Genomic DNA, 110,424 nt, shown 5'->3' on the forward strand with positions numbered 1-110,424 from the left:
CCAAGCCGGACGAGCATCCGTTCGAGGCCATGCTGCTCGAGCTCGGCATCAAACACCGCTACACCAGGCCATATCGGCCGCAGACCAATGGCAAAGTCGAACGCTTCTGGCGCACCCTCGATGAGGACGTCATCGAAGGCGCGACCTTCGACCATCTCGACCACTTCGCCAAAGAGCTGTTCGAGTACCTCCTCTACTACAACAACCACAGACCCCATCAGGCCTTGGCAGGACAAACTCCCAAGGCCTTCGCCGCTACCAAGACCACCGCGATCCAATCAGCGAATTATTGAACATCGACAGCAATGACGAGGTTGGGGCTGCATGGCACGCGACACACGCGCTGTCATCGCCCGGCTTGACCGGGCGATCCAGTACGCCGAGACGTCCGTGGTTTACTGAGGAGCCGCGGCGTACTGGATTCCCCGCCTGCGCGGGGAATGACGCTGAGAGCGGAGCAGCGCCGTCACCACCCTCAGAACAAACTGCCCTGATCCACCGGCTTGCCGACGCGCTTGGGCGCGGGCTTGGTGTCTTGTGCGGCCGGCTTCGGCTGCTGTGCGCGCTTTGCGGGAGGCGCCGGGCGATCCGCGTCCGTTGTCGCGCCGACACGTCCGTCCGCGAACTCGATCTCGACGCGCGCGCCGGGACCGACGCTGTCTGCCGAATGCACGGGATGACCGGCCTCGTCCCGCACCAACGCGAAGCCGCGGGCGAGCACGCCGCGGTATGACAACGCGGAGAGCAGCTTGCCGCTGTTCTCGACGCGGGCATCGAGCCGCTGCAGCAACGTGACGAGAGCGCGGTTAGCCCGCTCGGAAAGACGCTGCGTGCGCTCGCGCTGGCGGGCAATCGCGTTGCGCTGTGCCTGCGCGTTGGCGAGCTTCGAGGCGCGCAGGCGAACTTCCAGCCCGGCAAAGTGGTCGCGCCGCCGTCGCAGCAGCGAGCGTGCGGAGAGGCCGAGCCGTTCGCCGCACACGGTGAGCCGGTGATCGGCCTGCGAGATCTGCCCGTGCAGCACCCGCAGCGTCAGCTTGGCGCTGGCGGCGGTAAACCTGCGGAAATGCGCATGCGTGTTGGCCTTGAGGCCGCGGGGCAGCGACGCGCCCGCCGAATCCAGCCGTTGCCGCGGGATCGCCAGGAGATCGCCGGCCGCGGGCAGTGCGCGCGCAGCAGCACGCAGTTCGTTGCGGCGGCTTTCGTGGGCACGCTGCCAATAGGCGCGGGTGCGGCGGGCGAGATCGGCGACCTCGACGAACAGATCGCTGCGCACCGGCACCGCCATCTCGGCGGCCGCCGTCGGCGTCGGCGCGCGCTTGTCGGCGACGAAATCGATCAGCGTGATGTCGGTCTCGTGGCCCACGGCGGAGATCAGCGGGATCATGCTCTCGCTTGCTGCCCGCACCACGATCTCCTCGTTGAAGGACCAGAGGTCCTCCAGCGAGCCGCCGCCGCGCGCGACGATCAGCACGTCCGGCCGCGGAATCTTGCCGCCCTCCGGCAGCGCGTTGAAGCCGCGGATCGCCGCCGCCACCTGCTCGGCCGAGCCCTCGCCCTGCACCTTGACCGGCCACACCAGCACATGGCGGGGGAAACGGTCCTCGAGCCGGTGCAGGATGTCGCGGATGACAGCGCCGGTCGGCGAGGTCACGACGCCGATCACCTCCGGCAGCCAGGGCAGGAGCTGCTTGCGCGCCTCGTCGAACAGGCCCTCGGCGGCGAGCTTCTTCTTGCGCTCTTCCATCAGCGCCATCAGCGCGCCGATGCCGGCCGGCTCCAGCGCCTCGATCACGATCTGGTACTTCGAGGAGCCCGGATAGGTGGTGAGCTTGCCGGTGGCGATGACCTCGAGCCCCTCCTGGGGCTTGAAGCGCATCCGGCCGTGCACGCCCTTCCAGATCACCGCCTCGATCTTGGCGCTCTCGTCCTTGAGGGCGAAATAGCAGTGGCCGGAGGAGTGGGCGCCGCGAAAGCCCGAGATCTCGCCGCGGACCCGGACATGGCCAAAGGCATCCTCCACCGTCCGCTTCAGGGACTGTGAGAGCTCGGAGACGGTGAATTCTGGGGCGTTGAGCAGGGGTTCCGCGGGCGGCATCGGCAAACGATTCGGCATTTTGGGGTCAGGCCCGACGTTAAGGATTTTCGTCGTGCGGCGCCAATCCGGGGATTGATCGGGAGAGTACTCTGTTATATAGAGTTCTCTATTGATTGATGCATTCGAGGGAGTTGAGCCATGGCGATCCGGCTGCTGCGCGGCGTTTTGCGCGGACTGAAGTGGGCCCTGTGTGCGGTCGGCGCTGTGGCGCTGATCGTGGCCGCAATGATCGCAACGCCGCTGGAGCGGCCGCCTGAGATGCGGTCGGTCTCGGAGTCCGTGAAGCTCGTCGATTTCTCGACGCTGCCGCCGCTCGAGCGCTTTCAGGCCCGCGACGGCACCTGGATCGGCTATCGCCACTACACGCCGAATGGCCCCGCGACGGGCCACGGTGCGATCTTCATCCATGGCTCGTCCGGCTCCAGCGGCACCGTCAATCATGCGTTGACCCATGCGATCGCCTCGCGCGGGGTAGAGACCTGGGCACTCGACATCCGCGGCCATGGCGGCTCCGGCACGCGCGGCGACATCGGCTATGTCGGCCAGCTCGAGGACGACCTCGTCGATTTCGTCGCTCATTTGCGCAAGACGGCGCCCGACCTGCCGCTCACCCTGATCGGCCATTCCGCCGGTGCCGGTTTCTCGCTGCGCGTCGCCGCGACACCGATCATGCAGGACATGTTCGTGCGCACCGTGCTGCTCGCGCCCTATCTCGGCTACGACGCGCCGACCAACAGGCCGAGCAACGGTGGGTGGGTCAGTGTCGACATTCCGCGTTTCCTGGGGCTCACGGCGCTGCGCAAGCTTGGGATCGACTGCTGTGCGCAGCTTCCGGTGCTGGCCTTCGCCGTGCCGGCGAATTCAGCGAAGTACCTCACCTCCACCTATTCCGACCGCCTGATGCGCAATTTCGCGACGCGCGGCTATCGGCTCGATCTGCCGGCAACGACACGACCGATCACGATCATCGCCGGCGCCGAGGACGAGATGATGATCTCGGACAAATATGCCGAGACGATGCAGGCGGTGAAGCCGTCGGTGGACGTCAAGATCATCGGCGGCGTCAACCACATGGGCATGGTCACCAATCCGAAGGCGGTCTCCGTGATCGCCGAGGACGTGGCAACGCGCGGGGCAGGGCAGTCATGATCGACAGCAAGGAGGCGTCCGCGGCGCTGGCCGACATCGACGACATCGTCCAGCGCGTGAAGCAATCGCAGCTCTACGAGCTGGCGAGCCTCGCAGCGGTCTGGTGGGGCGTGTTGGTGTTCGCTGGCAATCTGGTGACCTGGCTCTGGCCGGTCTACGCGGTCTACGCCTGGGTCGCCGTGGACGCTCTGGGCGTCGGCGGTCTGGTTGCGCTGCGTGTGCTCAACCCGCCGCGTCATCCCCACGGTGCCAGCTTCGACGTCCGGCTGCTCCTGGTATTCGTGTTGTTCTTCGCCTTCGGCTATCTCTGCACCAACGTCGTCGGTCATTTCGGTCCGCGCCAGCTGGGTGCGTTCTGGCCGCTCTACTTCATGCTGTTCTACACCCTGGCAGGCCTCTGGTTCGGCTATGCCTTCGTGGCGATCGGTCTCGGCATCTCCGCGCTGACGCTGATCGGCTTTTTCACCATCGGCGAGGCGTTCCCGCTCTGGATGGCCTTCGTCAACGGTGGCGGGCTGATCCTCGGCGGCCTCTGGATGCGGCGGATCTAGCGAATGGCGGAGCTCGACGACATCATCCACCAGCCACTGCGGCTCAAGATCATGGCGGCGCTGAACGCACTGCCTGTGTCCGCTGGCCTCGAATTCGCGCGGCTGAAAAAGCTGACCGGCGCCACCGACGGCAATCTCGGCGCCCATATCGAGACCTTGGCCAAGGCCGGCTATGTATCCGTGGAGAAGGCCTTCGTCGGCAAGAAGCCGCAGACCACGGTGACCGCCACCGCTACCGGCCGCGGCGCCTTCGCGCGCCATGTCGCGACCTTGCAGGAGATCATCGCGGGGAAGCAGGGTTGATCGTCTGCGATGCCGATTATTGTGCCCTCTCCCCTTGCGGGAGAGGGCAGCGAGGACGGTAGACGCAGACTCACTAGGGTGAGGGGTTCGCTCCTCATCAAAAAGTCTTTCCGCGGATAGAGACCCCTCATTCGGCGCTTCGCGCCACCTTCTCCCGCAAGGGGAGAAGGGGGCAGCGCAAGCTTGCCCCGGAATGACGGGGAATTGGAATGGCGCCCCCTTGAGACGCGCCGCGATTCGTGCGACCTCCGCCCCCAGCAGACCCCTCTTTTCGAGCCTTCGATGCACATTCTCCTGCTTGGTTCTGGCGGCCGCGAACATGCCCTCGCATGGAAAATCGCAGCCTCCCCCCTGGTGACCAAATTCTGGTGCGCGCCCGGCAATGCCGGCATCGCGCGCGAGGCGGAGTGCGTGGCGCTCGACGTTGCCGACCACGCTGCCGTGATCGACTTCTGCAAAAAGAACGCGGTCGAGCTTGTGGTGGTCGGCCCGGAGACGCCGCTGGCGGCCGGCATCGTCGATGATCTCACCGCCGCCGGCATCAAGGCGTTCGGGCCGAGCGGGGCGGCCGCCCAGCTCGAAAGCTCCAAGGGCTTCACCAAGGCGCTGTGCACCGAATTCGGCATTCCGACCGGCGCCTACAAGCGCTTCACCAATGCCAAGGACGCGCGCGACTATGTCATCAGCCAGGGCGCGCCGATCGTGGTCAAGGCCGACGGTCTTGCCGCCGGCAAGGGCGTCGTCGTCGCCAAGACCGTGCGCGAGGCCGAGGACGCCATCGCCATGATGTTCGAGGGCGCCTTTGGCGAAGCCGGCGCTGAAGTCGTGATCGAGGAATTCCTGCCGGGCCGCGAGATCAGCTTCTTCGCGCTGTGCGACGGCGAGACCGCCATTCCGCTGGCCTCCGCGCAGGACCACAAGCGTGTGTTCGACCACGACGTCGGCCCGAACACCGGTGGCATGGGCGCCTATTCGCCGACGCCGCTGGTGACGCCGGCGATCCATGACGCGATCATGGCCAGGATCATCCTGCCGACGGTCACCGGCATGAAGCAGCGCGGCACGCCGTTCCGCGGAATCCTCTATGCGGGCATCATGCTGACGACGCAGGGGCCGAAATTGTTCGAGTTCAACGTCCGCTTCGGCGATCCTGAGTGCCAGGTCCTGATGCTGCGCATGATGTCGGACATTGTGCCGGCGTTCATTGCCGCCTGCGACGGGGAGTTGAAGCATTTCGATCTGCGCTGGTATCCGGAATCCGCGCTCACCGTGGTGATGGCGGCGAAGGGCTATCCCGGCGACTATCAGAAGGGCACGCGCATCGAGGGGCTGGAGGAGGCCGCCAAGGTCGACACCGTCGAGATCTTCCACGCGGGCACCGTCGCAAAGGACGGCGCGATCCTCGCCAATGGCGGCCGCGTGCTCAACGTCTGCGCGTTAGGGGCGACCGTGACGGAGGCGCAAGGCCGCGCCTATCAGGCCGTGGACCGCATCAACTGGCCGGAAGGCTTCTGCCGCCGCGACATCGGCTGGCAGGCGGTGGAAGCCGAGAAGGCCAGGGGCTGACAGGCTTTTTTCTGGAATGCGCGCACGGAACCTTGCGCCATCGCTCCGCCGCATCGACATTTCAAAAATGCGTAGTCGGCTGTTGGGCTTAGCGCCCTTCGCCGAGGACGCGTGGTACTGTGCATGGGGTTGTTTTCGACATTTTGGTTGGGAGCAGCTCCGGGACTGACCAGACAAGGATGCAAAAAGATGTCCGATCTCGCCGACCTCTATCCCGGCTTCGCCTCGGAATGGATCAACACCTCCCTCGGCCGTATCTTTGCCCGCGTCGGCGGCAAGGGACCGCCGCTGCTGCTGCTGCACGGCTTCTCCGAGACGCATGTGATGTGGCACCGCGTGGCGCCGCAGCTTGCCGACAAGTTCACGCTGATCATCGCCGACCTGCCGGGCTATGGCTGGTCCGACATGCCCGAGAGCGACGCGCTGCACATGCCCTACAGCAAGCGCGCGATGGCCAAGGCCATGGTGGAGGCGATGGAGCGCCTCGGCCACGTGCACTTCGCGCTGGCCGGCCACGACCGCGGCGGCCGCGTCTCCTACCGCCTCGCGCTCGACCATCCCGGCCGGCTGTCGCGCCTCGCCGTGCTCGATATCCTGCCGACCTATAATTACTGGGAGCGGATGAACCGCGCCTACGCGCTGAAGATCTATCACTGGACCTTCCTGGCGCAGCCGGCCCCATTGCCGGAGACGCTGATCTCGGGCAATGGAGAGTTCTTCCTGCGCTTCAAGATGGCGAGCCAGACCAGGTCCAAGACGCTCGATGCGATCGACGCGCGCGCACTGGAGCACTACATCGCCCCGTTCCGCGATCCCGCCCGCGTGCACGCGATGTGCGAGGACTACCGCGCCGGCGCCTATTTCGACTACGACCTCGACAAGGCCGATTTCGAGGCCGGCAAGAAGATCACCATTCCCATGCTGGCGCTGTGGGGCAATGCCGGCGTCGCGCAAGCCGCCGCGACACCGCTGGATACGTGGAAGCAATGGGCCACGAATGTCGACGGCATGCCGGTGGATTCCGGCCACTTCCTCACCGAGGAGAACCCCGACGTCACCGCGCAGGCGCTGCGCGAGTTCTTTTCGGCAGGTTGAGCGCGACGCTGCACGCCGCATACTCAACTGTCATCGCCCGGCTTGACCGGGCGATCCAGTACTCCGAGACGGATGTGATGGAAGCGATAGGCCGCGGCGTACTGGATGCCCCGCCTGCGCGGGGCATGACAGCGGAGTATGCGGCGCCCCTACCTCCGCTCCCGGAAGAACTCCCTGAGCAGCCGCGCTGCTTCGCTCTCGCCGACACCGGAATAGACGTCCGGCGCGTGATGGCAGGTCGGTGAGGCAAAGAACCGCACGCCGGATTCGACCGCGCCGCCCTTGGGGTCGGCGGCGCCGTAATAGAGTCGCCTGACCCTTGCAAAAGAGATCGCGCCCGCACACATGGTGCAGGGCTCCAGCGTCACGTAGAGGTCGCAGTCGACCAGGCGCTCGCTGCCGATCTTTTTCGCGGCCTCGCGCAGCGCGATGATCTCGGCATGGGCCGTGGGGTCGTAGTCGGTCAGCGTCCGGTTCGCCGCGGTGGCGATGACCTCGTAGTTGCGGACGACCACGCATCCGATCGGAACTTCGCCCGCCTTTCCGGCATTTTCGGCCGTTTTGAGCGCCAAATCCATGAAAGAGGGGGCTTTCAAGCCTCGTATCATCGCCAGAAACCTGCTAGTAGCTCCGCCTTCAGCAAGAGTGAATACCGGTTTTGCCTGAGCATGCGGCTCGGAACGAGCGCGCACACTGCTTTCTGGCCACCCCCTGAGTGAGATTATTCATGCCTCGCGACAGCGACAAAGACAACGATTCCCGCGGCCGGCGTGATCGCGGCCCGGCCAAGGGCCGGTCCGGCAAGCCGCGTGGCCCCGAGAAGAAGTTCGCCAAGCGCGGCCCTGAGGGCAAGGGCGACAGCCGCCCGCCCCGCGGCGACCGCGACAGCCGTCCGTTCCGCCGCCGCGAGGAGGGCGATGCGCCGCGCCGCGATTTCAGCGACCGTCCGCGCTTCAAGCGCGACGACCGCGGCGGTGACGAGCGCAGCTTCAAGCCGCGTGGCGACCGCCCGTTTTCCGATCGCACCTCGCGCGATGGCGAGAAGCGGCCGTTCAAGCCGCGCGGGGATCGCCCGTCCTATGGCCGTGACGACCGTCCGCCGCGCAGGGATCGCGACGATTCCCGCCCCGCCGGCCGGACCGGCGACAAGAAGTTCGGCGACAAGCGGCCCTACGCGCCGCGTGGCGACCGTCCGGAGCGCAAGTTCGACGGTGAACGGAAATTCTCGCGCGGCGCACCGGACCGCGGCGACCGTCCGCGCGATCGCGGCGAGCGCAGCGATTCGAAGCCGTGGCAGAAGCGCGATGCGGGTCCGCGCGGCGACCGGCCGCCGCGCAAGGATTTTGGCAAGGGGCCGCGCAAGGATTTCGGTGGCCGCGACCGCGGCGAGGACAAGCCCTGGCAGAAGCGCGAAGGCGGCGAGGATCGTCCCCGGTTCTCGCGTTCGCGCGACGATCGTCCCTCGGGCGACCGTCCGTTCCGCGAGCGGCCCAAGTTTGATCGTCCGAAGTTTGATCGGCCGAAGTTCGATCGCCCGCGCGATGATCGTCCAAAGTTCGATCGCCCCCGTCGTGACGGCGATGGCGAGCGCGGCGGCGACCGTCCGAAATTCAATCGCCCGCGCGAGCGCTCCGAAGGCCGCTCCGACTGGCACGAGCATCCGCGCAGCGAAGGCCGCTTCGGTGATCGTCCGCGCCGTGAAAACGAGGACGAGAGCAGGATCTTCGAGAAGCGCCCGGCGTTCGGCGGCCGCGGTGCCTATCGCGAGCGCGATCGGGATTTCGAGGGACGGCCGCGCCGCGAAGACGCGCCGAAGCCGAAGAAGGCCGGCGAGCGCATCGCCAAGGCGCTGGCGCGCGCAGGGCTTGCCTCGCGCCGCGACGCCGAGGAGATGGTCACGCAGGGCCGCGTTACCGTCAACGGCCGCGTCATCAATTCCCCCGCGCTCGACGTGACGCCGAACGACGTCGTCGCTGTCGACGGCAAGCCGTTGCCGCCGCGCGAGCGCACGCGGCTGTTCCTCTATCACAAGCCGCGCGGCCTCATGACCACGCATGACGATCCCGAGGGCCGTCCGACCGTGTTCGACAATCTGCCCGAAGGTCTGCCGCGCCTGATCAGTGTCGGCCGGCTCGACTTCAACACCGAAGGCCTGTTGCTGCTCACCAATGACGGCGGCCTCGCGCGCACGCTCGAGCTGCCGGACACCGGCTGGCTGCGCCGCTACCGCGTCCGCGCCCATGGCGATGTCACCCAGGCACAGCTCGACGAGCTCAAGGGTGGCATCGAGGTCGAGGGCGTCAAATACGGTCCGATCGATGCGACGCTGGAGCGCGACCAGGGCGCCAATGTCTGGCTGGTGTTTGCGATCCGCGAAGGCAAGAACCGCGAGGTGCGCAACGTCTGCGCCCATCTCGGGCTCGAGGTGAACCGGCTGATCCGCGTGTCCTACGGCCCGTTCCAGCTCGGCGAGGTCCCCGAAGGCCAGGTCGAGGAGATCAAGTCGCGCGTGCTGCGCGAGCAGCTCGGCGACAAGGTGATCGAGAAGTCGGGAGCGCAGTTCGACGTGCCGCAGAAAGCCGCTTCGACCGACGACGGCGCGCCGCGCGAGAAGAAGCCCGCCAGCAAGCGCGCGGTGATCAACGACCGCAAGGGCCGCCGCGTGCTGGTGCAGCGCACCGGCAGCGAGGAGGCGCGCGAGCGCAACGAGGCGGAGGCGAGCGGCTACGGCCCGCCGCGCCGTCCCAAGCGCGGCTATCACGGCAAGCGCGACTTGACGCCGAAGGAGGACTAGTTGCGCGTCGTCGGCGGTCGCTTGAAGGGGCGTAATCTCGCCTCACCGTCCTCGCGCGACATCCGCCCCACGGCGGATCGCCTGCGCGAGTCCGTGTTCAACATCCTCGTCCACGCCTATGACGATCCGATCGAGGACGCGCGCGTGCTGGATCTCTTCGCCGGCACCGGCGCGCTCGGCATCGAGGCGGCCTCGCGCGGCGCGAAGTTCGTGCTGTTCGTGGACAACGGTGCGGAGGCGCGGGCGTTGTTGCGCAATAATGTAGAATCGCTCGGCCTCGGCGGGGTGACAAAAGTCTATCGCCGCGATGCGACCGATCTCGGTCCCGCACATCCGGTCGAACCGTTCTCGCTGGTGTTCCTCGATCCACCCTATGGCAGGGGACTTGCGGACAAGGCGCTTGTGAGCTTGCGCGACGGCGGCTGGCTCACGCCGGGCGCGTTGCTGGTGGTGGAAGAGGCGAAGGCCGCGCAGTTTGCGACGCCTGATGGCTTCGAGGAATTGGAGCGGCGGGCTTATGACGACACGGAGTTCGTGTTTTTGAAGGGGCGGTAGCATCGTGTTCGGTGCGTAGGGTGGGTTAGCCGAAGGCGTAACCCACCGCTGTCTTTCTCAGCGGAAACAGAAAGAGGTGGGTTACGCTGCGCTAACCCACCCTACACGTTCGAGGCCTACCGCCGCCCGAACAGCTTCTCCACATCCGACAGTTTCAGCTCGACATAGGTCGGCCGGCCGTGATTGCACTGGCCGGAGTTCGGCGTCTCCTCCATCTCGCGCAGCAGGGCGTTCATCTCCTCGGGCCTGAGCCTGCGGCCGGCGCGCACCGAGCCGTGGCAGGCCATGGTGGCGGCGACGTGCATCAGGCGGCGCTCCAGCGGCAACGCTTCGTCCCATTCGGCCATGTGCTCGGAGAGATCGCGCAAGAGCCCGCCCGCGTTGGTCTTGCCGAGCAGCGATGGCGTCTCGCGCACGGCGACCGCGCCGGGGCCGAAGGACTCGATCGCAAGCCCGAATGAGGCAAGCTCCTCGCTGCGCTCGAGCAAGCGCTCCACCGTGGCCTCGTCCATCTCGACGATCTCGGGGATCAAGAGGATCTGCCGCTGCACGCCGTTGGCGGCCAGCGAGGCCTTCAGCCGCTCATAGACGATGCGTTCATGTGCGGCATGCTGGTCGACGATGATGAGGCCGTCGCGGGTCTGCGAGACGATGTAGGTCTCGTGGATCTGAGTGCGCGCGGCGCCGAGCGGGCGATCGACGAGGTCGCCGACGGGCTGCGTCTCGAACCGCACGTCCGCACTGGGCGCCCCGACGTCGAACGCCGCCTGTGCGCGCTCGGCGAAGGCCGGCGCTGCCGATCCGTCGAATGACGGCATCGGCGCGACCGGCGCGGACGGCGAGGCCCGCCAGTCCCAGCTTGCCGGACGCGGCGGCGTGAAGGCGGGGCGGAACGAGGACAATGCGCTCTCGCCGCTGTTGGCGGCGGTGCGCCTGCCCTCGCGTGCGAGCCCTTCCTTCAAGCCATGCACGATCAGCGCGCGCACGAGGCCGGCGTTGCGGAAACGGACCTCGGTCTTGGCCGGATGCACGTTGGCGTCGACCTCGCGCGGGTCGAGCGTGACGAACAGCGCCACCACCGGATGACGGTCGCGCGGCAGATAGTCGGAATAGGCCGCGCGCACCGCGCCGAGGATCAGCTTGTCGCGCACCGGACGGCCGTTGACGAAGAGATATTGCCCGAGCGCGTTGGCTTTCGTCAGCGCAGGGGCTGCGGCATAGCCGGAAACGACGACGCCCTCGCGCTCGGCATGGACCTCGATGGCGTGGCTGCGGAATTCCGCGCCGAGGATGTCGCCGAGCCGTGTCAGCCGTCCGGCGGCGCCCGGCAGGGCGGCGGCCCAGGTCACGGGCGCGCGCTCCTCGCCCGCGAGCGTGAAGGCGACGTCCGGCCGCGCCATTGCGAGGCGCCGCACCACCTCGCGGATCGCCTCGGCCTCGGTGCGATCGGTCTTGAGAAATTTCAGCCGCGCCGGCGTGGCGTAGAAGAGGTCGTTGACCTCGACGCGGGTGCCATGCGCGAGCGCCGCAGGCATGATCTCGGACTTCGCGCCGCCCTCGACGGTGAGCGCCCAGGCATGCGGCTCGCCGGCATGGCGCGTGGTGATCGAGAGACGCGCGACGGAGCCGATCGAGGGCAGGGCCTCGCCGCGGAATCCGAGCGTGCGGATCTGGAGCAGGTCCTCGTCGTCGAGCTTGGAGGTGGCGTGGCGCTCGACCGCGAGCGCGAGGTCCGTCGCCGTCATCCCGCTGCCGTCGTCGGTGATGCCGATCCGCCGCCGGCCGCCGCCATCGGTGAAGACGTCGATCCGGCTCGCGCCGGCGTCGATTGCGTTCTCGACCAGTTCCTTGACCACGCTCGCGGGCCGTTCGACGACCTCGCCGGCGGCGATGCGGTTGACGACTTGCTCTGGAAGCTGGCGGACGGGCATGGGCTCGGATCTTGGATTCGCGAACGGCGTGATCTTAAGCCGTGTTGCGTCAAAAGCATGTGTTGAGCAACAGGAACGTGGCGGGCTGGGGAAGAGGGATATCTATCACATTGAAGATATTGGACGTTCGAGAAAATCGCGCAAGCGGGATGGACCGGTCTCCGGCTGCCGTCCTGATTGTGGGGTGCCGGGCCGCGGTGTAGCATCGTGAAAAAACGGCAACAGGACGGGAGGACGCCATGTGCCATCTCTTCGCGCACCAGCCCCAACGCGACTACGAATCCCAGACCCGCTCCTTGCGGATCGACGGCCACTGCACCTCGATCCGGCTGGAAATGGCGTTCTGGGACACGCTGGAGGAGATCGCTGCCAGGGAGAACATGAGCCTCGGCAAGTTCCTGACCACGCTCTACAACGAGGTGCTCGACCATCACGGCGAGGTCAACAATTTCGCCTCGCTGCTGCGCTGCTCCTGTCTGATCTATCGATCCAGGAGCGTGGCGCCGGTGCAGGAGTTCAAGGCCACGGTGGCGCCCATTCTCGACGCGGCTGAATAGCCCCCGATGTCGTCCTGGCGAAAGCCAGGACCCATACCGCGGAATCTATCGATGATCCGCGGTATGAGTTCCGAACGACGAGTCCTCGCCAAATGTCTCCCTGGGCTAATGGGTCCTGGCTTTCGCCAGGACGACGACCGAGAGTGCAGTCAGATCAGATCTCCTTCTTCTGCATCGCACCGGCGATGTAATCCGCCTGCCGGATCGCCAGCGCGACGATCGTCAGCGTCGGATTGCAGGCCGCACCGCTGGTGAACTGGCTGCCGTCGGAGACGAACAGGTTCTTCACGTCGTGGCTCTGCCCGAACTTGTTGACCACGCCGTCCCGCGGCTTCTCGCTCATCCTGTTGGTGCCGAGATTGTGCGTGCTCGGATAGGGCGGCGTCGGATAGGTCACGGTGGCGCCGACGGCGTCGTAGACCGCGGCGCCCTGCTTGTAGGCGTGCGCGCGCATCGCGACGTCGTTGGGATGATCGTCGAAATGCACGCTCGCGACCGGCTGCCCGAACTTGTCCTTCACGACGGGATCGAGCGTGATGCGGTTGGTCTCCTGCGGCATGTCCTCGCCGACCAGCCACATGCCGGCCATCCGCGGATAGCCGTCGAGCGCTGACGTGAACGGACGGCCCCAGGCGCCGGGATTGAGGAACGCCGCCATGAACGGCAGTCCGATCGACAACGTCTCCATCTCATAGCCGCCGACGAAGCCGCGCTTCGGATTGTTGGCAGCCTCGTCGCGAATGATGCCGGCCATGGTGGTGCCGCGATACATGTGCACCGACTTCTCGAACACGGCGTAGACGCTGCCGGTCATGTGCCGCATGTAGTTACGCCCGACCTGTCCCGACGAATTGGCGAGGCCATCCGGGAACGTGGTCGAGGCGCTGTTGAGCAGCAGCCGCGGGCTCTCGATCGAATTGCCGGCGACCGCGACGATACGTGCCTTCTGGCGTTGCATTGCGCCTGTTGCGTCGGCGTAGACCACACCGGTGACCTTGCCGCCGGCGTCATGCTCGATCTTGACCGCCATGCTGCTCGGCCGTACTTCGAGATTGCCGGTCGCCTCGCCCTTGGGGATCTCGGTGTAGAGCGTCGACCATTTCGCGCCGGACTTGCAGCCCTGGAAGCAGAAGCCGATCTGCTGGCAGGAGCCACGCCCGTCGCGCGGCTGGCTGTTGATCGCCATATTGCCGGTGTGCACGGTCTTGTAGCCGAGCTTCTTCGCACCGGCCTCCAGCACCTTGAAGTTATTGTTGCCGGGAAGTCCGGGAATGCCGTTGGTGCGGGTCACGCCCATCTTGTTCTCGGCCTTGGCGTACCATGGCTCCATCTCCGCCAGCGTCACCGGCCAGTCCAGCAAATTGGCGCCGGGAATGTTGCCATAGGTGCTCTTCACCCTGAACTCGTGCTCGTCGAAGCGCAGCGAGGCGCCGGCCCAATGCACGGTCGAGCCGCCGACCGCCTTGACGATCCAGGCGGGGAGGCCCGAAAAGTCCTTGGCGACGCGCCATGTCCCTGAGGTGGTGCGGGCATCGGTCCAGGCGAGCTGGGAAAAACTCTCCCACTCGTCGTTGATGAAGTCCTGGTTCTCGATGCGGGGACCTGCTTCGAGAATGACGACCTTGACGCCCTTCTGCGCGAGCTCGTTGCCCAGCGTGCCGCCGCCGGCACCGGAGCCGACGATCACCACAACGCTGGAGTCGTTCAGATCGAATTTTGCCATATGCGTTCTCCTGAACCGTTGTGTGGCGATTTAAGCCTTCGGCAGCCAGTCGATGTCGGCGAAGCCGCGGTTGATGTAGCCGCCGTGCTCGGCGGAGGAGCCCTCGTAGCCGAACCGCGGCCAGACCTCCTTCTGGTTGTAGAGCGACACGATGAGGTCGCCGCGCACCTTCTGGAAGAAGTCGCTCTGCTCGATCTCCTTCAGCAGCACCACGCGGTCGGCTTCCCAGGGCACTTCGGCGTAAGCCAGCTTGTGGCGATCCCGCGCGTTCTGATCGAGCCGCGCGATGCCGTCGCTGATCAGCGCCTTGACGGCCGGATCCTTGGCCGCCTTGCCGTCCCACGGCTTGATCGCGGTGATGTAGTAGCTGTCGCCGAGCACGTCGTGCGGATAGATGTCGCGCGCGACCTTCAGGAGCGTCTTCATCGTCGCCGGCGACAGTGCGGTGGAATCATCGGCCCAGGCGCCCTCGATGCTGACGGCGACGCTGGTTGCGACGGCCGCGACCGGCACGGCCGTCGCCGCGCCCTTGAGAAAGACGCGGCGGCTGTGCTTGCTTCGACGATCGACTTCTCTCATGGCATTCCTCCGTATTTTTGTGATCTGGATTTTTGTGAGTTGGTCAGTTGAAACGTCCGCCTCGCTGGATCACCTCGATCTTGTAGCCATCGGGATCGGTGACGAAGAAGAAGCGCGCCAGCGTCCTGCTGTCGTGCTTGAAGTCGCGTAAGGGGCCCGGTGCGAGCTTCTCGCGCGCGAAGCGGGCATGCTCGGCATCGAGATCGTCGACCACCACGGCGAGATGGCCGTAGCCGTCGCCGAGCGCGTACGGCTCCTTGCGATCGAAATTCACCGTCAGCTCCACCTCGAAAGGTGAGGACGGGTGACGCAGATAGATCAGGGCAAAATCCGAGAACTTCAGGTGGTCGGCGACTTCGAGGCCGAAGGCGCGCTGGTAGAAGTCGAGTGAGCGCGCCTCATCCAGCACGCGGATCATGGAATGGACGGGCTTGGCCATTCAGTTCAGCTCCTTGAGGTAGGTGATGATGGCGGCGCGCGTCTCCGGCTTTCCCTGCCGGTAGGCCATGACGACGCCGGGAATGACGGCTTGCGGATTGGCCAGCCACGCGTCGAGCCGGGTCTCGTCCCAGGTGAAATCAGCTCTCGCGAGGCCGTCCGAATAGTGGAAGCCTTCGACCTTGCCGGCAGTCCGGCCCACGATCTTGACCAGCGGCGGACCTTGTCGCATCGGTTCCGACAGGCTCAAAGTGTGACACACCGCGCATTGCTGCTTGAACAGCGTCGCGCCGTCCGGCGGCTTCGCAGCCGGCAAGGGCATCTGCGCGTCGGCAACCCGCACCACCAGCACCACTGCGGTGCACAATCCCAGCACGACTGCGCGCATCGCCAAGAGCTCGCCCATCCACGCCAAATTCAGCGTGCACAAACTCTAGGCGCCGCCAAACATGCGGTGGTAGTAGCGGGCTGTTTCGCCGCAAGCGGCGATGCTCGCCGGGTGCGTTGTTCCGCGCTGCCGCATATGCGGAGGACAATTCCGCGAAACCGCCTCGAAATCCCTAAACGATCACCACACGAGGCGGCTTGCATCGCGATCGCGCCGTTCGAACTCTCTATGCGATGAACCGGTCCGGTGCAGGCGGACGGCGCAGGACGCAGCCGACCCGGTCATCGCAAAAAATCCAGGAGAAATGGATGAAGTTGGTGAAGACCTCTGCAATCGCATGCGCTCTTGCGGCCCTGATTGCGACGCCCGTTTTCGCGCAAGGCACGTCATCTGGCACCAAGCCCGGCGGCACCCTGCAAAGCAAACCCATGCAGGGGGGCGCGTCAGCCAGCGAAGATGAGGATCTCGGCACGCAGCAGGGCGCTGCGGGTGAGAAGGTCGGCATGAAGTCGACCAAGGGAACGAAGGGCGCGGTCGGCACAACGGGAAGCGCAGCGCACAAGGGGACGGTCGACGATTCCGCCTCGGGCAGTCCCGCCACCGGCAAGCGCTACTGACACCGGAACGTCAGCCTGCAAACCTCCGGTCGCTCGGCGGCCGGAGGTCTTTGCCCATTCAATCGTCGAAACTCCGGCCGCGTCCGGCCTTGACGTCGCTGCGACGCTTCTTGCCGTCGAGGCGGCGCTGCTTGGAGCCAAGGGTCGGCCGTGTCGCGCGCCGTGGCTTCGGCCGTATCATGGCCTCGCTCAGGATCTCGACGAGCCGGTCGATGGCGTCCTGGCGGTTGCGTTCCTGGGTGCGGAAGCGCTGCGCGTGGATCACGATCACGCCGTCCTTGGTCATGCGCTGGCCCGCGATGCGGGCGAGCCGGATCGTTGCATCCTCCGGCAGGGTCAGCTTGCGCGTGTCGAAGCGCAGCTGGGCCGAGGTTGCGACCTTGTTGACGTTCTGCCCGCCGGGGCCGGAGGCGCGGACGAAGCCGATCTCGATGTCGTCCTCGTCGATGACGAGATCGCGGGATATCCGCAGCATGATGGCACCATTCGTGATGTCCGGACATATCCCGGACGTCCGCGTTCGGCAATGGCGCTCATGCGAAACGCAAATGGCCGGGGCGAGCCCGGCCATTTAACACAGCGGATGGAAGACCTCAGTTCGACTTGGGCGCCGCTGCCGCCGGCTGTGCGGCGGCTTGCGGGGCGCGGCCGACGACGACGGTCAGGAGGCCCTGGCCCCAGAGGCGCTTGGCGGCCGCCTTGGCGTCGTCCAGCGTCACCGCGTCGACGATGGCGTTGCGCTTCTCGATGTAGTCGATCGGAAGCTTGTCCTGCTGATATTGCAGCAGCGCCTGGGCGAGCTTCGAGGACGTATCCAGCGCCAGCATCTGCGAGCCCTTGAGGTAGGACTTGGCCTCGTCGAGCTCCTTCTGCGTCGGGCCCTCCTCGGCGATCCGGCGCACCTCCTTGTCGATGGCGTCGATGGTGTCGCCGGCGCGGTCGGCGCGGGTGCCGGTATTGCCGATGAAGACCGCCGAATGCTCCATCCAGAGGAGGGATTCGAACACCGAATAGGCCAGCCCGCGCTTCTCGCGGACCTCGCGATAGAGCCGGGAGGACAGTCCGCCGCCGCCGAGGATGTGGTTGACGACATAGGCCGCCATGAAGTTCGGGTCGCTGCGCTTCACGCCGGGGCCGCCGAAGGTGATGACGGTCTGCGGCACGTCGAGCGGCACGAAGGCGCGCTGCGGCGGCTTGGCCGCCTCGATGTCGGGGACCGGCACGAGATTGGCCTTGGCGGGCAGGCTGCCGAAGGTGTGGTCGAGCAGCTTGCCGAGGGTCGCCGGATCGACGTCGCCGACGACTGCGACCTTCAAGGTGTCCTTGGCGAACACGCGGCCGACATAGTCTTTCATGTCGGCGACGGTGACGGTCGGCACGCTGTCCAGCGTGCCGTTGGTCTGCCGGGCGTAGGGATGATCGCCGAAGGCGACCTCCAGGAATTTGCGGCTCGCCAGCGACGACGGATTGGTGGTCTCGCGGCGCAGGCCCGAGATCACCTGCGAGCGGATGCGCTCGACGTCGGCGGTGTCGAAATGCGGCGAGGTCAGTGCCATCCGCAACAGGTCGAAGGCCTCGTCCTTGTTGTCGCGCAACATGCGCAGGCTGCCGCGGAAGGTGTCGCGGGTGGTGCTGAAGGAAAGCTCGATGGCGCGGCGGTCGAGCCGCTCGTGGAAGGTCTTGGAGTCGAGATCGCCGGAGCCTTCGTCGAGGAGATCGCCGACGAGATTGGCGACGCCCGACTTGTCCTTGGGATCCTGAGCCGAGCCGCCGGCAAAGGAATATTCCATGGCGATCAGCGGCACGGTGGCGTCCTGCACGAACCAGGCCTCGATGCCGCCCGGCGAGATCAGGCGCTGGATCTTTGCTGCGGCCTGCGACGGCGAGACCGCGGCGAGCGCGAGCGCCGCGCCGGTGACGAAGGACAGCGCGAAGCGTCTTGTACGTGGGAAGTGTTTTGCGCCAAGGAAGGGATAGGTCACGAACGCTTCTCCTCGCGCTTGGTGGTCGCAGTGTCCTTGATCAGATAGCCCGTCACCGAACGCTTCTTCTCGAGCCATTTTTGCGCAACAGTGCGAACCTGTTCGGCGGTCACCGCGCGAATGCGGTCGGGCCAGCTCCTGATGTCCTCGATCGACAGGCCCGTGGTCAGTGCGCCGCCATACCAGCGCGCCAGCACCGCCTGGTTGTCCTGGGCGTAGATCGCTTCCGCGATGAGCTGGGTCTTGACCCGCTCGAGATCCTCGGCGCGGATCGGGTTCTGCGCGATGTCGGCGATGACGCCGTCGATCACCTGCTCGACCTCGGCGAAGCCGACGCCGGGTTTCGGCGCGGCCGAGATCGCGAACTGGGTCGGGTCGAGCGAGATGCTCGAATAGCTGGCGCTGGCGGAGACCGCGAGCGGCTTGTCGACGACGAGGGCGCGGTAGAGATAGGAATTGCTGCCGCTGCCCATCAGCTGCGCGAGCACGTCGAGGGCCGCGCTCTCGCCGGTCGCGGCCGTGGTCGCCGAGGGAGCGAGATAATAGCGCCGCAGGCTCGGCTGCTCGACGCGCGGGTCGGCCAGCGTGACGGTGCGCGGTGCCGCCGGCTCCGGCTCCTGCGGACGAACGCGGCGTGCCGGGATCGCGGGCTGCGCCGGGATGGCGCCGAAATTGCGCTCGACCAGCGGACGGATGTCGGCGGCTTCGACGTCACCGGCGATCACCAGGATCGCGTTGTTCGGCGCGTAGAAGCGGCGGTAGAAGGCCAGCGCATCCTCGCGATCGAGCTTCTCGATCTCCTGATGCCAGCCGATCACCGGCCGGCCATAGGGATGGTTGAGATAGAGCGCGGCCATGATCTGCTCGTTGAGCCGCGCGTCCGGATTGTTGGCAACGCGCATGTTGTACTCTTCGAGCACGACGTCGCGCTCAGGCAGCACGTTCTCGTCCTTGAGGATCAGGCCGGTCATGCGATCGGCCTCGAACTCCATCATGGTCGGCAGCTGCTCGCGCGGCACGCGCTGGTAGTAGTTGGTGTAGTCGACCGAGGTCGAGGCGTTCTCGTTGCCGCCGACGCGGAGCACGGTCTGGGAGAATTCGCCGACCGGATGCTTCGAGGTGCCCTTGAACATCAGGTGCTCGAGGAAGTGCGCGAGCCCGGATTTGCCCGGCGTCTCGTCGGCCGAGCCGACCTTGTACCAGATCATCTCCGTGACCACGGGCGTGCGGTGATCCGGGATCACCACGACCTGCATGCCGTTGCTGAGCGTGAAGCTGGCGGGCGGGGCCGATGTCACCGTGGTCTGGGCGAGGGCCGCGCTGGCTGAGAGGACACTCGTCGAAAGCAGCGCGGCAAGGAGGCAGGCAGCCGATCGGTAAGCGGACATCATGATCCCTAGTGAAAGGCCGAGGTCCGGATGTCCGGCTCGGCGGCACGGCATGCTACACCGTGCGGCTGACGCTTCGCGTCACGAAGCAGAGAACGCCGTCATCGTGAAGTTAAAGATAAGTCATGTGCTTCGTCCGGCCTGCACCGGGCGATTGCGGCAGTTCCGTATGGGGACGCCAGTCGGCAAGAGCGCTATTTCTCTTTTTCCTTACCACTGAGCACGTCAAAATATGTCCTTTTGGACTTATCCGGTCCGCCTGCGCCATAGGCGTAGTTGGGCGAAGGCGTCTGGTATCCGGGCGGTGGTTCGGTCAGGGATGCCCGCGGCGGCTCAGATGTGAATGGCTTGGATTCTTCGCTGTCACCTTTGAAGATGCCGAGCAGACCTCCCTTATAGCCGAGCTGGCTGGGGCTCATGGTTGGATTGTTCCCGCCCGGCTGGACAGAGTCGTTGCTCGACGTGCGGCTGCTGCCGTTGGTCTTGGCGGCGTTCAACTCGGCCGGAGTGAGTGGTCGGGCCGCTTCCCAGGGGTTCACGAACTTGGTGCCGGATTTCTTCCTGGCAGCGGCAGCCTCCTTGCGGCGCCTCTCATCCGGGTCTTTTGGCCAGTTCGGAGGGGCCGCCTCGGCGGACGATGCCGGGGGCGGCAGGTCGAGCTTCGGTGGCACCACCAGCGGCGAACGTTCGCGGTATTCAATGCCGGGCGTTTCCATGCTCTTGGCGCCGAGACCGGACATCAAATTATCGATGATCTTTTCCTCGAAGGTCCGATCGTCTTCCTCGTCATCGCCGGCGCGGGCCGCGCCTGCCGTCATGACGAGACCGACGCCGAGCGCGACAGCGGACAATTTCAACGCCCGCCAGAACCCCCACCGGGGGTCTCGAACCATCGAACCGCTGGTCTTCGAGCTGCGCATCAGTGTACCTGTTCCATATTGTGGCAGATTGCCGCTCGCGCGCGGCTCAAATTCTCGCAAAAAGCGGGTTCCACCGCCAGTCCGTATCGGCCGGGATCAGGGCGCTTTTGCGGCGGGTACCCCCAGGAAGGAATCATACAATAGCGCCGCCACCCCAGCAACGATGGCCACGTCGGCGAGGTTAAACACATACCAATTATAGGTATTTCCGCCGATCTCGATGTGGAACAGGGCGAAATCCACCACCGCGCCATAGGCCAGGCGGTCGATGCCATTGCCGATGGCGCCTCCGATGATCAGGCCGAGCGCGATCGTGGCAAGGAGGGTGTGCGAGCGGGCCATCCAGATCGCCAGCGCGACCACTGCGATACCTTTGACGGCCATCAGCGCGAGCTGCGCCGCCTGGCCGTCGTTCTGGAGCCAGCCGAAGCTGATGCCGATGTTCCAGGCCAGCACCAGGTCGAAGAACGGCGTCACCTTCACCGCGCCGCGACGGGCGAGGTCGAATACGTTCAGCAGCCAGAGCTTCGAGGCCTGGTCGAGGATGACCGTGGCAATGGCCGAGACGATGCCGGCGCGGAGGGGGGTCATGCCAATCCCGTCGCCCCATTTTCCGCCGTCGTCCCGGCGAAGGCCGGGACCTCCGCGCGAGCGCTATGCGCTCGTCGCGATGCTCCGAGGCGGAAGTTGTTTGAAGGACTCGCGGTCATCAGCCTTCGCTGCAATTGGCGGCGGTGGTTATGGGTCCCGGCTCCCGTGCGCAATTGCGCACTAGGCCGGGACGACACAGGTCAGGTCTGCACCCCCAGCGCCTTCCATTCGCGCAGCGCCTTAGCATCGCGCGGGGTGACGTCGGGGTATTCGGGGTCTTCGCCGACGGTCGGCGAGATCTTCCAGGAGCGGGCGCATTTGGTGCCGACCGCCTTCTCCACCACGACGGCAACGCCGGGCACGGCATCGAGACGGAACGCGGACGCCGGCGCCTCGCCCTCGCGCACCTCGTAGTTCGAGGTGATGCAGACTTCGGCGAGGTCGGTGTCGAACAGCGTCGCCAGCATGTCGCGGTCGGCAACATAGATGACCGGCGAGGCCTCCAGCGACGAGCCGATGTTCTTGGCGGCGCGTTCGAGCTCGAGCGCGCCGGTGACGACACGGCGGACGTTGCGGATCGCCTCCCATTTCGCGGCGAGCTTGTCGTCGCGGAGCTTTTCGAGATCCCCCGGAAATAGCGTGAGGTGCACTGAAGGCTCCGCATCCGGCCGGTACATGCGCCAGGCTTCCTCCGCAGTGAAGCTGAGGATCGGCGCCAGCCATTTCAGGATCGAAGAGCACAACAGGTCGATCGTGGTCAGCGCCGCCTTGCGCGTCGGCGAGGACGGCGGATCGCAATAGAGCGTGTCCTTGCGGATGTCGAAGTAGAACGCGGAGAGCTCGCTGTTCAGGAACGCGGACAGCGTTGCCACCACGCTCTTGAAGTCGAACGTCTCATACGCCTTGCCGATCAGCTCGGCGCGCATCGCGAGCTCGTGCAGCATCAGCCGCTCGAGCTCCGGCATCTCGGCGGGCGCGACCGCCTCTGTCGGCTTGTAGTGATGCAGCGTGCCGAGCATCCAGCGGATGGTGTTGCGCAGCTTGCGATAGGTCTCGACCGTGTTCTTCAGGATCTCGGGGCCGATGCGCTGATCGTCGGTGTAGTCGCAGGACGCGACCCAGAGCCGCAGGATGTCGGCGCCGGATTCCTTGATGACGGCCTGCGGCTCGATGGTGTTGCCGAGCGACTTCGACATCTTGCGGCCGTCCTCAGCCTGGGTGAAGCCGTGGGTCAGCACGATGTCGTAGGGCGCGCGACCGCGCGTGCCGCAGCTCTCCAGCAGCGAGGAGTGGAACCAGCCGCGATGCTGGTCCGAGCCTTCCAGGTACATCACGGTGTCGGTGCCGCCGTCGACCTTGCGCTTGATGCCTGACAGCCCCGGGAAGTGCACGGGGTCTTCGAGCACAAAGGCGTGCGTCGAGCCGGAATCGAACCAGACGTCGAGGATGTCGTCGACCTTCTGCCAGTCTTCGCTCGTGCGCGTGCCGAGAAAACGTTCGCGCGCGCCTTTCGCGTACCAGGCGTCGGCGCCTTCCTTTTCGAAGGCGTCGCCGATGCGGGTATTGACGGCCTCGTCCTGGAGGACCTCGGCGGAGCCGTCGGCCTTCTCGCGCACGAATACGGCGATCGGCACGCCCCAGGCCCGCTGGCGCGAGATCACCCAGTCGGGGCGCGCCTCGATCATGCCGTTGATGCGGTTTTCACCGGACGGCGGCACCCATTGCGTCACCGAGATCGCGTGCAGCGCGCGGGCGCGCAGCGTGTCGCCGGACTTGGTCTTCCCGCCTGCCGCGATATCCTTGTCCATCGCGATGAACCATTGCGGCGTGTTGCGGAAGATCACCGGCTTCTTGGAGCGCCAGGAATGCGGATATTGATGCTTGAGCCGGCCGCGCGCCAGCAGCATGCCCTTTTCGACGAGCGCCTTGATCACGGCCTCGTTGGCATCGCCCTTCTCGCCCTTGTCGTTGATGACGCGCTTGCCGACGAAGCCAGGGGCATGGTCGGTGTAGGCGCCGTTCTCGTCGACCGTGTAGGGGATCGTGCTGTTGATGCCGCGCGCGTCGAGGTCGCGCGTGTTCGCCATCCAGACGTCGAAGTCCTCGCGGCCGTGGCTCGGGGCGGTGTGCACGAAGCCGGTGCCGGTGTCGTCGGTGACGTGGTCGCCCGACAGCAGCGGCACGGTGAAGTCATAGCCGCCGGCAAGGTCCTTCAGCGGATGGGCGCATTCGATTGCGTCCATGGTGTCGGCGGGGACGTCGCGCACCTTCTCATAGGCGGTGACACGCGCCTGCTTGAACACCTCGTCGGCGAGCGCATCGGCGAGGATCAGGAGATCGCCGGTCCTGGCCCAATTGTCCGCGGGCGCATCCGTCACCTTGTAGAGGCCATAGGCGATCTTCGGCGAGAACGAGATGGCGCGGTTGCCGGGTAGCGTCCAGGGCGTGGTGGTCCAGATCACGACGCTCGCGGAGGCCAGCACGCCATGTGCCGGCGAGGTCACCGGGAATTTCACCCAGACCATGTCGGAGGTGTAGTCCTCGTACTCGACCTCGGCCTCGGCCAGTGCGGTCTTCTCGACCACGCTCCACATCACCGGCTTGGAGCCGCGATAGAGCGTGCCGTTGGCGGCGAACTTCATCAGCTCGCGCGCGATCTGGGCCTCGGCCGGGAAGCTCATGGTGGCGTAGGGATGGTCCCAGTCGCCGATCACGCCGAGACGCTTGAACTCCTCGCGCTGCACGCCGAGCCAGTGCGTGGCATAGGCGCGGCACTCTTTCCGGAAATCGATCATCGCGGCACTGTCGCGGAAGTCGGGCTTCTGCTTGCCCTTCTTGCGATAGTGCTCCTCCTCGACCTTCCACTCGATCGGCAGGCCGTGGCAGTCCCAACCCGGCACGTAGTTGGAATCGAAGCCGAGCATCTGCTGGCTCTTGGTGACGAGATCCTTGAGGATCTTGTTCAGCGAGGTGCCGATATGGATGTTGCCGTTGGCGTAGGGCGGGCCGTCATGCAGCACGAACTTGTCGCGGCCCTTGGCGCCCTCGCGCAGCTTCTCGTAGAGGCCGATCTCGTACCAGCGTTTGAGGATTTCCGGCTCGCGCTGCGGCAGGCCGGCGCGCATCGGGAATTCGGTCTGCGGCAGGAACAGGGTTTTCGAATAGTCTTTGACTTCAGACTTCTGGGACTTTTGCGGCTTTTCGGACATGAGGCTGACTGGCTCGGAAGGGCGCGGGAAAACGGATGGCGATGCGGAATCGCGGGGGGTGAAACGACGACATCCCGGTCTTGCGCCGAGCCAAAGGCTCAGGCGGAAGCCGGGCCGCTAATCCCTATGATGCGCCGCGCAAACATGGGCTCTCCATAGCAGCCGGGCGGGGGAAGCGCAAAGGTCCGGCAGGCCGGTTTTCGGCCTCAATCGATGACGCCAAGCCGCGGAAATGCGTCCGGGGCGGCGGCCAGAATGGCGCGGGCGCGGGCGGAATCGTCGTCCATCTGGCGGATCAGGGCCTCGATGCCCTCGAATTTCAGCTCCTCGCGGATGAAGCCGACGAAGGCGCAGTCGAGCACCTGCCCGTAGAGGTCGCCCTTGAAGTCGAACAGGAAGATTTCCAGGAGAGGGGCGCCATTGTCGAAGGTCGGGCGGCGGCCGAAGCTGGCCACCCCGTCCAGGCGCTCGGCGCCGCGGCCGACCCGCACCGCATAGATGCCGTGCTTGAGGCCGCAATTGGCGTCGAGGCGGATGTTGGCGGTGGGGTAGCCAAGGTCGCGGCCGCGCTTCTCGCCATGGATCACCTCGCCGGTGATGAACCAGGGGGCGCCGAGCATGGTGGTGGCTTCGTCAAGCTGGCCTTCGGCGAGCGCAATCCGGATGGCGCTGGAGGAGACCGGCCGTTCGTCGAAATCGACATGCGGCTGAACGTCGACCTCGATGCCGAGCCGGGGCGCCTCGTTGACCAGCAGGCTCGGCGAGCCGACCCGTCCCTTGCCGAAATGGAAGTCGTAGCCGACCGCGATTGCGCTGACGCCGAGACGCCCGATCAGGTCATGGTGAATGAAATCTTGCGCGCTGGTGCCGGCTCTTGCCTTGTCGAAGGTCATGACCACGGCGCCGGAGAGCCCGGTCCCGGCCAGAAGCCGCAGCTTGGCCCGCTCGTCCGTCAGGCGGAATTGCGGGGTGTTGGGGCTGAAAAACCGCCGTGGGTGCGGCTCGAAGGTCAACGCCAGCGCAGGGCGGCCATGCGCCCGGCCCATCTCCAGGGCCGCTGCGATCACTGCGCGATGGCCGAGATGAACCCCGTCGAAATTGCCCATGGCGACCACGGCGCCCCGGGGAATAGCGGAATCCGGCGTGGTGTCGCGGATAACGGTAAAATGCGGGGCCATCAGGGGAATTCTCGAGCCGGGCGGGACCGGCCGGGACCGTGGCTTGACCCGCCCGGCGAAGTCAAGCGGGGGGAGGCGGCGGCATTGAACGCGATTTCAATTCTTCGGGGGCGGTCCCAGTTAACGCGCTGTTTAACGCCTTGGTGCTAGTCCTTGGAACGTGGAACTGCGCAGGCCTCCGGCCTGGCGGCTCCAATCGTAATATTCCTGGGTTTGCGTTGGGGGAGTCGAGATGGCGGTTGATTTGTCGATGCCGGTTCTGGTGGTGGATGACTACAGCACCATGATCCGTATCATCAGGAATCTGCTGAAGCAGCTTGGCTTCGAGAATATCGACGATGCCAGCGACGGTTCGGCGGCGCTGAACAAGATGCGCGGCAAGAAGTACGGCCTCGTGATCTCCGACTGGAACATGGAGCCGATGACGGGCTACGACCTCTTGCGCGAAGTGCGCGCGGATCCGAACCTCGCCACCACGCCTTTCATCATGATCACGGCGGAATCGAAGACCGAGAACGTGATCGCGGCCAAGAAGGCCGGCGTGAACAACTACATCGTCAAGCCGTTCAACGCGGCGACGCTGAAGACCAAGATCGAGGCGGTCTTCCCGGACATGGCGAGCGCGTAAGCGCGCTTTCGAACCCATCAGGTGAATTTGGAAAGCCCGGGCTTTGTCCCGGGCTTTTTGTGTTGGCTCCGTCATTCCGGGGCGGTGCGCAGCACCGAACCCGGAATCTCGAGATCCCCCGATGCGCAATTGCGCATCTGAGGTCTGGTCCTTCGGACCATCCCGGGATGACGGCTATGCCGTCACCACTTCAATTCGCGCATCAGCGCCTTCGGCGGGTGGCCGAACAATTCCATCACGGACGCCGGGTCGAGCTGGTCGAGACCTTCGAACTCCTCGGCATGGATGCCGCGGGTGACGAACAGGCAGTCGATGCCGAATTCGCGCGCGCCGGTGAGGTCGGTGCGGACGGAATCGCCGATCGCCAGCACGCGTCGGCGGTCGATCTGGTGGCCCTGGCGTTCGCCGGCGAGCGCCATCGCGCGCTCGTAGATCGGCCGGTGCGGCTTGCCGTAGAAGATCACCTCGCCGCCGAGCTCGCGATAGAGCTCGGCGATCGCGCCGGCGCAATAGATCAGCCGGTCGCCGCGTTCCACCACGATGTCCGGGTTGGCGCAGACCAGCGTCAGCTTGCGCTCGCGCGCCTTCAGCATCATGCCGCGATAGTCTTCCGCCGTCTCGGTCTCGTCGTCATAGAGGCCGGTGCAGACGATGTAGTCGGCTTCTTCCAGCGGCGCGGTCACCGCATCGAGGCCGCGATAGATCGAGTTGTCGCGCTCGGGGCCCAGCCAGAACATCTTGCGGCCGGGATGTTCGGCGACATAGAGCCGGGTCAGATCGCCCGACGAGACGATCGCGTCATAGGTCTCGTCTGCGACGCCGAGCTTGCGCAATTGCCGCTGCACGGAGTCGGCGGGGCGCGGTGCATTGGTGATCAGGATCACCGTACCGCCGCGGCTGCGATAGGTGTGCAGCGCTTCGCAGGCTTCGGGGAAAGATTCCAGGCCGTTGTGAACCACGCCCCAGATGTCGCTGAGCACGACGTCCACATCGCCCACGAGCTCGCGCAGGCTTTCGGCGAAATGCAGCGTGGTCATGATGCGCGCGGCCAATCAGATCCGGCGCGCGAGCGCCGCGTTGCCGGTGATGCGTTGTGCCGGAGGTGCGGCTGACGTCGCGCCTGGGCTGGGTGGAGCGGAGCCATTGGATCCCTGAATGTCCTGCGCCTGGTTCGGCGAGGCCCCGCCGGTAGCAGATGCCCCTTCCGGCCGCAATGGCCGGGGCGGCGCGAACAGGAACCCCTGGCCGAACCGCACATCATAGTCGAGCAAATCGACCACGGCGCGCTCGCCTTCGATCCGCTCGGCGATCAGGTCGATGCCGAAGCGGCCGAGCAGGTCGGAGAGGTCGGACGGGTGGATGTCGGAGGTCGAGGCCTGCCTCGGGTCGAGCAACAGCGTGGCCGGCACCTTGATGAAGCGCACGCCGCGGTCGGCGAGCTCGCGCGGCTCGATGCGCAGATCCGTCACATGGTCGATCGAGAAGCGGAAGCCGCGCTGGGCGAGCGCGGCGAGGTTCTCGGACTCGGCCGGGCCGAGATTGCGGAAGGTCGACTGCTTGAACTCCAGCACCAGCGACGGCGCCAGCGCCCGGTTGGCTTCGAGGAAGTCGAGGCATTGCGCGAAGGTGGTCGAATTGCCGAGCGTGGAGGCCGCGACGTTGCAGAACACGCCGACGTCCTTGTTGCGGACCATGAGGCGGCGCAGCACCTGCACACAGCGCAGCATCACCATGTTGTCGATGCGCCCGATCAGGCCCGAGGCCTCCGCGATGCTGATGAACTCCTCGGCGGCGATCAACTGGTCGCGCTCGTCGCGGACCCGTGTCACCGCCTCGTAGAACCGCACCTTGCGCTGCGGCAGCGTCACCATCGGCTGGAGGAAGATGTCGATGCGGTTCTCGTCGATCGCGTTGCGCAGCGTTGCCAGCAGTTGGGTCTGGTTACGTCCGTTGGCGGTCTGAACCGGATGGGCGGTTTGGGCCTGAACTGCCGGTGCCGGCCGCGGCTGCGCTGCGGAAGGCGGGGGAGCCGCGGGAAGCGATGGCGGCGGCACCGGCCGCTCCCCGAGCGGCGCGATCAGGTCGATCGGCGCTTCCGGGTCCGGCCTCGCGGCCGAAGCCGCCGCAGCTCCAGGCGCGGCGCCAGCCAGCAGGTCCTCATGGGTCGACACGGTAGAGGCAAGCTGCCTGACCAGCCCGCCGAGCTCGTTGATCTCGCCGACCACCGACTGGATGCGGTCCGAATTGGTCGAATTGGACGAGGCGATGCGCCCTTCGATCGCAGCGAGCCGGCGGCCGAATTCCGCCACCTGGCGGGCGAGGTCGGCGGTGCCGCGCGAGAGGTCGGCAATCTGGCCGCCGACGTCGCTGCGGTCGCGCAGCCGCATCGACACCGCGTTGTAGAGGATCAGGAAGGTCAGCGCGGTCAGCGCCACGATCGCGGATTCGGTTCCGCTGATGCCGGCGACCGCGTAGAGCACAAGCCCGAGCGAGGCCGCGACCAGAACCATGCAGATGGCGATGAAGATCGTCGAAATGCGAATCATGCCGCGCGTTACGCCTCAAGAGCTGACTGCCTCACCCGGGAAAACACGGGTTACCTGTGCGAACCCGTCACGCCTCATGCTCCCCCAAGCCGCATGACCCTAACATCATTGTTGATTCGAGGGGATAGTGGTCCGTTCGCCCTTCAAGTCAGGCCAGCCCGGCGAAAGCCTTCGAGGTAGTGCTCGCGGTCGGAGGCAAGTTTGATCGGCATGAACTCGGCGATCCAGGTCAGCGAAACGTTCGGCTGGGCCCGGTGGAGTTCCTTCAGGGCAACCCGGGCGGTCTCGGTTTGTCCGGCCATGCCGGCAGCGGCAACCAGCACCCGGTGCCCGCCGACGAAGTCGCTACGCTGGCGCAGGGACTCCTGTGCGAGCCGGATCGCTTCCGCGTAGTCGCTGCCGAGGAAACGGGCGAAGGCGGCGATGCCGAAATAGACCGGCGCGTAGGGATCGCGCGGGCTGAGGCGGATCGCTCGGCGCGCGGCCTCGTCGGCATCCTGCCAGCGGCCGCAATAGCCCAGCGTCAAACCATAATAGCCCTGCGCCAGCGCAAAATTCGGATTGAGCCGGAGCGCGGTCTCGAACTCGGCGAGCGAGTCCTCGAACCGCCGCGCGAACAGATGGACGTGGCCGAGCGCATTGTGGGCCCAGGCATCCTCATCGTCGGCGCGGATCGCGGCCCTGGCCGCGCGCTCGGCGAGGGGTATTGCCGTGGCCATCTCCATCCAGCCCATATGCGCCGTGAACATGTAGCTGGTGCCGAGCAGGCCGAGCGCCTTGCCGTAGTTCGGGTCGAGCGCGATGGCCTTCTCGAGCAGCGCCTGCGCCACGACATGATCCTGCCGCGTCACGCGCCAGTAGTGGGAAAGGGCGCGCATCACGAGATCCCAGGCGTCCAGGCTGTCGGGCGGCTTGCGCTGGGCGCGAAAGCTCTCCGCGGCATAGAGCTGTGGCTCGATCGCGGCGACGATGGCTTCGGTGATCTCGTCCTGCACGGCGAAGACGTCGGCGAGCTCGCGGTCATAGCGCTCAGCCCAGAGATGACTGCCGGTGGCGACGTCGTTGAGCTGAGCGGTGATGCGGACGCGGTCGCCATCCTTGCGGACGCTGCCTTCGACGACATAGCGCACGCCGAGTTCTTCCGCGACCTGCCGCAGATGAACCGGGCGGCCCTTGTAGATGAAGGAGGAGTTGCGCGCGATGACGAAGAACCAGCGCAGCTTCGACAGCGCGGTGATGATGTCCTCGCTGATGCCGTCGGAGAAATAATCCTGCTCGACCTCGCCGCTCATGTTGGTGAAGGGCAGGACCGCGATGGCCGGACGATCTGGCAGCGGCAATGCCGTTGGCGGCGCGTTGGACGGTTGGGCCGGCGCCGCGGGCGTTGCGGCCGAGGAGAGTTCCGTGACCTCGCCGACGAAGCGCACGCCCTTGCGCGCGATGGTGCGGATCAGCCGCTGCTCCTCGCCATTGTCGTTGACCGCGCGCCGCGCTGCGTTGATCCGGCTGGTAAGGGTCGATTCCGAGACGACGCGGCCGTTCCAGACCGCATCGAGCAGATTGTCCCGCGTCACCACGCGCTCGCGGTTGCGGACGAGATAAAGCAGAAGATCGAACACCTGGGGCTCGAGCGCGACGAGCGTCTCCATCCGCCGCAATTCGCGGCGCTCGGGATCGAGCACGAAATCCTCGAAATGAAGTGTCAAGCTGCCCTCGGCCCCCGTCCGGAAATCAAGGTGCTCTCAGCGTAAAATAAGGCCGCTCTCAAGGCCAGCGAACTGCATGCGCTCTATCGTCCCGGCGTGTTCAACCGCAGGAGATTTGCCATGTCGACATCCGCAGCGCTCAAGCCGGCGCCAGCCCAACCCGATCTCACTGCCGTCAAGCAGCGCCAGCACGGCGCCTGGTCGTCCGGCGACTATGCCGTCGTCGGCACCACCTTGCAGATCGTCGGCGAACAGCTTTGCGAGGCGCTGGACCTTCGCGCCGGCAGCAAAGTGCTGGACGTCGCTGCCGGCAACGGCAATGCGACGCTGGCGGCGGCCCGGCGCTGGTGTGACGTCACATCGACCGACTACGTTCCGGCGCTGCTCAAGCGCGGCCGCGAGCGCGCGGCAGCCGATCATCTGATGGTCGAATTCCGCGAGGCGGACGCCGAAGCGCTGCCATTTGCCGATGGCAGCTACGACGTCGTCGTCTCGACCTTTGGTGTGATGTTCACGCCGGACCAGGACAAGGCTGCTGCCGAACTCGCACGGGTCTGCAAATCCGGCGGCAAGATCGGCCTCGCCAACTGGACGCCGCAAGGCTTCATCGGTCAGCTCTTCAAGACCATCGGCGGGCATGTGGCGCCGCCGGCCGGCGTGAAGTCGCCGGCCTTGTGGGGCACACCGGCCCGCCTCAAGGAGATGTTTGGAGACCAGGCGTCGGAGATCGTCGCCGAGCCGCGCATGTTCGTGTTCCGCTATCGCTCGCCGGAGCACTGGCTCGAAATCTTCAAGTCGTATTACGGGCCGATGCTCAAAGCCTTCGCCGCACTCGACGAGTCCGGTCAGGCTGCGCTGCGGCGCGATCTCATCGCGCTGCTCGGCGAGTTCAACCGTGCCGACGACGGCACGGTCGTCGTGCACAGCGAATATCTGGAAGCCGTCATCACCAAGCGCTGATGCGGCTTGAGGTCAGGCCGGCGTTCGGCTTGACCTCAACATCAGGACGGCGTGGCGGCGCCGACCGTATCCGCGGCGACCGCCTCGCGGCTGCCGAACGGCTTGGGCTCCCCCGTGGTCGTGTCGCGCAGGGTCTGCCGTTCGATTTCCGAGTTCAGCTCGGCGCCGAACATGATGACGATCGCGGACATCCACAGCCACATCATCAGGCCGATCGCCGCGCCGAGCGAGCCGTAGGTGGCGTTGTAATTGGCGAACTCGGACAGATACCAGGACAGCAAGGCAGAGCCGGCAATCCAGAGCAGGGCGGCCACCACCGCGCCGAGGCTCAGCCATTGCCAGCGTGGCGCAACGCGGCTGGGTGCGAAGCGGTAGAGGATGGCGAGCGCCGCGAGCAGGATGAGGAACAGGAGCGGCCATCGTGCCAGCGCCACGATCAACTTGCTTTCGGGCGCCATGCCGAGATGATTGAGCGCGAGCGGGAAGGCGACGACGGCACCCACCATCAGCAGCAGTGCCACGATGCCGCCGAGCGTGAAGGCCAGCGACACCGAGTTCAGCCGGATGAAGCTGCGCTTCTCGCGCTCCTCATAGGCGACGTTGAGGGCGTCGAAGATCGATTTGACGCCGGCATTGGCGCTCCAGATCGCAAGCAGGAGGCCGAGCAGGAAGGTGGCACCAAGCGTCGTATTGCCCTTCGACACCACGCGCGCGACCTGGTCCTCGACGATCTGGAACGAGCCCTCGGGCAGCATCGTCGCGAGGGTCTGGAGATTGGCGCTGATCGTGGCGGGATCGGCGAACAGCCCATAGGACGAGACGAGCGCGGTGACGGCCGGAAAGACCGCGAGCAGCCCGAAGAACACGACGCCGCCGGCGGTTGCGAGCAAGCGATCGTCGTCGATGCGCTGATAGGTGCGCCAGAAGATATCCTTCCAGCCGGCCCAGGGGATCGCGAAGGGGCTTTTGGAACGGCGCCCGCGGCCGGGCTGCATCGCGGCACGGGCTACGCTCGTTTCCGGAGAGCTTGCTTCGTTGTTGCGGTGGTCTTGCGGAGGCCCCGGCCGGATCACGCCGGGGTCCTGGAAGAAGCGTTCGGCGGTCAGCACGAAGACGGCGGTGGCGGCGACCAGCAGCCAGGAGTCGAGCTGCCCTGAGCGCCGCGCCGCCATCTCACGCGTCCAATCTGTGCCCGTGCCGTCTCCGACGCGCGGCGGTGAAGCCCAGCAGTCCGACGGCTGCGAGCATCAGACCCAGTTGCACGGGACGGTTGGCGCGCACGGGCCGGGTGTTGCCGTCATGGCTGCGTTCGCCGGGCGCGAGCGGCGCCAGGGGAATCGTCGTCGCGACCTCTTTCACCGCCTGCTTGACCGTTCCGCGCGGAATCCGCGGGGTGGCGATCGCAACGCGCAGGCGGCTGGCCAGCGGCACGATCGGCTTGTCCCGACGCTTCATTTGAGCCAGAGCCGCGCCGGCGCAGCCCGCGGCCAGGACCAGCAGGACCGCGCCGACGGCACCAAATCCCCAGAATTGTCCGTAGGTGATTGCGATCCAGAGGTACAAGGCGACCAGACCGACAAAGAAGGCCGCGATCAGGAACAGCCCGGCCACTGCGAACAGGCCGGCCGCGACCGCATAGGATGTCGCCCGTCCCGTGGCCTGGCTGGTGCGGTCACGCAGGTAAGACCGGGTGGCACGCCTGAGATGGTTGAGTTTCAGCGCCATGCCGGCGCGCAGCAATTCGCCCGATGGCGCGAGCATGCGGACATCCTCCGAGAGCGAGACATTCGTCGAGGATGAACGTGACGGGATTTGACTTGTTCCGCGCGGAGCGTCGCCGCGGTGACTGATCAGCCGAGATCGGCGGCCGCGATCCAGAACACCTCGCCTTCGGAGTCTTCGGTGTCGAGCCAGAGCAGCGGCAGCTCCGGAAAGGCCTCGTCGACCAATTCGCGGCCGCGGCCGATCTCGCAGATCAACCCGCCATCCGGCGTCAGGTGATCGGGGGCGTCGCGCAGGATCCGCCGCACCACGTCGAGACCGTCGGCGCCGCCGTCGAAGGCGAGCTTCGGCTCGGCCCGGCATTCCGGCGGCAATGCCGCCATGCCTTCCGCATCGACGTAAGGCGGATTGGTGATGATGAGGTCGTATCTGTTGTCGCCGAGCGGGGCGAACAGGTCGCCGCGATGGAGCGTGACCCGGTCATCGAGCCCGTGCTCCCCGACATTGCGCGCGGCGACTTCGAGCGCGCCCCTGGAGATGTCGACGGCATCGACCGTTGCATTCGGGAAGTGATACGCGGCGAGGATGGCAAGGCATCCCGATCCCGTGCAGAGGTCGAGCACGCGCTCGACGGCCGTGGGGTCGTCGATCAGCGAGCCGGCCTCCCCGTCGCCGCCGAAATGCGAATCCAGGAGCTCGCCGATGAAGGAGCGCGGGACGATAACGCGTTCGTCGACATAGAAGGGCAGGCCGCGCATGTAGATCTTGTTGACGAGATAGGCGGCCGGTTTGCGCGTGGTAACGCGCTGATGGATGAGATCGAGGACGGTCTTGCCTTCCGCAGCCGTGACGCGCGCGTGGGCAAAGGCCTCGAACTGGTCGGGATGCAGATGCAGGGCCTCGCAGACCAGGAAAGCCGCTTCCGCCACCGGATCGGTCGTGCCGTGCGCGAAGGCGAGCTTGGCCTCATTGAAGCGGCTCACGGCATAGCGGACGAAGTCGAGGAGCGTGAGAAGCTCGCCGCGGCCGACCTTCGCAAGCCTGGGCGCGGCGCGGCCGCGCGCCGTCTTTTTTGAAGCTCTTGCCATCAGGATTTGGTCCAGCGTGCGGCGGCCTCGTCGTCACGGGCGTGGGCTTCGACCCAGCCGGTGCCGGTGGCGCTCTCTTCCTTCTTCCAGAACGGCGCGCTGGTCTTGAGATAGTCCATCAGGAACTCGGCTGCCTGGAACGCCGCCTGACGATGCTGCGACGCGGTCAGCACCAGCACGATGTTCTGGCCGGGCATGAACCGCCCGACGCGGTGGATGACCGTGACGCCGTTGAGCGGCCAGCGCGTGGTCGCTTCGTCGACATGACGCTTGATCTCTTCCTCGGCCATGCCGGGATAATGTTCGAGCGTCAACGCGGCGATGTTCGCACTGTCCTCGTCGCTGCGGCAGATGCCGGAGAAGCTCACGACCGCACCGATGTCGGTCCGGCTCCTGGTCAAGTGCGCGATCTCGCGCGCAATGTCGAAATCGTCTTCCTGGATACGGATGGTGACGGGGCCGGTGGTCGCAGGGGAAGTCATGGGCCTAGCCGCCGGTCATCGGCGGGAAGAACGCGATCTCGCGGGCGCCCGCGATCGCGGCGTCCGACTTGACGTGGGCGTGGTCGATCGCGGCGCGGATGACCTTCGGCTTCTCGAAGGCGTAGGCATAGGCCTCGCTCTGGCCGGACAGCCAGGCGATCAGCTCTTCCACGGTGCGCACGGTCGCCGGCGGCTCGATGGTCTCCTCGGCCTTGCCGACGCGTTCGCGCACCCAGGCAAAATACTTCACCTTCATACCTCATCCTCCTTGATGAGGTGATGGATGCCGGAGCGGAAATAATCGTAGCCGGTGTACATGGTGAGGATCGCCGAGGCCCACAGCAGCAACAGGCCGATCTGGGTCACGACAGGCACGACCTGGTCGCCGGCCTCGCCCGCGAGCAGGAAGCCGATGGCGACGAGCTGGACCGTGGTCTTCCACTTGGCAAGCTTGGTGACGGGCACGCTGACGCGCAGCGCGGCGAGGTATTCGCGCAGGCCCGAGACCAGGATCTCGCGGCACAGGATCACGATGGCGGCCCACAGCGACCAGCCATGGATGATACCGTCGGCGGCCAGCATCAGCAGGCAGGAGGCGACCAGCAGCTTGTCGGCGATCGGATCGAGCATCCGGCCGAACGCCGATTGCTGATTCCATATCCGCGCGTAATAGCCGTCGAGGTAATCGGTGACTGCTGCCGCGATGAAAATGGCGACCGCGACCCAGCGCAGCCACAGCGGCTGATCCAGGATCGACTGCGCATAGATGCACCCGACCACGACCGGGATCGCGGCGATCCGGCCATAGGTGAGGATGTTCGGGAGGGACATCGCGCGGCTGGTCGTCCCTCGTGTCGTGGCGATGTTCATCCGTCCTACCAATACCGCTGTGGCCCGAAGGTCAACCGTTCCGCTCCCCAAATGGGGTGCGGGATGCGACGACCATATGACCACGGCCCCCTCTAGTTCACCCCGGCTGGGGATGGAAATACTCGAAAATCCTGCGGGCGCTCTCGGCGCTCACCCCCGGAACCTTGCCGAGATCGGCGATCGAGGCCCGTTCGATCTCCTTCAGGGTTCCGAAATGATGCAGCAAGGCACGTTTGCGTGACGGGCCGATGCCCGGAATTTCCTGCAAACCGGCCTCGCGGATGTCCTTCTTGCGCAGCTTGCGGTGCGAGCCGATGACGAAGCGGTGGGCCTCGTCGCGCAGGCGCTGGATGAAATAGAGCACGGGGTCGCGCGGCTCGAGCTTGATCGCCTCGCGCTCCGGCATGAACAGGGTCTCGCGGCCGGCATCCCGGTCCGGCCCCTTGGCGACCGACATCAGCGACACCTGGGTCAGGCCGAGATTTGCGAAGATCTCCCGGACGGCGTTGAGCTGGCCGCGGCCGCCGTCGATGATCACGAGGTCGGGCCATTGCGGAAAATCGTCGTCCTTGACCTTGGCGCCCTCCTCGGGCGGGTTGACGAGACGCTTGAAGCGGCGCTCCAGCACCTCGCGCATCATGCCGTAGTCGTCGCCGGGCGTGAGCCCTTCCGACTTGATGTTGAACTTGCGGTACTGGTTCTTCACGAAGCCGTCCGGGCCGGCGACGATCATGGCGCCGACCGCGTTGGTGCCCTGGATGTGGCTGTTGTCGTAGACCTCGATGCGCTTGGGGGCATGCGGCAGGCTCAGCGTCGTCGCCATGGCGTCGAGCAGGCGGCCCTGCGTCGCGGTGTCCGCGAGCTTGCGGCCCAGCGCCTCGCGCGCATTGGTCAGCGCGTGGGCGACGAGCTCCTTCTTCTCGCCGCGCTTCGGCGCGGTGACCTCGATCTTGTGGCCGGCCTTGATCGACAGCGCGTTGGCGAGCAGCTCGCTCTCCTCGATCTCATGCGAGAGCAAGATGTTCTTCGGCGGCGGCTTGTCGTCGTAGAACTGGGCGAGGAAGGAGCCGAGCACTTCTTCGGGCGTAAAGGTCTTCTCCGCCCGCGGGAAATAGGCGCGGTTGCCCCAGTTCTGGCCGGTGCGGAAGAAGAACACCTCGACGCAGGAGAAGCCGCCCTCCTGGTGGATGGCGAACACGTCGGCCTCTTCCACCGTGCGCGGATTGATGCCCTGCTGCGACTGGATCGCCGACAGCGCGGCAAGGCGGTCGCGGTAGAGCGCCGCGCTCTCGAATTCGAGCTCATTGGCCGCCTTCTCCATTTCGCCGGCGAGCTCCTGCTTCACCACATGGCTCTTGCCGGAGAGGAAGTCGGTCGCCTCGCGCACCAGGGTCGTGTAGCCGGGGAAATCGATCTCGCGGGTGCAGGGACCGGCGCAGCGGCGGATCTGGTAGAGCAGGCAGGGCCGGGTGCGGCTCTCGAAAAAGGAATCGGTGCAGGAGCGGATCAGGAACGCGCGCTGCAGCGCCGTGATGGTGCGGTTGACGGCGCCGGCGGAAGCGAACGGGCCGAAATAGCGTCCGGGCCGGGTCTGCGCGCCCCGATGCTTCAGGATCTGCGGCGCCCAATGGTCACCAGTGATCAGGATATAGGGAAACGACTTGTCGTCGCGCAGCTGCACGTTGAAGCGCGGCCGCAGCTGCTTGATCAGGTTGGCTTCCAGCAGCAGCGCTTCGGTCTCGGTGTTGGTCGAGACGATCTCCACGGTCACGGTGGCGGCGATCATGCGCAGGATGCGCGCCGGCTGCGGCGCATTCTGGCGCGCGTAGTTGGAGAGGCGCTTTTTGACGTTCTTGGCCTTGCCGACATAGAGCACGTCGGCATTCGCATTGAGCATGCGATAGACGCCGGGCGAGGTCGGCGCGAACCGGACCGCGCGCTCGATTGCCTCGTGGCCCGTCGCCAGCGGCTCTTCGCCGACCGCGCCGCTCTCTTCCAGGATATCGGGCAGCCGCGCATCGTCCTCGTCGTCGCCGCCCGTGGTGGCGGGATCGAGGTCCGGCGGTGCCGTCTCCTGGGACGGGACGTCCGGTGCCATGCCGCGCCTGGATTTGCGCGCGCGGGCGTCGTCCGGATTGTCGGTGGAATCGTGAACCATGGGGTGAATTTAGGCGCTGGGGATACCGATTTGAAGTTCCGGCCATGCTGCACGCACAGAATGGCGGCGCAGTTCCCGGTAACGCTTCCTTAAGTCTGTTAAGCGCGCGGTAACGGGTCTTAACAGCCCTTTAACTTAAAACTCTCGATAAATCTTACGCGAAAAGGTCTTGGTTCCGTAACCATGCGATATGGCCCGGCGCGGCGGCGCAGGCATCGCACCGGTTTGCGGCAGTTGCGTTGGAGTGTGTGATGAAGAGGCTCGTTGTGGGCGCAGCCGTGTTGGTTGCCGCCGGCTGGACAGCTTCGGCAGAGGCCGCCGATCTCAGTTACGGGCAGCGCGCGCCCTATACCGTCAATCAGCCGCTCAATGCCTATAGCTGGGCCGGTCCGTATCTCGGTGCCAATCTCGGCTATGAGTGGGGGTCGGTGAGTAACTCACCCGTAAAGCCCTCCGGCTTCGTCGGCGGCATTCAGGCCGGCTATAATTTCCAGAACGGTCCATGGGTGTTCGGCGTCGAGGGCGATATCCAGGCCGCCGGCGCTGATGACACATTCGCGCCGTGGAAGTTCTCCAATCCGTGGTTCGGCACCCTTCGCGGCCGTGCCGGTTATGCCTTCAGCAACGTGCTGTTCTACGGCACCGCCGGCCTCGCCTTCGGCGAGCTGCGCGCGCAGACCTTCGGCTGGACGGAGTCGCACACCAGCGCCGGCTGGACCATCGGTGCCGGTGCGGAAGTGGGCTTCGCGCCCAACTGGACCGCCAAGCTCGAATATCTCTACATCGATCTGTCGACGAGTCAGTTCGCAATTACAGGCGTGTCAAACGGCTATAGCGCCAGCGTTGTGCGCGCAGGCGTGAACTATCACTTCTGATAGCCAAATAAGAAAATACCGGACAATAACCTCCCGGCCGCTCGCGGCCGGGACTTTTTTTGCGCCAGGTTTTTTGAGTCAGGCCGCTAGGAAAGGATGACCAAATTGACCGCCTTCGGTCCCTTCCCCTTCTTGTCCGGTTCGACTTCGAAAGTAATACGCTGTCCTTCGGCAAGGTCCTTCAGTCCCGCTCGCTCCACAGCAGTGATGTGAACGAAGACATCGCGACCGCCGTCATCGGGCTTGATAAAGCCGTAGCCGCGCTCGCCGTTGAAGAACTTGACCGTTCCCGTCATGGCCATCGGGAAACTCCCCCTCATTGCTCCTCCGCCGCGACGCAGACTCACGTCACGACATGACCGGGCCTTACGGAGCCCGGGAGCTGGCCATCCTTGGGCGGACCTTTCGGTCCGGCCGGATCTTTCTTAGGCCTTCACTCCGCCGCAACCATTCGCGGAAGCGGAACGTAAAGCCAGTCACGGAAATAGCATAATACGGTTCTTTGCAGATTGACTACGGCTCCTGCATCTTTTTCCCACGAATGCCGGAGTGTTACGGCCTCGGCACCTCTAATCGGAATCTGGCAGCGCCGCCCTGGCCGAGCGGCATTTCGAGCTCGGGCAGGATCGTCTTGAGCTCGCCGTGCAGAGTGTAAGGCGGATTGACGATCAGCAGTCCGGTGGAGGTGAGGGCTGCGCTGTCAGCTTGCGGTGCAGCGCTGAATTCGAGGCGCAGGCATTTGCCCGGCGGCTTTGCTGCGGCTGCGAGCCGCGCCACGAGTTGCGCCAGCGTGTCGGTGGCGCGCCGGCTCTTGGCCGGATACCAGATTACATAGATACCAGTCGGCCATTTTGCGAAAGCCTCCGAGAAGGCTTTGCCCAGCCGTTCGAACTCGTTCTTTGCCTCGAATGGCGGATCGATCAGCACCAGCCCGCGCCGTTCCTTCGGTGGCACGAAGGCCGGCAGCGCCACCCAGCCGTCGAGATCGACCACGCGGGCCTGCTCGTCGCGGCGCAGCACGTCGATCAGCGCCTTGCGCGCCTTCGGCTCGAGCTCGCAGGCGACGAGGCGGTCCTGCGGCCTGAGCAGGCCGCGCGCGATCAGCGGCGAACCCGGATAGGCCTTGAGCTCGCCCTTCGGATTGAAGGCGCGGACGATGTCGAGATAAGGCTTGGTCAGTGCGGCGGTCTCGTTCGACAGGCGCGCCTGCATCAGCCGCGCGATGCCGGTCAGCCATTCGCCGCCGCGCCGCGCCTCGTCGCTTTCGAGATCGTAGAGGCCGGCGCCGGCATGGGTGTCGATGACGCGGAACGCCCCCGGCTTGTCCTGCAAGTAAGTGAGGATGCGCGCCAGCACGATGTGCTTGATGACATCGGCGAAGTTGCCGGCATGAAAGGCGTGACGGTAGTTCATGGGAAGAGCACTACGCCACGTCACGGCCTGAGCAAAGAGGCACTAATGCGTGTCCCGGACGCGGTGCAGCGTGTCACGCTGCGCCGCTGAGCCGGGACCCGGCTTCTTCGTTCGTGATGGGCCCCGGATCAGCGGTGCACTACGCCGCGTTTCGCGGCGCATCGCACCGCATCCGGGGCACGAGAACCCGAACTACCCACCCCTGATCGGCGGCATCGTCACCTGGTCGCGGCGGCAGGCGCGGCGGTCGATCTCCTCGCAGGCGCGGAATTGCAGGTCCTTGCTGAGGCAGATGCGGACCTCGGAAAGCCGCGTCCGGTTGCAGGTGACCGAGACGGCGGCGCTGCCGAGGCCGGGATTGGCCCTGATGAAGGCCTCCTCGACATCCGCCGGCGCCACGGTCCTGGCCTGCGACAGGTCGAGATACTCGGCCGGAATCTTGATCGCGGCGCGCGCTTTCCGGATCGTCTCGAAATAGCTGCGATCGGCGAGCCCCGAGCAGGTGCCGTGCTTGTCCCATTCGTTGAAGATCAGGCCCGGCGCCGGCATCAGGTCGAGCATCGAGGAGACGATGCTGCGGTTCAGCCGCGGCGCCGGCCGCTGGCAATATTCCGGAAAGCCGTTCTCATATTGCGGCCACAGCCCGTGTACCACGAAAGCATACGGCCGGCCGCTGCACTGGATCTGGGAGCGGCCGCCGCGCTCGGCCGCCTCCTCGCAGAAGGAGGGCGACCACGACAGCGACAGCACATAGAAATCGAATTCGCCGGGCGCGTTCTGCCGCTTGTCCTGGGCTTGCGCGACGCCCGCCAGCGAGACCAGCCCGGCGGCCAGCGGCAGGGCAAGGACCAGCGAGATCATCAGGCGGGAGAATGAATGCAATCTGGAATGAAACATGGCGACGCCCCTCAACTAGACTGTGCAGTCGAGCCTAGCAGGCGAAAAGAACATTTCAAGAACAAAATTCGGGTGGCCTCCGTCAGGCCGCTGGGCTAGGTCCGAATCAGGGCTTGTCGAATCAAGGCCTGGCGGCGCGGCAGGCCGGATTGTAGGCCCAGTTGCGGTCGAGCCCGACCACGCACCATTCGACACCATTCCCGTAACCGGCAAAGCCGCCATCCTCGATGATCGAGAAGTGCACCTTGCGCACCTTGCCGTCGTTGAGCATGGCCTCGCCGGTGCAATAGCGGCGCGGAATGTTGTCGGACTGCCAGGGCCGGAACGCGGTCTCGCGCACGGCGGAGAAGCCGGTGATCTTTAACGAGGAATTCCAGAAGGAGCTTTCCTTCTCCCAGAACTGGGTGGCGATCGTCGGCAGCGCCTTGTCGCAATCGGCGACGCCGCCGTCGTAGCGCGGTCCGCTCAGCCAGAAATTGAGCTCCAGCGGATTGGCCGCCCTGGCCTCACCGAGCGACAGCGCCCCGAACATGAGGCCGAGCACGGCGGCAAAGCGGAGCGATTTCAGGGAGGTCGAGGCGCGCATGGGCAATCCAGACAGCATGATCTGCGAAGGTCCGACGGTGCCGCGAAGGGCGGGTGAGGTCAAGTGCAGCGCGGCAACACTTGGCCAGGAGTTGACCATAACGTCGCATCCGACAGGGCTTCAGTTCTTTTCACTTCCGTCCCGGCACCGTAAACTGGCGCCAGCCAATTGGAGTAACGGGAATGCGAATCATTGCGGCCGCGGGCGTTCTTGCCCTGGGTATGATGGCGAGCCAGCCGGCGCGCGGCGACATCTTTCCGGTGCCTCCGTTCAAGGGCAACGACACCGGCGGCATCATCGCCTATTCGATGGCTACCCAGGTCGATGCGCGGCAGGTCGCGGTCGATCACTGCGCGCGCTACGGCAAGGTCGTCAAATTCCTCGGCGTGCAGGCCTATGAGGGCGGCTACATCTCGTTCTCCTGCCGCTGGGTGCCCTATGGCGCCGCCAATCAGCCGATCCGCACGCTGTACTGAGGCGTCTTCGTAGCGCAGCGATCTCTCAGCCGGGAGCTTCCCACATGACGCGCAAACTTGCTTTGCTCGGCTCGGCCGTTTGCTTCGTGTTGTCGGCCGGCAGCGCCTGCGCCGACGATCTGCCGGTGCGCAAGGCCGGCCTGTGGGAATTGAAGATGGTCAGGAGCGGCTCTGCGATGCCGGAAATGACCATGCAGCACTGCACCGACGAGACCGTCGACAAGGAGATGAACAACAACGTCTCCCCGATGGCCAAGCAGATCTGCGCCAAGCTGGACATCAAGAAGACCGCGACCGGCTATGTCACCGATTCCGAGTGCAGCGTCGCCGGCATCAGCACCACCTCGCATGCCGAGATTACCGGCGACTTCAACTCGGCCTATACGGTGAAGACCTCATCACACGCGCAGGGCGGCGCCGCCGGCACCGCGGGGCGCGACACCACCATGACGCTCGAAGCGAAATGGCTGGGCGCCTGCAAGCCCGATCAGAAGCCCGGCGACATCGTCATGCCCGGCGGCTTCAAGATGAACGTGCGCGACATGGACAAGTTGAAGGCGCTGCTGCCGAAGTAAGGTTGTCTTCCCCTCTCCCCTTGCGGGAGAGGGTGGCTCGCCGCGAAGCGGCGAGACGGGTGAGGGGTATCTCACCGCGAATTCAAATGAGAGTGGGCCTGCGGAGAGATACCCCTCATCCGGCGCTTCGCGCCACCTTCTCCCGCAAGGGGAGAAGGGAAAAGTCGGCTACACCGGTATCCGCACACTCGCCCTTAATCCGCCCATCGGGCTGTCGCCGAGCGTGATGTCGCCGCCATGAGAGCGGGCGATGTCGCGGGCGATGGCAAGGCCTAAGCCCGTGCCGCCTTCGTCCTGGTTGCGGGCGTTGTCCAGCCGCAGGAACGGCTTGAACACTTCTTCGCGCAGATGCGCGGGAATGCCGGGGCCATCGTCGTCGACGGTGACGGTCAAATAACGGTGATCGCGCTGGCCGGTGATGGCGATGCTCTTGCCGTAGCGCGCCGCGTTGGTGACGAGGTTGGCGAGGCAGCGCTTGAACGAGGCCGGCTTCACCGTCACCACGGGCAGGCCGTTGAATGCGACGGTCGCAGCGTGGCCGTGGCGTTCGGCGTCGCTGCGCAACTCCTCGAGCGCCTGCGCCATGTCGGTCGGCTGCGACTGCTCGCCGGAATCGCCGCGGGCAAACGCAAGGTAGTCCTCCAGCATCATGGACATCTCGTCGACGTCCTTGCGCATGCCCTCGAGCTCCGGGCTGTCGCCGATCAGCGCCAGCTCGAGCTTGAAGCGGGTCAGGATGGTGCGCAGATCGTGGCTGACGCCGGCGAGCATCGCGGTGCGCTGCTCCATCGTGCGCTCGATGCGCGACTTCATCTCGAGGAAGGCGACCGCCGCGCGCCGCACCTCGCGCGCGCCGCGCGGCCTGAAGTTCGGCGCCTCGCGGCCCTTGCCGAAACTTTCCGCGGCATCGGCAAGCCGCAGGATCGGCTTGATCTGGTTGCGCAGGAACAGCACCGCGACGATCAGCAGGATCGAGGACGTGCCGACCATCCAGAACAGGAAGATCTCCGAGTTCGAGGCATAGGCCGCGCTGCGCTGCGCGAACACGCGCATCACGGCGTCGTCGAGCTGGATGCGGATCTCGACGAGGTTGGAGCGGCCGACCGTGTCGATCCAGAACGAGCGCCCGATCTGGCGGCCGAGCTGCACCGACAGCGTCTGGTCGAGCAGCGAGAAGAACGGCTTTGGTCCCGGCGGCGGCATGTCGCCGGCGGGCAGGAAATCGACGACGAGGCCCAAACGCTGCTGGGCGATGCGACGGATCTGGTCGCGGTCCTTGTCCTGCGGATAGCCCTTGTAGACGTCGATCAGCGCGGCGATGTCCTGCACCACCGCGGCCGACAGGCGGCGCGTCACTGTGTTCCAATGCCGCTCCATGAACACGAAGGCGACCACCGATTGCAGGATCACCATCGGCACGATCATGATCAGCAGCGCGCGGGCATAGAGGCCGGTCGGCATCCAGCCCTTGAACGCATTGCCCATCCAGCCATTGGCGGCGGAGACGCGGCCGGCGGCGCTCTTCAGCAGCGTCAGGCCGGTATCGATCGTGCTCATCGGTCGCGCTTCACTGCTTTATGGCGATGCCACCAGCCGGTAGCCGATGCCGCGCACCGCCTGGAGGAACAGCGGATTGGCGGGGTCGGTCTCGATCTTGCGCCTGAGGCGGTTGATCTGCACGTCGACGGCGCGCTCGTTGACGCTGCCATTGCCGGTCAGTGCGCTGCGCGGCACGGTCTCGCCCGGCGTCTCCGAGAGGATGCGAAGCATCTCGCGCTCGCGGTCGGTGAGGTGAATGACCTCCTCGCCCTGGCGCAATTCGCCGCGATCGAGATGATAGACGTAGGGGCCGAACGCGATCTTCTCCACCACCGCGGCCTGCGGCGGCGGGGCGGCGCGCTTGAGGATGTTGTTGATGCGCAGCGCGAGCTCGCGCGGCTCGAACGGTTTTGCCACGTAGTCGTCGGCGCCGATCTGAAGGCCCTCGATGCGGGCTTCGGCCTCATGGCGTGCCGTCAGCATCACGATCGGCACCGAGGAGGAGGTCCGGATGAAGCGGGCGAGGTCGAAGCCGGTCTCGCCAGGCATCATGACGTCGAGGATCAAGAGATCGAAATGCAGGCCCATGAGCTTCGAACGCGCATCGCTGGCGCTGGCCGCGGTCGAGACGCGATAGCCTTCGCTGGCGAGGAAGCGCGACAGCAGATCGCGGATGCGGCGGTCGTCGTCGACCAGCAGGAGATGCGGGGCATCATCGGCCGGTTGCACCGGCGGACGGGCGAGCGTGGCAGCGAGCGGCACGGTCACTCCTTTGCGTCTTGATTGACGGAGGCGAAGATCGTCTCCAGCACCTTGTCCGGATCGTCGCGGTCGATCATCGCGCGCAGGAAGCGCTTGACCGTCTCCGCATCCTGCGGCGCCATCTCGGCGAGCGCCTTGGTGATCCGCGTGGTCTGGAGCCCGGCGAGCTTCTGCACCAGCGCCTCGCCCTTCGGCGTGGCGTAGAGCAGGCGCTGGCGACGATCATTGTCGCCGGTCTTCTGCACGATATAGCCCTCGTCCAGGAGCTGCTTGAGCACCCGGCCGAGCGACTGTTTTGTGATGCGCAGGACGTCGAGGAGATCGGCGACCTTCAGCCCGGGATAGCGGTAGACGAAGTGCATGACGCGGTGATGGGCCCGGCCGAAGCCGAAAGCCTCCAGCTCCTGGTCGGGATCGCCGACGAAGTCGCGATAGGCGAAGAACAGCAGCTCGATGATATCCCAGCGCAAATTGCCTCCTTCGCCTGCGGCCGGCCGGAGCTCGGCAGCGTCTTGAGAGGGAGTCGCGAAATTTATGTCAGGCATATTGACGTATCTTGGGTTCAATGTTACAAAACGATCGACCCGCACGAAATTTTAGATCGTTTCGCGTCGGGTGGTATCGAAGCAGAGGCGGCCGGAGAGAGCCGGACAGGCGACGACGGCCGGATCAGATCTACCGTGCGATTGTCGAGCGGCATTTCGACAAAACATACTGGACTTCCGCCTTCCGCAAAAGCATGTCCTCGACGACATGCTGGCCACGGAAACCGGCCGTAACAAGGCTGGCGGTGGCCCGGCCACAACTCTAATCAAGCCAGCCGGACCCGAAACAGGGCAGGCGGGCGCCAGAACAGCGCCGCTACCGGCAGCGGGAGCCAAGGACATGAGCATGAAATTCGACATCCAGCCCGCATCCGATCCTACGCCAGAGAAGGACCGCGTCGCCAAGCTGGTGGACCCCGGCTTCGGGCGGGTCTTCACCGATCACATGGCGATCGTCCGCTACAACCAGGCCAAGGGCGGCTGGTACGAGGCGCGCATCGAGGCGCGCGCCAACTTCCAGCTCGATCCGGCGGGTGCCGTCCTGCACTACGCTCAGGAAATTTTCGAGGGCCTCAAGGCCTACAAGCGCGACGACGGCGGCGTGAACCTGTTCCGCCCCGACGCCAATGCGCGGCGCTTCAGGGATTCGGCCGACCGCATGGCGATGGCGCAGTTGCCCGAAGACGTCTTCATCGAGGCGGTCGAGCAGGTCGTGCGCATCGACCGCGCCTGGATGCCGGGCGGCGAGGGCAGCCTTTACCTGCGGCCCTTCATGATCGCGAGCGAGACCTTCCTCGGCGTCAAGCCGTCGTCCGAATACATCTTCGCGGTGATCGCCTCGCCCGTCGGCTCCTATTTCAAGGGCGGGCCTGCGCCGGTGTCGATCTGGGTGTCGGAGAACTACACGCGCGCCGCGGTCGGCGGCACCGGCGCGGTCAAGTGCGGCGGCAACTATGCCGCGAGCCTGCGCGCGCAGGCCGAGGCCATCCAGCACGGCTGCGATCAGGTCGTGTTCCTCGACGCGGTCGAGCGCCGCTACATCGAGGAGCTCGGCGGCATGAACGTCTTCTTCGTGTTCGACGACGGCTCGCTCTCGACGCCGCCGCTCGGCACGATCCTGCCCGGCATCACCCGCGACTCCATCATCACGCTGGCGAAGGATGCCGGCAAGACGGTGCGCGAGGAGCCGTACTCGCTCGACCAGTGGCGCAAGGATGCAGCCAGCGGCAAGCTGAAGGAAGCCTTCGCCTGCGGCACCGCGGCCGTGATCTCGCCGATCGGCAAGGTGCGCTCGGTGAGCGGCGATTTCGAGATCAGCGGCGGCGCCGCCGGCCCCGTCGCCATGGGCCTGCGCAAGCAGCTCGTCGACATCCAGTACGGCCGCACCAACGATCCGCACAACTGGATCCGCAAGGTGTTTTGATACGCGATGAGAGCGTTTCCCCTCTCTCACGAGGGAGAGGGGAAATGCGCAACGTTTGTGGCCTATTGCGCACTGAACGTGCTGCTGCGGACATGCGACAAAGCCAGGACACAACAAGCATCCTGGACATCGCGATCATGGCAACAAAACTCTCCCAACCCGCGAAATGGGTCGTTCTCGCCGCCATCACCGGCGTCTCCGTTTTCGGCATCCTGACCATCGGCCCGACGCACGAGGTCGCAGCGCAAGACCGCTCGCCGATCGTCGACGTGCGTACCACCGATCCCGAGATGAACACCGCGATCGCGCGCGCCCGCGGCACGCTCCCGACCTTCTGGGCCTCCTATGAATCCCCAAAACCGTCGGAGACTGGGCTCGCCCTGAAGGTGCGCTTCTCGACCCGCAAGGGCGGCGAGCACATCTGGATCGCCGAGGTGAAGAAGCAGCCCGACGGGACCTATTCGGGCCTGTTCGCCAACGAACCGCGCGATCTGCCCGGCAAGCACGCAGGCGACGAGGTCAAGTTCAGCGAAGCCGACATCTCGGACTGGATGTTCATGCGCAACGGCAAGATCGTCGGCGGGGAGACCATCAAGCCGACGCTGAAGTCGCTGCCGAAAGCGGACGCGGACGCGCTGAGGGCCCGGATGGAGCAGCCGTAACTCTACTTCCCCTCTCCCCGCCTGCGGGGAGAGGGTAGGGTGAGGGGGAGTCTCCGCGGGGGCCGGTGACAGCTGGATTCGCGGAGAGTCCCCCTCACCCGGATTGCTTCGCAATCCGACCTCTCCCCGCAAGCGGGGCGAGGTGAAGAACACCCCGGTTGCCGCCTCGCGCGTCGGCTGGTAAACGCCGCGCATGGCCGAGAAACCCAAAAAACCCCAGAAGCTGAAGGCGCGTTTGCCGCGCGGGCTCGAGGATCGCGATCCCGCCGCGATCCGGGCGACGCGCGAGATGGTCGAGAAGATCCGCGCCGTCTACGAGCTCTACGGCTTCGAGCCGGTGGAGACGCCGGCGATGGAATACACCGACGCGCTCGGCAAGTTCCTGCCCGACCAGGACCGCCCGAACGAGGGCGTGTTCTCGTTCCAGGACGACGACGAGCAGTGGATTAGCTTGCGCTACGACCTGACCGCGCCGCTCGCCCGCTACGTCGGCGAGCGCTACGGGACCGACGCTCTGGTCTTGCCCTACCGCAGCTACCGCGTCGGCTACGTCTTCCGCAACGAGAAGCCCGGCCCCGGGCGCTTCCGCCAGTTCATGCAGTTCGATGCCGATACGGTCGGCTCGGCAACGCCGGCGGCGGATGCCGAGATCTGCATGATGGCGGCCGACACGATGGAGGCGCTCGGGATCGCGCGCGGCTCCTATGTGGTGAAGGTGAACAACCGAAAAGTGCTGGACGGCGTCCTGGAAGCAATCGGGCTCGCTGGTGAAGAGAATGCCGCACGCCGACTGACCGTGCTGCGCGCAATCGACAAGCTCGACAAGTTTCCCGCCGACGAGGTGCGCAAATTGCTCGGTTCCGGCAGGTGGGATGGTGGCGAAGAGGGCAAGGGCGACTTCACGAAAGGCGCCAACCTGAGCGCGGCCGAGGCTGACGTTGTTCTCGCTATCACCAAACCGCGCGACGATTGGAAGGAAGCCATTGCCGCGGCGGAAACTTACCTCGCCAAGAGCGAAGTTGGTCAGGCCGGCGTCAGCGAGCTGGAAGAGATCGCCAAGCTGGTCGCGGCGTCGGGTTACGGTGCGGACCGTATCAAGATCGACCCCTCCGTCGTGCGCGGCCTCGAATACTACACCGGCCCCGTCTACGAGGTCGAACTCCTGCTCGACACCAAGGACGAGAAGGGCCGCCCGGTGCGCTTCGGCTCCGTCGGTGGTGGTGGCCGCTATGACGGTCTCGTCTCGCGCTTCCGCGGCGAGCCGGTGCCGGCGACCGGTTTCTCGATTGGCGTCTCGCGCCTCCAGGCCGCGCTGACGCTGCTCGGAAAGCTCGACACGCGGCCCGAGTTCGGGCCTGTCGTCGTCACCGTGTTCGACCGCGACCGCGTCGCCGACTATCAGAAGATGGTGGCGTCCTTGCGCACCGCCGGCATCCGCGCCGAGCTCTATCTCGGCAATCCCAAGAACATGGGCAACCAGCTCAAATATGCCGACCGCCGCAATAGCCCTTGCGTCATCATCCAGGGCTCCGATGAAAAGGCGCGCGGCGAGCTGCAGATCAAGGATCTGATCGAGGGCGCGAAAGCGGCGGCCGCGATCGCCTCCAACCAGGAATGGCGCGAGAGCCGCCCGGCGCAGTTCTCGTGCAGCGAAGCCGACCTCGTCGCAAAAGTGCGCGAGGTGTTGGGCCGCCATGACGTAAAGTGGGGATAGCCATTCCGGCAGGCCGTCATGCCCGGGCTTGTCCCGGGCATCCACGTCTTGTTTGATAGAAGAGAACGTGGATGGCCGGGACGAGCCCGGCCATGACGACAGCAGCAGGGAGAAAACGATGCCTGAGATCACCGTCAGCATGGCCGAAGGCCGCACCGACGAGCAGAAGGCCGGCATGATGCGCGACATCACGCAGGCACTGGTGAAGAATCTCGGCGTCGACGCCGATGCCGTCGTCATCCAGATCAACGAAGCCCCGCTCCGCCACAAGATGAAGGGCGGCAAGACGTTCGTGGAGCGCGCGGCCGCGGCGAAGAAGTAGTTTCGGCTGGTTCGGCAAACACAACTGTCGTCCCCGCGAAAGCGGACCCATAACCACAGGGAGTGGTTATGGGCGAGCTGGTAACTCCGAGTCTTGGCCAAGCTATTCCCAGTGGTTATGTGTCCGGATCAGGGCTCCGCTTCGCTGCGCTTGTCCGGGACGACAGCGGAGATTGAGGCCACCATGGACGCACGCGACTTCATCACAATCGGCATGAGCGCGGAGCGCACGCTGGTGGTCCCAGTGGAGCGCACGGTTGGGCACTTCGTGCCGGGCATGCCTTTTGTCTATGCGACGCCGATGATGATCCTCGAGATGGAGATGACGTCGGGCGATGCGATCCGCTCTGCGCTTCAGCCGGGCTGGGTCACGGTCGGCACCGAGGTCGACATCCGCCATCTCGCAGCCGCCCTGGTTGGTGCGACGGTGCGGACCACCGCGAAGGTGGTCGCAGTCGAGCGCCGCGTCATCCGTTTCGAGGTCGAGGCGTTCGAGGGCACGCGCAAGCTCGGCGAGGGCCGCCACGCGCGCGGGCTCGTCAATGTCGAGATGTTCAACAAGCGCCTCGGGGCCGGCTCGAAATTGTAGGGTGGGCAAAGGCGCGAAGCGCCGTGCCCACCATTGCTCCGCGTGCGAGGTGGTGGGCACGCTTCCGCCTTCGTTCTTCGAGCTACGGCGGACAAGTCGCTTTGCCCACCCTACGGCATCCCGCTACTTCGCCAATTCCCTCGACCGCTGCGTCGCGGCCGCAATCGCGCGGATCATCAGGTCGCGCAGGCCGGGCTCACCCATCAGCACGCCGAGTGCTGCGGCCGTGGTGCCGCTGGGCGAGGTGACGTTCTGGCGCAGCGTGCCGGAGGGAAGCTCGGATTGATGCAGCAGCTCGCCCGAGCCGGCGACGGTCTCGCGTGCGAGCTTGGTCGCCAGCGCCTCGGGCAATCCCGCTTCGACGCCGGCGCGCGCGAGTTCCTCGGCGAGCAGGAACACATAGGCCGGGCCCGAGCCGGACACCGCGGTCACCGCATCCATCAGGCTCTCGTCCTCGACCCATTCGACCGATCCGGTGGCGCGCAGCAGCGCATCGGCCACCGTGCGCTGCGTGGCGCTGACGTTTTTCGCCGCAACCGCCACCGTGATGCCGCGGCCGATCGCGGCCGGCGTGTTCGGCATCGCGCGCACCACGGCGCCGCCGCAGACCTCCTGGAGCGAGGCGATCGTGGTTCCCGCCATGATCGAAACCACGGAGGTGTTCTCCGAGACGAAGGACTTCAGCTTCGCGCCGGCCTCGCGGAACATCTGCGGCTTCACTGCGACGACCATGGTCTCGACCTGGCCTGCCGCCTTCGCATCGGGATTGAGCGCCACGCCCTTGGCGGCAAGCGCGCTGATCTCGGGCGCAATGTGCGGGTCGACCACCGCGACACGGCGCGGATCGAGCCCGCCCGCCAGCCATCCGGTCAGCAGCGCGCCGCCCATCTTGCCGGCGCCGGCAAGAAGGATGGTGCCGGTGATGTTTTGAAGGGTGCTGTTGTTAGCCACTGCGGTCACCACAAATTCGGTGTCGTCCCGGCGAAGGCCGGGACCCATAACCACGAGTGGTTCTAGTGGATGGAGGTGTTGGCAACAAGCCGCGTGCCACAAGCGAAATCACGCGGTATGGATCCCAACTGCGCGCGCTTGAGGCGCGCTTGTCCGGGACGACGTGGGGAGGGAGCGGCGGCTCTGTTACCTCGTGAGAGGCCTTACGCCTCTCCCACCGTATCGAACATCGCTGCGTCCATCGCTTCCGCCGTGGTCTTGCCGGCCCACACCACGAACTGGAACGCCGGGAAGTAGCGCTCGCAGGCGTGGATGGCGCCGGCGAGCATGGCCTCGCATTGCGCGGTCGAGGCGGTCAGTCCGCCCGGCAGCACCAGGGCCTGGCGGTGCATGACCATGCCGGTGTTGGTCCACAGGTCGAAATGGCCGACCCACAACTGCTCGTTGACGGCGGCGACGAGCCGCTGCACTTCGCTCCGCCGCGCGACCGGAATCTTCATGTCGAACGCGCAGGCCAGATGCAGCGCCTCGATCCCGCCCATCCAGGTGAAGGAGAGCTGGTAGTCGGTCCATTGTCCCTTCGAGACAATCGTGAGTTCGTCTTCGCCGGAGCGTTCGAACGGCCAGTTGTTGCTGGCAGCGATATCCTCGACCACCGCGAGCGGATGACTTCGGGAATCGATAGCGCCTTCGAGCAGGGACATGCCGTCTCGACCTCTTGCCTTCTTGTTGTCTTTGATACGCACGCGGTTGGTCTGGCGCGCGCTCCCTCAACATCGCTGAGGCGATCCCCTCGGAGTCGCTCTCGCGGTCCCGGGATCAGCGCGGGCTTGTCGCGGATCAACTGATGTGATTTGCGGAATCTGCGCAACTGGCTGCCGAGTCCGTCCACAAGTCAGGACTCGTTCGTCCACAGCTCATCTCCGCCACAATTCTTAACGGAGGAGAACAAACCGGAATCGGATCGACCGGCCTTGCTGCGTTCCGTGTGCCGGAGCCCTCCTTGCGGGTCCGGATCGGTCCCGCCCTGTTCGATGTCTGCCCCGCAGGATTTTCGCAGAGTTTCGCTCTGACGTCATAGGCACATGCGTAGTACCCATAAGGAAGGTTCTTGCTGGCCGTCTCCCGGTTCGTCATAATTCCAAATAGTCCACCCATATCGGGTGGATAAGTTCTCAGGGCGGGGTGGAAGTCCCCACCGGCGGTAAGGGCCGAAAGGCCCAAGCCCGCGAGCGCCTTCTCCTTGATAGGGATTCCTTCGGGGACCCCTCGGAGGGAAGGGTCAGCAGATTCGGTGCAACTCCGAAGCCGACGGTTAAAGTCCGGATGAAAGAGAACGGTCGGTGGCAGACGCATCGCAAGGTGCGGCTGTTTGTCGTTCCGTGTGCCCTGATTCTGGTCCTTAACTGAGGAAAGCCATGAATCAGATGTTGCAAGATCCCCAAGTTCAAACTTCCAAAGCTGAAACTGCCGAGACGACCCAACCGCCGGTTCCCGTGGACCCGCCGGCAATCGAGCATCCGCGTTTTGCAAAGCCGCAGCGGGTGGCCTTCGTGCAGGCCTGCTGGCACCGCGACGTGGTCGAGGAAGCCCGCATCGCCTTCATGAAGGAGGCCGAGGCGCGCCACCTCACCCATGTCGACGTGTTCGAGGTGCCGGGCTCGTTCGAGATCCCGCTGCACGCGCAGGTCCTCGCCAAGACGCGGCGCTACACCGCGATCGTCGCGGCCGGCCTCGTCGTCGACGGCGGCATCTATCGCCATGAGTTCGTCGCCGACACGGTGATCAAGGCGTTGATGGACGTGCAGCTCCGCACCGAGGTGCCGGTGTTCTCCGCGGTGCTGACGCCGCAGCAATTCCACGAGACCGAGGTGCACTACGATTTCTTCCGCAGGCATTTTGCGATCAAGGGCGTCGAGGTCGCAGAAGCCTGCGCCAACACGCTGCTCGGTCTGGAGCGCTTGCGCGGCCAGGTCGCGGCGGGGATTGTGTAACGCAGCGCAACGACTCTCATCCCTCACCCTGAGGAGCGCGTAGCGCGTCTCGAAGGATGAGGGCCCGGATGCTGCCGCGGGCCTGCATGGTCGAGACGGCGCTTGCGCGCCTCCTCTCCATGAGGCTCCGGCAGCCTTCACACGCCGCTGATTGTCAATCCCGCCGCCGTCCCTGTAAAGTCGGCGGCGGGAGGAGGCCGTGCCGTGGAGACGGCGTGGCCGACAAGATCATGTTCGAAGGACACGATCCCTATCTCGTCGCGCTCTCTGTGGCGATCGCGAGCCTGGGTGGCTATACCGGCTTTGCACTTGCGGCTCGCATCCGCAACACGCCTGGCGTCAGTAACCGCGTTCTTCTCGCGGGCGCGGCGGTGTTTTTCGCCGTCGGCATCTGGACCATGCATTTCGTCGGCATGCTGGCCGCGCCGCTGCCGCCCGACACGGTCTATCTCGTTCTTCCCACCATCATCTCGTTCCTGATCTGCGCGCTGGTGGTCGGCATCTCCCTGTTCTTCGTCTCGATCGGCGAGCCGTCCCTGAAGCGGGTGGCCTCGTCCGCCGTGCTGCTCGGCGTCGGCATCGCCAGCATGCATTATGTCGGCATCCATGGGCTCGCCGGTCCCTTCGGCATCGCGCATGACCGGACGATGGTGCTGCTGTCGGTTTTGGTTGCGGTCGTCACCGCCTATGGCGGCTTGCGCGCCTTCCTGGCGCAGCAGGAAGGCGTTCGGCTGATCGTCAGCTCGATCGCTTTCGGCATCGCCGTCTCCGGCATGCACTACACGGCAATGCTCGGCATGCATTTCGAGCCGCTGACGGGGGCGGGGCATCACCATCCCGGCAGCGGTCTTGCCGCGTCGCAGCAAATTCTCTCCATCGTCGTCGCCGTGCTGTGCTTCGTGATCGCCGCCGGCTTCCTGCTCTCGCTGGTGCCGGATCGCCGGCAGGCGCAGACGTCTCCAGCCGCCGACCCGGTTTTACCGCCAGTCGCTCGCGCTGAACCGGTCGTCGCGGCTGGGACATCGCCGCGGCCGGTGGGACCGCTCGGCGGTCTCGGCCTGCCGCCCCGCGCTCCGGCGCCGCGGCTGCCGGTCGAGGGAGCCGACGGCACCCATTTCATCGACACGGCCAACGTCCGCAGCGTTCGGGCGGACGCGCACTACACCCTCGTCCATGACGGCACGCGCGAGCGGATGTGTCCATGGTCGATCTCGGAGGCCGAGGCGCAACTCGATCCGTCGCTGTTCCTCAGGGTACACCGCAGCCATATCGTCGCGATCCCCCATGTCGCGCTGGTCCGGAAAGAGGGCGACGGCGCCGTGCTCGAGCTCGATGGCCCGTCACCACACTTGGTCCCGGTCAGCCGCGCCAAGATCGCCGAGGTGAAGGCGAGGCTGGGGCTGGTCAATCGGCGGCACGCGTAACGCTCCGGCCGCACCGGAAGTGCGCTCCCTCTCCCGCTTGCGGGAGGGCTGGGGTGGGGGTGCCTCCGCAGAGAGACTCCCCAAGAGGAGAAAGCCCCCACCCGCCGCGCACTTCGAGCGCGTCGACCTCCCCCGCAAGCGGGAGAGGTGCAGCGAGATCGCCGCCTTAGGTCGCCGTCCCTGACGCAATTCGTGCGTTCCCACCCGCAACTCGTGCGAAATCCGCTGTTCCGTGCCCCGGCGATTGCAGCTTGCCCCGCTCGGAGAGACCGTCCGGCCAACGTCCGCGCCGCCACCGGCCCAAGGACGATTATGGGAGGAGACGATGATCCCGGGCTCATTCAGCTATCACCGGCCGGCGAGCGTCGCCGATGCCGTCAAACTCTTGTCAGACCTCGGCGAGGATGCGCGGCCACTGGCCGGCGGGCACAGTCTGGTGCCGATGATGAAGCTTCGGCTCGCGACCCCCGCCCATCTAATCGATCTGCACGGCATCGCCACCCTGAAAGGCATCCGCCGCGACGGCAATAATCTGGTCATAGGCGCGATGACCACTCAGCACGAGCTGCTGGCCTCCAGCGACGTCGCGCAGTCCATGCCAATCCTGCACGAGGCAGCCCTGCTGATCGCCGATCCCCAGGTGCGCTACCGCGGCACGATTGGCGGGAACGTCGCCAATGGCGATCCCGGCAACGACATGCCGGCGCTGATGATGACCTTGGGTGCGACCTACCGCCTCGAAGGGCCCGATGGTGCCCGGGATGTCCCCGCCGCCGATTTCTATCAGGGCGCCTATTTCACTGCGCTCGAACCCGGCGAGATCCTGACCTCTGTCTCGGTCCCCGTGCCGGCAGCCGGCCACGGCTACGCCTATGAAAAGCTCAAGCGCAAGGTCGGCGACTACGCCACCGCGGCGGCGGCCGTTGTGCTCACCATGTCCGGCGGCAAGGTCGCGACCTGTTCGATCGGCCTCACCAATGTCCACGAGACGCCGCTGCTCGCCGCTGACGCCGCCAAAGCGGTGATCGGCACCAGCCTCGATCCAGCTACGCTGAAAAAGGCGGCTGCCGCAGCCGAAGCGATCATGGCGCCGGCGGCGGATGCGCGGGGGCCGGTCGAATACCGGAAACATGTCGGCGGCATCATGGTGACGCGCGCGCTTCAGCGCGCGGCCGCCGTCGCCAAGTAAGGGAGGGGATCGATGGCAAAAACACATGTGACCATGAAGGTGAACGGCGCCGAGGTCGAAGGCCTCGTCGAGCCGCGCACGCTGCTGGTGCATTTCATCCGCGAGAACTTGCAGATGACCGGCACGCATATCGGCTGCGAGACCACCCATTGCGGCGCCTGCACTGTCGATATCGACGGGATGTCGGTGAAGTCCTGCACGATGTTCGCAGTCCAGGCGGACGGCTCCGACATCACCACGATCGAAGGCATCGCCAATGCCGACGGCACGCTGTCGGCCTTGCAGGAAGGCTTTCGCATGATGCACGGCCTGCAATGCGGCTTCTGCACGCCCGGCATGATTGTCCGCGCGCATCGGCTGCTGAAAGAAAACCCGTCGCCGAGCGAGCAGGAGATCCGCATGGGCATCTCCGGCAACATCTGCCGCTGCACCGGCTACCAGAACATCGTCAAGGCAATCCAGTACGCTAGCGCCAAGATCAACGGCGTGGAATTCCAGGAGGCCGCAGAATGAATGACCTCACTCCCACGCGGGAACAACGCACCGCCGCACTCGAGGGCATGGGCTGCAAGCGCAAGCGCGTCGAGGACATCCGCTTCACGCAGGGCAAAGGCAATTACGTCGACGACGTGAAGCTGCCGGGCATGCTGCATGGCGACTTCGTTCGCTCGCCGCATCCGCATGCGCGCGTCAAAAAGATCGACGACAGCGAGGCGCTGAAAGTTCCCGGCGTGCTCGCGGTCATCACCGCCGAGACGCTGAAGACCGTGAACCTCGCCTGGATGCCGACCTTGGCCGGCGACGTGCAGATGGTGCTCGCCGACGGCAAGGTGCTGTTCCAGAACCAGGAGGTCGCCTTCGTGGTCGCGACCGACCGCTATGCCGCCGACGACGGCATCAACAAGGTGGTGGTCGAATACGAGCCGTTGCCGCCGCTGGTAGATCCCTTCAAGTCGATGGATGCGGACGCGCCGGTGCTGCGGGAAGATCTCGCCGGCAAGACCACGGGCGCGCACGGGCCGCGCAAGCATCACAACCATATTTTCGAGTGGACCGTGGGCGACAAGGAGCTGACCGACGCCGCCTTCAACAAGGCCGAAGTGAAGATCAAGGAGATGATCTCCTATCACCGCACCCATCCGTCGCCGCTCGAGACCTGCCAGTGCGTCTGCTCCTTCGACAAGATCAAGGGCGAGCTGACGATCTACGGCACGTTCCAGGCCCCGCATGTGATCCGCACCGTGGTGGCGCTGATCGCAAAGCTGCCGGAGCAGAAGATCCATGTGATCGCGCCTGACATCGGCGGCGGCTTCGGCAACAAGGTCGGCGCGTATCCCGGCTATATCTGCGCGGCCGTCGCCTCCATCGTCACCGGCAAGCCGGTGAAATGGGTCGAGGACCGCATCGAGAACCTGACCGCGACCTCGTTCGCGCGCGATTATCACATGACGACGGAAATCGCGGCGACGAAAGAGGGCAAGGTCACCGGCCTGCGTGTGCACGTGCTCGCCGATCACGGTGCGTTCGACGCCTGCGCCGACCCGTCGAAATGGCCGGCCGGTTTCTTCAATATCGTCACCGGCTCCTACGACTTCCCGACCGCGCATCTGGCGGTGGACGGTGTCTACACCAACAAGGCGCCGGGCGGCGTCGCCTACCGTTGCTCGTTCCGCGTCACGGAGGCGGCCTACTGCATCGAGCGCGCCATGGATATTCTGGCGCAGAAGCTCAACATGGACCCGGCGGAGCTCAGGCTGAAGAACTTTATCAAGCCGGAGCAGTTTCCCTATCATTCGGCGCTGGGCTGGGAATACGATTCCGGCGACTACCACACCGCCATGCGCAAGATGATGGAGACGACCGGCTACGCCGCGCTCCGCAAGGAGCAGGCCGAGAAGCGCGCGGCCTTCGCGCGCGGCGAGACCCGCGAGATCATGGGCCTCGGCATCTCCTTCTTCACCGAGATCGTCGGCGCCGGCCCGTCGAAGAATTGCGACATCCTTGGGATCGCCATGTTCGACTCCTGCGAGATCCGCATGCACCCGACCGGTGCGGGCATCGCGCGCATGGGAACCAAGAGCCAGGGCCAGGGCCACGAGACCACCTGGGCCCAGATCATCGCGACCGAGATCGGAATCCCTGCCGACAACATCCAGGTGGAGGAGGGCAACACCGACACCGCGCCCTACGGGCTCGGCACCTACGGCTCGCGCTCGACGCCGGTGGCGGGCGCCGCGATCGCGATGGCGGCGCGAAAGATCAAGGCCAAGGCGCAGATGATCGCGGCCTACAAGCTCGAGGTCCACGAGGATGATCTCGAATTCGACATCGACGGCTTCCGGGTGAAGGGCCTGCCGGAAAAATTCATGTCGATGAAGGACATCTGCTGGGCAGCCTACAACTCCGTGCCGCCGGGCATGGAGCCGGGGCTGGAGGCGGTGAGCTACTACGATCCGCCCAACATGACCTATCCGTTCGGCGCCTATCTCTGCGTGATGGACATCGACGTCGATACCGGCGTGTACAAGATCCGTCGATTCTACGCGCTCGACGATTGCGGCACCCGCATCAACCCGATGATCATCGAGGGCCAGGTGCATGGCGGCCTGACCGAAGCCTTCGCGATCGCGATGGGTCAGGAGATCCGTTACGACGAGGTGGGCAACGTCGTCACCGGCTCGTTCATGGATTTCTTCATGCCGACCGCGGTCGAGACGCCGCATTGGGAGACCGACTTTACCGTCACCCCGTCGCCGCATCACCCCATCGGCGCCAAGGGCGTCGGCGAGAGCCCGAATGTCGGCGGCGTGCCGGCCTTCTCCAACGCCGTCAACGACGCGTTCTCGTTCTTGGGGAGTACGCATATCCAGATGCCGCACGACTTCTGGCGCAACTGGAAGGCGGCCAAGGATCTGGGCGCGGTGGCCTAGTTGGTTGGTTCGTCGTGCCGGGGCGCCCGAAGGGCGAACCATGGCGCGCAATTGCGCACCGGAGAATCTCGAGGTTCCGGGTTCGATGCATTGCATCGCCCCGGAACGACGGAGAAAAGACATGAAAGGTCGTGACGAAATCGCACAAGCCCTGTCCGCATCGGGCTACATCGCCGATGCGGACCTCGCGACTGCGATCTCGCTGATGCAATTGCTGCGGCGTCCGCTCTTGCTCGAAGGCGAGGCGGGCGTCGGCAAGACCGAGGTGGCGAAGACGCTGGCCAAGGTGCACGCGACCGAGCTGATCCGTCTGCAATGTTACGAAGGCCTCGACCAGTCGTCGGCACTTTACGAGTGGAACTACCAGCGCCAGTTGCTGGCGATCCAGGCCCATCGCGGCACTGACAGCATCGAGGACCAGGTCTTCTCGGAAAAGTACCTGCTGGAGCGCCCGCTGCTCGCCGCGATCCGCCGGCCGAAGGCGCCGGTGCTGCTGATCGACGAGATCGACCGCGCCGACGACGAGTTCGAGGCGTTCCTGCTGGAACTGCTGTCCGACTTCCAGGTCTCGATCCCTGAGCTCGGAACCATCCCTGCGGTCACCATCCCGCATGTGGTGCTGACCTCGAACGGCACGCGCGAGCTCTCCGACGCGCTGCGCCGGCGTTGCCTCTACCATTATGTCGATTATCCCGACGTCGATCGCGAGACTCGCATCATCCTGGCGCGCGTCACTGGCGCCAGCCCGTCGCTCGCGCTGCAGATTGCTCGTATGGTCGAGGGCGTGCGCAAGGAGGAGCTGCGAAAGGTCCCGGGTGTCGCGGAGACCCTCGACTGGGCGGCGGCCCTGGTCGGGCTCGATATCCGCGATCTCCACGATGCGCCCGAGACGGTGCATGAGACACTGGTCTGCCTGCTCAAGACCCATGAGGACCGCGCCCGCGTCACGTCGGAGGTGACGCAGCGCCTGCTGGGGAAGGTCGCATGAGCTGCTGCGGCTCCAGCCCCGGATATGACGATCTCAACGAGGTCTCTCGCCTCGTGTCGACACGGCTTGCCGCCTTCTTGCGCACGCTGCGTGATGCCGACTTCCGCGTCGGGCTTGCCGAGGGACAGGACGCGGCGACGCTGATGGCGTCGGGCTACGCGGCGCGGCCGAGTTTGTTGCGCGCGGCGTTCAAGCACTTGTTCTCGGCGCGCAAGTCCGACTGGGACAAGTTCGACGGGCTGTTCGATGCGTTCTGGCTAGGCAAGCGCGTGCGCTCCCGCTCCCGGACGATTGGCTCGGCGCCCGGTGCCAGCAATCCGTCGCTGAAGAGCCTGCGGGACAAGTCGGTGGAGCAGGGCGGTAACCAGTCCGTCACCGACCAGCTCCCGTCGTCCGATGATGCTCCGGAAGGCCGTTCCGGCGACGGTCGAATGGAAGGCGCTTCGCGCGCGGACAATCTTGCGGAGGTCGATTTCAGGAAGCTTGGCGATCCCGATCTGGTCGCACAGGCCCATGAAGCTGCGGCGCAGCTTGCGAGCGCGATGCGCACGCGGTTGACGCGGCGCGATCTGGCGCGCCGGCGCGGCTACCGGCTTGATCTCCGCCGCACCATTCATCGCAATATCAGCCATGGCGGCGTGCCGATCAGCCTCGTCAAGCGGCAGCGCAAGGATAAGCCGCTGCGTCTGGTCGTGCTGCTCGATGCCTCGGGCTCGATGAGCATGTACACATCAGTGTTCCTGCGCTTCATCCACGGCGTGCTCGACCAATTCCGCGAGGCCGAGGCGTTCCTGTTCCACACCCGCCTCGCCTACGTCTCCGATGCGATGAAGGAGAGGGACGCCGGCCGCGCGCTCGACCGGCTCTCGATCATGGCGCAGGGCGCGGGCGGCGGCACGAAGATCGGCGAGAGCCTGCAAACCTTCAACCGATGGCATGCTTCGCGCGTTCTCCATTCGCGCAGCTGCGTGATGATCGTCTCCGACGGCTATGAGACCGGCGATGCCGCGCTGCTCGGCCGCGAAATGGCGGCGCTGCGCCGCCGCTGCCGCCGTATCGTCTGGCTCAATCCGATGATGGCCTGGGAAGGCTATGCGCCCGAAGCGCGAGGTATCAAGGCGGCGCTGCCGCATGTCGATCTCTATGCGCCCGCGAACTCGCTGCAAAGCCTGCGTGCGCTCGAACCCTATCTGGCGAAGCTCTAGAGGAGGCGCCGATGACCGCTCATGTCGAAGTGCTGGATCTCGTGGCGCAGATGAAGGCCGCCGAGCGCGCCTTCGTGCTCGCGACGGTGGTGCGTACGGTTTCGGTGACCGCGGCGAAGGCCGGCGCCAAGGCGATCATCGCGGCCGACGGCAGCATCGTCGCGGGCTGGATCGGCGGCGGCTGCGCCAAGGGCGCGGTGCTCAAGGCGGCGCGCGAAGCGCTCGCCGATGGCGAGCCGCGCATGGTCTCGGTGCAGCCGGAAAACCTTCTGGCCGAGCTCGGAGTCAGCGCCGGCGAGAGCCGCGACGGCATCCGCTTCGCCAGCAACATGTGCCCAAGCAAGGGCACGATGGATATTTTCGTCGAGCCGGTGCTGCCGCATCCCTCGCTCGTCATTCTTGGCGCCAGCCCGGTGGCGCTGTCGCTGGCCGCGCAGGCGCGCACGCTCGGCTATCACGTCACGCTGGCCGCACCCGCCGCCGATCTCACGGCCCAGCCGGATGCCGACATTGTCATCGATGGCTACCAGCTCGGCGAGCTCAACGAGGCAAAACGCTTCGTCGTGGTCTCGACGCAAGGCAGGGGCGACGAAGCCGCTCTGCGCGCGGCGCTCGCGACCAGGGCCGACTATCACGCCTTCGTCGGCAGCCGCCTCAAGATGGCCGCGCTGCGCGCGAAGCTGATTGCGGAGGGCACCAGCGCCGTAGCAATCGATGATGTCAAGGCGCCGGCCGGACTCGATCTCGGTGCCATCACGCCGGAGGAGATCGCGATGTCAATCCTCGCCGAAATCACCAGGGAGCGCCGGCGCGGCCAGCGCGCCGCCATCCAAGTCGCAAGCAGAGAGTGAGAACCGATCATGCAGATGAACGACAGCCAGCGCATCCCCGCCTCACGCGAACAGGTGTGGGCGGCGCTGAACGACCCCGCTGTGCTGAAGCAGTGCATTCCCGGCTGCCAATCGCTTGAGGTGACCGCCCCGAACGAGATGACCGCGACGGTGGTCTTCAAGGTCGGCCCGGTGAAGGCGACGTTCAGCGGCAAGGTGACCCTGTCCGATCTCGATCCGCCCAACAGCTACCGTATCTCGGGCGAAGGCTCCGGCGGCGTCGCCGGTTTCGCCAAGGGCGGCGCGGTCGTGCGGCTGGAATCCGAGAGCGCCGAGATCACGGTGCTGAACTACGAGGTCGACGCGCAGATCGGCGGCAAGCTCGCCCAGTTAGGGGCGCGGCTGATCAATTCGACCGCGACGAAGCTGGCCGGCGAGTTCTTCAAGTCGTTTGCCGAGGTTGTGGGTACGAAGGCTGAAGCGGGTTGAAACGTCGTGAGGTCTTGCCGTCACCCCAACGACACGCCCGCCTTCGCCCGGCTGATCCCGAGAGCCAGGATGCGCTGCAGGAGATCCGGATATTTGAGCCCGGCATGTTGCGCCGCCGTGGCGAATTCCTGGCTCTTGGCGATCTCGGGGTTGGGATTGGCTTCGATGAAATACGGCGTGCCGTCGGCGGCGAGGCGGAAATCGATGCGCGCGTAGCCGTCGAGTCCGAGCGCCCGGTAGATGCGCTTCGCGGCGCGCTGGATGCGCGCGGTGACTTCGGGCGCGAGGTCCTTCGCCGGCCCGTCGACGATGCCGACCTTCTCCTGATAGTCGGTGTCGTGCTTGGCTTTCTCCGTGGCGATGTGCCGTGAGCTGCGTCCGCCCATGCTGCCGAATTTCAGTTCCCAGACCGGCAGGACACGCAGCCGGTTGTTGCCGAGCACGCCGACATAGAGCTCGCGCCCCTCGATGAACTGCTCGGCGATCGCGGCGGATTCGACGCGCTCGTGGATGAAGGCGACCCGTTCCGCGAGCTTCTCGTCGGTATCGACGATCGATGCCTGCGAGATGCCGAAGGACCCGTCCATGTTCAGGCTCTTGACGATCAGCGGCAGCGCAAGGCGCGTCGGGCGTTTCACCTTGCGGCGCATCGGGAAGACGGCGAAGGCCGGCGCCGCGATCCGGCGGTGATGCACCAGCGTCTTGGACAAATCCTTGCCGCGCGCCAGGATCAGGCCGCGCGGATTGCACCCGGTATAAGGGACCTTCAGCAGCTCGAGATAGCTGGCGATGTGCTGGTCGTAGGCGACGTTGTTGTGGAATTCCTCCAGTAACGTGAAGACCACGTGCGGCTTGAACTCTTCGATCGCCTCGCGCACCGGCTTGATTTCGTCCTGCGCGCCGAGGGCGCGAACCTCGTGGCCGGCCGCGCGCAACGTGCTCACCACGTCGTATTCCGTTTTCCACGCGTTGATTTCCTGCGCGGTGTATCCGTCGCTTGAGTCCGGAGGCATGAAGTCCGGATGCATCAGGACCAGAATGCGCAAGCGTCTCATAGCGCGATCCATTTGCGCCGAGACGGGCCAAACAGCGCGTGCATCGTCTTGGCGGTCACGAGGACGGTGAAATCGAGAACGAGCTTCTGTTCGGGGCCGACGGCGCGCAGATCGAGCTCGCGGCAGCGGGAGATCATGTCGTCAAGCACGGCATCGAGCGTGAGCTGGTTCTCGCCGGTCCACCGCGAGACCAATTGCCTGATCTGGGCGCGGTGTCGCCTGATCAGGCTCGAAGCCGGCTTTGACCGATGATGCCGCGGATCGGCGGAAAAGAGCCTCGAGAGGTCGCGGTCGTAGGTCTTCGGCGGCGTGAAGGCGTAGAACGCCTGCTTCTTCTTGTAGTGGTCGTCGAGCGTCTGGCCGAGCTTGCTCAACGGGTCGACACGCTCTCGCGTCGTGATCAGCGGCCGCTTGCCTGCGATCTCGCCCATCAGTTCGTCGACATATTCGAGCTTCTTCAGTGCCGGCCAGCCGGCATATCGTGTCCGCCAGTTCGAACGCGGCCGCAGCCACACCGCAAAGGTTTCGGCGAAGTCTTCGTCAGGATGGCTCTGCGCGTACCAGAGCCGAAGATGCTGGACATAGCGCCGGCTCGCCGGATTGGGCCGGTAGTAGCGCGGATAGTGCTTTGACGATGGGCCGAACAGCTGCTGCCAGCGCCGGCGGCGCTGCAACTGATAGCCGTGCTGGATGGCATGGCCTGCCTCGTGACGGAGGATGGCCATGCATTCGCGCCAGGTTCCGCCCTCGACGTCGAACATCATCTTCTTCTCGAGCCTCATCAGACGGGGATGGGCGAGATAGAACGGGATGGCGATGCCGGGCACATCGCCCGGACTGAACCATTCGCTCGAGATCCATGTGTGCGGCCGCAGCCGGATGCCCCGCTCTTCGAGCTCCTCGTGGAGCGTGCCGACGCAATCCTCGAGCCAGGTGCCTTCGACGGTAACCCTCAGGCTGCTGAGACGTTGCTCGAGCAATTCGTCATCCGACAGCTTCTCCCAGGCAAATTTCCGGCGTGGCATCAGGCATCCAGAGGGCAGAGATGACTCGGCGTCCGGATGATGTCATGGGCCGCGGTCGGCAACAACCCGTGGGGGCGGGCGCGGTGTGCCGCGGCGCATCGGACCGTAGGGTGGGTTACGCCGAGCGGTCTGCGCTTCGCGCAGTCCGCAGGGCTAACCCACCCTACGAAGCCAGCTTGTTCAGTCGAACAGGCTCGACACCGACTCTTCCGCCGCGGTGCGCGCGATCGCGTCCGAGATCAGGCTGGCGATCGGCAGCGTGCGGATGTTCGGCGCCTTGCTCACCGCGTCCGTCGGCAGGATCGAGTCGGTGATCACGAGCTCCTTCAGCTTGGAGTTGGTGATACGGGCTGCCGCGCCGCCGGAGAGCACGCCGTGGGTGATGTAGGCGTAGACGTCCTTGGCGCCCTTGGCGATCAGCGCATCGGCCGCGTTCACCAGCGTGCCGCCGGAGTCCACGATGTCGTCGACCAGGATACAGGTGTAGCCGGCGACGTCACCGATCACGTTCATGACCTCGGACTCACCCGGCCGCTCGCGGCGCTTGTCGACGATGGCGAGCGGGGTGTTGATGCGCTTGGCAAGGCCCCGCGCGCGGGCCACGCCGCCGACGTCCGGCGAGATCACCATCACCTTGGAAAGGTCGAACTTGTCCTTGATGTCGCGCACCATCAGTGGTGCCGCGTAGAGATTGTCGGTCGGGATGTCGAAGAAGCCCTGGATCTGGCCGGCATGCAGGTCGAGCGTCATGACGCGGTCGACGCCGGCCTGGGTGATCAGGTTGGCGACGAGCTTGGCCGAGATCGGCGTGCGCGAGCCCGATTTGCGGTCCTGCCGAGCGTAGCCGAAATAGGGCAGCACCGCGGTGATGCGGCGCGCCGAGGAGCGGCGCAGCGCGTCGGTGATGATCAGGAGTTCCATCAGATGGTCGTTCGCCGGGAACGAGGTCGACTGGATGATGAAGGCATCCGAGCCGCGGACGTTCTCCTGGATCTCGACGAAGATCTCCATGTCGGCGAAGCGCCGTACCACCGCCTTGGTCAATGGCAGGTCGAGGCCTTGCGCAATGGCCTGGGCGAGCGCCGGATTGGAATTGCCGGCGACAAGCTTGATGGAGCCGTTCTTGGCCGACATGGACACTTCCTCCCGCGCTTTGCTGGATAGGACGTTCAACATCTGGGAATACCCACTTGAAGCACGGTTACGACGGGCGAGGAAATATCAGGCCGGGGGCTGCAATGGCAACCCGGGATGCTACGTTTTCCCTTTGAAAATCCTGAGTCGGGCCAACGGTTTGGCCGCAACTTGAGGCCGTGGTTTAGCGGGGGTTATCGCTCGGCATAGCCGAGCGCGGAGGCCGGCATGTCCGGTGCCGGAGCCTCCGGGGTGACGCTTGCCACCGCCGGTCCGCGCAGGCCCGGAGCAGCGCTCGGCGCCTCCGGTGTCCCGTTGATCATGTTGGAAAGTCCGCTGAATCCGGCCTGGGCGATCTTCCGCAGTACGAGGTCGTCGGCGGCTCCCCAGGGATCGCGGCCCCCCTTGCTGGCGGTGGGTTCCTCGCCGGAGAGGCGCAGCGCCCGCTGCTGGTTGGCGTCGTAGACGTCCCAGACCCAGGCGATCACCGTCCTGCCGCGCACGATCTGGGCGGAGAGGTAGCTGCGGACGCGGTAGGCGGCCGCCCCCTCGCGGGAGACCACGGACAGGCTGCGCAGCTTGGATTCGCTGTCGAGCACGCCGACCATGCGGTCGAACACCTGCGGCGGCGGGCCGTCGATCGATTCGAAGGCCACCGTCGCCCCGGAGCCGGCGCTCGGCGCCATCGCATAGGAGTTGGCGGCACCACCGCCGCCGGCGCAGCCGCCAAGCGCGGCCGCCGCTGCCAGCAGCATGACCGCCAGCACGCGCGAACCCGCGCGGCGCAAGATGGATGACGCGTCCCTCATTATGGAGGGCAGCGATATCGTTAAAATCGATTAAGGTCTAGGGCGGAGGCGCCACGTCCCCCTGTCATTCCGGGGCGCGCCCACTTGGCGCGAACCCGGAATCCATTTCTCCGCATAAGTTGCTGCACGATGGATTCCGGGTTCTCGCTTCGCGAGCCCCGGAATGACGGCGTGTTGCCCTTGTGTTCACGCTTCGAGCGCGATCGCGTGAACGTGCCGGCCGTAATCCGGCTCCTTGCGATGCACCGAGCGGCGGTAGCTGAAGAAGCGCTCGTCGGCGTAGGTGTCGAGGCCGAGATCGTCGATCATCAGGATGCCGGCGGCCTCCAGCCGCGTCCGGATGAAGCCGGCGAGGTCGAACATCGCGTGTCCCTCGCGCACCGACGGGATGAAGAACATCGCGTTGTCCGCGTCCGCCTCGATGAAGCGCGCCACGAACTCGTTGCCGACTTCATAGCTCTCCTGCCGGATCAACGGGCCGATCGCGGCGATGATGCCGCCGCGCGTGGCGCCGAGCTTCTCCATCGCCGAGATCGTCGCCTCCAGCACGCCGGTCAGCGCGCCCTTCCAGCCGGCATGGGCGCCGCCGATCACGCGCGCATTGGGATCGACGAACAGCACCGGCCCGCAATCGGCGGTGGAGACGCCGAGCGCGATGCCGGGCGTTCTGGTCACCAGCGCGTCGCCCTTCGGCCGCGGCCCGCTCGGCCACGGCGTCTCGGCAACCAGCACGTCGGGCGAATGGATCTGGTGCAGGCTCAGGAAGCGCTCCGGCGCCACGCCGACATGCTCGGCCATGCGGCGGCGGTTCTCCGCGACGAGGGCCTGATCGTCGTGGGAGCCGAGCCCGCCATTCAGCGCGGAATAGATGCCGCCGGAGACGCCGCCTTCGCGGGTGAAAAAGGAATGGCGCAGGCCGGGCACCGCCGACAGCAGCGATGAAGCGAGAGTCATCAGTTTCCTCCGGCGTGTTCGAGATCGCTGAGGCCGGCGAGGCCCGACAGCCGCGGCTCGGAGATGCCGAGCACCTTGAACATCGAGCCCATGCCGCTGCGCCCGGTATCGGTCAGGCGTTTCAGCGCCACGGAAATGTCGGTGGCGACCTCAGGCGTCGCCTTCTGCATCAAGGCGGCGGCGCGGGTGTCGATGCCGACGCGCTTGAGGAAATCGCCCTGCGTTACCGGCCCGTGCACGCGGGCGCCGACATCCTCGGCCGCACGCGCCAGCGCCTGGAAATCGACATGGGCGGTGACGTCGGCCCGGCCCGGCGCCTTTAAGGGATCGGTGAAGGTGTGGCGCGCGATCGCCTGGAAGGTGTCGCCGGCATCGCTGCGCAAATGGCCGTAATCGATGATCAGCGCCGCACCGTCCTGGTCGCGCACGCGCGTGGCGAGCTTCATGATCTCGCTGTCCGGCCGCCATTCGAACACGGCGCCGACCGGTGCGGCGCGCACCAAGGGCGGCAGCAGCACGTCGAAGCGCGGCGTCGGCTCGGGGGCCGCGCCGAACTGAAGCTTGCCGTTGGGATCGATCTCGATCACGCGCTCGTGCCAGCCGTTCTCGCGCTTCACCATCTGGTGGATCGGCAGCACGTCGAAATATTCGTTGGCGAGGATGATGCTCGGGCCTTCGGGCACGTCATCGATGCTGTCGTGCCAGGCGATGTTGCGCACGCCCGACAGCATCGCACTCTGCCGTTCGCGCAGGACGGGATTGACCTCGACCAGGTGGATATGAAGCGCCTGGTAGAGCGGCGGCAGCACGCGGAGCGCGCGCAGCGCGTCCGCCATCATGGTGCCGCGGCCGGGGCCGAGCTCGATCAGCCGCAAAAATTGCGGCGAGCCCATCTGCTTCCACACCGAGGCGGTCCACAGGCCCAGCAGCTCGCCGAACATCTGGCTGACCTCGGGCGCGGTGGTGAAGTCGCCCTCACGCCCGAGCGGATCGCGCGAGACGTAATAGCCGTAGCGCGGGTGCATCAGGCACAGTTCCATGTACCGCCAGACCGGCATGGGGCCTGAGGATTTGATCAGCGCCTTGATCTCGTTGAGTAGCAGCTGTTCGGTCACGGCCCAACTTCTCGAAAGGAATTAACTCATAGCCCCGATGGGCCTCGGCGCACCGCGCCTGATAGCCAATACAATAAGTATGAGACCTACAATAAGCATCGGGATCGACAACAGCATGCCCATGGTTAACCCGCCCCAGAGGTAGCCGAGCTGGACGTCCGGCTCGCGGAAATGCTCGCCGGCGATCCGGGTCAGACCATAGATCAGGATGAAGGCGCCGAGGATCATGCCGGGCCGCTTCAGGGCGCCGAGGCGGATCATGATCGCAAGCACCGTGAACAGCAGGATGCCCTCCATGCCGGCCTCATAGAGCTGGCTCGGATGGCGCGGCAGATGCGTCGGGTCGTTGGGGAAGATCATCGCCCAGGGCAGGCTCGCATCGGTGGCGCGGCCCCACAATTCGCCGTTGATGAAATTGGCGATGCGCCCGAGCAGCAGCCCGACCGGCGCGACCGCGGTGGTGATGTCGCCGAGCGACAGGATCGAGATGCCGTTGCGATAGGCGAACCACATCACCGCGACGACGCAGCCGAGGAAGCCGCCATGGAACGACATGCCGCCCTCCCACAATCTGAAGATCGCGGCGGGGTGATCCATGAAGAAGGGCAGATTGTAGAACAGCACGTAGCCGGTGCGGCCTCCCAGGATGATGCCGAGCGTGACCCACAGGATGAAGTCATCGACCTGCACCAGCGAGATCGGCGCCGGTCCGCCCCATAAACGCTCGTTCTTCAGGAGCGAGCGCGCATAGAGCCAGCCGAACACGATGCCGCAGATATAGGCCAGCGCGTACCAGCGGATCGCGAACGGGCCGATCTCGAGCGCGATCGGCTTGAAGGCGGGAAAGTCGATGAGCAGAAAGGGCATCACGCCTTCTATGTCTAGACGAGATTGCGGCGATAGAGCGCCAGCAGCCGCTCCCAATGCCGCTCGGCGGCGTCGCGGTCATAGACCGGGCGCTTGGGGAAGGCGAAGCCGTGATGCGTGCCGGGATAGATCTCGACCTCGGCTTTGGCGCCGCTCACGCCCTGCTTGACCTTCTCGATGATCTCGGCGGGCGCGTAGATGTCGGTCTCGGCGCAGGCGAAATAGAGCTCGGCCCTGGTCTTGCCGGCGGCGAGGTGCGGGCTGTCGTCCTGGTCCGTCGCGAGCTGCGTGCCATAGACCGAGGCGGCGGCCTTGACGCGATCGGGGAAATGCGTGGCGGCGTTGACGGCGTAGCGGCCGCTCATGCAGTAGCCGACGGTGCCGACCATCTTCGTGTTCGCGGCGGCCTGGCCCTCCGCATAGGTGAGCAGCGCGCTTGTGTCGTCCATGATCAAGGGGATCGTAAGGGAGCCCATCAGTGCGAACATGCGCTTGCGCTCCGGTGCGTTCGGGTCAGTCGGCAACGCGCCGAGCTCCATCACCCCGGAGCGGTAATAGAGGTTCGGCAGCATCACGTAATACCCCGATGTCGCGAGCCGGCGCGCCATGTCGCGCAGCTCTTCGCGGATCGCCGGCGCGTCCATGTAGAACAGGATGACCGGAAACGGCCCGCCACGTTCGGGATGGGTGATGAAGGTTGCGGTGTGGCCGTCCCTGGTGGGAATCGCGATCTGCTGGTCGATCATCTCGTGCGCCTTGTGATTCTTCTTATGCCGGGACGTTGAATACGATTGCAAGGAAACCGGGGCATGACAAGGATACCGCCGATCGGCCCTTGATCCGTTCCGCCCGGATTGCCATTGTCTTTTCGAGCGTTCGCGCAAAGTTTATCGGAGCCGCCAGGAGACCGAAATGACCCAGACCAACAACCGGTTTTTCGACGAGATCGGCCGCCTGATGAACGACGCCGCCGGTGCGGCCCAGGGCGTCAAGCGCGAGTTCGACACGGTGATGCGGACCCAGGCCGAAAAATTCCTGCGCGACATGGATCTGGTCAAGCGCGAGGAGTTCGAGGCGGTCAAGGACATGGCCCGCCTGGCGCGTGAGGAAAACGAGGCCCTGAAGGCGCGCATCGCGGCGCTGGAGGCGAAGTTCGGGGGGTAACGCTTCTCGGTGTCATTCCGGGGCGCGACGAAGTCGCGAACCCGGAATCTCGAGGTTCCGGGTTCGATGCTCCGCGCATCGCCCCGGAACGACGGGCAGGGGCCGCACCGGTCCCCGCAAAAAATCCCCGCATTTCCTTGTCATTTCCGCGTCTTCCGGGTAAAAGCCCGCCACGTTCGCGGCCCCCGCACCCCTGGAGGCTTGCTGCGAACTATGCCATGGGCCGCGTTGCGGCCCATTAACTTTTGCAAAAACAAGGACTTAACGTTATGGCGACGACCGTCAAGGAATTGAAGGCGACCGCACGTCCGAAGAGCGGCAAGGGGGCCGCCCGGGCTGAGCGTCGCGCCGGGAAAGTGCCCGGAGTGATCTATGGTGACAAGCAACCCCCGCTCCCGATCTCGGTTGACGATCGTGAACTGCGCCAGCGCATCCTCGCCGGCCGGTTCCTGACCACGCTGGTCGACATCGACCTCGACGGCAAGAAGCACCGCGTGATTCCGCGCGACTATCACCTCGATCCGGTCAAGGATTTCCCGATCCATGTCGACTTCATGCGGCTCGGCGAAGGTGCCACCATCCGCATCAGCGTTCCGCTGCACGTGGTGAAGGCGGAAGGTTCGCCCGGCGTGAAGCGCGGCGGCGCCGTCAACATCGTCGCGCATGCGATCGAGCTCGAATGCGGCGTCGAGAGCATCCCGCAATTCATCGAGGCCGACGTCGGCTCGCTCGAAATCGGTCACTCCCTGCATCTGGCTGACATCAAGCTGCCGGCCGGCGTGAAGGCACTGACCCGCGAGGACGCGACCCTCGTCACCATCGTGCCGCCGTCCGGCTACGCCGAAGAGCAGAAGGCTGCTGCTGCGGCCGCGGCTGGTGGTGCGGCTCCGGCTGCGGGCGCTGCTGCTCCGGCGGCTGGTGCGGCTCCGGCTGCGGGTGCTGCTGCACCTGCTGCGGCTGCCAAGGCTCCCGCCGGCGGCGACAAGAAGAAGTAATCTCTCAAGGCTGGCGCGCGGTCCCTGATCGCGCGCCGAGCGAGGGGCGCGCCGCGTCATGCGACTCTTTGTTGGGCTCGGCAATCCCGGCGCGAAATACGCACGTAACCGGCACAATATCGGCTTCATGGCCGTCGACGAGATCGTGCGGCGTCATGGTTTCTCGCCATGGCGCCGCAGGTTTCAGGGCGAGACCTCGGAAGGTGCGCTCGGCACCGAGCGCGTGATCCTGCTCAAGCCGATGACCTACATGAACGAGTCCGGCCGCAGCGTTCAGGAGGCGGCAGGCTTCTTCAAGATCGCCCCTGGCGACGTCACCGTGTTCCATGACGAGCTCGAACTGCCGCCGGGCAAGGTGCGGGTGAAGGTCGGCGGCGGCATCGCCGGCCACAACGGTCTGCGCTCGATCTCGGCGCATATCGGCAACGACTACCGCCGTGTCAGGCTCGGCATCGGTCATCCCGGCGTCAAGGAACTGGTGCACGGCCACGTGCTGTCGGACTTCGCCAAGGCCGACAACGACTGGGTGGCGACGCTCTGCGACGCGGTCGCCGAGCACGCCGCGCTGATCGCCAAGGGCACGGACGCGACCTTCGCCAACAGGGTGCATCTTGCCATGCAGGCGAAGGGATTTTTGACCAAGGACGACAACGGCGAGAAATCGAACTGATCTCTCTCCGTCATGGCCGGGCTTGACCCGGCCATCCACGTCTTTCTTTCTCCGCGGAGCGAAGGACGTGGATGCCCGGCACAAGGCCGGGCATGACGACTTCAACGAACGCAGCGCCCACGGCGCGAAGATTGGATGAGGCCATGGGATTCAAATGCGGGATCGTCGGATTGCCCAATGTCGGCAAGTCGACCTTGTTCAATGCGCTGACTGAGACGGCCGCGGCGCAGGCCGCGAACTATCCGTTCTGCACCATCGAGCCGAATGTCGGCGAAGTCGCCGTGCCCGATCCGCGGCTCGACAAGCTCGCGGCGGTCGCCAAGTCCGGCCAGATCATTCCGACCCGGCTGACCTTCGTCGACATCGCGGGTCTCGTGCGCGGCGCCTCCAAGGGCGAGGGCCTCGGCAACCAGTTCCTCGCCAACATCCGCGAGGTCGATGCCATCGCGCATGTCGTGCGCTGCTTTGAAGATTCCGACATCACCCATGTCGAGGGCAAGATCGCCCCGCTCGCCGACATCGAGACCATCGAGACCGAGCTGATGCTCGCCGACCTCGACAGCCTCGAGAAGCGCGTCGACAACCTCACCAAGAAGGCCAAGGGCAACGACAAGGACGCCAAGGAGCAGCTCGACCTCGTCAACCGCACGCTGGTGCTGCTGCGCGAGGGCAAGCCCGCACGCCTCGTCGAGCGCAAGGCGGAGGAGGAGCGTGCCTTCGGGATGCTCGGCCTGTTGTCGTCCAAGCCCGTGCTCTATGTCTGCAACGTCGAGGAAGGCTCGGCCGCGACAGGCAATTCGTTCTCGAAGGCGGTGCAGGAGCAGGCTGCCAAGGAAGGCGCCATCGCCGTCGTCATCTCCGCCAAGATCGAATCCGAGATCGCCACCATTTCGCGTGAAGAACGCGCCGACTTCCTGGAGACGCTGGGTCTCGAAGAGGCCGGCCTCGACCGTCTGATCCGCGCCGGCTACACGCTGCTCGACCTCATCACCTATTTCACGGTGGGCCCGAAGGAAGCGCGTGCCTGGACCATCTATCGCGGCACCAAGGCGCCGGGCGCGGCCGGCGTGATCCACACCGATTTCGAGAAAGGCTTCATCCGCGCCGAGACGATCGCGTATGACGACTACGTCGCGCTCGGCGGCGAAGCCGGCGCCCGCGATGCCGGCAAGCTCCGGCTCGAAGGCAAGGAATACGTCGTCGCGGACGGCGACGTGATGCATTTCAGGTTTAATACGTAAGAAGCTGGCTGCGCTCTCGTAGGGTGGGTTAGCGTAGCGTAACCCACCATCCTTCCGCGTGTGCCGAACGAAGTTGGTGGGTTACGCCTTCGGCTAACCCACCCTACGGCACCTGCGCCTCACTTCATCCCGCCGCCCTGGTCCCGGATCGCGCCGAGATGCTCGTTGATGCGGAAGACGATCAGGATCAGTTCCGCGACGATGCGCGAGAACACGATGCCGACGACGACGCTCGCGATCGACGACAGCAGCACCAGGAAGCCGCCGAACGGGCTGATCGCCATCGCCGCGAGCCCTGAGAAGATGCCGGAGAGGCCGAACAGGCAGATCAGCGCGATCACCAGCCAGTAGAAGGTCTTGATGATCGTCGGCGTGATGAAGCGGTCCCACTGAAACAGGTCGCTGAATGAAAACATCGCTCTCCCCAGGACAAATCGGGCCTTGTCAAATCGGGCTTCGGCCCTTGGTTGATCCGACTCAAGACCAACCCCGTCGGGTCGAATGTAGCACGAGCCATGCGGGCCGGCGGGTTGAGATTGCCGCAAAGTGCGGCCACAATCTGTCATTTCCGCCAGCAATCCCAAGATGACCCTGACCTTCGAAGATTTCCCGCCCGGCCGGTTCGGAACGTTCGGCCCGCGCCATGTCACCCGCGACGAGATCTTGGCCTTCGCCGCCGAGTTCGATCCGCAACCGATGCACCTGGACGAGGACGCCGCCAGCAAAAGCATGCTGCGCGGCCTGTCCGGCTCGGGCTGGCACCTCTGCTCGCTGATGATGCGGATGATGGCCGACGGCTTCATCACCCGTGCCGCCTCGCTCGGCTCGCCCGGCGTCGAGGAGGTGCGCTGGCTGTCGCCGCTCAGGCCCGGCGACGACCTCATGCTGGACGTCGATGTGCTGGAGGCGCGCACCTCGAAGAGCCGCCCCGAACTCGGCATCGTCAAGTTCAAATGCACCGTGCGCAACGCGACGGGACAGGCGCTGTGCGAGATGACCTCGCCGATCCTGATCGAGCGGCGCGAGGGGGCGGTCTGATGCGGTTCTTCGAGGACATCGGGATCGGCGATCGCCGCGAGATCGGCACCTATGCGTTCACCGCTGAGTCGATCAAAATATTCGCCGCGAAATTCGATCCGCAGCGCTTTCACCTCGACGAGGAGGAAGGCAAGAACTCGCTGTTCGGCGGGCTCGCGGCCTCGGGCTGGCATGTCGGCTCGGCCTGCATGAGCTTGCTTGTCGCGGACGGCCAACGCCTGGCGCGAGAGGCCGCAGCGCGCGGCGAGGAGGTCGCGGTGTGGGGCCCGTCACCGGGCTTTCGCGACCTGCGCTGGATCAGGCCGGTGCTCGCCGGCGACACCGTCTCCTACGCCAATGTCGTCATCGACAAGCGTGCCTCCGGCTCGCGCCCCGGCTGGGGCATCCTGACGGCCCGCACCAACGGCACCAACCAGCGCGGCGAAGAGGTCTACGCCATCACCGCCTCAGCCTTCGTGCCGATGCGCGTGAAGGGCTAATTTAGAATCGATCGAGCTGGCGCCCCTTCACCTCTCCCCCGCTTGCGGGGAGAGGTCGGATCGCCTCGGCGATGCGAAGCATCGTCCGGTGCGATCCGGGTGAGGGGGTACAGGTCCATCGACAGTTGCGTGCGTGGAGAGAGCCCCTCACCCCAACCCTCTCCCCGTAAGAACGGAGAGGGAGCAGAGAAACCGAGCAAGTGTTGCCCGCGCGCTATGGACGCTATTCCGGACGGCTGCCATAAGCCTGCGCAACATGGTTACCCGCCGAGCAGTTGGCGGAACCATCGAGTTGCTAACCAATTATGAACCTGTCGCTGTCTATTTGAACGAATAGGCAGAGGACAGGGGACGAGGACCATGGCTGACCGCGGCGCACTCAAGTTTGTTGGATTTATCTTTGCTACCGCGACGCTGGCTGTGATGCTGGTCGCCGGCATGGTGGTGAAGGGCTATGCCGATGGCGCCTACACCCTGGAAGTCTCGACCGTGGAAGCCGCCCGGTAAGAGCTCGTTAACTTTTCGGGGGCCGGCGTCCGGCCTCCGCTCAGCGGCTATAGACGAACGCCAGCACCGCGATCGCAACCGCCAATAATCCAACGAAGCGCAGCATGATCGTGCCGAACTGGTTCGGCGCGGGTCGCAGCGGTATGGGGTCCGTGGTGTCGGGCCGAATGCTTTCCATCTGAAATATCCCCGGGCCCGGTCGTAACACCGACGGGCGCTTGGCATTGGTCGCCGGGAAGGGGCGGTGGGTTCAAAGCGAAATCCTCCGCCGTCATGCCCCGCGAAGGCGGGGCATCCAGTACGCCGCGGCCTCTCGGGGCTAGCCTCGCTGTCTCTGGAATACTGGATCACCCGCCTTCGCGGGTGATGACACCTGTGTTGGGGAAGCAGCGGGCGGATACGCGCTCCCACACTCTCCTCCCCGGAATCAAAACCGCCGCGCCCCTTTCGGAACGCGGCGGCCGGTGATGCCTGGTGCTAACCGATCAGCTGTTGCGCAGGCCGTCGGCGGCGCGCTTCCACTGCGCGACGTTGTCGGCGATCATGCGGGTCGACTTCATCGCGGCCTGGCTGAGCTGGGCGTAGCCGGAGATCTCGCGCTGGACGCGCTGGCCTTCGGCATGGAGCAGGTCGCGCAGGCTCTCGAGTTCGGAGATCAGGTTCTCGATCTCGGCGAGCGAAGTGCCGGCGACGCGCTGGATCAGCGAGTTGACGTTGGTGACGGTAGCCTCCGCGCTCGGATCGAGCGGCGGTGCGTCGGTGGCCGTCGCCGCCGGACGGCGCAGATAGGCGATGTCATTGCGGACGAAATCGCGGATGCCGGCTTCGACCTCGGTCACCGCGGCCAGATTGCTGTCGACGGTCTCGGTCTCGGCGGCTTCGATCTTGTCCGGACGAATGGCGTTCATCGTTGTTCCCCTGTTCGCGTTGAGCGCAGCGCGAGTGTCCCCCGCACGACGACGTCTGTAAGGCAATCCGTATCAGTGCGTCGGATTTTGACCGGAACTAGGCCGAGATGCGGCAAGGGCGGACCATTCGGGGGTTTTGCCGTGGCGTATGGTTAGGAATGTCTGAAGGCCATAGCCGCGACGAAGTGGATGCGCGGATCGGTCGGTGCTTCACTCCCTCTCCCCGCTTGCGGGGAGAGGCGAAGGACTCACCAGCTCTTCTTGAACCCCGCCGTCAGGCTCTTGTTGATCGCGCCCTGCGAGGTCTCGCCGACCGAGCCGGAGACGGTGACATTGTCGAACAGCTTTTGCTCGGCGCCGAGCTTGCGCAGCCATTTGTCGTCGGTGGTCGACAGCGTCTGGCCTGCCGTGATGCTGGTGCCGGTGTCGGTGAGGGTGACCTTGGCGGACTGATCGGTCTCGTAGTTGCGGGTGATGTGACCGCCGATGCCGGGGACCGCGGTCGTGCCCTGCTGGTTGACGCTGTAACCGTTCTGGAGCGTCAGCGACGTGTCGCCGGACAGCGGCATCGATTTGGTGAGGGAGGCGCCGATCTTGCTCTGCTCGGCGCCGGGATCGACGCGGGCTTCCACCGCCGTCTTGTCCCAGATCGGGCCCGCGCCCGGCGCGGTCGCGGCCGCCCAGGCGCTGCCGGAGGATTGCGGCAGGCTGCCGCCATTGGCGGCCTTCTGCGCCAAGAGCTCGGACATGGTCCGCGGCTCGCTCGTCACCGTCATGTCGGCGCCGATGCGGGCGTCCCAGAACGAGGAGACCGACTGCTTCACCGTCACCGCCGAGGAGCCGTTGGCTTTGGCGTTCGACGACCAGTTCATCCCGTCATTGGCGGCGGCCTGCGCGCGCTTCTTGGCGGCGATGAGGTCGTTGAGCGTGCCGGCGTCGATCGCGAGCTGGCTCCAGTCGAGCTTGTCGACGTCGATGCCTTTGAGCACGTCGGGGTCGTTGACGTCGGGGGCTTCGGCTGCCTCGGCCTCGTCGTCGGGCGTGGCCGCGGGTGGGGAGAAGGGCGGAATGATCTGCGCCGAAACCGTCAGAACCGAGCCCAAAATGAACGCGGCCGCCAGCACCGGCAGCCTGGTCCAGCCAAAACCTGTCGAGAATTCCATCGTCCTGCCCGCGAACCCCAGCGCATGCTCTCCGATAATATATATCGGCCTTCCGCAATGACCACGCGCCATTCCGCGCAAAGGATGCTGATCTATCGTTGCGAAATTGTGGCGGCTCGCCTCGCCCAGAGCATGATCCGGACCCGAAGGGCCGCGCCAGCGCAAAGTGTGCAGCGGTTTTCCCTCGCGACAAACGCGGAACGCGTTTGCGCGGAGATCATGCTCAAACAACTGGAATGGCGAACCAACGGGCCGCGCGAAAGGCGCGCGCCCGACGACGGGCTTCCGGCACGACGGCATCCGGCGGGGCTGGAGGCCAGGACGTCATGTCGGCACCGTCATCGGTCCCGAAAAGCGGGGCCCGTTGGCGTCCCCCTCAGCCGACGCTGGTCATCTTCGGCAGATGAATGGCGCGGCCGAGTGCCTGCTCGACCAGGTCGAAAGTGTCGATCAGCACGCGCATGCTGACGAGCTTGTCCGCCCTGAACTGGGCGAACTGCGCAACCCGCAAGGAAATCGGCTTGTTGGAATCCAGCGCCGTCAGCGAATAGCGCAGCATCGAGGCGGCGGAATCGACGCCGAGCATGATGCTCTCGCGGTCGAAGCGGCGGACCTGGAAATTGTCGGCGAGCTGGCGGATGACGTCGAGCACGGCGTCCTTGCCCTGGCGCGCGCCGAGGAACGGAAACATGTCGATCGGGCCGTAGAGCGCCCACTCGACGTCCTCGTCGATCAGGGCCTCGATATCCTCGAAATGCCGGTCGTTGATCGCGCGGTGCAATGCGCGCGAGAAACGCCAGAGGCTGTGCTCTGTCATTTTGGGCAGTCCTGAAGCTGGCTTGCGAAAAACGGAAAACAGCCCGATGCACCGGAAACGTGCCGCGGGGCCGTTCAACTCATTTGTATACGAACAAAATACGGGATTTCGGCCGAAACGCAATTCACGTTTTCGCAATGCACAATTGACCGCGTTTTGTGAGATTTACAACAGAACCCCGTAATCTTCCGGTCCCTGCCGGGTGCGGGTTCCCGTTCGATCGCGATCGCATCGTCCTGCAGCGCGAGCAGGCACGAATGTCGTCCTGGCGAAGGCCAGGACCCATTACCCCGACTGCCAATGTGGCGGCACATCGCCACCACCAGCCTGCCCATTGCAGAAGCCGGTGGCTATGGGTCCTGGCTTTCTCCAGGACGACACTTGGGGGATGGCAGGCAGATGGGCAGCGGCGAGCCCTACACCCCGTCCACCCGCGCCCCCGTGATCAGTGGCCCGATCTCGCGCTCCAGCACCTGCTGCACCAGATCGTAGGAATCGATGATCTCGCGGATCTGCGCCACCTGTCCGTTGCGGAAGGTGTAGAACACCGCCATGTCGAACTGCACGACGCGGTCGTTGCTGCGTTTCCTGAAATAGGCGTGCATGTAGGTCGCGACCTCGTCGCCCTCGGCGACGATCTGCGGCGCCTTGTAGCGGACCTCCGAATAGCGCGACCAGACCGTCTGCCAGAGCGCGCGCAATTCGGCCTTGCCGTGGCGCGGCACCATGTGCGGCAGGATGTCGATCGGCGCATGGGTGAGGAAGTCGACGTCGTCGGTGCAGCACGACAGTGCCGCCTCGATATCGCCCCGCGAGAAGGCGTCGAGCAGGTGCACGACGCGCTGGCGATTGAGCTTCTCGACCGTCATTCCTCACGTCCTCATTGGCCGCGTGGCGTTGCGCAACGCTAACGCGCGGTTTCGCGCAGCGGCAATCCGCAAAACCACAGGAGTGTTGCAGTCGATATGACGCGCAAGCGCAATGCCAGGTTCATGGCTGCAATTACGGGTTGAGAATCCGCGCACCTGCACGAATTCATGCCGCGTTCGGCTGCATGGCGCGCGAGGCGTGTGGACCAATGCGCAATGCCGAGGCCGTGCAGGCGCTTGGAACCGCGATGCGCCCGCGCCCGTTGAGACGCCGACACCGCATCCGGAGACACCGATCCATTAAATCCCCGCTTCTAGCCGTCGTCGCCGCCCTTCTCGTGCTCGGCGCAACCTCCGCTGCCAACGCCAAGGGCTGCATCAAGGGCGCCGTCGTCGGCGGTGTCGCCGGCCACTATGCCGGCCATCACGGCGTCCTCGGCGCCGCCGCCGGCTGCCTCTACGGCCGCCACCACGCCAAGGAGCAGGAAAGGCAGCGGCAACAGCAGAGCCAGGTCAACGGGCAGGGGAAGTTGTAGGCGATACTGCGTCGGCGTCATCGGTCTGCTCCCTCGCCCCGCTTGCGGGGAGAGGTGGGGTGAGGGGGAGTCTCCCCGGGGGTGGTGACAGTTCGACTCGCGGAGAGTCCCTCTCACCCGAATTCGAGCTGCGCTCGAATTCGACCTCTCCCCGCAAGCGGGGCGAGGTGAGGGGGCCGCGTGACCCATCTCACATCACCCCTCCGGCGTCGCGGCTATCGTCATCCCCATGTCATCAGGGAGACGTGCCATGGCCGCCACGATCGCCGCGAGAAAGTCCCGCCTGCACAACGCGCTTGAAGGCCTCGCGCTGACCGCGACCCTCCAGAGCTTCCCGACCTTCGCCACTGCCGCGATGCTGCTCAAGCTGCTCGGCAACCACGACCTCGTCGGCGACCCCGGCGTCGCCATCTTCGTCGCAATCGCCTCGCTCGCCCATGCGCTCGTCGCGGTGGCTTTCGGGCCGAGTTTCCCTGCCTTCTTCAAGACCGTCTACGAACCGGAGTTCTTCGAAGCCCATTTGTCGCTCGCCGACAAGATCACCGCCTGGCGCACCCAGCCGGTCGCCTCGCTCCAGCTCGTGACCATCGTGCTGCTGCTGTCGGTGATGGCGGTGGTGACGGCGAGCGTGGGGTGAGGGGCGCGTCGATCTCTCGTCTCGTCATTCCGGGGCGCCGCAAAGCGGCGAGCCCGAAATCCATGGCCACGACTGGCGCGGGTGATACTGCGCCGCCCTACCTCTTCTTCCACCCGCCGCGATGCCCCGGCGCGCCGCCGCTGGAGCGCGGGGTGGGGCCGAACTCCGGCCCCGACTGTCTTGAGTCCGTCGGCTGGATGATCCGGCTCTCGCCGCCGAACGGTTTTGACGGCAGGGCGCGGTTCTCGCGGTAGGGCAACGACTCCGGGCCGTGCATTTCGTCGAGATGCGGCTTGTGCACCTTCGAGCCGCTGCCGCCGCCGCTGGCTTTCAGCGCCGAGCTTACGGTCTTCTTCTTCATGGCGCTGACGGGCAGGTTCGCCGCGTCGCCGTACTTCTTGGTGCCGGCATAGGCGCCGGCCTTGCCCTGCACCGTGCGCTGCTTGGCGGTGGGGTCGTCGACGACCGCGAGCTCGGTGGCGCGCAGGCGCTTGACCTCGTCGCGCAGGCGCGCGGCTTCCTCGAAGTTCAGATCGGCGGCGGCCTCGCGCATGCGGGTTTCCAGATCGGCGAGCACGGCCTCGAAATTGTGACCGATCGAGATGACGTCGTCGGTCATGTCATGGCCGCCGACCTCGACCAGCACGTGGTCGCGCTCGTAGACGGAGTTGAGGATGTCGCCGATCTGCTTCTTCACGCTCTCCGGCGTGATGCCGTTGGCGGTGTTGTACTCGACCTGCTTTTCGCGGCGGCGGTTGGTTTCGGCGATGGCGCGCTCCATCGACCCCGTCATCTGGTCGGCATAGAGGATCACCTTGCCGTCGACGTTGCGCGCGGCGCGGCCGATGGTCTGGATCAGCGAGGTCTCGCTGCGCAGAAAGCCTTCCTTGTCGGCGTCGAGAATGGCGACCAGGGCGCATTCGGGAATGTCGAGGCCCTCGCGCAGGAGGTTGATGCCGACCAGCGCGTCGAAGGCGCCGAGGCGCAAGTCGCGGATGATCTCGATACGCTCGATGGTGTCGATATCCGAGTGCATGTAGCGCACGCGAATACCCTGCTCGTGCAGATATTCGGTGAGGTCCTCCGCCATGCGCTTGGTCAGCACCGTGATCAGCGAGCGATAGCCGGCCTGCGCGGTGGCGCGCACCTCGCCGACGAGATCGTCGACCTGGGTGCGGGCAGGGCGGATATCGACGGGCGGATCGATCAAGCCGGTCGGGCGAATGACCTGCTCGACGAACACGCCGCCGCTCTCGTTCAGCTCCCAGCCGCTCGGCGTCGCCGACACCGCGACCGTCTGCGGCCGCATCATGTCCCACTCTTCGAAACGGAGCGGGCGGTTGTCCATGCAGGAGGGCAGGCGGAAGCCGTATTCGGCCAGCGTCGCCTTGCGGCGGAAGTCGCCGCGGAACATGGCGCCGATCTGCGGGATGGTGACGTGGCTCTCGTCGGCGAAGATCAGCGCGTTGTCGGGCACGTATTCGAACAGCGTCGGCGGCGGCTCGCCGGGTCGGCGGCCGGTGAGGTAGCGCGAATAGTTCTCGATGCCGGCGCAGCTTCCCGTCGCCTCCATCATCTCGAGGTCGAAGGTGGTGCGCTGCTCCAGCCGCTGCGCTTCCAAAAGGCGGCCCTGGTCGTGCAGCTGGTCGAGCCGCTGCTTGAGCTCTGATTTGATCGACTTGATCGCCTGCACCAGCGTCGGGCGCGGCGTCACATAGTGCGAGTTGGCGTACATCTTGATGAATTCGAGCTCGTCCTGCTTGTGACCGGTGAGCGGATCGAACTCCTCGATGGTCTCGATGGTGTCGCCGAACAGATTCACGCGCCAGGCGCGGTCCTCATAGTGCGCCGGGAAGATGTCGATGACGTCGCCGCGCACCCGGAAGGTGCCGCGGGTGAAATCGGCCTGGGTGCGCTTGTACTGAAGCGCGACGAGGTCGGCGATGAGCTGGCGCTGGTCGATGCGCTCGCCCTTCTTCAGCGCAAACGTCATCGCGGTGTAGGTCTCGACCGAGCCGATACCGTAGATGCAGGATACCGAGGCGACGATGATGACGTCGTCGCGTTCGAGCAGCGCGCGCGTCGCCGAGTGGCGCATGCGGTCGATCTGCTCGTTGATGGAGGAATCCTTCTCGATATAGGTGTCGGTGCGCGGAACGTAGGCTTCCGGCTGATAGTAGTCGTAATACGAGACGAAATATTCGACCGCGTTGTCGGGGAAGAAGTTCTTGAACTCGCCATAAAGCTGGGCGGCGAGCGTCTTGTTCGGCGCCAGGATCAGCGCGGGGCGCTGCGTCGCCTCGATCACCTTGGCCATGGTGTAGGTCTTGCCGGAGCCGGTGACGCCGAGCAGCACCTGCGAGCGATCGTTGCGCTCGATGCCCTCGACCAGCTCGGCGATCGCGGTCGGCTGGTCGCCGCGCGGCTCGTAATGCGACTTGATCTCGAAGCGCACGCCGCCTTCGGACTTTTCCGGCCGCGGCGGCCGGTGCGGCGTCCACACCTTCATGGAGCCGTCGTCCTTGCGGAACTCCGGCCGGCCCTCGCGGATCAGCGACTCCAGCGCATCGGCGGTGGCCCTGACGCCGAGCGCCTCCATCTTGCTGCGCGGCGGGCGGGCGAGTGCCTCGGCGTCGTCCTCCTCCGTGGGCAGACCGAGCTGCCGCGCCAGTTCCGGATCGAGCGTCGGGATCGTGGCCGCGGTGCCGTAATTGGCCTGCGGCGCCTCGTCCAGTCCCGCCGGGCGGTCGCTGGGGAAGTCCTTCGGCGTGGAGGCGCGCGCGCGATGCGCGGCGGCCTCGCCTCCGGCGCGGCGGTCGCGCGAATTATCCGGCGGCGGCTGGAGGCCGGTGCCCGATCCAAGCCCGGCATCGCCGCGGTTGATGGCGGGATTGAGCAACTCGGCCAGCGCCGGCCCGATCGGCTGCACGTCAGGGCGATGCGCCTTCGAGTTCGGGGCCTTGGTCTTGGGGGATTTGCCGGATTTTTCGGAGGATGCAGGTTTCTTCGCCATGAGGCGAATATGGGACGAGTCCGCCCCTCAGGAAAGGGCGAATGCCCGTCCGTGCTCAGGCTGCTGACAGCAGGTTGGCAGCAGGCGCAGGATCACGCCGCCGGCAGCGGGCCCTCGCCGTCCCCGGCCGCCTGGTGCGGCTTGAGGATGTCGAGGTGGATCCCGCCGCAATCGGTGCAGCGCATGGTCCAGTACTCGCACCCGGCGCGGCCGCCGATCACGCGAACCACCGTGAGATCGCCGTCGCATTCCGGACAATTCGACAGGACGGTGCGGTCGTAGATCCGAGGCCGCGCGTCGTCGAATTCGATGACTGACATGACCGGTTCCCCCTTCGCTGTCCCTGACCGATTATTCGTCGTCGCTGTCGTCCGCCCGCCGGCGGAAGCGATCGATGTGGTGCTTGGCATCGGCGATCGCGGCATCGCGATCGGGCCAGGCGAAGCCGACTTCCATGGCCGGAAACAGTACGCCGTCGATGGCAACCGGGCTGAAATCGGCGCGCCGGATGCGGGCGTGCCACAGTCCTTTGCCAGCTTCGAAGGATTCGATGTCAAAGCCGTCGTAGATCGTCGTCATTGGTAGTCCCCAGAGTGTCTTGTTCGAGTCTCTTGCTCGAGTGCCCTTGTTGGAGGGGCAGGGGACCACGTTTGCGGATTTCAGGATGTGAAGCCGTTCACAAGGGACGGGGTTTTTTGCCCGCGGAACCGCTGAATTTCAGTTCCGTGGCGAGGTGCGGCCGGTCCGCCTCACCGGGCGGGCGGCAGGTTCCGACGCCGCGCGCATGATCCAGCGGCGGAACGCGGCGAAATCGCGCTGCTCGGTCTGGAAGCTGCGATAGACCAGGTACCAGCGCATACCCTTGGGCACCGAGAGGTCGAACGGCGCTACCAGGCGTCCGGCGGCGAGATCGTCGTCGATATAGGGCCGTATCCCCATGGCGATGCCGAGCCCGTCGGCAGCGGCCTGGAGTGCCTGGCCGTAGAACTGGAACTCGGGCCCGCGCGCATTGATGCGGGCGAGGTTGGCGGCCTTCAGCCAGATCGGCCAGTCCTCGGCTGAGTGCGCGACGCGGATCAGGCTGGGTCCCCTGAGATCGGCCGGCCGCTTCAATGAGGCGGCGAGACGGGGCACGCAGACCGGCGTGAGATCGCCGGCGAACAGCGGTTCGGCGACGAGCCCGGGCCAGTCGCCGGTGCCGAGCTTGATGCCGCAGCTCCAGTCCTCGCCGAACGGCACCGATGCGCCGCCGGTGGTGAAGCGCACCTCGATGTCGGGCTCCTCGCTGCGAAACTCCGACAGGCGCGGGATCAGCCAGCGCATCGCAAAGGTGTGGCCGACGCCGATGGTGAGCACGCGGACGCTGGAGGGCGCCGTCACCTGCGCGGTCAGGCTGGCCAGCGCATCGAAGATCGGCGTCAGCCCGCTCTGATAGGCGCGGCCCGCCTGCGTCAGCACCAGCCTGTTGGCCTTGCGCTCGAACAGTGCGACGCCGAGCCGCTCCTCGAGCAGATGCACCATGCGGCTGACGGCGGCCGCCGACACGTTCAGCTCGACACCCGCCGCAGCAAAGCTGCCGGTCCGCGCCGCCGCCTCGAATGCCTTGATGCCGTTGAGAAACAGCAGCCGCCGCAAATGACCAACCCTCAGGAAAGCTGATGCCAGGGCAAGATAACTCAGTTTGCGAAGTCAGGGCAAGCGAGGCACGTTCCCCTTCGCCTCTCCCCGCGCGCGGCGAGAGGCCGACACGCGAAGCGTGGCGGGTGAGGGGGAGCCTCCGCGAGTCCAACTGCTACCGTCCCCGCGGAGGCTCCCCCTCACCCCACCCTCTCCCCGCAGGCGGGGCGAGGGAGCGCAGGCAGTTTGCGTCCTTCACTCGCTACAGGAGACCCCCACGTGACGCCCATCATGATCGCTGCCCTTGGATTGCTGATGGTCGGCACCGCGTTCCTGTCGGGGCTGTTCGGCATGGCCGGCGGGCTGATCCTGATCGGCGTGCTGCTGGCTTTGATGCCGCTGCCGACGGCGATGGTGCTGCACGCGATCACGCAGATGGCCTCGAACGGCTGGCGAGCCTTCCTGTGGCGGGCGCATATCCGCTGGCGGCCGGTCGCGAACTATATGGTCGGCGCTGCCATCGCGCTCGCGGCCTGGTCGCTCACCCGCTACGTGCCGGACAAGCCGACGGCGCTGCTGCTGCTCGGCATCACCCCGTTCATGGCGCGGCTGCTGCCGACGAACATCAAGCCGGACCCTGACAGGCTCTGGCAGGGCACCGTCTATGGCACGATCTGCATGGGCTTGATGCTGATGACCGGCGTGTCGGGCCCGCTGCTCGACACCTTCTTCCTCGGCGGCGATTTCGGCCGGCGCGAGAAGGTGGCGACGAAGGCGATGTGCCAGCTCGTCAGCCACTTCACCAAGCTGATCTATTTCGGCGGCATCATCGACCAGGCCGCGAGCCTCGATCCCGTGCTCGCCGGCGTCGCGATCGCAGCCTCGATGCTCGGCACCACGCTGGCGCGGCGCATTCTCGAAGCCATGACCGACCAGCAGTTCATCGCCTGGTCGAACAAGCTGATCACCACCATCGCCTGCTACTACGTCGCCTATGGCGGCTGGCTTCTGGTTCGTACCCCGGTGCTGGCGGCCTTCGACAAGGGAGGTTTGCAATGAGCGAGACCGCCGATCCGCTGGTGCTGGACTTCGTCGAATGGGTCGCGCGCGAGCCGCGCGCCTATGCCGAGGTGGTCTCGACCTGGAAGACCTCGTGCCCGCGTCTCACCATCTGGGAAGACGCCGCCGACCGCGGCTACGTCGCTCGCGATACGATTGCCGGCCTCGGGCTGGTCATCGCGGTGACGGAGGATGGCGAGAGGTTTTTGCGCACGCACGGGCGGTGAGCCAAGCGCAGGCGGATGATCCAGTAAACACCGGCAGTAATGCATCTCACGACCGCCGCGGCGTACTGGATGCCCCGCCTTCGCGGGGCATGACAACGGAATTTGGTATGCGCAACCTCTCTCCACATCGTCATTGCGAGCGCCAGCGAAGCAATCCAGAATGTCTCCGCGGCGGCAGTCTGGATTGCTTCGCTGCGCTCGCAATGACGGAGCCCCAGCCATGTCGCTCAAACTGTTCGAACTCGTCGGCACCGACGCCGCGCGCCCCTTCAGCCCGTATTGCTGGCGCACGCGGATGGCGCTGGCGCACAAGGGACTGGCGGCGGAATCGCTGCCCTGGCGCTTCACCGAGAAGAGCGCGATCGCGCCGCACGGCTCGGAGAAGGTCCCGGTGCTCCTGCACGATGGCAAGCCGGTGGTCGATTCCTGGGCGATCGCGAATTATCTCGAAGACAATTTTCCGGATCGTCCGTCGCTGTTCGGCGGCGAGGGCGGCCGCGCCATGGCGCGCATGATCAACGCCTTCGGCGACATCGCCATCGTCGGCGGCATCTTTCCGCTGATCATCGCCGACATCCCGAAGAATCTCGCCGACGTCGATGCCGCCTATTTCCGCAAGTCGCGCGAGGCGCGGTTCGGTGGCAAGACGCTGGAAGAGATCATGGCCAGCCGCGATGGCGGCGTGATCGCCTTCCGCAAATCGCTGGAGGTGATGCGGCAGACGTTCAAGACGCAAGCCTATCTCGGCGGCAGCACGCCGAACTATGCCGACTACATCGTGTTCGGCGGTTTTCAATGGGCGCGGGTGGTGAGCCCGTTCAAGCTGCTGGAGGCGGATGATCCGGTCTATGCGTGGCGCGAGAAGCTGCTCGATGCGTTCGACGGCATGGCGCGGACATCGCCAGGATTTACGGTGTAATTGCCCGCAACTCTCTCCCCAACGTCGTCCTGGCGAAAGCCAGGACCCATACCGCGAGGTCTATCGATCGCGGACGGTATCAGTACCGAGCGACGGGTCTTCGCCAAACATCTCCCTGGGGTAATGGGTCCTGGCTTTCGCCAGGACGACCCCCAGAGTGTCGTGGCGGACCTGCGTATCACTAATAGCGTTGCCTACTCTGCCGCGCCCGCCGCCGCCGCCTTGCGCAGACACTCCCGGCACAGACAATCCTCGCCCTTGACCGGCATCGGCAGTCGCGCGGTTTCCTCCGCGCACCAGCAGGTGCCGGAGAGGTCGCAGCCGAACTCGGTGCCGCAGCGGGAACAGGCGAGGCGGCGCGGTTCCTGCATTGAGGATTCTTTCGGAATTGTCATGATTTGCGCAAAAGCTGTGCCGTCATTTTCACGTCGGGTTCATCTCCCGTTGCGGTATATTATCCGCCGCGCACAGACCAGGAAAGCGGTTGGCAATCCGCGAAGGACAAATCGATGGCCCGCGATTCGCAAGCCGCCCTCGTCGCGCTCAACCGTTTCGGCTTCGGCGCCCGCGGCGGGGCTTCCGGCGATCTGATCAACGCGGCGTCCGATCCGCGCGGTTTCGTGAAGGCGGAACTGGCGCGCCCCAACGGCGTGCTGCTGGAGGCGCCCGGCCTGCAATCGACGCCGCAGCTGGGCCAGGCCGTGTTCGCCTATCAGGACCAGGTCAAGCAGGCGCGCGAGGCCGCCGCCAAGGCCGGCACGCCGCCCGAAGCGCCGCCGCAGCCGCCGGCCGATCAGAAGCCCGGACCGCGCCGCAATCTCTCGCTGAACACGGCTGCGACCGAGATCGCCGGCCAGATGACGGATGCGAAGCCGGCCGACACTGCGGCGAAGCCCGAGACCATGCAGCCGAACATGGCCGCACCGCCGGCTGCCAAGCCGGCACCGCAGCCGCTCAACGTGATCCAGAAGACCTTTCGCACTGAAGCGCTGGCGCGCTTGCAGCGTGCGACGCTGGTCGAGTGCGGTTTCACCGAGCGGCTGGTGGTGTTCTGGTCCAACCATTTCTGCATCTCCGCGAGCAAGGGCGAGCTGGCGCGGATCTGGGCCGGCGCGTTCGAGCGCGAGGCGATCCGCCCGCACGTGCTCGGGCGCTTCGCCGACATGCTCAAGGCGGTCGAGCAGCATCCGGCCATGCTGTTCTTCCTCGACAACCAGCAATCGCTCGGGCCGGACTCGCGCGCGGGGCAAAACCGCAAGCGCGGGCTGAACGAAAATCTCGCGCGCGAGATCATGGAGCTGCATACGCTCGGCGTCGGCGGCGGCTACACGCAGGAGGACGTCACCTCGCTCGCGCGCATCATCACGGGCTGGACCTTTGCCGGAAGGCAAGGCGGGCTCGGCACACCCGGCTCCTTCGCCTTCAACGTCAATGCGCACCAGCCGGGGCCGCAGGTGCTGCTCGGCAAGACCTACGAGCCGACGGGGCTGGCCCAGGGCGAGGCGGCGCTCGCCGACATCGCCCGGCATCCGTCGACCGCGAATTTCATCGCGACCAAGCTCGTCCGTCATTTCGTCGCCGACGATCCGCCTCAGGCATTGGTCGCGCGCCTGCGTGACGTCTTCGTCAAGACCGACGGCGACCTCAAGGCGGTGGCGACGGCGCTGGTCGATTCCGACGAGGCCTGGAAGGCGCCGCTGACCAAGATGCGCTCGCCTTACGACTTCGTGGTCGCGAGCGGCCGGCTGCTCGCGCGCGTGCCGGAGGATCCCGGCGGCTATCTCAACAATCTCAACCTGCTCGGCCAGCCGCTGTGGTCGCCGGCCGGTCCCAACGGTTTCCCGGACACCAGCGCCGCATGGGCGGCGCCCGAAGGCATGAAGCTGCGGCTCGACATCGCCGCACAGATGGGCGCGCGGCTCGGCAACAATATCGACCCGCTCGACCTCTTGGAATTCGCAGCAGCAGACGCGGCCTCCATCGAAACGCGGCGGACGATCGAGCGCGCGGAATCGCGCCAGCAGGCGCTGGCGCTGCTGCTGATGTCGCCGGAAATGCAGAGGAGATGATGATGATCGACTGCGTCGAGAACCGGCTCCTCACCTCGCGCCGCGGCCTTCTGCTCGGCAGCGCCTCCTTCGCGGCCTGGGCCTATTTGCCGAAATTCGCGCGCGCGGCCGACGGTCGCGATCCCAGGCTGATCGTCGTGATCCTGCGCGGCGCGCTCGACGGGCTCTCGACCGTCGCGCCGCTCGGTGATCCCGATTATGCCGGCCTGCACGGATCGATCGCGCTCGCGTCGGACGGCGCGCATCCCGCGATCATGCTCGATTCCTTCTTCGCCCTGCATCCGGCGATGCCGGAGTTCGCGCGGATGTATCGCGACAAGCACGCTGCGGTGATCCACGCGGTGGCGACGCCCTATCGCGACCGCTCGCATTTCGACGGCCAGGACGTGCTCGAAAGCGGCTATGCCGGCCCGGGCAGGGTGCAGTCCGGCTGGCTCAACCGCGCGCTGGAAGCGCTGCCACGCGGCGAGCGCGTCTCGAGCGGTCTTGCGGTGGGGCCGACCACGCCGCTGGTGCTGCGCGGCAACGCGCCGACCGTCGGCTGGGCGCCGGTCGCGCTGCCGCAGGCCGACGACGACACCGCGATGCGGCTCGTCGATCTCTACCGTCACCGCGATCCCGCGCTGGCGATGGCCTTGTCGCAAGGCCTCCAGCTCGACAAGGTCGCGAGCGGCGACGACATGAAGCCGAAGGGCGGCAATCAGGTCGCGCAGATGCGTCAGGTGGCGCGCGGCGCGGCAAAGTTGATGGCGGCCGACGATGGCCCGCGCATCGCCGCGCTCGCCTTCGATGGCTGGGACACCCATGCCAATGAAGGCGGCCCGGTCGGCCGTCTCGCCTTCCTGCTCGGCGGGCTCGACGGCGCGCTCGCCGAATTCGAGAGCGGCCTCGGCGAGCGCTGGCGCGACACGGCCGTGGTCGTCGCAACCGAGTTCGGCCGCACCGCGCGCATCAACGGCACCGACGGCACCGATCACGGCACGGGAACGATCGCGCTGCTCGCCGGCGGCGCGGTGAAGGGCGGCCGCGTCATCTCCGACTGGCCCGGCCTCAAGCCCGCCAACCTCTATGAGGCCCGCGACCTCAAGCCCACCACCGACCTGCGCTCGGTGATCAAGGGCGTGCTGCAGGGCCAGTTCGGTCTGTCGGACCGTGTGCTGGCGGAGACGGTGTTTCCGGACAGCGCAAGCGCAAGGCCGATGAAGGGATTGGTGGCTTAGCCGTCATTCCGGGGCGCGCGTAGCGCGAACCCGGAATCCATACCTCCATACGTTCCGCCGCAAAATGGATTCCGGGCCCGTGCCTTGCGGCGCGTCCCGGAATGACGACATGATGAGCCGAGCATCAGGAGAGACCATCCATGTACATCGCCATGAACCGCTTCCGCGTCGCCAAGGGCTCCGAGGCCGCCTTCGAGCAGGTCTGGCTCTCGCGCGACACGCATCTGGACAAGGTGCCGGGCTTCGTCGAATTCCATCTGCTGCGCGGGCCCGAGCTCGAGGACCACACGCTGTACGCCTCGCACACCGTGTGGGCGAACCATGCGGCGTTCGAGGCCTGGACCAAGTCGGAGGCGTTTCGCGCGGCGCATCACAAGGCCGGCGACAACAAGCCGCTTTATCTCGGCCATCCGCAATTCGAAGGCTTCGAGGTGATGCAGACGGTCGGGCGCGGCGCCAGGTAGCGCCGCGCTTCAAACCTCAGCCCAGCGTGATCTTGTCGATCTCGGCAAGATCATCAGTGCCGAGCTTCCAGGCGATCGCCTTGACGTTCTCCTCGATCTGCTCGACGCGGGTGGCGCCGGCGATCACGCTGGACACCTGCGGGCGTGCGGCGAGCCAGGAGAAGGCGAGCTCAAGCATGCTGTGCCCGCGCGCCTTGGCGAAGGCCTGGAGCTTCTCGACGATGTCCTCGTTGCGCGGCGTGACGTAGCGGTCGCGCAGCCGCGGCACCTTGCCGAAGCGGGTGTCGTCAGGCGCGCTCTCGCCCTTCCGGTATTTGCCGGTCAGAAGTCCGCTTGCGAGCGGGAAGAACGGCAACAGGCCGAGCTTGTATTCCTGCGCGGCCGGCAGCAGATCCTTCTCGATGTCGCGCACGACCAGGGAATATTCGTCCTGGCAGGAGACGAAGCGGCTGACATTCATCGCGCGCGCGACGTACTCCGCTTCGGCGATCCGCCAGGCCGGAAAGTTCGAATTGCCGATGTAGCGGACCTTGCCCTGCCGGACGAGATCGTCGAGCGCGCGCAAGCTCTCCTCGATCGGCGTCAACGGGTCATAGTCGTGCTGCTGGTAGAGATCGATGTAATCGGTCTTCAGCCGCTTCAGGCTCGCTTCCACCGCGTTCATGATGTAGCGGCGCGAGGCGCCCTGCTTGGTCCCGTCCTCCGCCATCGGCTTGGAATATTTCGTCGCCAGCACGATGTCCTTGCGGCGATCGCCCAGGACAGTGCCGAGCACGTTTTCCGAGCCGCCCATGTTCGAATAGATGTCGGCGGTGTCGAACAGCGTGATGCCGAGGTCGAGCGCGCGATGGATCACCTTGCGCGAGGTCTCGAGGTCGGTGCGCTGGCCGAAATTGTTGCAGCCGAGCCCGACCGCAGACACGCGAAGGCCGGAGGCGCCGAGATTGCGAATTTCCATGGGAGGTCCTGTCAGATGAGCAGCGGCGTATTGTGACCACCGTGCGCCGCAGCAGCAAGCTGCTCACCGCGCTGCTGCCATGCCGACAGAGCGGACAAAAAAATGCGGCCCCTGTCAGACGCGGCGACTGACGGGGACCGCTTTGGGGCGCTTGATCGGTGACGGGGGGCCTGATCAGACGCAGGTATGAGCGTAGTCCCGCTATGTAACGCGCCGGTGACAGAGGGAGTTATCCACAGGCATCCGCGTCACGCCGAAAAGTCAAATGCGGGAAGTTCGTCATGGCCGGGACAGGCCCGGCCATGACGACGCCGAAGCTCAGTGCCCCAGGCGCGATATGCGATTGCTCTGCCGCGGTTCGATCAGAAGATCTTGCGATAGACGATGAAGCCGGACCGCTCCGCGACCTTGTCGTACAGGCGCTGCGCCGTGACGTTGGTCTCGTGCGTCTGCCAGTAGACCCGCGGCGATCCCGCCAGTTTCGCCCGCTCGTACACGCCGTGGATCAGCGCCGAGGCGACGCCCTTGCCGCGCGCGGCCTCCAGCGTGAACAGGTCCTGCAAATAGCAGGACGGCTCGATCGCGGTGGTGCTGCGATGGAACAGGTAGTGCGTCAGCCCGAGCAGCCGGCCGTCGCTTTCGGCGACCAGCGCATGCACGGGTTCATAGGCGTCGAAGAAGCGCTGCCACGTCATCTTCGTGATCTCGCCAGCGAGCGCGGTCGGGCCCGAGCGGCCGTAGAAGGCGTTGTAGCCGTCCCACAGCGGCAGCCATTGATCGTAGTCCTGCTTGGTGACGGGGCGAACGGTGAGGGGCATCTGGAAATTCCGCGATCGATGAGGCGACCTTCATACGTGATGAAGGGCGCGTCGATCAATCGCGCTGTGACGCTATTCGGCGACGCGCAAATAGCGGATCAGGTTGCGGCTGGTGGGATCGCGCAGCGAGCGGTAGTAGTCGGCGCGCGAGGGCGCATCGGTGTGGCGCACGAGGTCGGTCACCGGGGTGTAGCTTAGCATGCGCCCGCCGTCGGGCAGTGCGGCGCAGACGAAGCGCAGCACCTCGCCGCTGCGCAAGGCGATGTTGATCGGCGTGGCATCGCCGATCCGCACCATCTCCATGCGCTGCGCGATGAAGGTGCCGAGTTCGTCCTCCGGCAGCTCGAACGCGCCGGTGTCGCGGCCGTGATACATCAGCGCGATGAAGGGCGGCTTGCCGTCGGCGATGTCGTCCGGCACCGCGAAATAATCACGGAACGCGCGGTTGATGAATTCGGCGCGCGTCTCGGCATCGAGCAGCACGATGCCGATATCGACCTGGTCGAGCGCGGCCGACAGCCGCGCGGCGGTGGCGTGGCTCTGGCGCTCGGCGGCAAAGGTGTCGAGCAGCCGTTCGCGCATCAGGCCGGTGATGCCTGCGGTGCCGGCGGTCGTCACTGCGAGGAGGCCGAGCTGGACCAGATCCGCGGTCGCAAAGGGCACGGCGCGGTGGGTGAGGAAGAGCAGCGCCGCGCCGATGACGGCGAGGGCCGCGCTGGCGATGGCGGAGGCGAAACCCGACAGCGCGCCGGCAAGCGCCACGATGCAGACGAACAGCGGCGCGGGCGAGGGGACAGAGCGATCAAGCAGGATCGCCAGCAGCAGGGTCGCCGCTGTCAGCACCGGACCGCAGATCGCACGCCATCCGAGTCGCATGGCCTGTCTCGTTCCTCCCTGAACGAGCTAAGGCGCCGATACTGACTGATCGTTGCGCCGGTGCGGTGTGAATTCGTGCGAAACGCTTAAGGGCGGCTTGCGGCGGCGCGCAAAGCTTTCGGATGATTTTAGACCAAGTGCGCGTACCTGACGCGTTGCTGCAACGCGGGCGCATTCAGCGTCGAGGTGCCCGAGCTCTTGCGCATGCCGGTGAAAATCAACAGCGATGCCGCGACCAGGATGGCCGCAGTCAGGGTGATTGCAACGACTACCACAGGTGACTTCATCGACGTCCTGTCGCGATGCCGGTCGGCGCGGGTCACGCGGCGCCCTGAAGGCTGGTCCAGGATGAAACGGGAATCAGACCGGCAGGCCCATCGCCATGGTCGCCTGCACCGTCAGGGTGACGATCAGGCACAGCGAGAGCGCGGCGACGGCGAGCGAGGCCGCGACCGCGTTGGTCAGCCGGGGAGACGAAACGGTAGCGGGTTGGCCCTGAAAGCCTGCCGTGCCGGACGCCCGAATCATGGGTCTAAATCCTTCAACGTGCGAGCGAATCACCCGCGACTTTCCAGAATTTCCCAGTTTCAACCGGCAATATTGCGGCGGCCTTCGCGACGAAAATGGCGGGATTGCGGCAAAGGTTAAAATTATGCCCGCTATTTCTTAACGCGGCCGGCGTGGTGGGTTGAATCGATTGAGCCGTGGGCTCGGTCACCTCTCCCGCAAGCGGGAGAGGGAGCGGTCAGGCCTGATGTTTCAAGGATATCAGGCGCTGGCGGCGATGCTGGCGGGGTCGTCGACGTCGGCCGGCCGCCAGTCCATCGAGACGAAGCCGGGCGCGGCCTCCACGCGCTTCAGCCAGTCCCGGATCGCCGGGAAGGTCGAGAGGTCGAAGTCGCAGCGGTCGGCGAGATGGGTATAGCCGTAGAGCGCGATGTCGGCGACCGTGAGCTGGCGCGCGGCAAAATAGGCGTTGGTCTTGAGATGGTTCTCCATCACCTGGAGCGCGCCATAGCCGCGTTCCATCCAGTCCTCGAGCGAATGGGTCTGGAGGTCGCGGCCGCCCTTGACCAGCGACAGCCAGAAATAGGCGGCGCCGATATTCGGCTCGAGCGCGTGCTGCTCGAAGAACATCCATTGCAGCGCCTCGGCGCGATCGATGCGGTTTTCCGGCGCGAGCGGCGTGCCGACGGCGACGTACCAGAGGATGGCGTTGGACTCGGCGAGATAACGGTCGCCGCCGACATCGAGCAGCGGCACCTGGCCCGACGGATTCTTGGACAGAAAGTCCGGCGTACGGCTCTCGCCGCGCAGAATGTCCACCTCGACCGCCTCGTAAGGCAAGTTCAACAGCGCCAGCGCAAGGCGGACCTTGTAGCTGTTGCCGGAGCGTTGCATCGAATAGAGCTTGTACATTCTGGGAGTTCTAAACCGAGGACGGGAAGGCGCGGCGTTTGTTGCCCCGCACCGCGGCTAAACAATGATGCCGATGCGAATCCGCCGCAAGAGCCAGCCAATAGAAAAACTCGAAAACCCTACCGCACTGCAACGCCGCGGAAGATCATTTCCACGCGACGACGCAAATCAGATCACGCTTGCGTCAACGTGGCCGACGCATTGCGCCGTGCATTCGTGTGAGACGGGGGAGCAATCAGCGTGAGGGCGCCGCTACGAAACCAGCGCGTCGTCATGCCCGGGCTTGTCCCGCCTGCGCGGCCGAAGCCGCTTCGGCGCGGCGAAGGCCCGGGCATCCACGTTCTCCGTGGCGCCTGGCAAGGCGTGGATGGCCGGGACATAGGCGAGCGCAAGTGACGCCGTCCTTCGGACGGCTATGCCCGGCCATGACGGTGCAGAACTATCGACACGCGCCACGCAAAATTGCTCCGAGGACAGGCCTTGCCGGATATGAGGGATTCGGACGGCAAAGTGACGGAATATTGCGGGAAATCGCGCCTCGAAACGCCGGAATCCGTAAACTTTTTCGAGATCGGGCCGAAGTTTCTTGCGGCGCAGCGGCACACGTTTTAGGGTGGCTCCATTCCCACAATCAGAGTCGTGACGACCCATGGGTTCACGACGCTTGTCAGGAGATGACGATGTCCTTCCTTGCCGCTGCGCTCGACCGTGTGAAGCCGTCCGCGACCATCGCGGTCACGGATAAAGCACGCGCGCTGAAAGCGGCGGGCCGCAACGTCATCGGCCTCGGCGCCGGCGAGCCCGACTTCGACACGCCCGCCAACATCAAGCTCGCGGCGATCCACGCCATCGAAGCCGGCAAGACCAAGTACACCGCGGTCGACGGCATCCCCGAGCTGAAGGAAGCCATCATCGCGAAGTTTCAGCGCGAGAACGGCGTCGTCTACAAGCCGAACCAGGTCATCGTCGGCACCGGCGGCAAGCAGGTGCTCTACAACGCGCTGATGGCGACCATCAACCCGGGCGACGAGGTGATCATCCCCGCACCGTACTGGGTCAGCTATCCCGAGATGGTGGCGCTCGCCGGCGGCGAGCCGGTGCCGGTGGTCTGCACCGCGGCGACCGGCTTCAAGCTCGGGGCCGAAGCGCTCGAGCGCGCGATCACGCCGAAGACCAAATGGGTGATCCTGTGCTCGCCGTCGAACCCGACCGGAGCTGCCTACACCCGGGCCGAGCTGAAGGCGCTCACCGATGTGCTGGTCAGGCATCCGCATGTGTGGGTGATGACCGACGACATGTACGAGCACCTCGTCTATGACGACTTCCAGTTCACCACGGTCGCGCAGGTCGAGCCCAGCCTCTACGACCGCACGCTCACCGTGAACGGCGTGTCGAAGGCCTATTGCATGACCGGCTGGCGCATCGGCTATGCCGGCGGCCCGGCCCAGCTCATCAAGGCGATGTCGACCATCCAGTCGCAGTCGACCTCGAACCCGTGCTCGATCGCACAGTGGGCCTCGGTGGAGGCGCTGAACGGTCCGCAGGACTTCATCCCCGCCAACAACAAGGTGTTCAAGGAGCGCCGCGACCTCGTCGTCTCCATGCTCAACCAGGCGAACGGCATCGAGTGCCCGCGCCCCGAAGGCGCGTTCTACGTCTATCCGTCCTGCTCCGGCACCATCGGCAAGAAAGCGCCGTCGGGCAATGTGATCTCCAACGACGAGCAGTTCGTCACCGAGTTGCTGGAGACCGAAGGCGTCGCCGTGGTGCAGGGCTCGGCCTTCGGCCTCGGCCCGGCGTTCCGCATCTCCTACGCGACCAAGACCTCGGACCTCGAAGACGCCTGCAAGCGCATCCAGCGCTTCTGCGGCAATCTGCGGTAAGCCGAAGACAGTGCGAATTGGAAAGGCCCGCTTCGGCGGGCCTTTTTGTTTGTGTTTCAACGCGGTGTGGAGTCGGATGGACTTTTGCTCTGATTAATATCCTGCACTGCCCCTCACCCGGATTGCTGCGGACGATGCTTCGCATCGCCGGGCGCAATCCGACCTCTCCCCGCAGAAGGGCGGGGAGAGGTTAAGTCGAGCCCGATCGCGCGGTCTGATCAATTCTTGCATCGTGAGGGACGCGCGGCTCTCTCACTCCCTCGCCCCGTTCTTACGGGGAGAGGGTGGGGTGAGGGGCTCTCTCCGCGAAACCGGTTTTAGATGCGCGCGATCTGGCAACTCCAAGACTCTTGTGGCATAGACCATCGCGCGCCACGGGTAGGGTGTCCTCTCTGCTCGCATCACATTCATCGCCGGAGACATTCATGCGCCGCTCATTCCTCCTCGCCGGGCTCGCCGCCGCCAGCCTCGTTGCCTCCGTCGCAAACAGCGGCGCTCAGCAGCAGCGGATGGTCCGGGTCGGCGTGCTCGAATGCCGCGGCGGTGCCAGCGTTGGCTTCATCGTGGGATCGGTGACCAATCTCGGCTGCGTCCTGCGTGCGGACGGTTTGCCGGAGGATCGCTATGTCGCGACCATCCGCAAAGTCGGTCTCGACATCGGCATCACCCAGGAGACGACGCTGGCCTGGGGCGTGTTCGCGCCGGTCGACCGGCTCGGCCCCGGCGATCTCTCGGGCAATTATGCCGGCGCGCAGGGCAGCGCCTCGGTCGGCGTCGGTATCGGTGGCAATGCGCTGGTCGGCGGCTCCAATAATTCGATCGCGCTCCAGCCGCTCAGCGTGCAGGGCCAGGTCGGCCTCAACGTCGCCGCCGGCCTCGAAAGCCTGGAACTCCGCCCCGGCCGTTAACAATTTTGCGTGTGATCGCGCTGTTCCACCGGCGCGATCACGACGACGCACCGCAGCGACGTTTGACGCTTGCCAAATCTCGGGGACGGGCAGAGCATCCGCGTTTGCCGACCCAATCATGGGCCGAGCTCCACACCAAGGAGACGGCGAATGGGACAAGACGTCAGAAGTCCCCGAGGTCCACGGTGCATCGCGCTGGTGGGCCCATTCCAAAGCGGTAAAACCACACTTCTTGAAGCGATACTGGCGCGAACGGGTGCAATCCCGCGTGCCGGCAGCGTCGACGCCGGAACTTCCGTCGGCGACTCCACGCCCGAGGCCCGTCATCACAAGATGACCGTCGGCCTCACTGCCGCCACCACGAGTTTCATGGGCGACAGCTACACCTTCCTCGACTGTCCCGGTTCCGTCGAATTCGCCCACGACATGCGCGCCGCGTTGCCCGCGGTCGATGCCGCGGTCGTGGTCTGCGAAGCCGACGAGAAGAAGCTGCCCCAGCTTCAGATCATCCTGCGCGAGCTGGAGGAGCTGAAGATTCCGCGTTTCCTGTTCCTCAACAAGATCGACCGCGCCAACAAGCGCATCCGCGAGACGCTCGCAACGCTCCAGCCCGCCTCGCGCGTGCCGCTGGTGCTGCGCCAGATCCCGATCTGGAAGGACGAGTTGATCGAGGGCTTCGTCGATCTCGCGCTCGAGCGCGCCTTCATCTATCGCGAGCACAAGGCCTCCGAGGTGATCGCGCTCGAAGGCGGCGATCTCGACCGCGAGAAGGAGGCGCGCTTCTCGATGCTGGAGAAGCTCGCCGACCACGACGATGCGCTGATGGAACAACTCCTCGAAGACATCCAGCCGCCGCGCGATGCCGTGTTCGACGATCTCGCCCGCGAATTGCGCGAAGGGCTGATCTGCCCGGTGCTGCTCGGCGCTGCCGGCCGCGAGAACGGCGTGCTGCGCCTGATGAAGGCGCTGCGCCACGAGGCGCCGGGTGTTGCGGAGACCGCCAAACGTCTCGGCGCCCCCGAGAGCAAGGACGCGCTCGGCTACGTCTTCAAGACGGTGCACTCGCAGCACGGCGGCAAGCTGTCGCTGACGCGGCTGCTCGCCGGCCATCTCGACGACGGTGCCACGCTGCAATCCTCCTCCGGCGGTGCAGGGCGCATCTCCGGCATCCTCGCCGTCAACGGCGCCTACGACACCAAGCGCGCATCGGCGGAAGCCGGTGACACGGTCGCGCTCGCCAAGGTCGATCCGGTCAACACCGGCGACATGGTCTCGAGCGGCAAGACCCAGCCGGCAGCGCTTGTCGCCGCAGAACCGACATCGGCCGTGCTCGCGATCTCGGTTGCGGCCACCGACCGCAAGGACGACGTCAAGCTCGGCCAGGCGCTGATGCGGCTGCACGAGGAGGATCCCTCGCTCATGGTCGTGCAGAACGCAAAGACCCACGACACCGTGCTGTGGGGCCAGGGCGAGATGCATCTGCGCGTCGCCAGCGAACGCCTGCGCGATCGCTTCGGCGTCAAGGTCACCTCGCATCCGCCCGCGATCGGCTATCAGGAGACCATCCGCAAGCCGATCACCCAGCGCGGCCGTCACAAGAAGCAGTCCGGCGGCCACGGCCAGTTCGGCGATGTCGTGCTCGACATCAAGCCGCTGCCGCGCGGCGACGGCTTCAAGTTCGCCGAGAAGGTGGTGGGCGGCGCGGTGCCGCGCAACTACATCCCGGCGGTGGAGGAGGGCGTCGTCGACGGGCTCACGCGCGGTCCGCTCGGTTTTCCCGTCACCGACGTGCAGGTGACGCTGACCGACGGCTCCTATCACAGCGTCGATTCCTCCGATCTCGCCTTCCGCACGGCGGCGCGGGTCGGCCTCAACGAAGGCCTGCCGCAATGCCAGCCGGTATTGCTGGAGCCGATCCACGTGGTCGAGATCGTCTGCCCGACGGACGCCACCGCCAAGATCAACGCGATCCTGTCGGCGCGGCGCGGCCAGATCCTCGGCTTCGACACCCGCGACGGCTGGAGCGGCTGGGACTGCGTCCGCGCCATGATGCCGGAGGCCGAGATCGGCGAACTGATCGTCGAGCTGCGCTCGGCCACCGCCGGCGCCGGCAGCTTCACCCGCACGTTCGACCACATGGCCGAAGTCACGGGCCGCGCCGCCGACCAGATCATCGCCGCGCATCAGCACGCGGCGTGAATCTGTTTCTCACGCAGTGAGGAACGCACGCTCTCACCCCACCCTTTCCCCGTTCTTACGGGGAGAGGGTGTGGTGGAGGCGATGCCCTCTCCACCCGTCATCGCGAGCAAGGCCCACCGCCAGGGCATCAGGCTGTTCATCACCGGCGCCTCGCCGGCGGTCCGCCGTGCGCTGCTGACCCATGGCGTCACCCCGCCGCGCGCCCGCTATCGCGAGACCATCGCGCGCGCGGTCGCCGACATCAAGGGCGGTGCGGCAAAGCGCGCGGCCGCCTCGGATGGTGCCGCCGCGCACTAGCGGCGCTGGCGCGCTTGACAGAGCCCGCGGGACGCGAAATGGATCGCCTCGGATACGATCCGGGGAGAAGATGACCGTGACCAAGGCTCCCGCAGCCTGTCTGATCGGATGGCCGGCCGCGCATTCGCGCTCGCCTCTGATCCATCATTACTGGCTGCGCACGCTCGGTATCGCCGGCGGCTATGTCATCGAGGCGGTTCCGCCCGACGATCTCCGCGATTTCGTGCTGCGGCTGTCGCTGCGCGGTTTCGTCGGCGCCAACGTCACCATCCCGCACAAGGAGGGCGTGCTGGCGCTGTCGACGCCCGATGCGCGCGCCAAGGCCGTCGGCGCCGCCAACACGCTGTGGTTCGAGGACGGCGAACTGCACGCGACCAACACCGACGTCGAGGGCTTCATCAACAATCTCGATGCCAGCGCGCCGGGCTGGGATGCGGCCGAGGAGGCGCTGGTGCTCGGGGCCGGCGGCTCCGCGCGGGCGGTTGTGTTCGGCCTGCGCGAGCGCGGCATCAAGCGCATCCATCTCGCCAATCGCACCATTGCGCGGGCCGAGACGCTGGCGAAGCAGTTCGGGCCGAACGTGCAGCCCGTTTCGTGGGACGGGATCAACGACGTACTGCCGCGCGCAAGACTTCTCGTGAACACGACCTCGCTCGGCATGCATGGCCAGCCTTCACTTGATGTTGATGTTGCGCGCCTGCCGCAGGCCGCCGTCGTCGCCGATCTCGTCTATGTTCCGCTGGTGACGCCGCTGCTCGCCGCGGCAAAGGCGCGCGGCCTCAAGACCGCCGACGGTCTCGGCATGCTGCTGCACCAGGCGGTGCGCGGCTTCGAGCTGTGGTTCGGCCGGCGGCCGCGGGTCACGGCCGAGCTGCGCGCATTGGTCGAGGCCGATCTCACAAAGACTTGAAAGAATAGCGCGCGGTCTCCGGAGTTCTCTATCCGTGAGGACAATCGGAGACCATCATGCCTGTTCAACGTGCAACTTTCACACGTCCGCTCATCGCCGTCGCGATGGTGGCCGCTTCCACCCTCTATGCCTTCGCGCAGAAGGCGCCGGTGCCGACGCGCGTGCGCGGCACGATCGAGCGCGTCGACGGCGACGCCCTGCAGGTCAAGTCGCGCAGCGGCGAGGACGTCAAGCTCCACATCGCATCCGATGTGCGCGTGTCCGGCATTACCAAAGTTTCACTCGCCGACATCAAGCCCGGCTCTTTCGTCGGCGCCACCACGGTGCCGGGGCCTGACGGCGGCGACAACGCCGTCGAGGTCCATGTGTTTCCGGAGAGCATGCGCGGCACCGGCGAAGGCTCGCGCCCCTATGACCTCAAGCCCAACTCCAGCATGACCAACGCCACGGTGTCGGAGAGCGTGGTCGGCAATGACGGCCATACGCTGCTGGTCAAGTACAAGGACGGCGAGAAAAAGGTGTTCGTCCCCGACAACACGCCGGTGGTGACCTTCGTGCCCGGCGACAAGACCGACCTGAAGGCGGGCGCCAAGGTGATCGCCTTCATGAAGCAGTTGCCGGACGGCTCCTTCGAGACCAACCGCGTCAGCGTCGGGCGCGACGGCCTCACGCCGCCGATGTGATCGTCACGGCCGGGAATAGCGGCGGTCACACGGGGTTGCCGTGTTTGACCGTCGCAACGCCCTGGAAGGGACAATCATGCCGAAGCTGAACAACTGGATGCCGCGCGCCGTCGCGGCAGCCTTCGCCACCTTGATCGCTGTTTCCTCTGTCTCGGCGCAGCAGGCGCCGACGGTGCGCATCCGCGGCGCCATCGAGAGCGTCGACGGCAACATGCTCGACATCAGGACGCGCGAAGGCAGCGACGTGAAGGTGCGCATGACCGACAACGTCGCGGTCTTCGCCGTGGTGAAGACGGAGCTGTCGGAGATCAGGGAAGGCTCCTATATCGGCGTCACCGCCATGCCGGAGCCCGACGGCACCCAGAGGGCGATCGCCGTACACATCTTTCCGGAGAACCAGCGCGGCGCGGCCGAAGGTTTCCGTCCCTGGGATGCGCGCGCCAATTCGACCATGACCAACGCGACGGTCTCGCAGACGGTGAAGGGCACCGACGGTCAGAACATCACGGTGAAATACAAGGACGGCGAGAAGAAAGTCGTGGTGCCGCCGGACACCCCGATCGTCACCTTCGTCGCCAGCGACAAGTCCGAGATCAAGCCGGGCACCAGGCTGATCATCTTCGGCGCGGCGAAGAAGGAGGACGGCTCGCTGGAGGCCAACCGGGTGAATGTCGGCAGGGATGGGATCACGCCGCCGATGTGAGGGTGCTGCGCGCAACCGTCACCACACCTTCCGCCGTCGTCCCGGCGAAGGCCGGGACCCATACCGCGTGATCCATCGAGAGGCGCAGGTATTCGTACCGCGCGAAGGTTGGATAACTGCCAGTCTTCGCCAAACCACTCCTTGTGGTTATGGGTCCCGGCCTTCGCCGGGACGACGGCTGTTATTGCCGCTGCATCCCGACAGACGCCTCACACCGCAATCACGTGATCGTCGATCTCCTCGATCCTGTTGATGCCGCACAGGCCCATGGTCGTCAGCAGTTCCTTCTGGATGATGTCGATCGCCTTGGCGACGCCGGCCTGGCCGCCGGCCCCGAGGCCATAGGCGTAGGCGCGGCCGATCATGCAGGATTTTGCGCCGAGCGCGAGCGCGCGCATCACGTCCTGGCCGGAGCGGATGCCGCCGTCGAACATGATCTCCATCCTGTCACCGACGGCATCGACGATCTCGGGCAGCACCTCGATCGAGGACGGCGCGCCGTCGAGCTGCCGGCCGCCATGGTTGGAGACGACCAGGGCCTGCGCGCCGGTCTTGGCGGCTTCCTCGGCGTCCTCGACGTCCAGAATGCCCTTGATGACGAGCTTGCCCGGCCAGATGCTGCGGACCCACTCGACGTCCTTCCAGTTCAGCGACGTGTCGAACTGCGATGCGGTCCACTCGGCGAGGCGGTTGAGGTCCTCTGTGTTCTTCACATGGCCGGCGATGTTACCGAAGGTGCGGCGCTTGCCTTGCAGCACGCCGGAGACCCAGGCGGGCTTGCTGGCGAAATCCAGCAGCTTCGACAGCGACCATTCCGGCGGTACCGTCATGCCGTTCTTGATGTCGGCATGGCGCTGGCCGATCACCTGCAAGTCGACCGTCAGCACCAGCGCGCTGCACTTGGCCGCCATCGCGCGCTGGATCAATTCCTTGATGAAGCCGCGGTCCTTCATCACGTAGAGCTGGAACCAGAACGGCTTCTCGACACTGGCGGCGATGTCCTCGATCGAGCAGATCGACATCGTCGACTGCGTGAACGGGATGCCGGCGGCCTGTGCGGCGCGGCAGGCATGGATCTCGCCGTCGCCATGCTGCATGCCCAGGAGGCCCACGGGCGCGAGGATCAGCGGCATGGTCGAGGGCTCGCCGAGGATCGTCGTCGAGGTGTCGCGCTTGGAGACATCGACCAGGATGCGCTGGCGGAACTTGATCGCCTGCATGTCCTCGCGGTTGGCGCGCAGCGTTTCCTCGGCATAGGAGCCGCGGTCGCAATAATCGAAGAACGCCTTCGGCACGCGGCGCTTATGCAGCGCGCGAAGATCGTCGATACAGGTGATGTGCTTCATGAACGTTTCCCGGCCCGTCTCGTATCCGAAAGTCTTGCATCGGAAGATCGAAGGGTCATCTAGCATGGTTGGATGCACAGCCAAATCGTTTGAGAGGAGGGTGCCATGACGAGGCCACGCGCCGCACCGACCCCGGAAGAGATCAAGGAGAAGAAGGACCTCGAGGACGCCCTGGAAGAGGGCCTGGAAGAGACCTTCCCGGGCTCCGATCCCGTCAACGTCACCCAGCCGGCGCCGAGCCGCGGCGACGGCCATGTGAAGCGATCGAAATAGGGGCGGGTTCCGCCCCGTTCCGGTTCCCTAACGGGAAATATAGTGTTACCAATTAGTTAGCGCGGCGAAGGCGGCCCCTATACCGTAATGATTAATCACATTTTTTGAAGCCAAGTTAGCCGCGATGGCCTTATAAGACCTCAGCAAATCAGGGATGCGGGGCCCGTTCGGGCACTCCGTGGTTGTTAGAGGGGATTCCCTGGTTGTTGCGTGGGGGACGATATGAGCCGCAAATATTTCGGGACGGACGGGATTAGGGGCCGCGCCAACGGACTGATCACGCCGGAGCTCGCGCTCAAGGTCGGCCAGGCCGCAGGCCTTGCGTTTCAGCGCGGTGACCACCGCCACCGGGTCGTGATCGGCAAGGACACCCGCCTGTCCGGCTACATGATCGAATACGCGATGGTCGCCGGCTTCACCTCGGTCGGCATGGACGTGCTGCTGGTCGGCCCGATGCCGACGCCGGCGGTTGCGATGCTGACCAAGTCGATGCGCGCCGATCTCGGCGTGATGATCTCGGCCTCGCACAACCTGTTCGAGGACAACGGCATCAAGCTGTTCGGCCCCCAGGGCTTCAAGCTCTCCGACGACGTCGAGAAGCAGATCGAGCAGCTGCTCGACGAGCCCATCGACAAGCGTCTCGCGCAGAGCGCGAGCCTCGGCCGCGCCCGCCGTATCGACGGCGTGCATGACCGCTACATCGAATTCGCCAAGCGCACGCTGCCGCGCGATCTGTCGCTCGACGGCCTGCGCGTCGTGGTCGATTGCGCCAACGGCGCCGCCTACAAGGTGGTGCCGGAAGCGCTGTGGGAGCTGGGCGCCGACGTGGTGCCGATCGGCGTCGAGCCCGATGGCTTCAACATCAACAAGGAATGCGGCTCCACCTCGCCGGAAGCGCTGTCGAAGAAGGTGCGCGAGATGCGCGCCGACATCGGCATTGCGCTGGACGGCGACGCCGATCGCGTCATCCTGGTCGACGAGCGCGGCCACATCGTCGACGGCGACCAGCTGCTCGCGGTGATCGCGCAGAGCTGGAAGGAAGACGGCCGGCTGTCGCGGCCGGGCATCGTCGCCACCGTGATGTCCAATCTCGGGCTCGAGCGCTTCCTGAAAGGGCAGGGGCTCGATCTCGTGCGCACGCCGGTCGGAGATCGCTACGTGCTCGAGCAGATGCTGAGCGGCGGCTACAATCTCGGCGGCGAGCAGTCCGGCCACATCATCCTGTCCGACTACGCCACCACCGGCGACGGTTTCGTTGCCGCCTTGCAGGTGCTGGCCGTGGTGCAGAAGTCGCGCCGGCCGGTGTCGGAAGTGTGTCACCGCTTCGATCCGCTGCCGCAGATCCTCAAGAACGTCCGCCACAAGGGCGGCAAGCCGCTCGACGATTCCGACGTCAAGTCGGCGATCTCCGACGGCGAGAAGCGCCTCAACGGCCACGGCCGCCTGCTGATCCGCTCCTCCGGCACCGAGCCCGTGATCCGCGTCATGGGCGAGGGCGAGGACCGCATCCTGGTCGAGGACGTCGTCGACACCATCGTCTCGGCGCTGGGGCAGGCGGCGGCCTGAGGCCTTCCTTCTCCCCTTGTGGGAGAAGGTGGCGCGAAGCGCCGGATGAGGGGTTTGCTTCCACGTACACAACTGGCAAGGCGACGCGCGGATAGAGGCCCCTCACCCGTCTCGCCGCCAACGCGGCGAGCCACCCTCTCCCACAAGGGGAGAGGGCAAGACGAGGACACGCGCGCATCCCAGCCATCGACGATTGGCGGTGGTTTGGCCGCCATGGTCATCGTAGTTAGGCAGTGCGGCGGTTCGCCGCGCCTGCCGGGATCGTTCCATTGAACAAGCCTGTCGTCGTATCTGCGGAAACGCTGACCGAGCCCGTCGTCGTCGGCGACGTGGCGCCCGCCGCCGCCAAGGCTGCGGGGCCTGCCTATGTCGTGCTCGCCGGCATCAGCTTCTCGCACTTCCTCAACGACACCATGCAGTCGCTGATCGCCTCGGTGTACCCGATCCTGAAGGACACCTACGCGCTCGACTTCGCGCAGATCGGCATGATCACGCTGGCCTTCCAGTTCACGGCCTCGCTGCTTCAGCCGGTGGTCGGGCACTACACCGACAAGAAGGCGCAGCCTTATTCGCTGTCGATCGGCATGGCCTCGACCTTCTTCGGCCTCTTACTGCTCAGCGCCGCGCACCAATATCTCGTCATCCTCGTCGCCGCGGCGCTGGTCGGTCTCGGCTCGGCGGTGTTTCATCCCGAATCCGCGCGCATCGCGCGGCTCGCCTCCGGCGGCCGCTACGGCTTTGCGCAATCGGTGTTCCAGCTCGGCGGCAGTTTCGGCACGTCGATGGGCCCGGTGCTGGCGGCGCTGATCGTGGTGCCGTTCGGGCAGGGCAGCATCGCCTGGTTCTCCTCGATCGCGTTCCTTGCCATCGTCGTTCTCTGGCGCATCGGCCGCTGGTACGCGCCGCAGATCAAGGCGAAGAAGACGGCGGCGGTTCAAGCCCATCCTGACGCGCCGAGCTCGCGCCGCGTCGCGGTCGCGCTTGCCGTGCTGGTGGCGCTGCTGTTCTCGAAACAGCTCTACGTCTCGAGCCTGTCGAGCTACTACATCTTCTATCTGATCGACCGCTTCGGCGTGTCGACGCAGGCCGCCCAGATCTATCTCTTCGTCTTCCTTGCCGCGAACGCGGTCGGCGCGTTTCTCGGTGGTCCGCTCGGGGATCGCTTCGGGCGCAAGATCGTGATCTGGATCTCGATTCTGGGGGCGCTGCCGTTCACGCTGGCGCTGCCCTATGCCGGGCTCTACGCCAGCGCGGTGCTCAGCGTCATCATCGGCCTGATCATCTCCTCGACGACGTCGTCGATCATCGTGTTCGCGCAGGAACTGGTGCCGCACCGCTTCGGCATGATCTCCGGCGTGTTCTTCGGCGTCGCCTTCGGCATCGGCGGCCTGGGCGCGGCCGTGCTCGGCAAGCTCGCCGACCACACCTCGATCGAGTTCGTCTATCAGGTCTGCGCTTACCTGCCGGCGATCGGGCTGCTCGCGGTATTCCTGCCCAAGCTGCCGCGGCAGACGCGTTAACGGATCCTGTTTCGCTGCATTGCGGCTTCATACATTGTTAGCAATTGCGGCGCGAAAGGCGCTGCATTTCTGCAACGCTTCCGTCGCATCCGCGTGTGCAGTCACAAAAAATCAACCTTAAAAATTAGGGTTAAGTGGCGCTTAAACATTTGCTGCCATCGTCCGTCTGTGAGTTTCCAGAACGTGAGGCGTCTGCATTTTGCCTCACCGGCCATAAGGACGAAGCCAAATGCGTAGCGTTAAGTCTCTCCTTGCCGCGGGTGCGGCAACCCTGATCTCGTCGATGGCGTTCGCCGCCGATATGCCGATCGCGGCGCCCCCTCCGATGTACGCCCCGCCGGCCCCTGCGGCTGACTTCGGCGGCTGGTATCTGCGCGGAGACATTGGCTTCAGCAATCAGAAGGTGAAGCAGCTCAACCCGAGCTTCGTCGATCCCGGCATCAGCATTGGGTCCACCCAGGGGCTCGGTTTCGACACGGCCGGCATCTTCGGCCTCGGCGCCGGTTACAGGTTCAACAGCTGGTTCCGCGCCGACGTGACCGGTGAATATCGCGGCAACGCCAATCTGCATGGTCTCCAGATCATCAATTTCAACGGCGCCCCGGCCTTTACCGACGAGTATCATGGCAGCAAGTCGGAATGGCTGATGCTCGCCAACGCCTACGTCGACCTCGGCACCTGGTGGTGCATCACCCCGTTCATCGGTGCCGGCGTGGGTGCTTCGCGCAACACCATTTCAAACTTCCAGGACATCAACACGGTGAACGGCGGCGTCGCTTACGCGCCGAACGCTTCGAAGTGGAATTTCGCCTGGGCCGCGCACGCCGGTCTTGCCTACAAGGTCAACCCGAGCCTGACGCTCGAACTCGCGTATCGCTACGTCGACCTCGGCGACGGCGTCACCGGCGCTCTCACCGACTTCACCGGTTTCACCCGCGGCCGCACCATGCAATTCAAGGACATCACCTCGCATGACCTGAAGTTCGGCGTACGCTGGGACCTCAGCAGCCCGCCGGTCTACGCGCCGCCGCTCGTCACCAAGGGCTGATCGGCAAGCCGATCGGTTAGGACTTCTTAACGGCGTGGGACCCTCCCGCGCCGTTTTGCTTTGCGTATTTTTCATTGCTCGCGGCGACGAAGGGCTCCGACGCAACCATTGGTTAAGGTTAACGAGCCATGATCATGGCGAAAGTTCGAGTTCGATGGAGCGTTCCGATGCGTAGGCTTTTGTTGGCGGCGGCGATGTTGGGGACGGTGTCTGCCGCGCACGCGGCCGACATGCCGGATCTGCCGTTCCTGCGCGGCAGCTTCACGGACGGTCTGTCGAGATCCAACGTCAACTGGCAAGGCTCTTATATCGGAGCACAGGCCGGCTATGGTTCGTCCGACGAGAACTTCAACGGCTCGACCAGCAACATGATGGCGGCGCTGCTGGCGGATACGTTGATCGAGAGCTCGATGGGCGTGTCGCAGTGGAATCTCGGGCTCGGCAAGGCCTCGCAGCGCACCACCGGTTTCGGCGCCTTCGTCGGGTACAACGCGCAGTGGGACGACGTCGTGTTGGGCATCGAAGTGAGCTGGCTGCATGGCAAGTTCGGAGGAACGGCGTCGGCCAGCGAAAGGCGCGTCAGCGCCACCGCACTGTCCGACGGCAACTTCCATGACGTCACCGCGACGTCCACATCTTCGATCAACATCAGCGACATGGGGACGTTTCGTGGCCGCGCCGCTTACGCATGGGGGTGCTTCCTGCCCTACATGTTTGCCGGCCTTGCGCTCGGCAATGCCGACATTGTGCAAACTGCCACCGTGCAGGATCGCGTGAGCGCGACCCAGTTGGGGACGTACACGCCGCTGGTGCCGTTGAGCTCGACCAATGCCCAGCACAATCACTTGATCTACGGCTACACCGCCGGTCTCGGCGTCGATGTCAATCTGGTCGGCGGCTTGTTCATGCGTGCGGAGTACGAATACATCCGCTTCTCTTCCGCCGTTGACACCAGCATCAATACCGTTCGCGCCGGCCTCGGCTACAAGTTCTGACGCGCCCCGTTCCGGTTGACAGGTTCCCTTCGTCCTGATGCTCTGTCGCCCGAAGCAGGGTGGCAGCGATGCAAATCTACGGCGATACCAATTCCGGCAATTGTCTCAAGGTGAAGTGGGTCTGCGACAAGCTCGCATTGCCCTACGGCTGGATCGAGATCGACACCCGCAAGGGCGAGACGCGCACGCCGCAATTCCTTGCCATGAACGGCGCCGGCCAGGTGCCGACCGTCGCCCTCGACGACGGCCGCACACTGGCGCAATCCAATGCCATCATCCGCTATCTCGCCCGTGACAGCGCGCTGATTCCGCGCGACGCCTTTGTTGCTGCCAAGATGGATGAATGGCTGTTCTGGGAGCAGTACAGCCACGAGCCCTATATCGCGGTGTGCCGCTTCCAGCTCGTCTATCTCGGCAAGGACGCCTCCGAGCTCGACCCCGAAAAGGTCAAGCGCGGCTATGCGGCGCTCGACCGCATGGAGCAGCATCTCGCCGCCGGCCGCTTCTTCGCCGGAGAGGCGGTTTCGCTCGCCGATGTCTCGCTGCTCGCCTATACCCGCGTTGCGCATGAAGGCGGCTTCGATCTCGGCCGTCATGCGGCCGTTCGCCGCTGGATCGGCGAGACCGAGGCCTTTCTCGGCCTTCCGCCGGCGCGCTGAGTCCGGAGTATCTCATGAACGCCGAAACCGTTTCCATTCGTCGCGCGCGCCGCGAGGACGTCGCAGCGATCGTGGCGATGCTCGCCGACGATCATCTCGGGCGCGCCCGTGAGCGGGTGGAGGAGCCGCTGCCGGCCGCCTATTACGAGGCGTTCGAGCGGGTCGAGCGCGATCAAAATCTCCAGCTCGTGGTTGCCGAGAGCGCGGGCAGGGTGGTCGGCTGCCTGCAACTCGCGGTGCTGCCAGGCATCAGCTCGCAAGGCGGCATCCGCGGTCTGCTCGAAGACGTGCGCGTTGCTGCCGATTGTCGCAGCCGCGGCATCGGCGAGCAACTGGTGCAATGGGCCATCGCGGAAGCGAAAGCGCGCGGCTGCAATCTGGTCGAGCTGTTGACGCATCAGACGCGAGTGGACGCGCAGCGCTTCTACAAGCGGCTCGGATTCACGGCGAGTCATGTCGGCATGACTGTCCGCTTTTGAGGCAGCTCGCCGCGCACCTTGCGCAATCAGCAAATTCGGATCGCGCATTCGTTCATATTAAGAGCCGGTAAACTACCCAGCCGTCGTTCACGTTGAGATGGGAACGAACGGTGCTACGGCAGCGTCAGACACCGAGCTCGGTCGGTTCGGGGATTTCGATGACAAG

116 protein-coding genes, 3 pseudogenes and 1 riboswitch are annotated in these 110,424 nt (G+C 65.6%); of the genes and pseudogenes, 59 read left to right on the plus strand and 60 right to left on the minus strand.

The window, feature by feature from the left end; all coding sequences use genetic code 11:
- Together BM118_RS42780 and BM118_RS42785 are read left to right on the plus strand one after the other, a co-directional pair.
- Positions 1 to 123, plus strand: a pseudogene (locus BM118_RS42780) (integrase core domain-containing protein); the annotation flags it as partial.
- A pseudogene (locus BM118_RS42785) lies at positions 105 to 293 on the plus strand (IS3 family transposase); the annotation flags it as partial. The pseudogenes BM118_RS42780 and BM118_RS42785, both read left to right, overlap by 19 nt.
- Positions 294 to 475: 182 nt before the next feature.
- Here the strand turns inward: BM118_RS42785 and xseA are convergent.
- On the minus strand, positions 476 to 2,113 hold the full coding sequence (xseA, locus tag BM118_RS28950) for an exodeoxyribonuclease VII large subunit (protein ID WP_092189732.1): 1,638 nt from the start codon (positions 2,111 to 2,113) through the stop codon (positions 476 to 478).
- Positions 2,114 to 2,233: 120 nt separating this feature from the next.
- Here xseA and BM118_RS28955 point away from each other — a divergent pair, with 120 nt between their 5' ends.
- The 5 genes from BM118_RS28955 to BM118_RS28975 all read left to right on the plus strand — a co-directional run bounded on the left by BM118_RS28955 (position 2,234) and on the right by BM118_RS28975 (position 6,759).
- The gene (locus tag BM118_RS28955; RefSeq protein WP_177234794.1) at positions 2,234 to 3,244 is read left to right on the plus strand and encodes an alpha/beta hydrolase; all 1,011 of its coding nucleotides are present in this window, start codon (positions 2,234 to 2,236) and stop codon (positions 3,242 to 3,244) included.
- Positions 3,241 to 3,795, plus strand: a complete 555-nt coding sequence (locus tag BM118_RS28960) for a hypothetical protein (protein ID WP_092189735.1) — start codon at positions 3,241 to 3,243, stop codon at positions 3,793 to 3,795. The genes BM118_RS28955 and BM118_RS28960 overlap by 4 nt, the downstream gene beginning before the upstream one ends.
- Before the next feature lie 3 nt (positions 3,796 to 3,798).
- Positions 3,799 to 4,098: a winged helix-turn-helix domain-containing protein gene (locus tag BM118_RS28965; protein ID WP_092189737.1), complete on the plus strand. Its 300-nt coding sequence runs from the start codon at positions 3,799 to 3,801 to the stop codon at positions 4,096 to 4,098.
- A gap of 282 nt (positions 4,099 to 4,380) precedes the next feature.
- Positions 4,381 to 5,664 (plus strand): phosphoribosylamine--glycine ligase, encoded by a 1,284-nt coding sequence (gene purD / locus BM118_RS28970; RefSeq protein ID WP_092190201.1) that lies wholly within the window; start codon positions 4,381 to 4,383, stop codon positions 5,662 to 5,664.
- 189 nt (positions 5,665 to 5,853) lie between these two features.
- Positions 5,854 to 6,759, plus strand: coding sequence for an alpha/beta fold hydrolase (locus BM118_RS28975; RefSeq protein ID WP_092189739.1), 906 nt, complete (start codon positions 5,854 to 5,856; stop codon positions 6,757 to 6,759).
- A 149-nt stretch (positions 6,760 to 6,908) separates the two neighbouring features.
- On the opposite strand, the gene BM118_RS28980 is transcribed toward BM118_RS28975, so the two are convergent.
- Positions 6,909 to 7,367, minus strand: coding sequence for a nucleoside deaminase (locus BM118_RS28980; RefSeq protein ID WP_041954073.1), 459 nt, complete (start codon positions 7,365 to 7,367; stop codon positions 6,909 to 6,911).
- Positions 7,368 to 7,486: 119 nt separating this feature from the next.
- Between BM118_RS28980 and BM118_RS28985 the strand changes: the two genes are divergently transcribed.
- A complete protein-coding gene (locus BM118_RS28985; RefSeq protein ID WP_177234795.1) occupies positions 7,487 to 9,553 on the plus strand; it encodes a pseudouridine synthase in 2,067 nt (688 codons plus the stop codon).
- Complete coding sequence (gene rsmD, locus BM118_RS28990) at positions 9,554 to 10,108, plus strand: 16S rRNA (guanine(966)-N(2))-methyltransferase RsmD (RefSeq protein WP_092189743.1); 555 nt, start codon at positions 9,554 to 9,556, stop codon at positions 10,106 to 10,108.
- Between the two features lie 116 nt (positions 10,109 to 10,224).
- Here the strand turns inward: rsmD and mutL are convergent, their stop codons facing one another.
- Positions 10,225 to 12,039, minus strand: coding sequence for a DNA mismatch repair endonuclease MutL (mutL, locus tag BM118_RS28995; protein WP_092189745.1), 1,815 nt, complete (start codon positions 12,037 to 12,039; stop codon positions 10,225 to 10,227).
- Positions 12,040 to 12,278: 239 nt separating this feature from the next.
- Between mutL and BM118_RS29000 the strand changes: the two genes are divergently transcribed.
- Positions 12,279 to 12,596 carry a ribbon-helix-helix domain-containing protein gene (locus BM118_RS29000; RefSeq protein ID WP_092189747.1) on the plus strand — a complete coding sequence of 106 codons (318 nt, stop codon included), beginning with the start codon at positions 12,279 to 12,281 and terminating at the stop codon, positions 12,594 to 12,596.
- 154 nt (positions 12,597 to 12,750) lie between these two features.
- Here BM118_RS29000 and BM118_RS29005 read toward each other — a convergent pair whose 3' ends face one another.
- The 4 genes from BM118_RS29005 to BM118_RS29020 are packed head-to-tail and all read right to left on the minus strand — an operon-like array spanning position 12,751 to position 15,724.
- Entirely contained in the window at positions 12,751 to 14,319 is a 1,569-nt protein-coding gene (locus tag BM118_RS29005) for a GMC family oxidoreductase (RefSeq protein ID WP_092189749.1), read from the minus strand.
- A gap of 30 nt (positions 14,320 to 14,349) precedes the next feature.
- Entirely contained in the window at positions 14,350 to 14,898 is a 549-nt protein-coding gene (locus BM118_RS29010) for a Twin-arginine translocation pathway signal (RefSeq protein WP_092189751.1), read from the minus strand.
- Positions 14,899 to 14,941: 43 nt separating this feature from the next.
- Entirely contained in the window at positions 14,942 to 15,337 is a 396-nt protein-coding gene (locus tag BM118_RS29015) for a VOC family protein (protein WP_092189753.1), read from the minus strand.
- Entirely contained in the window at positions 15,338 to 15,724 is a 387-nt protein-coding gene (locus BM118_RS29020) for a c-type cytochrome (protein WP_177234840.1), read from the minus strand.
- 308 nt (positions 15,725 to 16,032) lie between these two features.
- Between BM118_RS29020 and BM118_RS29025 the strand changes: the two genes are divergently transcribed.
- On the plus strand, positions 16,033 to 16,341 hold the full coding sequence (locus BM118_RS29025; protein ID WP_177234796.1) for a hypothetical protein: 309 nt from the start codon (positions 16,033 to 16,035) through the stop codon (positions 16,339 to 16,341).
- 58 nt (positions 16,342 to 16,399) lie between these two features.
- Here the strand turns inward: BM118_RS29025 and arfB are convergent, their stop codons facing one another.
- From arfB to BM118_RS29060, 7 genes are all read right to left on the minus strand, one after another.
- Positions 16,400 to 16,816 carry an alternative ribosome rescue aminoacyl-tRNA hydrolase ArfB gene (gene arfB / locus BM118_RS29030; protein ID WP_092189759.1) on the minus strand — a complete coding sequence of 139 codons (417 nt, stop codon included), beginning with the start codon at positions 16,814 to 16,816 and terminating at the stop codon, positions 16,400 to 16,402.
- 118 nt (positions 16,817 to 16,934) lie between these two features.
- Positions 16,935 to 18,323 carry a M16 family metallopeptidase gene (locus tag BM118_RS29035; protein ID WP_441299766.1) on the minus strand — a complete coding sequence of 463 codons (1,389 nt, stop codon included), beginning with the start codon at positions 18,321 to 18,323 and terminating at the stop codon, positions 16,935 to 16,937.
- Entirely contained in the window at positions 18,320 to 19,711 is a 1,392-nt protein-coding gene (locus BM118_RS29040; protein ID WP_092190203.1) for a M16 family metallopeptidase, read from the minus strand. Before BM118_RS29040 ends, BM118_RS29035 begins: the two co-directional genes overlap by 4 nt.
- Before the next feature lie 194 nt (positions 19,712 to 19,905).
- Entirely contained in the window at positions 19,906 to 20,631 is a 726-nt protein-coding gene (locus BM118_RS29045; protein ID WP_092189763.1) for a hypothetical protein, read from the minus strand.
- 96 nt (positions 20,632 to 20,727) lie between these two features.
- Positions 20,728 to 21,222: a signal peptidase II gene (gene lspA / locus BM118_RS29050; protein WP_092189765.1), complete on the minus strand. Its 495-nt coding sequence runs from the start codon at positions 21,220 to 21,222 to the stop codon at positions 20,728 to 20,730.
- Between the two features lie 200 nt (positions 21,223 to 21,422).
- Complete coding sequence (gene ileS / locus BM118_RS29055; protein ID WP_092189767.1) at positions 21,423 to 24,431, minus strand: isoleucine--tRNA ligase; 3,009 nt, start codon at positions 24,429 to 24,431, stop codon at positions 21,423 to 21,425.
- Positions 24,432 to 24,637: 206 nt separating this feature from the next.
- Entirely contained in the window at positions 24,638 to 25,609 is a 972-nt protein-coding gene (locus BM118_RS29060; protein ID WP_092189769.1) for a bifunctional riboflavin kinase/FAD synthetase, read from the minus strand.
- A 232-nt stretch (positions 25,610 to 25,841) separates the two neighbouring features.
- On the opposite strand from BM118_RS29060, the gene BM118_RS29065 reads away from it, so the two are divergent.
- The gene (locus BM118_RS29065) at positions 25,842 to 26,237 is read left to right on the plus strand and encodes a response regulator (protein WP_008567674.1); all 396 of its coding nucleotides are present in this window, start codon (positions 25,842 to 25,844) and stop codon (positions 26,235 to 26,237) included.
- Positions 26,238 to 26,419: 182 nt separating this feature from the next.
- On the opposite strand, the gene BM118_RS29070 is transcribed toward BM118_RS29065, so the two are convergent.
- From BM118_RS29070 to BM118_RS29080, 3 genes are all read right to left on the minus strand, one after another.
- Positions 26,420 to 27,274 (minus strand): TIGR01459 family HAD-type hydrolase, encoded by an 855-nt coding sequence (locus tag BM118_RS29070; RefSeq protein WP_028174657.1) that lies wholly within the window; start codon positions 27,272 to 27,274, stop codon positions 26,420 to 26,422.
- Positions 27,275 to 27,289: 15 nt separating this feature from the next.
- Complete coding sequence (locus BM118_RS29075) at positions 27,290 to 28,783, minus strand: EAL domain-containing protein (RefSeq protein WP_092189771.1); 1,494 nt, start codon at positions 28,781 to 28,783, stop codon at positions 27,290 to 27,292.
- A gap of 143 nt (positions 28,784 to 28,926) precedes the next feature.
- Entirely contained in the window at positions 28,927 to 30,432 is a 1,506-nt protein-coding gene (locus BM118_RS29080; protein ID WP_441299768.1) for a winged helix-turn-helix domain-containing tetratricopeptide repeat protein, read from the minus strand.
- A gap of 177 nt (positions 30,433 to 30,609) precedes the next feature.
- On the opposite strand from BM118_RS29080, the gene BM118_RS29085 reads away from it, so the two are divergent.
- Entirely contained in the window at positions 30,610 to 31,449 is an 840-nt protein-coding gene (locus BM118_RS29085; protein ID WP_092189773.1) for a class I SAM-dependent methyltransferase, read from the plus strand.
- 41 nt (positions 31,450 to 31,490) lie between these two features.
- Here the strand turns inward: BM118_RS29085 and BM118_RS29090 are convergent, their stop codons facing one another.
- The 7 genes from BM118_RS29090 to uvrC all read right to left on the minus strand — a co-directional run bounded on the left by BM118_RS29090 (position 31,491) and on the right by uvrC (position 37,769).
- Positions 31,491 to 32,621, minus strand: a complete 1,131-nt coding sequence (locus tag BM118_RS29090) for a YihY/virulence factor BrkB family protein (RefSeq protein ID WP_092189776.1) — start codon at positions 32,619 to 32,621, stop codon at positions 31,491 to 31,493.
- A gap of 1 nt (position 32,622) precedes the next feature.
- Entirely contained in the window at positions 32,623 to 33,210 is a 588-nt protein-coding gene (locus BM118_RS29095) for a phage holin family protein (RefSeq protein ID WP_092189778.1), read from the minus strand.
- A gap of 89 nt (positions 33,211 to 33,299) precedes the next feature.
- Positions 33,300 to 34,259: a 50S ribosomal protein L3 N(5)-glutamine methyltransferase gene (prmB, locus tag BM118_RS29100; RefSeq protein ID WP_092189780.1), complete on the minus strand. Its 960-nt coding sequence runs from the start codon at positions 34,257 to 34,259 to the stop codon at positions 33,300 to 33,302.
- Entirely contained in the window at positions 34,259 to 34,741 is a 483-nt protein-coding gene (locus tag BM118_RS29105) for a molybdenum cofactor biosynthesis protein MoaE (protein WP_092189782.1), read from the minus strand. Before BM118_RS29105 ends, prmB begins: the two co-directional genes overlap by 1 nt.
- Positions 34,742 to 34,745: 4 nt before the next feature.
- A complete protein-coding gene (moaD, locus tag BM118_RS29110) occupies positions 34,746 to 34,997 on the minus strand; it encodes a molybdopterin converting factor subunit 1 (RefSeq protein WP_007596861.1) in 252 nt (83 codons plus the stop codon).
- Positions 34,994 to 35,611: a CDP-diacylglycerol--glycerol-3-phosphate 3-phosphatidyltransferase gene (gene pgsA, locus BM118_RS29115; protein WP_011090204.1), complete on the minus strand. Its 618-nt coding sequence runs from the start codon at positions 35,609 to 35,611 to the stop codon at positions 34,994 to 34,996. The genes moaD and pgsA overlap by 4 nt, the downstream gene beginning before the upstream one ends.
- Before the next feature lie 97 nt (positions 35,612 to 35,708).
- A complete protein-coding gene (uvrC, locus tag BM118_RS29120; protein ID WP_092189785.1) occupies positions 35,709 to 37,769 on the minus strand; it encodes an excinuclease ABC subunit UvrC in 2,061 nt (686 codons plus the stop codon).
- Positions 37,770 to 38,020: 251 nt separating this feature from the next.
- Here uvrC and BM118_RS29125 point away from each other — a divergent pair, with 251 nt between their 5' ends.
- Positions 38,021 to 38,644: an outer membrane protein gene (locus BM118_RS29125; RefSeq protein WP_177234798.1), complete on the plus strand. Its 624-nt coding sequence runs from the start codon at positions 38,021 to 38,023 to the stop codon at positions 38,642 to 38,644.
- Positions 38,645 to 38,730: 86 nt separating this feature from the next.
- Here BM118_RS29125 and BM118_RS29130 read toward each other — a convergent pair whose 3' ends face one another.
- The 4 genes from BM118_RS29130 to BM118_RS29145 form a co-directional block, all read right to left on the minus strand.
- Positions 38,731 to 38,946, minus strand: coding sequence for a cold-shock protein (locus tag BM118_RS29130; protein WP_008544396.1), 216 nt, complete (start codon positions 38,944 to 38,946; stop codon positions 38,731 to 38,733).
- Between the two features lie 250 nt (positions 38,947 to 39,196).
- Positions 39,197 to 40,057 carry a 23S rRNA (adenine(2030)-N(6))-methyltransferase RlmJ gene (locus tag BM118_RS29135; RefSeq protein WP_092189789.1) on the minus strand — a complete coding sequence of 287 codons (861 nt, stop codon included), beginning with the start codon at positions 40,055 to 40,057 and terminating at the stop codon, positions 39,197 to 39,199.
- A gap of 192 nt (positions 40,058 to 40,249) precedes the next feature.
- Positions 40,250 to 40,954 carry a ribonuclease T2 family protein gene (locus BM118_RS29140; RefSeq protein WP_092189791.1) on the minus strand — a complete coding sequence of 235 codons (705 nt, stop codon included), beginning with the start codon at positions 40,952 to 40,954 and terminating at the stop codon, positions 40,250 to 40,252.
- 121 nt (positions 40,955 to 41,075) lie between these two features.
- The gene (locus BM118_RS29145; protein ID WP_092190207.1) at positions 41,076 to 41,540 is read right to left on the minus strand and encodes a hypothetical protein; all 465 of its coding nucleotides are present in this window, start codon (positions 41,538 to 41,540) and stop codon (positions 41,076 to 41,078) included.
- A 182-nt stretch (positions 41,541 to 41,722) separates the two neighbouring features.
- On the opposite strand from BM118_RS29145, the gene BM118_RS29150 reads away from it, so the two are divergent.
- Complete coding sequence (locus BM118_RS29150) at positions 41,723 to 42,016, plus strand: hypothetical protein (protein ID WP_092189793.1); 294 nt, start codon at positions 41,723 to 41,725, stop codon at positions 42,014 to 42,016.
- A 44-nt stretch (positions 42,017 to 42,060) separates the two neighbouring features.
- Complete coding sequence (locus BM118_RS29155) at positions 42,061 to 42,591, plus strand: DUF3617 domain-containing protein (protein WP_092189795.1); 531 nt, start codon at positions 42,061 to 42,063, stop codon at positions 42,589 to 42,591.
- 168 nt (positions 42,592 to 42,759) lie between these two features.
- Here BM118_RS29155 and BM118_RS29160 read toward each other — a convergent pair whose 3' ends face one another.
- From BM118_RS29160 to BM118_RS29170, 3 genes are read right to left on the minus strand one after another with little or no spacing between them, the layout of a single operon-like run.
- Positions 42,760 to 44,148, minus strand: coding sequence for an ATP-binding protein (locus BM118_RS29160; RefSeq protein WP_092189796.1), 1,389 nt, complete (start codon positions 44,146 to 44,148; stop codon positions 42,760 to 42,762).
- Positions 44,149 to 44,166: 18 nt separating this feature from the next.
- Positions 44,167 to 44,898, minus strand: a complete 732-nt coding sequence (locus BM118_RS29165; RefSeq protein ID WP_027545994.1) for a response regulator — start codon at positions 44,896 to 44,898, stop codon at positions 44,167 to 44,169.
- The gene (locus BM118_RS29170) at positions 44,895 to 45,437 is read right to left on the minus strand and encodes a MarR family winged helix-turn-helix transcriptional regulator (RefSeq protein ID WP_027545993.1); all 543 of its coding nucleotides are present in this window, start codon (positions 45,435 to 45,437) and stop codon (positions 44,895 to 44,897) included. The genes BM118_RS29165 and BM118_RS29170 overlap by 4 nt, the downstream gene beginning before the upstream one ends.
- 340 nt (positions 45,438 to 45,777) lie before the next feature.
- Between BM118_RS29170 and BM118_RS29175 the strand changes: the two genes are divergently transcribed.
- From BM118_RS29175 to BM118_RS29195, 5 genes are all read left to right on the plus strand, one after another.
- Positions 45,778 to 46,860, plus strand: coding sequence for a branched-chain amino acid aminotransferase (locus tag BM118_RS29175; protein ID WP_092189800.1), 1,083 nt, complete (start codon positions 45,778 to 45,780; stop codon positions 46,858 to 46,860).
- Positions 46,861 to 46,997: 137 nt separating this feature from the next.
- Positions 46,998 to 47,522, plus strand: a complete 525-nt coding sequence (locus BM118_RS29180) for a YegJ family protein (RefSeq protein ID WP_092190209.1) — start codon at positions 46,998 to 47,000, stop codon at positions 47,520 to 47,522.
- Positions 47,523 to 47,715: 193 nt separating this feature from the next.
- The gene (hisS, locus tag BM118_RS29185) at positions 47,716 to 49,236 is read left to right on the plus strand and encodes a histidine--tRNA ligase (RefSeq protein ID WP_092189802.1); all 1,521 of its coding nucleotides are present in this window, start codon (positions 47,716 to 47,718) and stop codon (positions 49,234 to 49,236) included.
- 67 nt (positions 49,237 to 49,303) lie between these two features.
- Positions 49,304 to 49,558, plus strand: coding sequence for a tautomerase family protein (locus tag BM118_RS29190; RefSeq protein ID WP_283806384.1), 255 nt, complete (start codon positions 49,304 to 49,306; stop codon positions 49,556 to 49,558).
- A gap of 183 nt (positions 49,559 to 49,741) precedes the next feature.
- On the plus strand, positions 49,742 to 50,146 hold the full coding sequence (locus BM118_RS29195; RefSeq protein WP_092189804.1) for a thioesterase family protein: 405 nt from the start codon (positions 49,742 to 49,744) through the stop codon (positions 50,144 to 50,146).
- Positions 50,147 to 50,269: 123 nt separating this feature from the next.
- Here BM118_RS29195 and proC read toward each other — a convergent pair whose 3' ends face one another.
- Both proC and BM118_RS29205 read right to left on the minus strand, forming a co-directional pair.
- Entirely contained in the window at positions 50,270 to 51,145 is an 876-nt protein-coding gene (gene proC, locus BM118_RS29200; RefSeq protein ID WP_177234842.1) for a pyrroline-5-carboxylate reductase, read from the minus strand.
- A gap of 155 nt (positions 51,146 to 51,300) precedes the next feature.
- A complete protein-coding gene (locus BM118_RS29205) occupies positions 51,301 to 51,801 on the minus strand; it encodes a type III secretion system chaperone family protein (protein WP_092189808.1) in 501 nt (166 codons plus the stop codon).
- A 463-nt stretch (positions 51,802 to 52,264) separates the two neighbouring features.
- A riboswitch (FMN riboswitch) is annotated at positions 52,265 to 52,439 on the plus strand.
- Positions 52,440 to 52,515: 76 nt separating this feature from the next.
- Here BM118_RS29205 and BM118_RS29210 point away from each other — a divergent pair.
- From BM118_RS29210 to BM118_RS29250, 9 genes are all read left to right on the plus strand, one after another.
- On the plus strand, positions 52,516 to 53,091 hold the full coding sequence (locus tag BM118_RS29210; RefSeq protein ID WP_092189810.1) for a 6,7-dimethyl-8-ribityllumazine synthase: 576 nt from the start codon (positions 52,516 to 52,518) through the stop codon (positions 53,089 to 53,091).
- Between the two features lie 230 nt (positions 53,092 to 53,321).
- Positions 53,322 to 54,515: an MHYT domain-containing protein gene (locus tag BM118_RS29215; protein WP_092190211.1), complete on the plus strand. Its 1,194-nt coding sequence runs from the start codon at positions 53,322 to 53,324 to the stop codon at positions 54,513 to 54,515.
- Between the two features lie 325 nt (positions 54,516 to 54,840).
- On the plus strand, positions 54,841 to 55,704 hold the full coding sequence (locus tag BM118_RS29220) for an FAD binding domain-containing protein (RefSeq protein WP_092189812.1): 864 nt from the start codon (positions 54,841 to 54,843) through the stop codon (positions 55,702 to 55,704).
- A gap of 12 nt (positions 55,705 to 55,716) precedes the next feature.
- Positions 55,717 to 56,217 (plus strand): (2Fe-2S)-binding protein, encoded by a 501-nt coding sequence (locus BM118_RS29225; protein WP_027545983.1) that lies wholly within the window; start codon positions 55,717 to 55,719, stop codon positions 56,215 to 56,217.
- On the plus strand, positions 56,214 to 58,634 hold the full coding sequence (locus BM118_RS29230) for an aerobic carbon-monoxide dehydrogenase large subunit (protein WP_027545982.1): 2,421 nt from the start codon (positions 56,214 to 56,216) through the stop codon (positions 58,632 to 58,634). The genes BM118_RS29225 and BM118_RS29230 overlap by 4 nt, the downstream gene beginning before the upstream one ends.
- 121 nt (positions 58,635 to 58,755) lie before the next feature.
- Positions 58,756 to 59,622: an AAA family ATPase gene (locus tag BM118_RS29235; RefSeq protein WP_092189814.1), complete on the plus strand. Its 867-nt coding sequence runs from the start codon at positions 58,756 to 58,758 to the stop codon at positions 59,620 to 59,622.
- On the plus strand, positions 59,619 to 60,827 hold the full coding sequence (locus tag BM118_RS29240; RefSeq protein WP_092189816.1) for a vWA domain-containing protein: 1,209 nt from the start codon (positions 59,619 to 59,621) through the stop codon (positions 60,825 to 60,827). The genes BM118_RS29235 and BM118_RS29240 overlap by 4 nt, the downstream gene beginning before the upstream one ends.
- A gap of 11 nt (positions 60,828 to 60,838) precedes the next feature.
- Entirely contained in the window at positions 60,839 to 61,678 is an 840-nt protein-coding gene (locus BM118_RS29245; protein ID WP_092189818.1) for an XdhC family protein, read from the plus strand.
- Between the two features lie 9 nt (positions 61,679 to 61,687).
- Positions 61,688 to 62,146, plus strand: coding sequence for an SRPBCC family protein (locus tag BM118_RS29250; RefSeq protein WP_092189820.1), 459 nt, complete (start codon positions 61,688 to 61,690; stop codon positions 62,144 to 62,146).
- A 20-nt stretch (positions 62,147 to 62,166) separates the two neighbouring features.
- Here BM118_RS29250 and BM118_RS29255 read toward each other — a convergent pair whose 3' ends face one another.
- From BM118_RS29255 to BM118_RS29290, 8 genes are all read right to left on the minus strand, one after another.
- A complete protein-coding gene (locus tag BM118_RS29255) occupies positions 62,167 to 63,201 on the minus strand; it encodes a D-alanine--D-alanine ligase family protein (protein WP_177234799.1) in 1,035 nt (344 codons plus the stop codon).
- Positions 63,198 to 64,226: a putative zinc-binding metallopeptidase gene (locus BM118_RS29260; protein ID WP_092189824.1), complete on the minus strand. Its 1,029-nt coding sequence runs from the start codon at positions 64,224 to 64,226 to the stop codon at positions 63,198 to 63,200. The genes BM118_RS29255 and BM118_RS29260 overlap by 4 nt, the downstream gene beginning before the upstream one ends.
- Positions 64,227 to 64,406: 180 nt before the next feature.
- Positions 64,407 to 65,360 carry a ribose-phosphate pyrophosphokinase gene (locus tag BM118_RS29265; protein ID WP_177234800.1) on the minus strand — a complete coding sequence of 318 codons (954 nt, stop codon included), beginning with the start codon at positions 65,358 to 65,360 and terminating at the stop codon, positions 64,407 to 64,409.
- 194 nt (positions 65,361 to 65,554) lie between these two features.
- On the minus strand, positions 65,555 to 66,169 hold the full coding sequence (locus BM118_RS29270; protein WP_092189828.1) for a hypothetical protein: 615 nt from the start codon (positions 66,167 to 66,169) through the stop codon (positions 65,555 to 65,557).
- 186 nt (positions 66,170 to 66,355) lie between these two features.
- Complete coding sequence (gene pgeF / locus BM118_RS29275; protein ID WP_092189830.1) at positions 66,356 to 67,123, minus strand: peptidoglycan editing factor PgeF; 768 nt, start codon at positions 67,121 to 67,123, stop codon at positions 66,356 to 66,358.
- Positions 67,123 to 68,238 carry a class I SAM-dependent methyltransferase gene (locus BM118_RS29280; protein ID WP_092189832.1) on the minus strand — a complete coding sequence of 372 codons (1,116 nt, stop codon included), beginning with the start codon at positions 68,236 to 68,238 and terminating at the stop codon, positions 67,123 to 67,125. Before BM118_RS29280 ends, pgeF begins: the two co-directional genes overlap by 1 nt.
- 21 nt (positions 68,239 to 68,259) lie before the next feature.
- Positions 68,260 to 69,105, minus strand: coding sequence for a prolipoprotein diacylglyceryl transferase (gene lgt, locus BM118_RS29285; protein ID WP_177234801.1), 846 nt, complete (start codon positions 69,103 to 69,105; stop codon positions 68,260 to 68,262).
- A 14-nt stretch (positions 69,106 to 69,119) separates the two neighbouring features.
- Positions 69,120 to 69,851, minus strand: a complete 732-nt coding sequence (locus tag BM118_RS29290; RefSeq protein WP_092189836.1) for a dienelactone hydrolase family protein — start codon at positions 69,849 to 69,851, stop codon at positions 69,120 to 69,122.
- Between the two features lie 166 nt (positions 69,852 to 70,017).
- Here BM118_RS29290 and BM118_RS29295 point away from each other — a divergent pair, with 166 nt between their 5' ends.
- From BM118_RS29295 to ychF, 4 genes are all read left to right on the plus strand, one after another.
- A complete protein-coding gene (locus BM118_RS29295) occupies positions 70,018 to 70,269 on the plus strand; it encodes an accessory factor UbiK family protein (protein WP_092189838.1) in 252 nt (83 codons plus the stop codon).
- A 269-nt stretch (positions 70,270 to 70,538) separates the two neighbouring features.
- Positions 70,539 to 71,264, plus strand: coding sequence for a 50S ribosomal protein L25/general stress protein Ctc (locus BM118_RS29300; protein ID WP_027545967.1), 726 nt, complete (start codon positions 70,539 to 70,541; stop codon positions 71,262 to 71,264).
- A 58-nt stretch (positions 71,265 to 71,322) separates the two neighbouring features.
- The gene (gene pth, locus BM118_RS29305) at positions 71,323 to 71,934 is read left to right on the plus strand and encodes an aminoacyl-tRNA hydrolase (protein ID WP_092189840.1); all 612 of its coding nucleotides are present in this window, start codon (positions 71,323 to 71,325) and stop codon (positions 71,932 to 71,934) included.
- A gap of 143 nt (positions 71,935 to 72,077) precedes the next feature.
- Complete coding sequence (gene ychF, locus BM118_RS29310) at positions 72,078 to 73,175, plus strand: redox-regulated ATPase YchF (RefSeq protein ID WP_092189843.1); 1,098 nt, start codon at positions 72,078 to 72,080, stop codon at positions 73,173 to 73,175.
- 119 nt (positions 73,176 to 73,294) lie between these two features.
- Here ychF and BM118_RS29315 read toward each other — a convergent pair whose 3' ends face one another.
- A complete protein-coding gene (locus tag BM118_RS29315; RefSeq protein WP_027545964.1) occupies positions 73,295 to 73,591 on the minus strand; it encodes a DUF4282 domain-containing protein in 297 nt (98 codons plus the stop codon).
- A 169-nt stretch (positions 73,592 to 73,760) separates the two neighbouring features.
- Between BM118_RS29315 and BM118_RS29320 the strand changes: the two genes are divergently transcribed.
- From BM118_RS29320 to BM118_RS41790, 3 genes are all read left to right on the plus strand, one after another.
- Positions 73,761 to 74,213, plus strand: coding sequence for a MaoC family dehydratase (locus BM118_RS29320; RefSeq protein WP_177234802.1), 453 nt, complete (start codon positions 73,761 to 73,763; stop codon positions 74,211 to 74,213).
- Positions 74,213 to 74,692 (plus strand): MaoC family dehydratase, encoded by a 480-nt coding sequence (locus BM118_RS29325; protein ID WP_092189847.1) that lies wholly within the window; start codon positions 74,213 to 74,215, stop codon positions 74,690 to 74,692. The genes BM118_RS29320 and BM118_RS29325 overlap by 1 nt, the downstream gene beginning before the upstream one ends.
- Positions 74,693 to 75,052: 360 nt before the next feature.
- Complete coding sequence (locus BM118_RS41790; RefSeq protein WP_177234803.1) at positions 75,053 to 75,199, plus strand: hypothetical protein; 147 nt, start codon at positions 75,053 to 75,055, stop codon at positions 75,197 to 75,199.
- A 40-nt stretch (positions 75,200 to 75,239) separates the two neighbouring features.
- Here BM118_RS41790 and BM118_RS41795 read toward each other — a convergent pair whose 3' ends face one another.
- The 5 genes from BM118_RS41795 to BM118_RS29345 form a co-directional block, all read right to left on the minus strand.
- Positions 75,240 to 75,377: a hypothetical protein gene (locus BM118_RS41795; RefSeq protein ID WP_018648329.1), complete on the minus strand. Its 138-nt coding sequence runs from the start codon at positions 75,375 to 75,377 to the stop codon at positions 75,240 to 75,242.
- A 307-nt stretch (positions 75,378 to 75,684) separates the two neighbouring features.
- Positions 75,685 to 76,107 (minus strand): hypothetical protein, encoded by a 423-nt coding sequence (locus BM118_RS29330; RefSeq protein WP_092189849.1) that lies wholly within the window; start codon positions 76,105 to 76,107, stop codon positions 75,685 to 75,687.
- A gap of 248 nt (positions 76,108 to 76,355) precedes the next feature.
- Positions 76,356 to 77,270 carry a hypothetical protein gene (locus tag BM118_RS29335; protein ID WP_092189851.1) on the minus strand — a complete coding sequence of 305 codons (915 nt, stop codon included), beginning with the start codon at positions 77,268 to 77,270 and terminating at the stop codon, positions 76,356 to 76,358.
- Positions 77,271 to 77,646: 376 nt separating this feature from the next.
- Positions 77,647 to 78,087 carry a nuclear transport factor 2 family protein gene (locus BM118_RS29340; RefSeq protein WP_092189853.1) on the minus strand — a complete coding sequence of 147 codons (441 nt, stop codon included), beginning with the start codon at positions 78,085 to 78,087 and terminating at the stop codon, positions 77,647 to 77,649.
- Between the two features lie 416 nt (positions 78,088 to 78,503).
- A complete protein-coding gene (locus BM118_RS29345; protein ID WP_092189855.1) occupies positions 78,504 to 78,956 on the minus strand; it encodes a nuclear transport factor 2 family protein in 453 nt (150 codons plus the stop codon).
- Positions 78,957 to 79,255: 299 nt separating this feature from the next.
- Here BM118_RS29345 and BM118_RS42465 point away from each other — a divergent pair, with 299 nt between their 5' ends.
- Together BM118_RS42465 and BM118_RS29355 are read left to right on the plus strand one after the other, a co-directional pair.
- Complete coding sequence (locus tag BM118_RS42465) at positions 79,256 to 79,492, plus strand: hypothetical protein (protein ID WP_092190213.1); 237 nt, start codon at positions 79,256 to 79,258, stop codon at positions 79,490 to 79,492.
- Between the two features lie 250 nt (positions 79,493 to 79,742).
- Positions 79,743 to 80,129 (plus strand): hypothetical protein, encoded by a 387-nt coding sequence (locus BM118_RS29355; protein WP_092189857.1) that lies wholly within the window; start codon positions 79,743 to 79,745, stop codon positions 80,127 to 80,129.
- 97 nt (positions 80,130 to 80,226) lie between these two features.
- Here the strand turns inward: BM118_RS29355 and uvrB are convergent, their stop codons facing one another.
- The 4 genes from uvrB to BM118_RS29375 form a co-directional block, all read right to left on the minus strand.
- Positions 80,227 to 83,142 carry an excinuclease ABC subunit UvrB gene (uvrB, locus tag BM118_RS29360; RefSeq protein ID WP_092189859.1) on the minus strand — a complete coding sequence of 972 codons (2,916 nt, stop codon included), beginning with the start codon at positions 83,140 to 83,142 and terminating at the stop codon, positions 80,227 to 80,229.
- Positions 83,143 to 83,234: 92 nt separating this feature from the next.
- Positions 83,235 to 83,462, minus strand: a complete 228-nt coding sequence (locus BM118_RS29365) for a hypothetical protein (protein ID WP_092189861.1) — start codon at positions 83,460 to 83,462, stop codon at positions 83,235 to 83,237.
- 31 nt (positions 83,463 to 83,493) lie between these two features.
- Complete coding sequence (locus tag BM118_RS29370) at positions 83,494 to 83,721, minus strand: hypothetical protein (protein ID WP_027548436.1); 228 nt, start codon at positions 83,719 to 83,721, stop codon at positions 83,494 to 83,496.
- Between the two features lie 138 nt (positions 83,722 to 83,859).
- Positions 83,860 to 84,777, minus strand: coding sequence for a LysR substrate-binding domain-containing protein (locus tag BM118_RS29375; RefSeq protein WP_092189863.1), 918 nt, complete (start codon positions 84,775 to 84,777; stop codon positions 83,860 to 83,862).
- Positions 84,778 to 85,038: 261 nt separating this feature from the next.
- Here BM118_RS29375 and BM118_RS29380 point away from each other — a divergent pair, with 261 nt between their 5' ends.
- The 3 genes from BM118_RS29380 to BM118_RS29390 all read left to right on the plus strand — a co-directional run bounded on the left by BM118_RS29380 (position 85,039) and on the right by BM118_RS29390 (position 86,964).
- Complete coding sequence (locus BM118_RS29380; RefSeq protein ID WP_092189865.1) at positions 85,039 to 85,818, plus strand: sulfite exporter TauE/SafE family protein; 780 nt, start codon at positions 85,039 to 85,041, stop codon at positions 85,816 to 85,818.
- A complete protein-coding gene (locus tag BM118_RS29385) occupies positions 85,815 to 86,045 on the plus strand; it encodes a hypothetical protein (protein ID WP_092189867.1) in 231 nt (76 codons plus the stop codon). Before BM118_RS29380 ends, BM118_RS29385 begins: the two co-directional genes overlap by 4 nt.
- 220 nt (positions 86,046 to 86,265) lie before the next feature.
- Positions 86,266 to 86,964, plus strand: a complete 699-nt coding sequence (locus tag BM118_RS29390; protein ID WP_177234805.1) for a glutathione S-transferase family protein — start codon at positions 86,266 to 86,268, stop codon at positions 86,962 to 86,964.
- A gap of 194 nt (positions 86,965 to 87,158) precedes the next feature.
- Here BM118_RS29390 and BM118_RS29395 read toward each other — a convergent pair whose 3' ends face one another.
- Positions 87,159 to 87,359, minus strand: a complete 201-nt coding sequence (locus BM118_RS29395) for a cysteine-rich CWC family protein (protein ID WP_092189871.1) — start codon at positions 87,357 to 87,359, stop codon at positions 87,159 to 87,161.
- A 114-nt stretch (positions 87,360 to 87,473) separates the two neighbouring features.
- Between BM118_RS29395 and BM118_RS29400 the strand changes: the two genes are divergently transcribed.
- From BM118_RS29400 to BM118_RS29410, 3 genes are all read left to right on the plus strand, one after another.
- Positions 87,474 to 89,033 carry a DUF1800 domain-containing protein gene (locus BM118_RS29400; protein ID WP_177234806.1) on the plus strand — a complete coding sequence of 520 codons (1,560 nt, stop codon included), beginning with the start codon at positions 87,474 to 87,476 and terminating at the stop codon, positions 89,031 to 89,033.
- A gap of 2 nt (positions 89,034 to 89,035) precedes the next feature.
- Positions 89,036 to 90,253: a DUF1501 domain-containing protein gene (locus tag BM118_RS29405; RefSeq protein WP_177234843.1), complete on the plus strand. Its 1,218-nt coding sequence runs from the start codon at positions 89,036 to 89,038 to the stop codon at positions 90,251 to 90,253.
- Between the two features lie 140 nt (positions 90,254 to 90,393).
- A complete protein-coding gene (locus tag BM118_RS29410) occupies positions 90,394 to 90,717 on the plus strand; it encodes an antibiotic biosynthesis monooxygenase family protein (protein WP_092189875.1) in 324 nt (107 codons plus the stop codon).
- A 16-nt stretch (positions 90,718 to 90,733) separates the two neighbouring features.
- Here the strand turns inward: BM118_RS29410 and BM118_RS29415 are convergent, their stop codons facing one another.
- From BM118_RS29415 to BM118_RS29435, 7 genes are all read right to left on the minus strand, one after another.
- Positions 90,734 to 91,675 (minus strand): aldo/keto reductase, encoded by a 942-nt coding sequence (locus BM118_RS29415; protein WP_092189877.1) that lies wholly within the window; start codon positions 91,673 to 91,675, stop codon positions 90,734 to 90,736.
- A 362-nt stretch (positions 91,676 to 92,037) separates the two neighbouring features.
- The gene (locus tag BM118_RS29420; protein ID WP_092189879.1) at positions 92,038 to 92,493 is read right to left on the minus strand and encodes a GNAT family N-acetyltransferase; all 456 of its coding nucleotides are present in this window, start codon (positions 92,491 to 92,493) and stop codon (positions 92,038 to 92,040) included.
- Positions 92,494 to 92,565: 72 nt separating this feature from the next.
- Positions 92,566 to 93,369: a PAS-domain containing protein gene (locus tag BM118_RS29425; protein ID WP_092189881.1), complete on the minus strand. Its 804-nt coding sequence runs from the start codon at positions 93,367 to 93,369 to the stop codon at positions 92,566 to 92,568.
- 128 nt (positions 93,370 to 93,497) lie between these two features.
- The gene (locus BM118_RS29430; RefSeq protein WP_092189883.1) at positions 93,498 to 93,692 is read right to left on the minus strand and encodes a hypothetical protein; all 195 of its coding nucleotides are present in this window, start codon (positions 93,690 to 93,692) and stop codon (positions 93,498 to 93,500) included.
- Between the two features lie 37 nt (positions 93,693 to 93,729).
- Positions 93,730 to 93,897 (minus strand): hypothetical protein, encoded by a 168-nt coding sequence (locus BM118_RS41805; RefSeq protein WP_177234807.1) that lies wholly within the window; start codon positions 93,895 to 93,897, stop codon positions 93,730 to 93,732.
- Between the two features lie 13 nt (positions 93,898 to 93,910).
- Positions 93,911 to 94,087: a hypothetical protein gene (locus BM118_RS42105; RefSeq protein ID WP_210189068.1), complete on the minus strand. Its 177-nt coding sequence runs from the start codon at positions 94,085 to 94,087 to the stop codon at positions 93,911 to 93,913.
- 50 nt (positions 94,088 to 94,137) lie between these two features.
- Positions 94,138 to 94,788, minus strand: a complete 651-nt coding sequence (locus BM118_RS29435) for a glutathione S-transferase family protein (protein ID WP_092189885.1) — start codon at positions 94,786 to 94,788, stop codon at positions 94,138 to 94,140.
- Between the two features lie 680 nt (positions 94,789 to 95,468).
- Here BM118_RS29435 and BM118_RS29445 point away from each other — a divergent pair.
- The 7 genes and pseudogenes from BM118_RS29445 (at position 95,469) to BM118_RS29475 (ending at position 102,372) form a co-directional block, all read left to right on the plus strand.
- Positions 95,469 to 96,671 carry a pyridoxal phosphate-dependent aminotransferase gene (locus BM118_RS29445; RefSeq protein WP_092190217.1) on the plus strand — a complete coding sequence of 401 codons (1,203 nt, stop codon included), beginning with the start codon at positions 95,469 to 95,471 and terminating at the stop codon, positions 96,669 to 96,671.
- A 425-nt stretch (positions 96,672 to 97,096) separates the two neighbouring features.
- Positions 97,097 to 97,579, plus strand: coding sequence for a DUF992 domain-containing protein (locus BM118_RS29450; RefSeq protein ID WP_092189887.1), 483 nt, complete (start codon positions 97,097 to 97,099; stop codon positions 97,577 to 97,579).
- Between the two features lie 150 nt (positions 97,580 to 97,729).
- Positions 97,730 to 99,778 carry an elongation factor G gene (locus BM118_RS29455; RefSeq protein WP_092189889.1) on the plus strand — a complete coding sequence of 683 codons (2,049 nt, stop codon included), beginning with the start codon at positions 97,730 to 97,732 and terminating at the stop codon, positions 99,776 to 99,778.
- 100 nt (positions 99,779 to 99,878) lie between these two features.
- Positions 99,879 to 100,076: pseudogene (locus BM118_RS29460) on the plus strand (SulP family inorganic anion transporter); the annotation flags it as partial.
- Positions 100,077 to 100,146: 70 nt separating this feature from the next.
- The gene (locus BM118_RS29465) at positions 100,147 to 100,986 is read left to right on the plus strand and encodes a shikimate dehydrogenase (protein ID WP_092189891.1); all 840 of its coding nucleotides are present in this window, start codon (positions 100,147 to 100,149) and stop codon (positions 100,984 to 100,986) included.
- A 56-nt stretch (positions 100,987 to 101,042) separates the two neighbouring features.
- A complete protein-coding gene (locus BM118_RS29470) occupies positions 101,043 to 101,669 on the plus strand; it encodes a hypothetical protein (RefSeq protein WP_092189893.1) in 627 nt (208 codons plus the stop codon).
- A gap of 97 nt (positions 101,670 to 101,766) precedes the next feature.
- Positions 101,767 to 102,372, plus strand: a complete 606-nt coding sequence (locus BM118_RS29475) for a hypothetical protein (protein WP_177234844.1) — start codon at positions 101,767 to 101,769, stop codon at positions 102,370 to 102,372.
- 209 nt (positions 102,373 to 102,581) lie between these two features.
- Here BM118_RS29475 and BM118_RS29480 read toward each other — a convergent pair whose 3' ends face one another.
- Positions 102,582 to 103,718, minus strand: a complete 1,137-nt coding sequence (locus BM118_RS29480) for an alpha-hydroxy acid oxidase (protein ID WP_092189897.1) — start codon at positions 103,716 to 103,718, stop codon at positions 102,582 to 102,584.
- A gap of 105 nt (positions 103,719 to 103,823) precedes the next feature.
- On the opposite strand from BM118_RS29480, the gene BM118_RS41810 reads away from it, so the two are divergent.
- The 7 genes from BM118_RS41810 to BM118_RS29510 all read left to right on the plus strand — a co-directional run bounded on the left by BM118_RS41810 (position 103,824) and on the right by BM118_RS29510 (position 110,258).
- The gene (locus BM118_RS41810) at positions 103,824 to 103,991 is read left to right on the plus strand and encodes a hypothetical protein (RefSeq protein WP_177234808.1); all 168 of its coding nucleotides are present in this window, start codon (positions 103,824 to 103,826) and stop codon (positions 103,989 to 103,991) included.
- Between the two features lie 222 nt (positions 103,992 to 104,213).
- The gene (gene glmM / locus BM118_RS29485; RefSeq protein WP_092189899.1) at positions 104,214 to 105,557 is read left to right on the plus strand and encodes a phosphoglucosamine mutase; all 1,344 of its coding nucleotides are present in this window, start codon (positions 104,214 to 104,216) and stop codon (positions 105,555 to 105,557) included.
- A gap of 269 nt (positions 105,558 to 105,826) precedes the next feature.
- Positions 105,827 to 107,077: an MFS transporter gene (locus tag BM118_RS29490; RefSeq protein ID WP_177234809.1), complete on the plus strand. Its 1,251-nt coding sequence runs from the start codon at positions 105,827 to 105,829 to the stop codon at positions 107,075 to 107,077.
- Between the two features lie 229 nt (positions 107,078 to 107,306).
- Positions 107,307 to 108,125, plus strand: a complete 819-nt coding sequence (locus tag BM118_RS29495; RefSeq protein WP_092189903.1) for an outer membrane protein — start codon at positions 107,307 to 107,309, stop codon at positions 108,123 to 108,125.
- 167 nt (positions 108,126 to 108,292) lie between these two features.
- Positions 108,293 to 109,120 carry an outer membrane protein gene (locus BM118_RS29500; protein ID WP_177234810.1) on the plus strand — a complete coding sequence of 276 codons (828 nt, stop codon included), beginning with the start codon at positions 108,293 to 108,295 and terminating at the stop codon, positions 109,118 to 109,120.
- Positions 109,121 to 109,188: 68 nt separating this feature from the next.
- On the plus strand, positions 109,189 to 109,779 hold the full coding sequence (locus tag BM118_RS29505) for a glutathione S-transferase family protein (RefSeq protein WP_092189907.1): 591 nt from the start codon (positions 109,189 to 109,191) through the stop codon (positions 109,777 to 109,779).
- Between the two features lie 14 nt (positions 109,780 to 109,793).
- The gene (locus BM118_RS29510) at positions 109,794 to 110,258 is read left to right on the plus strand and encodes a GNAT family N-acetyltransferase (RefSeq protein ID WP_092189909.1); all 465 of its coding nucleotides are present in this window, start codon (positions 109,794 to 109,796) and stop codon (positions 110,256 to 110,258) included.
- Positions 110,259 to 110,424 lie beyond the last annotated feature (166 nt).

Origin of the sequence: Bradyrhizobium sp. cf659, assembly GCF_900113725.1 — a bacterium.
Classification (GTDB): Bacteria; Pseudomonadota; Alphaproteobacteria; order Rhizobiales; family Xanthobacteraceae; genus Bradyrhizobium.

Coding starts and splice junctions, on each gene's coding strand:
- BM118_RS29025 (WP_177234796.1), top strand. CDS start 16,033: ATGAAGTTGGTGAAGACCTCTGCAATCGCATGCGCTCTTGCGGCCCTG.
- BM118_RS28980 (WP_041954073.1), bottom strand. CDS start 7,367: ATGATACGAGGCTTGAAAGCCCCCTCTTTCATGGATTTGGCGCTCAAA.
- BM118_RS29220 (WP_092189812.1), top strand. CDS start 54,841: ATGATCCCGGGCTCATTCAGCTATCACCGGCCGGCGAGCGTCGCCGAT.
- BM118_RS29040 (WP_092190203.1), bottom strand. CDS start 19,711: ATGTCCGCTTACCGATCGGCTGCCTGCCTCCTTGCCGCGCTGCTTTCG.
- BM118_RS41810 (WP_177234808.1), top strand. CDS start 103,824: ATGACGAGGCCACGCGCCGCACCGACCCCGGAAGAGATCAAGGAGAAG.
- pgeF (WP_092189830.1), bottom strand. CDS start 67,123: ATGACTCTCGCTTCATCGCTGCTGTCGGCGGTGCCCGGCCTGCGCCAT.
- BM118_RS29370 (WP_027548436.1), bottom strand. CDS start 83,721: ATGACGACGATCTACGACGGCTTTGACATCGAATCCTTCGAAGCTGGC.
- BM118_RS29180 (WP_092190209.1), top strand. CDS start 46,998: ATGGCAACAAAACTCTCCCAACCCGCGAAATGGGTCGTTCTCGCCGCC.
- BM118_RS29065 (WP_008567674.1), top strand. CDS start 25,842: ATGGCGGTTGATTTGTCGATGCCGGTTCTGGTGGTGGATGACTACAGC.
- BM118_RS29495 (WP_092189903.1), top strand. CDS start 107,307: ATGCGTAGCGTTAAGTCTCTCCTTGCCGCGGGTGCGGCAACCCTGATC.
- BM118_RS29195 (WP_092189804.1), top strand. CDS start 49,742: ATGGACGCACGCGACTTCATCACAATCGGCATGAGCGCGGAGCGCACG.
- BM118_RS29170 (WP_027545993.1), bottom strand. CDS start 45,437: ATGCCTGACATAAATTTCGCGACTCCCTCTCAAGACGCTGCCGAGCTC.
- BM118_RS29335 (WP_092189851.1), bottom strand. CDS start 77,270: ATGGAATTCTCGACAGGTTTTGGCTGGACCAGGCTGCCGGTGCTGGCG.
- arfB (WP_092189759.1), bottom strand. CDS start 16,816: ATGCTGCGGATATCCCGCGATCTCGTCATCGACGAGGACGACATCGAG.
- BM118_RS29300 (WP_027545967.1), top strand. CDS start 70,539: ATGGCGACGACCGTCAAGGAATTGAAGGCGACCGCACGTCCGAAGAGC.
- BM118_RS29075 (WP_092189771.1), bottom strand. CDS start 28,783: ATGATTCGCATTTCGACGATCTTCATCGCCATCTGCATGGTTCTGGTC.
- BM118_RS29510 (WP_092189909.1), top strand. CDS start 109,794: ATGAACGCCGAAACCGTTTCCATTCGTCGCGCGCGCCGCGAGGACGTC.
- BM118_RS29240 (WP_092189816.1), top strand. CDS start 59,619: ATGAGCTGCTGCGGCTCCAGCCCCGGATATGACGATCTCAACGAGGTC.
- BM118_RS29010 (WP_092189751.1), bottom strand. CDS start 14,898: ATGAGAGAAGTCGATCGTCGAAGCAAGCACAGCCGCCGCGTCTTTCTC.
- hisS (WP_092189802.1), top strand. CDS start 47,716: ATGGCCGAGAAACCCAAAAAACCCCAGAAGCTGAAGGCGCGTTTGCCG.
- BM118_RS29000 (WP_092189747.1), top strand. CDS start 12,279: ATGTGCCATCTCTTCGCGCACCAGCCCCAACGCGACTACGAATCCCAG.
- BM118_RS29500 (WP_177234810.1), top strand. CDS start 108,293: ATGCGTAGGCTTTTGTTGGCGGCGGCGATGTTGGGGACGGTGTCTGCC.
- BM118_RS29340 (WP_092189853.1), bottom strand. CDS start 78,087: ATGACAGAGCACAGCCTCTGGCGTTTCTCGCGCGCATTGCACCGCGCG.
- BM118_RS29415 (WP_092189877.1), bottom strand. CDS start 91,675: ATGGAAATTCGCAATCTCGGCGCCTCCGGCCTTCGCGTGTCTGCGGTC.
- BM118_RS29480 (WP_092189897.1), bottom strand. CDS start 103,718: ATGAAGCACATCACCTGTATCGACGATCTTCGCGCGCTGCATAAGCGC.
- BM118_RS29235 (WP_092189814.1), top strand. CDS start 58,756: ATGAAAGGTCGTGACGAAATCGCACAAGCCCTGTCCGCATCGGGCTAC.
- BM118_RS29250 (WP_092189820.1), top strand. CDS start 61,688: ATGCAGATGAACGACAGCCAGCGCATCCCCGCCTCACGCGAACAGGTG.
- BM118_RS29470 (WP_092189893.1), top strand. CDS start 101,043: ATGCCTGTTCAACGTGCAACTTTCACACGTCCGCTCATCGCCGTCGCG.
- BM118_RS29420 (WP_092189879.1), bottom strand. CDS start 92,493: ATGCCCCTCACCGTTCGCCCCGTCACCAAGCAGGACTACGATCAATGG.
- BM118_RS29175 (WP_092189800.1), top strand. CDS start 45,778: ATGAGCATGAAATTCGACATCCAGCCCGCATCCGATCCTACGCCAGAG.
- BM118_RS29355 (WP_092189857.1), top strand. CDS start 79,743: ATGGCCGCCACGATCGCCGCGAGAAAGTCCCGCCTGCACAACGCGCTT.
- BM118_RS28955 (WP_177234794.1), top strand. CDS start 2,234: ATGGCGATCCGGCTGCTGCGCGGCGTTTTGCGCGGACTGAAGTGGGCC.
- BM118_RS29425 (WP_092189881.1), bottom strand. CDS start 93,369: ATGCGACTCGGATGGCGTGCGATCTGCGGTCCGGTGCTGACAGCGGCG.
- uvrC (WP_092189785.1), bottom strand. CDS start 37,769: ATGGTTCACGATTCCACCGACAATCCGGACGACGCCCGCGCGCGCAAA.
- ychF (WP_092189843.1), top strand. CDS start 72,078: ATGGGATTCAAATGCGGGATCGTCGGATTGCCCAATGTCGGCAAGTCG.
- BM118_RS29135 (WP_092189789.1), bottom strand. CDS start 40,057: ATGAACTACCGTCACGCCTTTCATGCCGGCAACTTCGCCGATGTCATC.
- BM118_RS29215 (WP_092190211.1), top strand. CDS start 53,322: ATGTTCGAAGGACACGATCCCTATCTCGTCGCGCTCTCTGTGGCGATC.
- pgsA (WP_011090204.1), bottom strand. CDS start 35,611: ATGAACATCGCCACGACACGAGGGACGACCAGCCGCGCGATGTCCCTC.
- BM118_RS29290 (WP_092189836.1), bottom strand. CDS start 69,851: ATGATCGACCAGCAGATCGCGATTCCCACCAGGGACGGCCACACCGCA.
- BM118_RS29450 (WP_092189887.1), top strand. CDS start 97,097: ATGCGCCGCTCATTCCTCCTCGCCGGGCTCGCCGCCGCCAGCCTCGTT.
- lspA (WP_092189765.1), bottom strand. CDS start 21,222: ATGACCCCCCTCCGCGCCGGCATCGTCTCGGCCATTGCCACGGTCATC.
- BM118_RS28960 (WP_092189735.1), top strand. CDS start 3,241: ATGATCGACAGCAAGGAGGCGTCCGCGGCGCTGGCCGACATCGACGAC.
- BM118_RS29150 (WP_092189793.1), top strand. CDS start 41,723: ATGCGAATCATTGCGGCCGCGGGCGTTCTTGCCCTGGGTATGATGGCG.
- BM118_RS29385 (WP_092189867.1), top strand. CDS start 85,815: ATGAGCGAGACCGCCGATCCGCTGGTGCTGGACTTCGTCGAATGGGTC.
- BM118_RS29045 (WP_092189763.1), bottom strand. CDS start 20,631: ATGCGCAGCTCGAAGACCAGCGGTTCGATGGTTCGAGACCCCCGGTGG.
- BM118_RS41805 (WP_177234807.1), bottom strand. CDS start 93,897: ATGATTCGGGCGTCCGGCACGGCAGGCTTTCAGGGCCAACCCGCTACC.
- BM118_RS29225 (WP_027545983.1), top strand. CDS start 55,717: ATGGCAAAAACACATGTGACCATGAAGGTGAACGGCGCCGAGGTCGAA.
- BM118_RS29255 (WP_177234799.1), bottom strand. CDS start 63,201: ATGAGACGCTTGCGCATTCTGGTCCTGATGCATCCGGACTTCATGCCT.
- BM118_RS29390 (WP_177234805.1), top strand. CDS start 86,266: ATGTCGCTCAAACTGTTCGAACTCGTCGGCACCGACGCCGCGCGCCCC.
- BM118_RS29210 (WP_092189810.1), top strand. CDS start 52,516: ATGAATCAGATGTTGCAAGATCCCCAAGTTCAAACTTCCAAAGCTGAA.
- BM118_RS29205 (WP_092189808.1), bottom strand. CDS start 51,801: ATGTCCCTGCTCGAAGGCGCTATCGATTCCCGAAGTCATCCGCTCGCG.
- uvrB (WP_092189859.1), bottom strand. CDS start 83,142: ATGGCGAAGAAACCTGCATCCTCCGAAAAATCCGGCAAATCCCCCAAG.
- BM118_RS29270 (WP_092189828.1), bottom strand. CDS start 66,169: ATGAGGGACGCGTCATCCATCTTGCGCCGCGCGGGTTCGCGCGTGCTG.
- BM118_RS29465 (WP_092189891.1), top strand. CDS start 100,147: ATGACCGTGACCAAGGCTCCCGCAGCCTGTCTGATCGGATGGCCGGCC.
- BM118_RS29155 (WP_092189795.1), top strand. CDS start 42,061: ATGACGCGCAAACTTGCTTTGCTCGGCTCGGCCGTTTGCTTCGTGTTG.
- BM118_RS29505 (WP_092189907.1), top strand. CDS start 109,189: ATGCAAATCTACGGCGATACCAATTCCGGCAATTGTCTCAAGGTGAAG.
- BM118_RS28965 (WP_092189737.1), top strand. CDS start 3,799: ATGGCGGAGCTCGACGACATCATCCACCAGCCACTGCGGCTCAAGATC.
- BM118_RS29105 (WP_092189782.1), bottom strand. CDS start 34,741: ATGACTTCCCCTGCGACCACCGGCCCCGTCACCATCCGTATCCAGGAA.
- mutL (WP_092189745.1), bottom strand. CDS start 12,039: ATGCCCGTCCGCCAGCTTCCAGAGCAAGTCGTCAACCGCATCGCCGCC.
- pth (WP_092189840.1), top strand. CDS start 71,323: ATGCGACTCTTTGTTGGGCTCGGCAATCCCGGCGCGAAATACGCACGT.
- BM118_RS29475 (WP_177234844.1), top strand. CDS start 101,767: ATGCCGCGCGCCGTCGCGGCAGCCTTCGCCACCTTGATCGCTGTTTCC.
- BM118_RS29400 (WP_177234806.1), top strand. CDS start 87,474: ATGGCCCGCGATTCGCAAGCCGCCCTCGTCGCGCTCAACCGTTTCGGC.
- BM118_RS29295 (WP_092189838.1), top strand. CDS start 70,018: ATGACCCAGACCAACAACCGGTTTTTCGACGAGATCGGCCGCCTGATG.
- BM118_RS29315 (WP_027545964.1), bottom strand. CDS start 73,591: ATGTTTTCATTCAGCGACCTGTTTCAGTGGGACCGCTTCATCACGCCG.
- BM118_RS29020 (WP_177234840.1), bottom strand. CDS start 15,724: ATGCGCGCAGTCGTGCTGGGATTGTGCACCGCAGTGGTGCTGGTGGTG.
- proC (WP_177234842.1), bottom strand. CDS start 51,145: ATGGGTCCCGGCCTTCGCCGGGACGACACCGAATTTGTGGTGACCGCA.
- BM118_RS29410 (WP_092189875.1), top strand. CDS start 90,394: ATGTACATCGCCATGAACCGCTTCCGCGTCGCCAAGGGCTCCGAGGCC.
- BM118_RS29085 (WP_092189773.1), top strand. CDS start 30,610: ATGTCGACATCCGCAGCGCTCAAGCCGGCGCCAGCCCAACCCGATCTC.
- BM118_RS29005 (WP_092189749.1), bottom strand. CDS start 14,319: ATGGCAAAATTCGATCTGAACGACTCCAGCGTTGTGGTGATCGTCGGC.
- BM118_RS28985 (WP_177234795.1), top strand. CDS start 7,487: ATGCCTCGCGACAGCGACAAAGACAACGATTCCCGCGGCCGGCGTGAT.
- BM118_RS41795 (WP_018648329.1), bottom strand. CDS start 75,377: ATGGAAAGCATTCGGCCCGACACCACGGACCCCATACCGCTGCGACCC.
- BM118_RS29060 (WP_092189769.1), bottom strand. CDS start 25,609: ATGGCCCCGCATTTTACCGTTATCCGCGACACCACGCCGGATTCCGCT.
- BM118_RS29325 (WP_092189847.1), top strand. CDS start 74,213: ATGCGGTTCTTCGAGGACATCGGGATCGGCGATCGCCGCGAGATCGGC.
- BM118_RS29455 (WP_092189889.1), top strand. CDS start 97,730: ATGGGACAAGACGTCAGAAGTCCCCGAGGTCCACGGTGCATCGCGCTG.
- BM118_RS29445 (WP_092190217.1), top strand. CDS start 95,469: ATGTCCTTCCTTGCCGCTGCGCTCGACCGTGTGAAGCCGTCCGCGACC.
- moaD (WP_007596861.1), bottom strand. CDS start 34,997: ATGAAGGTGAAGTATTTTGCCTGGGTGCGCGAACGCGTCGGCAAGGCC.
- BM118_RS29125 (WP_177234798.1), top strand. CDS start 38,021: ATGAAGAGGCTCGTTGTGGGCGCAGCCGTGTTGGTTGCCGCCGGCTGG.
- lgt (WP_177234801.1), bottom strand. CDS start 69,105: ATGCCCTTTCTGCTCATCGACTTTCCCGCCTTCAAGCCGATCGCGCTC.
- BM118_RS29230 (WP_027545982.1), top strand. CDS start 56,214: ATGAATGACCTCACTCCCACGCGGGAACAACGCACCGCCGCACTCGAG.
- BM118_RS29070 (WP_028174657.1), bottom strand. CDS start 27,274: ATGACCACGCTGCATTTCGCCGAAAGCCTGCGCGAGCTCGTGGGCGAT.
- BM118_RS29015 (WP_092189753.1), bottom strand. CDS start 15,337: ATGGCCAAGCCCGTCCATTCCATGATCCGCGTGCTGGATGAGGCGCGC.
- BM118_RS41790 (WP_177234803.1), top strand. CDS start 75,053: ATGGCTGACCGCGGCGCACTCAAGTTTGTTGGATTTATCTTTGCTACC.
- BM118_RS29145 (WP_092190207.1), bottom strand. CDS start 41,540: ATGCGCGCCTCGACCTCCCTGAAATCGCTCCGCTTTGCCGCCGTGCTC.
- BM118_RS29090 (WP_092189776.1), bottom strand. CDS start 32,621: ATGGCGGCGCGGCGCTCAGGGCAGCTCGACTCCTGGCTGCTGGTCGCC.
- BM118_RS29095 (WP_092189778.1), bottom strand. CDS start 33,210: ATGCTCGCGCCATCGGGCGAATTGCTGCGCGCCGGCATGGCGCTGAAA.
- BM118_RS29365 (WP_092189861.1), bottom strand. CDS start 83,462: ATGTCAGTCATCGAATTCGACGACGCGCGGCCTCGGATCTACGACCGC.
- BM118_RS29245 (WP_092189818.1), top strand. CDS start 60,839: ATGACCGCTCATGTCGAAGTGCTGGATCTCGTGGCGCAGATGAAGGCC.
- BM118_RS29160 (WP_092189796.1), bottom strand. CDS start 44,148: ATGAGCACGATCGATACCGGCCTGACGCTGCTGAAGAGCGCCGCCGGC.
- BM118_RS29080 (WP_441299768.1), bottom strand. CDS start 30,432: ATGGAGACGCTCGTCGCGCTCGAGCCCCAGGTGTTCGATCTTCTGCTT.
- ileS (WP_092189767.1), bottom strand. CDS start 24,431: ATGTCCGAAAAGCCGCAAAAGTCCCAGAAGTCTGAAGTCAAAGACTAT.
- BM118_RS29330 (WP_092189849.1), bottom strand. CDS start 76,107: ATGAACGCCATTCGTCCGGACAAGATCGAAGCCGCCGAGACCGAGACC.
- BM118_RS29320 (WP_177234802.1), top strand. CDS start 73,761: ATGACCCTGACCTTCGAAGATTTCCCGCCCGGCCGGTTCGGAACGTTC.
- BM118_RS29130 (WP_008544396.1), bottom strand. CDS start 38,946: ATGGCCATGACGGGAACGGTCAAGTTCTTCAACGGCGAGCGCGGCTAC.
- purD (WP_092190201.1), top strand. CDS start 4,381: ATGCACATTCTCCTGCTTGGTTCTGGCGGCCGCGAACATGCCCTCGCA.
- xseA (WP_092189732.1), bottom strand. CDS start 2,113: ATGCCGAATCGTTTGCCGATGCCGCCCGCGGAACCCCTGCTCAACGCC.
- BM118_RS28975 (WP_092189739.1), top strand. CDS start 5,854: ATGTCCGATCTCGCCGACCTCTATCCCGGCTTCGCCTCGGAATGGATC.
- BM118_RS29140 (WP_092189791.1), bottom strand. CDS start 40,954: ATGTTTCATTCCAGATTGCATTCATTCTCCCGCCTGATGATCTCGCTG.
- glmM (WP_092189899.1), top strand. CDS start 104,214: ATGAGCCGCAAATATTTCGGGACGGACGGGATTAGGGGCCGCGCCAAC.
- BM118_RS29395 (WP_092189871.1), bottom strand. CDS start 87,359: ATGACAATTCCGAAAGAATCCTCAATGCAGGAACCGCGCCGCCTCGCC.
- BM118_RS29265 (WP_177234800.1), bottom strand. CDS start 65,360: ATGTCGGCCAAGAACGGCTCCATCAAGCTTGTCGCCGGCAATTCCAAT.
- prmB (WP_092189780.1), bottom strand. CDS start 34,259: ATGGCAAGAGCTTCAAAAAAGACGGCGCGCGGCCGCGCCGCGCCCAGG.
- BM118_RS29345 (WP_092189855.1), bottom strand. CDS start 78,956: ATGACGGTCGAGAAGCTCAATCGCCAGCGCGTCGTGCACCTGCTCGAC.
- BM118_RS29260 (WP_092189824.1), bottom strand. CDS start 64,226: ATGCCACGCCGGAAATTTGCCTGGGAGAAGCTGTCGGATGACGAATTG.
- BM118_RS29435 (WP_092189885.1), bottom strand. CDS start 94,788: ATGTACAAGCTCTATTCGATGCAACGCTCCGGCAACAGCTACAAGGTC.
- BM118_RS29405 (WP_177234843.1), top strand. CDS start 89,036: ATGATCGACTGCGTCGAGAACCGGCTCCTCACCTCGCGCCGCGGCCTT.